This is a genomic window from Vibrio sp. 1249-1 (genome assembly GCF_033340495.1).
The window spans coordinates 57,672-173,014 of the sequence record NZ_JAWOWJ010000008.1 but is presented as its reverse complement, the minus strand read 5'-3'; the positions used below and the strand labels follow the sequence as shown (position 1 = coordinate 173,014).

Genomic DNA, 115,343 nt, shown 5'->3' with positions numbered 1-115,343 from the left:
TAGCAACATTTTTGGAAGAGTCGTTGAGATGCACTATTTGCTTTCAATACCGTAGCATGTAGAGTGACATCAGGATGAATTGCATCCACAATACTTAGAGCTTTAAACGCAATCCCTTTTCCATAGCTTTTAGGGTCAAGAAATATTGATACCAAATAATGTCCAGGTTCTGTTCTATCTAAGCGTACTGCTCCAACTTTATTGCCGTCATCCCTACTAACAATCATGTAAAAGTAGTCAGAGGCTGATTTCAGTTTTTTAAACATCCAAGCTTGGTGCTCAACCCATGTAGGGACCTCAGGAGTCAATGCGTACTTTCTCGTCTCTGGGTGACACTGCCATTCATAAATCAATGCGATATCTTCTTGCGAAGCAGGCTTGAGAGATAATCCATCAGTCGTCTCATCAAGTAACAACTCAACCTCATAAGAGACTCGTCGCGCCCCCCGCCCGTCGCAAAGGGAAAGATTAGCATCTTTGAATTGGGGCCACTGCTTCAGAACTGTCAAGAACTCACTTAGCAATCGACTAGGGATATCCTCGATATCAACTTTTAATGATGCTGAATGCTTTACTAACTGCTTACAGATTAGTTGCTGGTTCTCTGCTAAAGGAACGATTACGTTGGGTAGCCCAAGACAAGCTCTTTCCCAACTTGTGGTACCTGGAGCCCCTATAGCGATGTCATGCTCTAGCATTAAACTTGCCATATCAGAGACAAAGTCGAGATGCGAAACGTCAGCTCTAGATGCACACAACTCTTTAACTTGGTCAAAGTGAGGCGCTCTAGGCGACAACAATACAGTAAACTTGGCCTCTACTTTGCCACATAAAGATTCTAATACTTTGAAAGTTGCGTTAGGAGCATCAATCCCACCCATCGATACCAGCACTTTCAGAGGATTGTTAGAAATATCTCTAGAAAGCGCTGATTCTCGCTTGCTCGCGAAATCTGATCTCAATAAAGCAAACTCACTGCCCGCTAAGACCTTAGATTGGGATGCAGAGTAAGCAGCTTCATCACGCCCTAACGTTTGATCCAAGATCAAGTCAGCTTTATGGCATCGCCCGAGATCATCAATAGCAAGCATTCGACAATCTAATGAAGCGATAACTTGCTCTTGCCATTCAATCCCGATTGCATAGTGATCAGTGACAACAAGGTCTGCATAAGTGATTTCTGTTAGGAAATCTTGCACATCTTCAGATATGCTCTTTTGAAGCCAAGCTGCATAATCGGCATCGTGAAGCGGTTCTATAACTTCCCTTGGTTTGGCAAGAGTTGTCACCTGAAATCCACGTTCACGAATAAACGCACGCATGTCTCCTTCTAATGGAGAACAAGCAAATTCGACGTCATGTCCTTTGTGCGCAAACTCTTCAGCCAAGACGAGACAACGCATAACATGCCCACTACCAACCAACAAAGATGCATCGACTCGAAAAACAACCTTCATACTTCATCCTAAATGTTAATTGGTGAGCTTTAGCACAGAAAATAAAGATTCAGCAAGCTCCCAATCTTCGGGGGTATCAATATCTTGAACTCGATTACGAGGTAAAAGTACCGCTTTCGAATGAGGAGAAAAAATAGAGTACTTTTCTAAAAATGCTCTGGTTTTCCCCCAATAAAACTGTCCTGCATCGTGATAAGCCTCTTCGAGATCTTGAGACCTTACCTGTTCATTTTCAGGGGAAAACATCGAAACAGAGCCGTCTGAATCAAGTTTAATCGCGCGTTGAATTGGGAATGGAAATGAAGTAGCACTAAAAGCAAATTGCACACCTTCGCCTTGCAAAAGTGCATAGCCTTGTTGTAAATCCTTCGGCAATACAAATGGAGCCGTTGCATATAAACAACATACAGCGTCAATATCCCAACCTTCATCTTGACACCAATGGATAGCATGAGCCATGACATCCATTGTTGTAGCATAGTCATCGGAGATATCTGCTGGACGGAGAAATGGAACATGCGCACCATGAGCCTCGGCAACGGCTGCAATTTCTGTATCGTCGGTCGAAACGATCACTTTATCAAAGCAGCCAGAGGCAATGGCTGCTTCAATAGAGTAGGCAATCATAGGTTTACCATGAAATGCTTTGATATTTTTTCTTGGTATGCGCTTACTACCACCACGAGCTGGAATAATCGCGACTTTCATTAGCGCCCCTGCAATATTTCAGTGAGAACTTGAACGACAGTATCCTGCTGCTCTTCACTCATCGCGTGGAACATAGGAAGAGAAATAGCTTCACGGTAATAGCGTTCAGATTCTGGGAAATCACCTTCACTGAAGCCCATTTTTTCATAGTAAGGTTGAGTATGGACTGGAATGTAGTGCAGGTTGACTCCGATACCTTTGCCTCTCAGTGCGTCAAATACCTCTTTGTGTGTCAAAGAGATCTTGTCCAACCGCAAACGAATTACATAAAGGTGAAGGCCCGAGTAGGTATTCTCCAATTGATATGGCAATACCACTGGTAAAGACTTCAATAGCTGATTGTAACGATCTGCAAGGTGATGACGAGCGGTAATAAAAGCGTCTAAACGATGCATCTGAGATACACCCAGTGCCGCCTGAAGCTCGGTCATACGGTAGTTAAAACCTAAATCAACCTGTTGATAATACCAACCACCATGGCTTTCACCCTCCATTTGCTCAGGGTCACGAGTAATACCGTGACTTCGAAGCAAAGTCATCTTGTCAGACAAAGCCTTTTGGTTGGTCATTGCTGCGCCACCTTCAGCCGTCGTAACAATTTTAACGGGATGGAAGCTAAAGACAGTGATATCCGAGTATTCGCAATTCCCTATCGGCAAGCCTTGATATTTGCCGCCAATTGCATGTGAAGCATCTTCAATGACTTTGAAGTCGTACTCTTTCGCCAGTTTGGCGATCGCCACCATATCGCATGGTTGACCACATAAGTGCACCGGCACAACAACTTTCGGAAGCTGACCTTCTGCTTTCGCTTTGATTAACTTTTCCTCAAGGCGTTTTGGACACATATTGTAAGTATCAGGGTCAATATCTACGAAGTCGACTTGTGCACCACAGTATAAACCGCAGTTTGCTGACGCGACGAAGGTAATAGGCGACGTCCAAAGCCAATCCCCCTCACCTAATCCCAGCGCAAGACAAGCAATGTGTAATGCTGATGTAGCGCTATTTACAGCCAGGGCATAGCTTGCACCTGTATGATCGATAAGTGCTTGCTCAAATGCAGGAACTTGGGGGCCCTGCGTCAGAAAATCCGACTTCAAAACGTCAATAACACTGTCAATGTCTTGCTGGTTAATATCTTGCTTACCGTAAGGAATCACTACTATTCTCACACTGTAAAGTTTGGATCAACGTGCTCTTTGATTAGCTCACGTAGGCCTTCAATACTTTCCCACTCTGTATTCGTACCTGAATTGTATTTGAAACCAAACGGTACTTTTTTCGCTTTGTGGTGTTCGAGGTATTCTTGCTCTGTATAGGTGAACGAAACAGAAGGAAGAATTGCGTAGTATTTGCCAAGGTCGATCGTATTTAGCGAATCAGTATCGGTGATCATCTCTTCATGGAGCTTTTCACCTGGGCGAATACCTACAACTTTAGTTTCACACTCAGGAGCAATAGCTTCAGCGATATCTAAGATTTTGTAAGATGGGATTTTCGGTACAAAAATCTCACCACCTAAGTGATTTTCCAGAGCGTACATCACCATGTTCACACCATCTTGCAATGAGATATTGAAACGCGTCATATCTTCATGAGTGATTGGTAGAATACCTTCTTCGCGTTTGCTCAAAAAGAATGGGATCACTGAACCACGAGAGCCCATGACATTACCATAACGTACAACGCTGAAACGGATATCTTTAGAGCCTTTGATGTTATTGGCAGCAGTGAACAACTTATCAGACGCCAGTTTCGTTGCACCATAAAGGTTTATGGGAGCGCACGCTTTGTCTGTGGAAAGAGCTACAACATCTTTTACACCGCAATGTAACGCCGCATTAATAACGTTCTCTGCGCCCGTAATATTAGTTCGTATACACTCAGTTGGGTTATATTCTGCAGTATCAACTTGCTTTATCGCCGCGGCATGGATGATGACATCAACGCCTTCACAAGCTTGAATCATACGATTTTGGTCACGCACATCGCCAATAAAGAAGCGAAGTTGAGGAAAGTCTTTTGCAGGATACTTTTGTTTCAGCTCAAACTGTTTTAGTTCATCACGAGAAAAAATGATGATTTTTTTAACTTCTGGATAGCGTCCAAGAATGGTTTTAATGAACTGTTTACCGAACGAACCGGTGCCACCTGTAATTAAGACTGTTTTTGAATTCAACATAATATGCTCTTTCTTGTTCAGGTTCGAAACCTGTACCTCAAATAATTTAGAATGCTAATTGCGATATTTTAGCACTTAGACAAATGTGTTGCACTAGGTATAAACTCTTAGCAATGTCCTCACTTTACATATCCTAAAAATTCACAACGGCACTTACGAGTTCATCAAAGTCCGTTTTAGACCAAATAATATTCTTACTTTTTAATTCTTTCTCAAAAGAGCGCTTTAATCTATCTAAGTTTTGTTGCTTCCAGTCACCAGAAGTTTCAAAACGACACTTATCAAAATCGATAATCCATACCTTATCTTTGTCGTCGATCAAGATATTGTGGATATTCAAATCAGTATGGTTAACGCCAACCTGATGCATCTTGGCAATTTCTTGCCCTATTTTCTGATACATTTCTACCGATAAAGACTGTTCTTGCAAGATACTAACCAGATCTCTGGCGTTTGGGATTCGCTCACTTAATAAATCAGCTTGATAGAAGAGTCCTGACTTTAAGGCTCTTGCTGCAATAGGACGAGGAACGTGCACCCCAGCCTCAATTAGCGCCAACAAAAGCTGAAACTCTTGCGCACAACGGGTGTTATCCCAGCCAGAGAACCAATAATGATCGTTAACTAACTTCCCAAACAAACCGCCACGACGGTAATGACGTAGTGCCGCTTGCATGTTCTCTAGTTGGATAAACCATGTCGTGCCTCGCCCCGTCGCACTGCCAACCACCTTGTCGGAGGACTGCCAGTATTCCGCATCAAATATCGGTTGGCTAGGGTCTGTAATGTTCTCGTCATCAAACCAGATCACTTGGTTGTTGTTTTTATACTGTTGAATCATACGCTCACCCTCTAGCCTAAATACCGGCTGGCTAATATATACAACCAAGTAAATGCAGCAAACGCCAAAGCAACCATAACGGCAGCAGAGCCTATATCTTTAGCTCGACCACTGAGTTCATGCCGTTCAATACCGATACGATCAACCACTGCCTCAATCGCTGAGTTTACAAGCTCTACAATCAAGACTAATACCACGACCCCGATCATTAAGATACGCTCAACCATGCCGACATCCACTAGCCAAGACAAAATCACAGCAATACTCAACAGAGCCAACTCTTGTCGAATGGCGGCTTCATGCTTAAAAGCCGCTTTTAATCCTTGGATCGAATAACCCGTCGCTTTAACGATGCGCTGTAGCCCGGTATTACCCGGCTTGCCAGATTCTTGCGATTGATGCGGTGTTATCTTTGACATTGCAGAACACTTATCAGTACTTAGCTATATTCGAGCCGTGTATTTTACATTTATTGTGGATGTCTGCATAATTTACCTGCTTCTATTCATCGAATCAGACAATAATTATGTTCACTTCTGCCCCATCGTCACTATGCGTCTTGCGTTTGTCCGCTATCGGAGACGTTTGCAATACTATCGCCAGCATTCAAGCTATTCAGAAACACTGGCCTTCGACCCAGATTACTTGGATAACGGGTAAACTTGAAGCCCAGTTATTAGCCGCCATCGATGGTGTAGAAGTGATTGTTTTTGATAAAAAAGCGGGACTTGATGGCTACAAATCACTTTGGCGACAGCTGAAAGGCAGAGAGTTTGATGCGCTATTGCATATGCAGTACGCGATTAGAGCGAGTGTCGCAACGTTGGGCATTAAAGCAAAATACAAACTTGGTTTCTCTTCTGATAGAAGCCAGGACTTTCAAACACTATTTACCAATATCAAAGTGCCTTCCCCGCAATCTCTGCATGTCGCAGATGGCTTAATGGCCTTTGCCCATCAAATTGGGGTACCAAAGGCAGAACTAGACTGGGTACTTTCTTATTCAGACCACGACCAAGCTTGGGCAGAGTCTCATATTTCTCGTAGTAAACCTAACCTGCTGATTGTGCCTGGTGCGAGCAAAGCTTATAAAAACTGGAACGCGGAAAGTTATGTGGATGTGATTCATCACGCCAGAGCAAAAGGCTGGAACGTGATTCTGGCAGGTAGCCCAGCTCAAGTTGAACTGGATTTGGCTGAAGCCATTCAATCTCGCTTGGAAGAACCGTGTCTAAATTTAGTTGGACAAAGCTCAATTCTGCAAATGCTTGCGTTAATAGATAAGGTTGAAATGGTCATCGCCCCCGATACCGGACCAGCACACATGGCAAATGCCATGAAAACGCCAATCATCGGGCTCTATGCACACCATAATCCGCTTCGAGTGGGACCTTACCGCTACCTAAAATACGTTGTCTCTGTTTATGAAGAAACGATCTTTGCAGAAACAGGTAAAAACAGTCACGAGTTAAACTGGCGAACTCGCGCAAAAGATGAAACGGCAATGAACCGCATTACCAGCACTCAAGTAATGAGCATGTTCGATCAAGTCTTAGAAGATTTGTATCCTCAATACCAGTAAACTTACTGTCTTGATTTGTTAAGAAGGAAATGACCTTGTCCAAACCAACCTTAGCCGTTGCCTTAATTGTAAAAAATGAAGAGAAGCACTTACAAGCTTGTCTAGACACAGTAAAAGATTGGGTCGATGAGATTGTCCTTCTAGACTCGGGCAGCACCGATCGCACCGAAGAAATCGCCCGACAATACACGGATAAGTTTTACACCAACCTAGATTGGCCAGGTTTCGGTAAACAACGCCAACTTGCGCAGCAATACGTTACGGCAGACTACGTTTTGTGGCTTGATGCGGACGAACAAGTCACTCCAGAGCTAAAAGAAAGTATCTTACACGCGGTATCAGCCAATAAGCCGAACGTTTTATACAAACTTAATCGACTAAGCTCAGCGTTTGGTAAGTTCATCTACCATTCTGGTTGGTCTCCAGACTGGATTGTGCGCTTATATCGCACCGAATATACACAATATAATGATTCGCTCGTTCATGAAAAAGTTGATGAGAAAAACTATCAAACTGAAAAACTGGATGGTCGACTGCATCACTACACTTACGAGCACCTTCATCATTACATCAATAAAACCACTGGCTACCTCAAGGCTTGGACGGATGAACGTGAAGGTAAAAAGAAATCCGGCTTAACCACTGCAATTGTTCACGCTCTTGCTAGCTTTTTGAAGATGTATGTTCTCAAACGAGGCTTCCTTGATGGCAAACATGGTTTCATTCTAGCTTGGCTAAGCATGCACTCTACTTTTGTAAAATATATCGATCTCTACTTACGTGAACAGGCAAAAAAATCATGAAAACGACTTTAATTATCACCACTTACAACTGGAAAGAAGCATTAAAAGCGGTGTTAGAAAGCGTGAAACGTCAAACCGTTTTGCCTGATGAAGTCATAGTTGCAGATGACGGTTCTCGAGACGATACCAAAGCAATGATCGACCAACTTCGTGACGGCTTTCCCGTGCCACTTATCCATAGCTGGCACGAAGATAATGGCTTTCAACTTTCGATGAGCCGCAACCGTGCTATCGCAAAAGCATCAGGTGACTACCTCATCATGATTGATGGCGACATGGTATTGTCTCAAACGTTTATTGAATCACATAAGCAAGTCGCAAAGCCAAATTGGTTTGTGCAGGGTGGACGTGTATTAACGGATGAAAACTGCAGCAAGGCCATCATGGAAAACGGCTTAGTGCCTTCCATTTTCAGCAAAGGCATTCGCAATCGTAAAAACTGCATCACCAACGCCTTGCTATCGAAATGGTTCTCTTACGAGCGGAATAACGATAAAGCCACTCGCGGTTGCAACATGGCATTTTGGCGACAAGATGTCATCGAGGTGAATGGCTTCAACCAAGATTTTGTTGGATGGGGACGCGAAGACAGCGAGTTTGTTCATCGCATGTTGAATGCGGGTAAGTCACGTCTTTACCTAAAATTCGCAGGTGTAGGCTACCACTTGTACCACGTAGAAAACTCTCGTGCGTCACTCGGACAAAATGATGAGATTTTAGAGAACACCATTAAAAACAAGCTTAAACGCTGTGAGAATGGTGTTGATCAATTTCTAGAAGCTTAAGATTATAAAAAAGGGGCGTTTCGCCCCTTTTTTATTGTTGCTGAGATAAAGCGAAGTACTTATCGGCAACCATCAATGAGATCAAACGCTCTTTACGTTTATCTTTGAACTGCTCAACCCACTGGTGCGCATTTTCAATGATCGCTAATGCTTCTTGCTCATTCGCTAGGTAATAATCCATCTTTTCGGGTAAATCAGAATAGTCATCCTTCACTTCAACATAGTGGACGCCTGCCTCTAACTTACCTTCCATAAACCAAGTCTCATATTTTGGCTTTGACATAATAACCAAGGAGTTAGACGACATAGCCCACTTAAGGTTGGTGGCCACATCATTGCCTTCTATACAGAGCAAAAACTTATACTGCAGTTGCTCTTCAATACTCATAAAGCCCTTTTCCCATGGTTTCCCTTCTACCGGGCGGGTCTGGCCAATATTGCATTGCGGATGGTTGTAAAACGCATGAATCACCTTTTTACGATGCGGCTGAAAACCCACGCCGCGCCACGCTACCATGTCCTTTTTATCTTGATAGCGAACAGGATCATCAATAAATTTAAAATGACGAACTTGATTAAGTTTCAACACCACTGAATTTTGGTTGTTACCAAAGATAGGGCGGCTTTTTATAAAGCTCGGTACATTGGGGATGTGTGTAACATCGCCGTTGATGTAGTTAAACGCAAAACTGGAAGGGAAATAGCGTACAACTTGGCGAAGATCGAAAAAATACGTCCAGCCTTTCGTTTTTTTGAATGTATCGATGGTCGAGTAACTTTGTTCTCGGCTATCAACTGAAAACGGCGTTTCACACTTATTGTAATAGTTCACCCGCTCAAGACAGCGTTGCTGCTCTGCTTCGGTCAGATTCGAAAGTAAACGCTTGGCTTGTGCTCGATATACAAAGCGAGGGATAAGTATCGAGAGAGCGTTTGAGAAATAATAAGGGAACTTACTGTCTTTCATTCAGTTTTTCCCCAATCGCGATGGCTACTGGCTTGGGAACGAATTGTTCGATACTTCCGCCATGAATCGCTACTTCTCTCACGATAGTCGACGATAAAAACGCAAACTCTTCTTCAGGAGTTAAAAATACGCTCTCGATTCCTGGTAATAGCTTTCGGTACATGTTGGTCAGTCCAAACTCGTATTCAAAGTCTACCGTTGTTCGTAAACCACGAATAAGAACCTTAGCTTTCTCATTTCTCGCGAAATCCACTAATAACCCGGAGAACCCCTTTACCGTCACACCAGGTAAATGCGCTACAACGTCCTGCATCAGTGCAACGCGCTCTTCCAATGAAAACATAGTGTTCTTCGATGGGCTTGCGGCTACGCCAATCACAACCTCATCAAACATTTCGTGAGTACGTTCTATTAGATTGAGGTGACCATTAGTCACTGGATCAAAAGTGCCCGGATAAATGACTTTCATATAATTTACTAAGTTATTCGAAACTGATTGAATTATTGAGGCTCGAACGCAAGATTACAACAACTTAAGCTCAATAATAGCTCGACTTACTTCTGACACTCACTACAAAAGAAGGTATTACGTTGGCCAATCTTTAGCTCTTGAAGTCGTTCGCCGCACTCTGGGCATGGCTCTCCGGCTTTTCCGTAAACCAATAACTCTTGTGCAAAGTAACCCGGCTTTCCATCGGCTTGCGCAAAGTCTTTCAGCGTAGTCCCACCTTGCGTAATGGCAATCTCAAGTGTCATTTTGATATTTTCAACAAGTAACCCCCACTCTTGAGAAGTCAACTTACCTGCGGGCCTTGAAGGGTGAATTCGAGACTTAAACAACGACTCATTCGCGTAGATGTTCCCAACACCAACCACGACTTTGTTGTCCATGATGAACTGCTTGACGGCGACACGCTTATTTTTAGCTTTCTCCGCTACATATTCCGCATTGAACTCTTCAGTTAAAGGCTCAGGCCCCATGTTTGCTAGCACAGCATGTGACTCGCCAGGAGCACACCACAGCCATGCCCCAAAACGACGCGGATCGTTATAACGCAGTATTTTTCCACTGCTTAGTTTGAGATCCACATGATCGTGCTTTGCTGGCGGAAAGTCAGCATCTAGGACACGTAAAGACCCAGACATGCCCAAGTGAACAATGGCTGTACCTGTGTTTGTCTCGATCAGTAAGTATTTCGCACGACGGCTAATCGCACGGATCACCTGCCCTTCCAATTTTTTAAGCTCTGTAGGAATATCCCAGCGCAATTTAGGCGTTCGAAAAGTAAACGACTGGATCGTTTGTCCAACCATGTGGGGGCTAATCCCCATACGGCTGACTTCAACTTCTGGCAACTCAGGCATTAGATTCTCCAATTCACCGGCTAATAGTTCTCGCTGCTAGCATAATCGAAAAGAAAAACGATAAATAGGGAAGCTTATTAGGGGTATAGGCGAAAAAAGGCTCTACTCTGGCATAAGGTAGTTTTCATCGACGGAGATAGCGACCCATTTGTCTTGCCAGGTTTTAAATAGCCAAAAATCAGGTAAACGAAAGAAAGTCACCCGCTGCGGCTCTTCGAGATCCTGATACCAAACTTCTACCGTTTCAGGTACCGCCAGGTTAGGTTTTAAATGATCGTACTGTTCTGAGGTGAGCTCGGTCCCTTCCAATGATTGCCAGCGTGATACAAGTTCACTGATCGGTGCATCAACTTTGATGTTGGATTGCCACCGTCCATCATGCAGCTCGAACTCCCAGCCACTATAGTACAAAGACTCCACCGTATAGTCGGAGCGAAGTACATTTGGGTAAGGGTCTGCTTGATCTGTTAATAGGTAAGTTTTGATCCACATCGGCGCATTTAAGATCACTATAAATGCGATAATGCCCAGAATAAGAATATTGTTCCATCGGCGGCGACGAGCCGGACTCACACGCATAACCATCTCTACTCTCTTATCGTTATGAGTAAATTACCAAAGAGTATTGAGCTTGACTAGAACAACGGTGTGCAAGTGTGTAGGGAGTGGTGACTAAGCGGCAGAGGCGATCAATCAAAAATTCGAGTATAGAGTCGGACCAGTAGAATAACTTCAGCAGTGCCTTATAACCCGATGACGTACTGAACCTTTTCTTCAGCACTTTTATTCACGTAATAAAAAACCCAACTCGAAAGTTGGGTTTTTCAATTCCTCAAAGAGACTGAAACCAATTATTTGATTTTTGCTTCTTTGTACATAACGTGCTGGCGAACTACTGGATCAAACTTTTTGATCTCAAATTTGCCTGGCATGTTACGCTTGTTCTTATCAGTTGTGTAGAAGTGGCCTGTACCTGCAGAAGATACTAGACGGATTTTCTCACGAACGCCTTTCTTTGCCATTGCTTATTTCCTCTTAAACGTTTTCGCCACGTGCACGCATGTCTGCAAGAACAGTATCAATACCTTTCTTGTCGATGATGCGCATACCTTTAGCAGATAGACGTAGTTTAACAAAACGTTTTTCGCTCTCTACCCAGAAACGATGAGTTTGTAGGTTCGGCAGAAAACGACGCTTAGTAGCATTTCGTGCGTGTGAACGGTTGTTACCCGTTACTGGACGCTTACCAGTTACTTGGCATACTCGTGACATGAATGTCTTCTCCAAAATCGTTTCAGCTCGATATCAACCTTGGTGGCCGAACCTCTCTATCTCTCGAAAAGAAGTTAGAGGTTAAGAACCGCTATGGAAAATCCATACAAGGCTATCAAAGGTCGCGCATTATACTAACTTGATATGCATTGCTCAAGACCCGAACAGATCCTTTTTACAGGTTTTCGTGATCTTTTTTTAGACAGCAGATTTTTTTTAGCAGTCCAAGCTGAATTCAGTTAAAAATTTAGTGGCGTGGATGATAGCAGATTTTTAGCAACTAACAACCTAAAAAACGCACAGTTATATCCAGCCTCTTTCAGCAAAAGAGACACTTTCCCCATCTCCGATGACGAAATGGTCCAAAACACGAATATCCACCAATGCTAATGCGTCGGTGAGACGCCTTGTAATCCTTCTGTCAGCTTGGCTCGGCTCAGCAACGCCTGAAGGATGATTGTGCGCCAAAATCAAAGCCGCCGCGTTATGATGCAGAGCACGCTTAACAACTTCTCTCGGATACACCGACGCTGCATCCAACGTTCCTTCAAATAAAATTTCATCTTTTATCACTCGGTGCTGGTTATCGAGAAAAAGAATATAAAAAGCCTCTCTTTGCCGATCCCTTAAAATAGAAGACAGATATAACTTAGTTTGGTCGGGGCTGGTTAAGGCATCACCACGCTTTAGCGTCTCCGCCAAGTAACGTTGTGTCATTTCTAGTACCGCTTGCAACTGAACATACTTGGCTTGCCCCAATCCTTTGTGACGACAAAACTCTTCTTCTGATGCTGAAAATAGTTGTCTGAGCGAACCAAAGTCTTGAATAAGGAAGTCTGCAAGCTCAATCACGTTCATTCCGCGGGTGCCTGTGCGCAAGAAGATGGCCAGCAGTTCGGCATCGGTCAAAGCTTGCGGCCCTCGTTGCAGTAGCTTCTCTCTGGGCATGGACTCATTTGGCAAAGCTTTCAGTATCATCTGATGTCTCTTTATATGGAAAGTGTCCCTATTCCACAAAACAAAAAGCGAAAGTCGAGTATGACTTTCGCTTTCTTCGTACCATCAGTGCTTTCCATGCAACTTAACAGTTCATCAGAGTTTAAAGTTGCCAACCAAGCCGTGAATTTCTGTTCCAGACTGTGATAGCTGCGTGCTGATTGACTCGGCATGCTGCAACGTCTCATTAATGTTGTTCACGATCTGTTGAATAGCTACTAAGTTTTGGTTGATGTCTTCTGCAACCGCACTTTGCTCTTCGGCGGCAGACGCGGTTTGAATCCCCATATCTCGAATTGTTCCGATAGAATTATGAACACCAGAAAGAGATTGCTGAATGAGCGCCGATTCTTCCGCCGTTTTGACACCTCGTTTTTGGCTCACCGACATTGTACTGACCGCTCTTGATACACCATTTTGCAGCTGCTTAAGCATGTCACCAATTTCATGAGTACTATTTTGCGTACGACTGGCTAACGAGCGCACTTCATCCGCAACGACGGCAAACCCTCGACCTTGCTCACCGGCTCTAGCCGCTTCAATCGCCGCATTTAGGGCCAACAAATTCGTTTGCTCGGCTATCTCGCCAATCACATCCAGCACTTTGGTTATTTTTTCGGTCTGTAAACTCAACTCAGAAATTGCATCTGACGTGCTGTCTATCTCCGTCACGAGTTCGGTAATGCCTTCTATTGCTTGCTCGACCTCATGCTGAGCGGCGGTGACTTGACTGTTGGCATCGTCAATTGCCTGCGCGGTCGCATTAGTATTGCTGGCTACTTCTTTGGCAGTCATGCTCATTTGCGTCACTGCCGTCACGACTTTGTCCGTCTCTAAACAGTGATCCTGCATTTGACCGCTCGCTTGGCTGGTCTGAGTGTTCAGGCTTTGGGAAACGGTCTGTACTGTCGTCGCAGAGCGATGAATGTCCTGCATCAGTGGGTGCAGCTTATCCATAAACTCATTAAACGCGGCCGCCACTTCACCGACTTCATCCTGACTTTCGACTTTTAAACGAGCCGTTAAGTCACCGCCGCCTGCGGCAACATCTTTTAATGAAGCCGCGACATGTTGTAATGGCTGAATACCTTTAGACACCACGATACTGGTGAGAACACTGGTAATGATCAATCCAATAGCGGAAATCAACACGGCAGATAATGTATGCTCTTTTAGCTCTTGAGTCTTTAACTCTCTGTGCATCGCAACTTGCTGGTCGATGTCATCAATATAAACGCCAGTACCTAAAACCCAGTCCCATTTCGATAGATATTCTGCATAGCCCAACTTAGGCGCTTGTGCGTCAATGGTCGGTTTGTGCCACGAGAAATAGAGGAACCCATCCCCTTTTTGAGAAGCGTCAATCAAGCCCGCAATAACTGCGACCCCATTTTCATCTTTTAAGTCGTAAAGGTTTTTACCCTCTAATGCAGGTTTGATAGCGTGCAACGTATTCACACCTTGAGAGTCGTAGGCAAAAAAGTAACCATCGCTTTCAAAGCGCATGGCTTTCAGAATTTCTTTTGCTGCCTCTTTATTACTTCCATTTACATCCGTGTCGTATAACGGTTTTATCGCCGTCACGCCCATCATCATATAGGCTTGTAACTCTTTCTTTTTCGTTTCGATGAGCTCTTGCCTGTCTCTTGCCAGCTCCGCCTCCAAACTTTTACTGCTGTTGATGTAATACACCACTGAGATCAATGTAGTGATCAACAACAGCGGAATTAGGGTTATCAGCAGCAATTTGTTTCGACTTTTCAACACCATGGTTTCCACTACCTCTTTTTCTTTTCAGACTTGCAAACTCCGCGCAACTTGTCTGTGAGGTAGGCGAGAATTTTCCCTTCCTCGGTCAGATTAATACTCTGGAGTTTGGTGTGAATTATCTTCTCGTTATATATGCTCGGGCGGTCAGACTTTGAATTGTGTTAAAATCCGGTCATCAAATTGGAGATCTCACATGCAAACACTAGCAGGAAAGAAAATTCTACTCGGCATCAGTGGCGGTATTGCCGCGTATAAATGTGCGGAGCTAACCCGTCGCCTCATAGAGAGAGGAGCGCAAGTTCAAGTTGTAATGACGAAAGCCGCAAAAGAGTTCATTACCCCTTTAACCATGCAAGCCGTTTCGGGCCGTCCTGTCTCGGACAGTTTACTAGACCCAGCAGCGGAAGCCTCTATGGGCCATATTGAATTGGCCAAATGGGCAGATTTAGTGCTATTAGCGCCAGCGACCGCGGACTTAATCGCGCGCATGTCCGCAGGCATGGGGAACGATTTACTTACCACGCTCGTGCTCGCGACGGATTCCCCTGTTGCTGTTTCTCCTGCGATGAATCAACAGATGTATCGCAATATCGCAACCCAAGAGAACATCGCTACGTTAGCGCGTCGTGGTATGCACATCTGGGGCCCTGCGGCAGGAGAGCAAGCCTGTGGTGATGTAGGACCAGGTCGAATGCTGGAACCAATGCAGCTAGTACATCTATGTGAACAGTTCTTTCAACCAAAATTGCTAGAAGGTAAGTCGATACTCATTACCGCCGGACCAACTCGCGAAGCGATTGATCCAGTGCGTTACATTACTAACCATAGCTCCGGGAAAATGGGCTATGCATTGGCGAGCGCCGCAGCGCAGATGGGAGCAAAAGTCACCCTCGTGAGCGGTCCTGTCAGTTTAAATACGCCCGTAGGTGTTGAGCGCATTAATGTTTCCAGTGCACAAGAGATGCACGAAGCCGTTATGACACATGCAAACAGGCATGATGCGTTTATTAGCTGCGCTGCCGTTGCCGACTACCGCCCACAAACGATCGCGTCTCAAAAGTTGAAAAAGACAGAAGACAACGACGAAATGGTCATTAATATGGTTAAAAATCCTGATATTGTTGCATCTGTGGCAGCAATGACGGAGAAGCGTCCGTTTACCGTCGGTTTTGCGGCTGAAACCAATGATGTAGAGACCTATGCTCGAGGCAAGTTAACAAAGAAAAACCTCGATATGATCTGTGCAAACGACGTTTCGGTTGCAGGGCAAGGATTTAACAGCAACGACAACGCAATTACCCTTTTCTGGCCTGAAGGTGAACTTGCGCTCGCTTTAGAATCAAAAGAAGCATTGAGCTTTAAAATTCTCGAAAAAATGCATCAATTGATGTAACTAACGTTTGAAAACCCTGCCAATTTTTTACAAAAGCTGGCATAAATTTGGTACAAAAATGACAACTAAGGGTGTTAAATCTCCCATTCCACCCTTAGTGGTCTAGTTTGAGGCGAAATAGCGTCTTATAATCCCCTCCGCTCAACTTTGTATTTTGAAAGGAAGTAACTAATGGCCGGCAGTAAAAAATCCAACCGTCGTGAAGAGATCTTACAAGCATTGGCAGAAATGCTTGAATCAACAGATGGCGCTTCACGCATTACTACGGCAAAACTGGCCAAGCAAGTCGGCGTTTCAGAAGCCGCGCTGTATCGTCATTTCCCAAGTAAAGCGCGCATGTTCGAAGGGTTGATTGAGTTCATTGAAGAAGCCTTGATGACACGTATCAACCGTATTCTAGACGACGAAAAAGATACACTAGAGCGTATTCGTATGGTGATGCACCTTATTTTGGCGTTCTCTGAACGTAACCCAGGTCTGACACGCATTTTGTCGGGTCATGCTCTAATGTTTGAAAATGAACGTCTACGTGAACGCATCAATCAACTCTTTGAGCGTATAGAAACACAATTGCGCCAAATCCTGCGTGAACGTAAGATTCGTGAAGGGAAGTCCTTCCCTGTCGAAGAGCGCATCCTAGCCGCGCAAATTCTGGGACAAGTTGAGGGGAGCCTAAACCGCTTTGTGCGTAGCGACTTTAAATACCAGCCGACTGCAAACTTTGACGAGTACTGGGCGCTTTTGAGTGCACAAATAAAGTAAAAGACTATGAGTAAAGACAAATACACGCAGCCCGAGTTTTCTCTTTCACTTCTTCACCCTCGTAACTGGGGCGTATGGCTTGGTTTTGGTCTGTTGGCCATCCTCGTCAATATTCTTCCTTATCGGCTGCTGCTTTCATTAGGTCGTTCACTCGGTAAACTTGGCATGCGCTACGGTAAAAAGCGTGTCCACGTTGCTCAGCGTAACTTAGAATTGGCCTTTCCAGACAAAACACCTGAAGAGATTCAACATATTGTTGAAGAGAACTTCAAAAATACCGGTATGGCACTGATAGAAACCGGAATCACTTGGTTCTGGCCGACTTGGCGCTTTAAAAACCTGATCGTCGAGAAAGATCTCGGCGCACTGCGTGAAAAAGCCAAAGAAGGTAAAGGCGTCCTACTTTGTTGTGTCCACGCTCTTAATCTAGAGATCACTGCGCGTGCTTTCGCCGTGTTAGGCGTGGCCGGGTACGGCGCGTTTCGTCCGCATAATAATCCTGCTTATAACTTTATCCAGTATTGGGGACGGACACATAACGGCAATAAACTGATTGATCGTAAAGATGTAAAAAAGATGATTCGTGTATTACGCAGTGGTGAGCGTCTGTTCTATTTACCGGATCACGATTACGGTCGCAAAAAATCAGTATTTGTGCCCTTCTTTGCCGTAGACGATGCGTGTACAACAACAGGCACGAGCATTCTGGCGTATACCTCAAAATGTGCGATCATCCCAGGCTCAGGGTTTCGCAATGACGAAGGAAAATACGACATCATCGCCGATAAGTGCATTGAAGCCGACTATCCACAAAAAGACGAAGTCGCCGCTGCCGCTTATATGAACAAGTATGTGGAAGAAGTCATTCTACGCGCTCCAGAGCAATGGATGTGGCTCCATAAACGCTATAAAACCATGCAAGATGAGCATGTCGAGAAAGGCATTCGCTATAAGTAAGTGGTCAAGGCGATGAATCCAAAAACAAAAAAGGGCAGATGAATATCCATCTGCCCTTTTTACTTTTTCAGAAAAAGTAACCAATTAAATGCCGTATTCTGCGCGGTATGCTTTGACTGCTTCTAGATGCTCTTTGTCTGTGCCTTTCTCTTCAAGGAAAGTCACAAGGTCAGTCAAGCTAACGATCGAGATGATTGCACAACCAAAGTCACGCTCCACTTCTTGAATCGCAGACAACTCACCTTTGCCTTTTTCTTGGCGGTCAATCGCAACCAACACACCAGCAAGGTCTGCGCCATTTGCTTGAATGATTTCCATCGATTCACGAATCGCAGTACCTGCTGTGATTACGTCATCTACTAGCATGATACGACCTTCAAGCGCAGAGCCTACAAGGTTACCGCCTTCGCCGTGATCTTTCGCTTCTTTACGGTTGAAGCAGTAAGGCGTGTCGACGTCATGATGATCCGCCAGCGCGACTGCTGTTGTCGTCGCGATTGGGATACCTTTGTACGCCGGGCCAAACAGCACATCAAACTCAATGCCAGAATCAGCAAGCGCTGCTGCGTAAAAACGACCAAGACGCGCTAGGTCACGACCAGTATTGAAAAGACCAGCGTTAAAGAAGTACGGGCTTTTACGGCCAGATTTCAAAGTAAACTCACCAAACTTAAGAACTTCTTTCTCAAGTGCAAACTCAATAAATTCACGCTGGTATGCTTTCATTATTTTCTCTCTATGTCCTTGGTTTCTCGTGTCTCTTCTCGACAATCATTCATTTCTCTATTGTCGAGATAAAAAAATAGCCCCCATAATGGGAGCTATCTAAATCAATTGGCTAACGCCGCCTTCTGCGCTGCGACAATTTCTGTAATGCCGACTTTCGCCGACTCGAGCAATGCCATCAGCTGTTCGTGACTGAACGGTTCACCTTCTGCGGTGCCCTGAATTTCAATCATCTTGCCTTCTTCGGTCATTACCACGTTCATGTCTGTGTCTGCCGCTGAATCTTCAACGTATTCAAGATCACACAATACTTCGTCGCCTAGTAAGCCGACAGAAACTGCCGCTACGTGGCCTTTCATTGGATTCGCTTTTAGCTTGCCGCTATCCACTAGGTGTTGGAATGCATCGGCCATTGCAACACTTGCGCCGCTGATAGATGCAGTGCGAGTGCCGCCGTCTGCTTGGATAACGTCACAGTCAACGGTGATCATGAACTCACCCATGGCTTTTAGGTCGACAACAGCGCGTAGGCTTCGCGCGATAAGACGCTGAATTTCCATCGTACGGCCGCCTTGTTTGCCACTTGCCGCTTCACGACGAGTACGCGAATGTGTTGCTCGAGGTAGCATGCCGTATTCAGCTGTAACCCAGCCTTTACCTTGACCTTTTAGCCAACGTGGCACAGATTCTTCGACGGTCGCATTACACAACACTTTGGTGTTACCGAACTCAACTAGCACTGACCCTTCAGCGTAAGCTGTGTAGTTACGAGTAATTTTGATAGGGCGAACTTGATCCGCCTTGCGATCGTTTGGACGCATGGGCATCTACCTTAAATATGAGGAGAAGACGATTTGGTTGGGCGAAGATTATAACGGAATCGATTCCGGATTCATAGGTTACGCCGCTGGCACAACATAAACAATCCATACATCCCGCGCACCTATCGACGCAGCATGATACACTCTTGAAGTAATTTTCAAAAAATGAAGACAGGAAAATTCGATGATTTACAGTATGACAGCGTATGCACGCAAAGAAGTAAAAGGCGATTGGGGCTCTGCGGTATGGGAAATCCGCAGCGTGAACCAGCGTTATTTAGAAACATACTTCCGCATGCCAGAGCAATTTCGCGGGTTAGAGCCCGTTTTACGTGAGCGCTTTCGTAAGCGCTTAGCGCGAGGCAAAGTAGAATGTAATCTGCGTTTTGAAGCAAACCCTGCCGCAAAAGGTGAGCTTAGCATCAATGAAGCGCTTGCTAGCCAGGTAATTAAAGCCGCTGAACAAGTCATGCACATGACTGGTGAACTGAGCCGAATCAATCCATTTCAAGTCATGCAATGGCCGGGGGTAATGGAAACGCCAGAGCAAGACATGGATGCGGTAAATAAAGTGCTACTAGAAGCATTTGATGGCGCAATGGATGAATTTATTGAAGCGCGCGCTCGTGAAGGCGAGAACATGAAGGCGCTGATTGAGCAACGCCTAGAAGCGATCACATCAGAAGTTGTGAAGGTGCGCGCACGCATGCCAGAAATACTAGAGTGGCAACGTGAGCGTCTGTTCTCTAAATTTGAAGATGCGAAAGTAGAGCTAGACCCATCTCGCGTTGAGCAAGAGCTAATCCTTCTGGCACAGAAATCAGACGTAGCAGAAGAGCTAGACCGTCTTGATTCTCACGTAAAAGAAACCACAAACATTCTGAAAAAAGGTGGCGCAGTCGGTCGTCGTCTGGACTTCATGATGCAAGAGTTCAACCGTGAATCGAACACGCTAGCGTCGAAATCCATCAGCACCGACATCACCGCATCGGGCGTTGAACTGAAAGTTCTAATTGAACAGATGCGTGAGCAGATCCAAAACATTGAATGATCTAAAAGTCATCGAGTATTGAAACAAAAAAGCCCCGCTAATACGGGGCTTTCTTTTATTCGTCTTTTTCCAAGGTACTGTTATCAACGTAGGGCCAATAATGATGTCCAATTCTGATCAGCAAAGTAGCCGCAGCCAAAATAAACGCAGCCAGAGATAACCACACAACCAAAACTGCATCCAGCTCTTTCATTCCGAGAGTGATATAGCGGGCGATCGCCATCATCGCGATGTAGATAGGATAGCGTACCGGAATTTTACCGTTCATCACGAACTGCTGCACCATGGCGAGCACTTCCAGATAGATAAACATCAAAAGAATATCTGTGAGTAAGACACGCTTCTCTACAAATACGTGCACAAACTCTTGCATCATGGCGTACAACGTCGCCAAGGTAATAGAGACTAATAACACCGCCTCCAAAATATGGAAGATTTTCAGGAAAGGTCGACTAAAGGATTTCGGTAAATTCGACGGCATGGTCCATTATCCAAACAAAGAAAATAGGCCTTGAGTTTAGCATGCAACGATCTTCAATCAATCAGAATAAACATCAGTGCGAATCGACTCCAAGTCCTGGCATTTGCTTATAAAAACGCTCCGCTTATTTGGCGGAGCGCTTTTGTGTTATAGGACCTGTGGCATCACTTACGCCACTTGCTGCTTTTTTTCAGCTACGCGCTTTTTCTTCCGATATTTAGGGTGAGTGATCGGAATCGCAGATAGGAGTTTTTTGGTGTATTCGTTTTGCGGGTTTGCATAAATTTCTTTAGCACTGCCTGCTTCTACCACTTTACCAAAATACATCACGGCAACTTTGTCAGAGACATGTTTCACCACCGAGAGGTCGTGAGAGATAAATATGATCGCCAAATTCATTTCTTGTTGCAGTTGTAGCAATAGGTTCAAGATTTGCGCCTGTACCGACACATCTAACGCAGATACCGATTCATCACAAATCAGTAGTTTAGGCTTCAATGCAATCGCGCGAGCAATACCGATACGCTGCCGTTGTCCGCCTGAAAATTCATGTGGATAACGGTTTACTGCCGTTTCTGGTAATCCCACTTTGATTAAAAGCTCTTTTACCCATTGTTTACGCTCTGTTGGCGTGCCAATTTTATGAATAACAAACGGTTCTTCCAGAATCATACCGATGGTATGACGCTGATTGAGTGACTCCATTGGGTCTTGAAAGACGATTTGCATGTCTTTACGCAGCGAGCGCATCTCTTTAACAGACAGTTTAGTGATGTCTTTACCTTCAAAGAAAATCTTACCTTCTGTTGGCTCGTATAACTTTAAGATCGTGCGACCAAGGGTGCTTTTACCACAACCTGACTCACCAACTAGCCCCAGTGTTTCACCTTCAGAAACAGACAGTGAAACCCCGTCTACCGCTTTGATGGTGTAGCCTTTCTTGAACAGCCCTTTACCAGAAACAAAGTGCTGCTTAAGATTTTCAATTCTTAATACTTCTTTTGCCATAACATCCTCTTTTATGACTGGTTCACTTTGCCCAGTTAACTGGCAAACATACTGGCATCAATAGGCTTGATATCGATCATCTGCTTCGGCTCATTATCTAAGCTCGGCATCAATCCCATTAAACGCTCTGTGTATGGGTGCTGCGGGTTATCAAACAACTCAAAAATTTCTGCTTTTTCGACAATACGTCCGCCATACATCACGGCAACATCATCACACACTTCTGCCACAACCCCGAGATCGTGAGTGATGAAGATCATCGCCATGCCCGTTTCTTCCTGAAGCTCGTTCATCAGTTCAAGGATAGACGCCTGAACCGTAACATCCAACGCTGTAGTCGGTTCATCACAAATCAGAATATCCGGCTTACAGGCCAATGCCATCGCGATCATGACACGCTGGCGCATACCACCAGATAGGTTATGGGGATACTCATTCAATCGCTTCTCTGGCATTGGAATTTTTACTTTTGCCAGCATTTCAATCGAGTACGCCTCCCGCTCCTTTTTGTCGAGCTCAGGTCGATGGAGCTCAAGCACTTCACATATTTGACGACCAATGGTGTGCACTGGGTTGAGCGCCGTCATCGGGTCTTGGAAGATGATCGAAATGCGATCGCCACGCATGGCGTACATCTCTTCCGCAGGCAAATCAACTAGGTTGGTGCCGCGATAATTCACTTCACCTTTGATAATGTTGCCATATGGCTTAGGTAATAGCCCCATGATCGACATTGAGGTTACGCTCTTACCACTACCTGACTCTCCTACCAGACCGAGTGTACGTCCAGCTCTCACATCAAAGTTCACACCATGCAGAACCTTCACTGGCCCATCATCGGTGGTAAATTCAACTTCGAGATCTTTAACACTTAGGATTACATCGTTTTCCATAACCAATCCTTACAGCTTATAAGTGTCATCTACGACAACAACAGGTTCAAAAGCTTTGCCTGACTTCATCGCTTGTTTCGTTTCTTTTTTGATATCACTATCAATCCAGTAAGTGCCATCGCCTATGATTGCACCACTGAACAGCGCCTCTGTCATGCGATTCATTGGTTTATCTGGAAACTTTAACCAGCGCCAGTGACCATAGCGGACATAAGGAACCATGTAGCCTGGGACGATAACGTGAGCATCAATGATGTCACGCTGAATCTCATGACCTAGCTGGATCTTTTTATCCATATCCATGCCAAAACGATACTCGATGATCTTTTCATCCAGTTCAGGCGTGCTGTAGTTTGTGAAAGAGTTAGTTTGCGGCTTGTTCGCATTGACTGAATGGAAGTACTCCCAATACGTTGGGATCTCAGACGTACCCATATCTAAGAAAGCCAAATCGTGCTTTTTCTCACGTACGTATTTGAACATGGATGAGCCATCAACTAACTTGAGCTCAATATCCAGCCCTGCTAGCTTGGCTTGCTCACGCAAAAATGCAATACGAGGAGTATGAACAGGTGTTCCGTAGGTCAGCTCGAAGCTTAAGCGCTCACCTTTATCATTAACACGAATACCATCAGAACCAATTTTGTTAAAGCCTGCGGCTTCGAATGCCTCGGCCGCTTTTGCGGGATCAAACTTCGGTGCCTTAGCATCTGGTAGGGTGTATTTACCATGACCATAACCGGTCGGGTTCGGTTTACGGGAGTAGTCGCCACGCATGACATTCTCTATCATGCCATCAAAGTCAATCGCGTAAGTAATGCCCTTGCGAATGTTTAAATCATCCAGCAAAGGCATCGCGGTGTTCATCCATACACCACCAGCCCCAACTGGGAATTGGTTGTAACCCCAGAACTTTTGAATGTATCCCTTTTGGTAAGGTTCCGTATTCGATTTATCATGCCATAAGCTTGGTAAAACAAGACCAAATGCGTCCAGCTTCCCTTTCTCAAAGTGCTTCATCGCGATATCACTGTCGCGAATCACTGTGATGCGGATTTTGTCGACATTATAACGATGTTGATAATACTTATTGCTGTAACCCCACCAGTCTTCACCGACATGTTTGAAGGTAACACTTTTACCTTTTTTAATGTCATCTAGGTAGTATGCACTGGTCGTTGGTTCACTTTTAAAATTGTAGTAGCGGACAAAGTTGTCATGTATACCGTCACCATTTTCATCTTTTGAAGGGTTAGCATAAAAATGTGCGGGACGTGGGCGCAGAGCCCCCATTCGTAACAGCAATTCTTCCGGATTGAACTCTTTCGCCGCCTTAACAGCAAACGTGTGAGTGTCGTACTTGATAACATCCGCAATCGTTTTGTTGTAGTAATCGTTGTACCAAGGTTCCAAGATATCTTTGGAACGATAAAACTTCAGCATGAACACGAAATCGTCGGCAGTCACAGGTTTGCCGTCCGACCATTTGGCTTCAGGGTTGAGTTTGAAATAGACCGTTTTGTTGTCACCTGCTAACGCCCACTCGTTAGCAAGCTCAGGGATGAACTCTAAAGTATCTGGGTGGCGGACCACCAAGCCTGGTGTTTCATCTAAGATAAAAGAACGTAGCCCTGCATTAGCGTCTGGGCCAACACTACGTAACGTCTGCGGGAAACTTGACATAAAGGTGCGATAAGTCCCTCCACGTTTCGCTTCTGGCGAACCATATTGAGGCTCATCCCAGTTTGTTTGCCAGTTTAAGTCAGTCGGAAGCGTTGCTGACATTGCACCAAAACTCAGGGCGCTCAGCGTGGACGCTAAAAATAATTTCTTCATAAAACTTCCCTTTTTATGTTTTGCTCACAATGCTCGCTTAAACATAGCGTGTGAATTTTTTCGGGTCGAAAGCCGCTCGAATGGCTTCACCAATAAAGGTCACCATTACCAGAACCAGAACAATAGAAGTCACTACTGACGCAACAATCCATGGCGAATCTAAGTTTGACTTACCTTGTTGCAGTAGTTCACCCCAACTTGGCGTTGGTGGCATCAAGCCTAATCCTAGGTAATCGAGAGCAGTCAGTGCTGTGATGTTAGCTGCAATAGTGAAAGGCGCTAGGGTTACAATCATCACCATCGTATTTGGCAAGATGTGATTAAACAAGATACGTCCGGTCGATGCCCCTAAAGCACGAGCCGCCATTACATATTCTCGTGCCGCTTCTTTATAGGTCATGGTCCGCATGTACCATGTCATCCCCATCCAAGTGAAAAGCACGTTAATAGCGACAAAGAGAGCGAACGTCGGCTGAACGATTGAGACAAGAATCATAATGACGTACAAAAACGGGACCATTGACCAGATTTCGATAAGTCGCTGTACAAACAAGTCAAATTTACCGCCCCAAAAACCCATAGCACAACCGACTGCAGTACCGATCGCGTAGGAAATGGCCATCGTAAGCAACGCAAATCCCATCGCCGTTCTGAATCCGTAGACGAGTCGCGCCAAAATATCGCGACCTATCACATCTGTACCTAAATAATGCTTATTTTCGGCACTAGGCGCTGTTGGCGGGAAATCACCACTAAAATCTTGTTCGTATGGGTTCCACGGCACAAGCGGCAAAATAACAAAGTTGTCGCCCCCTTCAGCCTCAAACGCTTTTTGCAGTACACGATAATCGGCTTCACTGGATGACTCTTGGCCGAATTCGCTACCTAAACGTACGTCACTGACAACAGGAAAATAGTAGCTACCATCGTACTTGACGACTAGCGCTTTACTGTTGATCAAAAGTTCGGCGAATAGAGAAAGGATCAACATGATAGAAAGAGCAACAAACGACCAATAGCCTCGTTTGATCTCTTTAAAGTGACGAATTTTCTTTTGAGTTAATGGACTAACTTTAATCATGTTACGCTCCAAACTTCACACGTGGGTCGACTAAAGCAACACAAATATCTGAAATGATGTTACCAATGAGCAGTAACAACGCATTAATGGCGACAATACCCATAACAACAGGGTAATCACGCTCCATGATTGATTCGTAACCCAATAAGCCAATGCCATCAATATTGAAGATAACTTCAATCAGGAAGGCACCGGTCATGAAGAACAACAAAGAGTTACCAAAGTGACTCGCGATCGGAATTAAGCTGTTACGCAACGCGTGCTTACGAACTGCTTTTTTGAAAGGTAATCCTTTCGCAATTGCGGTGCGGATGTAATCTGAGGAAAGGTTTTCCATCAGGTTATTTTTCATTGTCATCGTCAGCGTGGCAAAATCACCAATGAGGTAACAGATCAAAGGCAACACCGCATGCCACATAATGTCTTTAGCGCGTTCAAAGAAGGTTTCGTAATCGTCGAAGTCATCGCCGACAAAGCCTCCCATCGGAAACCATTCCAAGTGATAACTAAATAACGTGATCAGCAATACACCCACCACATAACCTGGTAGCGCGTAGCCTACGAAAATGAGTACTGAAGAGGCGGAATCAAACACAGAACCGTGCTTGAGCGCCTTATAGTAACCAAGAGGAATCGAGATAAAATAACTAATAAAGAAGGTCATGCCGCCATAAAACAACGACACTGGCAAACGCTCTGCGATCATATCCGAGACAGGCTCGTAGTAACGCGTCGACTCGCCAAGATCTAGCATTACCAAACGACTTAACCACTCGACGTACGCTTCCGTTACAGGTTTATCCAGGCCATAAAACGCATTCAGCTCCGCGATTTGATCGTCAGAAAGGGCCGTATTACCACCCGCAGACGTCATTGATGCGGCGCCATCTCCCTGAGACTGCATTTGTGACAACATGCGTTCAACAGGTCCGCCAGGCACGAAACGAGTGATAGCAAAGATGAGAATAGTTATCCCGAGAAACGTTGGGATAACCAACGCCAAACGGCGTAAAAAGTACGACAGCATATACAACTTGCTCCTTGTCTACTGTCCAGTTCAAACGGAGTGAAAGAGGATATTTTCCGCCCAAAATGGTGCATATTTATCTCGTAGTAACTAAAACTGTTGAAGCACACTCCCTGCGCCTCAAGAGCTAGACTTTTCTACTACTGCAATAATTTCAGCGTCATATTTATCTTGAATCCACATCAGCTTCAAGTGTTTGAAACCAAAACATGACAAACTTCCTTCGATGTCGAAAAACAGAAATGTTTTTGTAAAAAATTATAAAAAACCACAAAAATAATTCATACAGAATATCAATCTAGGCTGTTTAGAGCCAAAACCCTACATAAAAATGCACCCTACACACATAAATAGACACATAATCCAAGGTTATATTTGACCTAAAAATACGAGTGAGCCCTTTAACCGCAATGGGTATCATATTTTGATACCACCTAATAAGTTCGAGCTAACAAAGTATGGATTCGATATAAAACTCATCTCAGAACAATTCACTGGAAAAATATCTTTTTCCAGATTCAATTACCCACTAAAAAACCATAGGCAAGATAAGTCATTAAAGTTTATAAGAAACACAAAATACGGTGTTTTATTGAAATTTAATCTCGATTCATAAACCTTATTCGGTTTTTTATTCCGCCTTTTAAATAAAGCCTGGTTATTTACATCTTTTTTACATTTAAGCATCCCCGTTTACCACTGGTTTGACTTCCTTTTTTCATCTCGGTTATACATTGGCCGAACGTTAACGAAATATTAACGTCACATTTGGCCGCTATGCGGCCAGACATAGGAAATAATAATAATCGGAGCAACAAGGATGTATAAAAACACAACCGCTTTATCTGTTGCGATAAGCCTTGCTTTGGGGACAGCAGCAGTTGCAGCCCCAGCAACAGCACTGGCAGAAGAGCAGCAAGTTGAAAAACTTCAAAAGATGAAAGTTACTGGTTCGCGTATCTCCACGACGGATATGGAAGGTCCTTCACCAGTTACTGTTATTAATAGTAAAGACATTGAGTCTAAAGGCTTTAACAGCGCGCAAGACGTATTGAACAGTTTGACCCAAAACACAGGTGGTGTAATGGCTCAAACAGACTCTTTCTCGTTTACACCAGCAGCGCAGTCAGTCAACTTACGTGGCCTTGGCGCGTCACGCACATTGATTCTTATTGATGGCCGTCGTCTTCCTCAATACCCGCTAGCACAAGATGGTACATCTAACTTTCAAGATATCGGCCAAATCCCTGTCGCCGCTATTGAGCGTGTTGAAGTAATGACCGACTCAGGTTCTGCTATCTACGGCTCCGACGCAATCGGTGGTGTCGTAAACTTCATTTTAAAGAAAGACTTTGATGGCGTTTCTGTAAAAGTACGCGCGGGTGACGCGACGGATGGTGGTTACCAAAATGGTCGTTTAGACGTTGTAGCTGGCAAAAACTTTGACGACAAACGTATTCTCTTCGTTGGCCAATTTGCGGGCAACGAAATGCTAAAGCAATCTGACCGAGATGATTGGGCTGGCGATGACGGTTCTAGCCGTTCTCAGCTAAGTGGCTACTCTAGCTACGGTGCAAACTTTGAAGGCGCAAACGGAACACTTCTAACACCAGCTGATGCTGGTTCTTCATGTAAAGAAGTCGTTGGTGATGCCGCGATTGAACGAGCGGATGGAAAGTGTGGTGTTAACCGCTCTGCATACCGAACATTAAAACCAGAAAACAAACAAGTAGACCTACTTTTACGTGGTGAAATGGACATTAACGACAATGTCACTGCCATGGCAGAAGCCCGTTTTGGCTACAAGTCTACAGAATCTGAATTCGAACCTAACCCTTACAGCGTTGAAGTTGATGCCACTCACTTCCGCGGCGAAGGCGAATACACTCGCCGTATGGTCGAATTTGGACCACGCGAAAGTAACACTGAAGCCGATTCTTTTGGCTTAACCTTAGGCTTGAACGGCCTGCTTGCTGATACGTATGATTGGGACCTATCCGCTGGTTACTCTGAGCAAAGCGTTGAAACAAGCAACCCAGCAATCTTCCTAACTCTCGACCAAGCTGTACAAAATGGTGATGTCGATCTTCTGGGGCCTATCTCTCAAGACGTTGTAGACAAATACAGCGGCACTTCAAGCAAAGAAGCTTACTCAAAGCTTTACTCTGTTAACGGCTCACTGGCTGGTGATTTGGTTGAACTTCCTGCAGGTATGTCTGGCTTTGCTGTTTATGGTGAATGGAACCGTACTGACTACAATGAGACGATTGATGCTACAACAGCAGCTGGTGGTTTCTCTGGCCTAGGTGGAACATCAGGCGGCGGTGACCGTGATCAGATTGGTCTTGGTGTTGAAGCTCTTATTCCTATCATTGAAGATTTAGAAATGACTGTCGCTGGTCGTTACGACCACTACTTCGACGACTCGGCAACTGGTGGCGCATTCACTCCTAAAGTAGCCCTAGCATACCGTCCTACTGACACCCTATTGCTACGTGGTAGCTACGGTCTAGGCTTCCGAGCTCCAGACTTGAAGCGACTATTTGGTGATCAAACTCGAGGCTTTGGTTCTGGCTTTGACCCAGAGCTTTGTGCCAACGCTGGTGGTAGCGGCCCACAAGATAAAGATAAGTACCCAGAGTGTGATACTCAGTACTTCGATACGCTTAATGGCCCTAACTCTGAGCTGAAAGAAGAAACAAGTACAAACATTAACTTGGGCCTAGCGTGGGAGCCTGTGGATGATCTTGGTGTAACTGTTGACTGGTACCACATCAAGATGGAAGACGTCGTAACTGCACCAACTTACCAAGATGTAATTAACGATCCAGGTAAATACCCAGGTACTGAAGTCGTTCGTAACCCAGATGGCACCATCAAGTCGGTATCCTATGGTCCAGTGAACCAGTCGTATGAAGAGCGTTCTGGTATTGACCTAGCGATCAAATACGCATACGACACTAATGAGTTCGGTTCATTTAACACGCGTGTTGCTGTAACGAAGATCTTGATTGCTGAATATCAAGAAAACGACAGCGAGCCTGTAACGGATGAAAGAGATTTCATGCCTGAATACACCGCAACGTTAAATCTTGGCTGGGCATATGAAGATGTCGCTATCAACCTATTTGGTAAATACCGCGACCGTATGTGTTCAAGCTACGCAAACCGTTACTACTTTGATGACTGTGATTCTGCTAAAAAAGCGGGTTACAAAGCAGAAATCGCTAGTATGACAACGTGGAACCTAACGGCTTCTTACCAATTCAACGAGAGTGGTCGTGTAACTCTTGGTGCTATCAACATGTTTGACAAAGTACCGCCTGCAGATCCTCTAAGCGATACCTCTCCATTCTATGCAACTGGGTATGACGATCCAATCGGACGTCAGCTATACGTCGAGGCATCATACGACTTCTAAAAAATATTTGGCGCGGGTTTTCCGCGCCCTTTTCGACTGACTAAAACACTGACAAGGATGCAACCATGAAATTCAAGGAATTTGGTCTCAGTGCCATAGCTGCAGCATTGCTTACTATCAGTAGTAGCTCTATAGCGGCCAACTCTGGTGCTGTCGTTTCCACACAAGCAAAAGCAAATCAATCTTCAGAAGCTTCACAACAAAAAATCGACAATTATGCCGAAAGTACTGAAGGCATGTTGGCAGAATACAAAGGCTTACTACGTCAAATCGACAGCATGAAAGTCTACAACGAGCAAATTAACCGTATGGTTCAATCACAGCAAGGTGAATTGGACTCATTAAATAACCAAATTGCTCAGATCGATCAAACGGCAACAGAAGTAGTGCCACTAACACTTAAAATGATCGATGCACTCGATGAGTTTGTGACTCTCGATCTGCCTTTCCAGAAAAAAGAACGTAATAAACGTGTCCAAGAACTGCGTCGTCTCATGGATCGCGCCGACGTAACGACTTCTGAGAAATTCCGTAAAGTGATGGAAGCCTACCAAATTGAAGAAGGCTTCTCTCGCTCAATTGAATCTTACAAAGCTAGCCTAGATAGAAATGGGGAAATCGTGACTTACGACTTCCTACGTATTGGTCGCACGGCGCTTTTATTCCAATCTCCAGACGGTGGTGAGACAGGTATGTGGAACCAACAAACACGTCAATGGGAAACATTACCGGAAAGCTACCGCATAGCGGTACAGCAAGGCCTTCGTATCGCGAAGAAGCAAGCGCCACCAGCGCTAATCAAATTGCCTGTATATGCTGGGGAGGAATAAGAGATGAAAGGATTCAAAACTCTAGCCGCTGGCCTACTAGCGAGCTTATTTATGGTTTCTGGCGTACAAGCAGAAGCGCCTAAAAACTTATCTGAACTACTTAAAAACGTAAAATCAGAAAGCATCGTTGAGTCGAAAGAGAACAAAGCCCGTGAAGCTGAGTTCAAGAACAATCGCGATAAGCAAGCGGCATTATTGCAACAAGCTCGCGAAGAGTTAGCTGCGCAGCAAGCACTGGGCGATCAACTTAAAGCAACATTTGATGAAAACGATAAGCAGCTAACTGAACTAACAGAAACCCTACGTGTTCGCTCTGGTACTTTGGGCGAAATGTTTGGTGTGGTCCGCCAGTATGCGGGAGAGTTTAAGGGCTTATTTGCAGCCTCTCAAAACGCTGTTCAGTTCCCAGAGCGTGACGCTCTACTAACGAAACTGGCTGAAAGCAAAGAACTGCCATCAACACAAGAGCTAGAAGCATTCTGGCATACCATTCTTCAACAAGTGGTTGCCTCAGGCGAGACAGCAACAACCCAAGCAACGGTTGTTTATGGCGAAGGTAAAGAAGCGGTTCGCGATGTTACTCTTGTCGGTGAATTTAACGCGATTGCCGATGGTAAGTACGTTACTTATGTACCTCAAACAGGTAAGTTCGAAGAACTCTCTCGACAACCTCGCACCAATATTACACGTCATGTTGCAGGCTTTGAGTCAGCGTCAAACAGCTATGAGCCACTGTTTATTGACCCATCCCGTGGTGTAATTCTGTCTCTACTTGTACAAAGCCCTACCGTTCAAGAACGTATTGATCAAGGTGGCATTGTAGGTTACGTCATCCTTGGTATGGGTGCAGTTGGCGCTATCATTGCTCTAGTTTGCTTCCTACGCCTTCAAGTGATTGGCGGTAAAATGCGTAAGCAAGCGAAATCAGAAACCGTGATTCCTGGTAACCCTCTGGGTGAAGTTATCCAAGCTTACCAAGAACACAAAGGTGACAACCTTGAAGATCTTGAAGCGAAACTGGACGAAATCATCCTACGTAACGCACCGAGCATTGAACGCTTTATCAGCTCAATCAAACTGTTCGCTTCTGTAGCACCACTTCTAGGTCTACTGGGTACGGTAATGGGTATGATCGGTACGTTCCAAGCAATCACACTATTTGGTACAGGTGATCCTAAGCTAATGGCTGGCGGTATCTCTGAAGCACTTGTTACTACGATGCTTGGTCTGGTTGTCGCAATTCCTCTACTGTTCCTGTACACCATCGTACACAGTAAAGGTCGTCGTTTGGTTCAAACTCTTGAAGAACAGAGTGCAGGCTTCATCGCTCGCTATCAGGAAAAACTACATAAAGCCGAAAGCTAAGGAGGCGTTATGTGGTGGTTAGTTGGAGAACTTGAATCAATTAGGCGCTTCTTGGGAATGGGTGGCGATGTACTCGTCGCCATCTTCATCCTCAGCTTTATGCTTTGGGCAGTATTGTTAGAACGTTGGTTCTATTTTGCTGCCGTCGCTCCAAAAGCCATGAAAAAAGCCGTTGGCTCATGGCAGGGGCGATCAGAGCACCAGAGCTGGAACGCTAAGATGATCCGACAAGAAATTGTTTCTCGTCAGGACATTGAGAATAAAAAGGGCCTGCCAATCGTGAAAGTGTTGATTGCGCTTTGTCCCTTACTGGGTTTGCTCGGCACCGTTGTTGGCATGATCCAAGTATTCGACATCTTAGCGGTAACAGGAACAGGAAGCCCTCGAGCAATGGCCTCGGGGATCTCAAAGGCAACAATCCCAACTTTAGCCGGGATGGTGGCTTCTCTATCAGGACTGTTCTTTAGTTCACGTCTTGATCATTTAGCCAAAGTCACAACGCAAAAGCTGGAAGATAAGCTAAAGCATATTGCCTGAGTAAATGGAATTAGAGGTATAGGTCATGAAAAGACGCTATAGCAGTGATAGCAGTGATGAAACCGCTATCGATATGACACCGATGCTCGACATCGTATTCATCATGTTGATCTTCTTTATCGTAACAACATCGTTCGTAAAAGAAGCTGGTCTAGAAGTAAACCGCCCGACAGCAAGCTCTGCGCAAACCGTGAAAAAAGGTAACATCATGGTCGCAGTTGGTGCGGCGGGTGATGTTTGGGTTGATAAACGCCGCATCGAAGTGGACGCGGTTCGCGCGAATATTGAACGTCTTCGTGCAGAAAGCCCTGATGGCGCAGTTGTTATCCAAGCCGACACTGAAGCAAATGCTGGCGTAGTCGTGAAGGTTATGGACCAGATCAAAATGGCAGGTGTAGAAAGCATCTCCATTGCCGCAACCAATAAGGATTAAGCTTATGCGGTATCTGGCCTCAATTGCACTGGCGCTCATTGTCTCCCTCGGGTTGTTCTGGGGGATGGACAAGCTAGTAAACAAAGAGCGCCACGAGTTAGTGTCGAATGATGACCTGCGTATGGTCGAGTTTATTCGCATTAAACCAGACGAAAAAATACAGGAGAAAAAACGCGAACTTCCAAAACCACCACCGCCTAAGCGTCCGCCGCCACCGCCAGAAATGAAAGTGACAGCGACAGTAAAACCGGTGATGGAGCAGACCCCAATGGATATGCCAAAGCTTGACCTACCCGTAAATGTTACAGGTGGTTCGGTGCTTGGACATTATAGCCAGGGTGGAGGTGCGCAACTCGCGGGTAGCGGAGGTCCAACACCTCTAGCGACATTCCAACCTCAAATGCCTAGGAAGGCTGCGAAAGCAGGAATAGAAAAAGGGGTCGTCTTATTAGAGTTTACTGTCAACGCACGTGGTGCCGTAGAGGACATCAAAGTTCTTAAAGAGCAACCACGACGCTTAGGCCTCGGTCGAGCGGCAAGAAAAACAGTCTCTAAATGGACATTTAAACCAAAATTGGTTGACGGGAAACCTGTTAGCTCGCGCCTATCGCAAGAAATAGAGTTCTCAACCAATTAAGGAGTCACGATGAAAAGTTTATGGAAAAGCAAAGTGGCTTCTTTAATTCTCTTCGCAGGAGTGGCAATGGCCGCTCCTACGATGGCAAAAGAAGCTCCTCAGTTATCAGATCGGACATTTCGAACCGTTAACAAAGTGCAAGAGTTGATCGCAACTGAAAAATATTCAGCAGCGAAAGAAAAACTAGCAAGCGCTTTAGAAAGCACAAGTTCGAAAAAATACGACCGAGCAGTTTTACTTCAGCAGACTGGCTTTTTGTATTCGCTACAAGACAATTATGTGCAAGCAGCAAAATACTTTGCCGAAGCATTACAGCTCGACGCACTTCCCGTTCCTGTTGCTCAACAAGTTCGCTACAGCTTGGCTCAGCTTTACCTAGCTGAAGAAAAGTATACGTTGTCTGTAAAAACGATGAAGGAATGGTTCAAGGTTGCAGAAACAACCAAAGAGAAGCCTCAAGCTCATGCTTATATCACGTTAGCGAGCGCTTATGTTCAGTTGGAAGATTACAAAAATGCAATCCCGCCAACCAAAAAAGCCATCGCGATGAGCAAGAGCCCAAGTGAGTCTTGGTACTTAATTCTCGTTGCATCTCACTACGAGTTAGGCCAGCTGAAAAGCGTTGCCAGTGTACTCAAAACTCTGACTTCAAAGTACCCTCAGAAAAAGCGTTACTGGATGCAACTTTCTGGTGTCTACATGGAGCTAGGTCAAGAGCGCAACTCTCTAGCCACCCTAGAAATGGTTTACAAAATGGGGAAACTAGAAGGAGAGAAGGAATATTTACGCTTTGTAAACTTCTTGGCTTACCAAGGTATTCCATATAAAGCAGCCAAAACTCTTGAAAAGGAAATGGCAGCTGGAAACATTGAAAAGACGAAGGAAAACTATGACCGCCTAGCCAGTTTCTGGCAGCAAGCTAAAGAGCTAGATAAATCAATTCTCGCTTATAAAAAGTCATATAACCTCGCTCCTTCTGCTAAAACGCAAATTCAGATTGCTCGCTTAATGATACAAGACAAGCAATATTCTGAAGCAACTCGTTTTGTAGAAAGCGCGGCATCCAGTGCCTCTAAAGAGCAAAAGGCAGAACTTGAATACATTCGCGGGATGGCCTATTTCGAGCTTAAGCAGCCACAAAAGGCCTTGCAGGCGATGAAAGGCGCTGCTCAATCGCCAAAATTCAGGTCAACCGTTAGCCCTTGGATAAATTTCCTAGAGTCTCAAGGATAATTCGAAGATTAAGTGTGAGTCAGTCGCACGCCTGGGGAAGTGAAAGCTTCCCCTTTTTTCCGTCTTATCATTATTAACCCCTATTTTTAACCAGAGTCACTCACGCAAGCCAAATCGGGACTCTAAACCTAAAATCAGCACACTAAACGGTTGTAGAAATGGTTTTAATAACAGAGTGCGCGGATGGTAAGTCCTGTATCACGCTCCTTCTTCGCTGTTTAGGAACACTCTGGCGTAAGTAACTATTTCATCAAAGACGATCACAGACAGAAAGATCAACTGGTAACAAAATAGAGATCATGATACTCTTCGCCTCCATTTTTCTGGCGGGATTATCACCAATATCCACCCCTTTGGTGGTTGATTTCTCAATGCCAGTGCTATCGTTATAAGAATGTCGAACTTTCCTTCGGCACTCAATCAATCCAATCAAAAGTGGAACAGTACAATGGGCAAAGGTACTCTCTATATCGTATCTGCACCTAGCGGCGCAGGTAAATCTAGCTTGATCTCAGCGATGTTGGAACGCAACCCAACCTACGCAATGAAAGTGTCTGTGTCTCACACCACGCGCAACATGCGACCTGGTGAAGAAAATGGTGTCCACTACCATTTTGTAGCGAAAGATGAGTTTGAAGCCCTGATCGCTAAAGGTGACTTCCTAGAATACGCAGAAGTGTTTGGTAATTATTACGGCACATCTCGTGTATGGATTGAAGAAACACTAAATAAAGGTATCGACGTTTTTCTAGATATCGACTGGCAAGGCGCACGCCAAATCCGTGAACAAATGCCAGAAGCCAAAAGCATCTTCATCCTGCCACCATCAAACGGTGAGTTAGAGCGCCGCTTGAACACTCGTGGTCAAGATAGCGATGAAGTGATCGCAAAGCGTATGGCTGAAGCCAAGTCGGAAATCTCTCATTACAACGAGTACGACTACGTGATCGTAAACGACGATTTTGATACCGCTTTGATGGATTTTAAAGCTATCTTGCGTGCTGAAAGATTGAAGGAAGAAAAGCAAGCTGCTAAATATAAAGGTATGCTTGACGCGTTGTTAGCAGAGTAACTTCAAAAAAGTCACGCTGTAAAACATAAAAGAATTTCCCGTTTTTTGCCCAGTGCGAAAAACACAATAAACTACCTGAGAAAGTCCACAAACGGTGGCTTGTCTAATTGCTAGTAAATAAAGTAGTTAGGTTGTATACTTTCTCGTCATTCTAAAATTTTAGTTAACTATTTGGAGTCCTCATGGCACGCGTAACTGTTCAAGACGCTGTTGAAAAAGTTGGCAACCGTTTCGACCTAGTACTGATTGCGGCTCGCCGCGCTCGTCAAATGCAAACTGGCGGTAAAGATGCACTAGTGCCAGAAGAGAACGATAAGCCAACGGTTATCGCTCTACGCGAAATCGAAGAAGGTTTAATTACTAAAGAAGTTCTAGACGCTCGTGAACGTCAAGAACAGCAAGAGCAAGAAGCGGCAGAGCTAGCGGCAGTAAGCAGCATCGCTCACAACCGTTAATTCTGACTTTAGAATTCAACAACCTCCCGGGCCTATAATTTGTATCTATTCGATAGCCTCAAAGACGTTGCCCAAGAATACCTAACAGAGCCTCAGATTGAGGCTCTGCGTCAATCTTATGTGGTAGCGAGAGATGCCCATGAAGGGCAAACCCGCTCTAGCGGTGAACCATACATCATCCACCCTGTCGCAGTGGCTCGTATCTTGGCCGAAATGCGCCTTGATATCGAAACCCTCCAAGCTGCTTTGCTGCATGACGTCATTGAAGACTGTGATGTAACTAAAGAAGATCTCGAAGAGAAATTCGGCAACACTGTCGCAGAATTGGTTGATGGTGTATCTAAACTGGACAAACTCAAATTCCGCGATAGGAAAGAGGCTCAGGCTGAGAACTTTCGTAAGATGGTTCTGGCCATGGTGCAAGATATCCGCGTCATTCTGATCAAACTTGCTGACCGCACGCACAACATGCGTACGCTTGGCGCGCTTCGACCAGATAAAAAGCGTCGTATTGCTCGTGAAACATTAGAAATTTACGCGCCCCTCGCTCATCGTCTTGGTATTCACAATATCAAAACCGAACTCGAAGAGTTGGGCTTTGAGGCGCTATATCCCAACCGCTACCGCGTACTGAAAGAAGTGGTTAAAGCCGCACGTGGTAATCGTAAAGAGATGATCCAACGCATTCACAGCGAAATAGAAGGCCGTCTGCAAGATTTCGGCTTGAATGCTCGCGTCGTTGGTCGTGAGAAAAACCTGTTCTCTATCTATAACAAGATGAAAACCAAAGAACAGCGCTTTCACACCATCATGGATATCTATGCGTTCCGAGTCGTTGTTGATACCGCTGATACTTGTTATCGCGTTTTAGGCCAAGTACACAGCTTGTATAAGCCACGTCCTGGTCGCATGAAAGATTACATCGCGGTACCAAAGGCGAACGGCTACCAATCGCTACACACTTCCATGGTTGGTCCACACGGCGTACCTGTTGAAGTTCAGATCCGTACTGAAGATATGGATCAAATGGCGGACAAAGGTGTCGCGGCACACTGGTCTTACAAAGACAAAGGCGACAAGTCTGGCACCACTGCGCAAGTAAAAGCTCAGCGTTGGATGCAAAGCCTGTTAGAGCTACAACAAAGCGCGGGTAACTCATTCGAATTCATTGAAAACGTAAAATCCGATCTTTTCCCAGATGAGATTTACGTCTTCACACCAAAAGGTCGTATCGTTGAATTACCTTTAGGCGCAACGGCTGTCGACTTTGCCTATGCCGTACATACCGATGTAGGCAACTCTTGTGTTGGTGCTCGTGTTGATCGTAACCCTTACCCATTGAGTAAGGCATTGAAAAACGGTCAGACGGTGGAAATTATCAGTGCCCCTGGTGCGCGTCCGAATGCGGCATGGCTAAACTATGTCGTGACTTCTCGTGCCCGCACTAAGATTCGACAAGTACTGAAAACGATGCGTCGTGAAGAGTCGATTACTTTAGGTCGTCGCCTACTTAATCACGCACTTGGCCGTCACTCGATTGATTCAATTTATCCAGAAAATATCCAAGAAGTCTTGAATGATCTTCGCCTAGAAAGCATCGATGATTTATTGGCTGCTATTGGATTGGGTGAGTTGATGAGCATTGTGATCGCACGTCGTCTCCTTGGTGACACCGAAGAGCTCACAACAACAAGTTCAATCCCAACGGACTCGAAGAAGAAGCTTCCGATTCGTGGCGCAGAAGGCTTATTGCTGACGTTTGCAAATTGTTGTCATCCTATCCCAGATGATCACATCATTGCTCACGTATCGCCTGGTCGTGGTTTGGTTGTTCACCGAGAAACATGTCCGAACGTTCGTGGTTATCAGAAAGAGCCAGACCGTTATATGGCTGTCGCTTGGTCTGAAGACTACGATAAAGAGTTCATTGCTGAACTTAAAGTCGACATGCTTAACAACCAAGGTGCTCTTGCAGAACTGACCAACGTGATCTCGAAAACAGGGTCAAACATTCATGGTCTTTCAACGGAAGAACGTGATGGTCGTTTATACACTGTGACAGTGCTGTTGACGACGAAAGATCGTGTCCACCTTGCTGGTATCATGCGTAAGATTAAGGCAATGCCTCAAGCAACCCGAGTCAGACGCAGAAAGAACTAACCTCTATCGCCACCTACTCTGTTAGGTGGCGATTTTTTATACCTCAATAAATATGAACCTAGAACGTTACAACCGTATTCACCAAGTCCTAAAAACTCGCCAAACTGATCTGACACTTTGTCTCGAAGAAGTACATAAGCCAAACAACGTCTCTGCTGTGATCCGCACCGCTGACGCGACAGGCTTACACAAAGTTCACGCAATTTGGCCAGACAAAATGCGTACGCTGAGCCATACCTCAGCTGGCGCGCGTAACTGGGTTGAAGTGGATACTCACGATTCGATTGAAACTGCGATTACCGAACTCAAAGCGCAAGGTATGCAGGTTTTGGTGACCAATCTTTCGGACACCGCCGTCGATTTTCGCGAGATCGACTACACCAGACCAACGGCAATCATTTTAGGCAGTGAAAAAGTTGGCGCTTCGGAGCAAGCCAAACAGCTTGCCGATCAAGACATTATTATCCCGATGGTGGGCATGGTGCAGTCACTAAACGTATCGGTTGCCAGTGCCGTAATTTTGTATGAAGCGCAACGTCAACGTGAAGCCGCAGGTATGTACGACCGAGAAGAAAGCGCTCTGCCTAAAGAGACAATCAACCGTATTCTCTTTGAACGTGGTCACCCTGTTCTGGCAAAAGTCGCGAAACGAAAAGGGCTCGTTTACCCACCACTCGATGAAGAAGGTCAAATCATCGCCGATGACGCGTGGTGGCAAGAGATGCAAAGCAAGTAACAGACTTTCGTCATCCTGAACGGTGGCGAAGGAGCGTGGTTCAGGATCTAATTCTCAAATATACAGATGCTGATAGTGTTAACTTCAGCGACATACTTGTTGGAAATAGGCTCCTGATGTCGCTAAAGTTCCTCGGAACTATAGTTTATCAGTCAAATCATGACACTAACTAAAGCATGACTATTTTTTCCTGTACAAAAACACAGCTCCATGGTTAACATACTGCAATGTTAACCATTTTCTTGAGCCCTCTATGTCCGCCCAAATGTTATCTGCCGTCCCATTAACCTCCCTTTCTGGAGTTGGCGCGAAAGTCGCAGAAAAACTCGCCAAAGTTGGCTTACATAGCGTTCAAGATTTGCTGTTTCACCTTCCGTTACGCTACGAAGATCGTACTCGTATTTACCCTATTGCCAAACTGCATGCTGGCCTTTGGGCGGCCGTGCAAGGTAAGGTCATGACAGTCGACACTATCTTCGGTAAGCGCAAAATGCTAACGGTAAAAATCAGCGACGGTAATGGCACTATCACGCTGCGCTTTTTCAACTTTACCGCAGCCATGAAGAACAATTTCACGCAAGGTAAGTTAGTGCATGCTTACGGTGAAATTAAGCGCGGTGGCATGGGTTTGGAAATTGTTCATCCTGACTACAAGTTTTACGTCAGCGAGCAAAAGCCCGATGTAGAACAGAGCTTAACCCCTGTTTATCCCACCACCGATGGATTGCGTCAAATCACATTACGCAACCTTACCGAACAAGCTTTAGCCCTGCTTGATAAAACCGCAGTGCAGGAATTACTTCCAGCGGGGTTGTATGACCATCAAATCACGATGTCGCAAGCGCTGCACACCATTCATCGCCCACCACCAACCATTAATTTAGATGAGTTTGACGAAGGCAAACATCCTGCCCAAATCCGCTTGATCATGGAAGAATTGCTCGCACAAAACTTATCGATGCTGGCGGTGCGTAGCAAAGGTCAGAAGGATTCAGCGCTACCTCTCGGTCCTTGTAATAAACTAAAAACGCAGCTTTTAGCCCAACTGCCTTTCTCTCCTACAAACGCTCAAACCCGAGTCGCACAAGAGATTGAAGCCGATCTAGAAAAACCGCACCCAATGATGCGATTAGTGCAAGGCGATGTTGGTTCAGGGAAAACGTTGGTTGCCGCTTTGGCCGCAGTTAGAGCCATTGAGCATGGCCATCAGGTGGCACTCATGGCGCCAACCGAACTATTGGCCGAGCAACACGCTATCAACTTCGCAAACTGGTTTGAGAGAATGGGCATTCAAGTCGGTTGGTTAGCGGGCAAACTCAAAGGTAAGGCAAAGGAAGCCGAGCTGGCTCGTATTGCCAGTGGTGAAGCGCAAATGGTAGTGGGTACTCACGCGCTATTCCAAGAGCACGTTGAATTTCATCACCTTGCTTTGGTCATCATTGATGAACAACACCGCTTCGGTGTCCATCAGCGATTAGAATTGCGTGAAAAAGGCGCAAAACAAGGCGCTTATCCTCATCAGTTGATCATGACGGCGACGCCTATTCCTCGAACCTTAGCGATGACCGCTTACGCCGATCTGGAAACTTCCGTGATTGACGAGCTACCACCGGGTCGAACGCCGATTCAAACCGTTGCCATTCCTGATACAAAACGTGACGACATCGTCGAGCGTGTCCGAAATGCCTGCTTAAACGAAGGCAAGCAGGCATATTGGGTGTGTACCCTGATTGATGAATCGGAAGTACTAGAAGCGCAAGCCGCGGCAGATACCGCAGAAGAGCTTCAACGTAAACTGCCGGACGTAAAAATTGGTCTAGTACACGGACGAATGAAGCCGGCAGAGAAACAAGCGGTGATGCAAGATTTCAAAGACAATAAACTGCATTTGCTGGTCGCAACGACAGTAATTGAAGTTGGTGTGGATGTGCCAAACTCTAGCTTGATGATCATAGAAAACCCTGAACGTCTTGGTTTGGCACAATTACACCAGTTAAGAGGTCGCGTGGGCCGAGGTTCCGTTGCTAGCCATTGTGTGCTGCTGTACCACTCTCCGCTGTCAAAAACCGCGCAAAAACGCCTCGGAGTACTACGTGAAAGTAACGATGGCTTCGTCATTGCGCAGAAAGACCTAGAAATTCGTGGCCCTGGAGAACTATTGGGTACAAAGCAGACAGGTCTTGCTGATTTCAAAATCGCAGACCTAGTTCGAGATCAACGTCTGATTCCCGAAGTTCAGCGCATTGCGCGTCATATTCATGACAATTACCCGTCTAACGCAACAGCGATTATCGATCGCTGGTTGGGTGAGCGGGATATTTACTCCAAAGCGTAATGATTGAAAGCGAGCCAAATGGCTCGTTTTTTAATGCGTCAAAAACAAAGCAAACGTTTGCTTTTTGAGTAAATCTCTCTATAATCGCGCACAAATTTTTAAGTGTGTTAGATCACACTCCACCAACCTGAGTTGACTCTGATTAACAGCAATCACAGGTAACGACGTCAACTCCACCCTGCTCTCCCATTCAGCGAGAACTAGGGACATATTGCGACTAGCGAGACAAACAATGACAACTTCAAACCGATCTTCGGAACTGGTCTATCAACTCAACGATCGACCACCTTTGCCTCAAACCATTTTTGCCGCACTTCAGCACTTATTGGCGATGTTCGTCGCGGTTATCACTCCTTCACTGATCATCTGTCAGTCTTTGGGTGTACCAGCAGACCAAACGAACACCATCATCAGCATGTCTTTGTTTGCGTCAGGCGTGTCTTCGTTTATTCAAATTCGCACCATTGGCCCAATTGGCTCTGGTTTACTCTCTGTTCAAGGTACCAGCTTTAACTTTTTAGGTCCTATTATTGGTGCAGGCCTATCGCTGAAAGCCGGTGGAGCAGACATCAGCACCATGATGGCTGCCATTTTTGGTACGATTTTAGTCGCATCATTTGCAGAAATTTTCCTATCTCGCGTATTGGAGCATGCCCGCCGAATCATCACTCCGCTCGTTTCAGGCATCGTCGTCACTCTTATCGGTCTCACACTGATTCAAGTCGGCTTAGTATCAATGGGCGGTGGCTACGCAGCATTAAATGAAGGAACCTTCGGCAGCTTAGACAAACTTGCTCTGGCTGGGACGGTACTTGGATTAATTGTGATTTTAAACCGCTCGAAAAATCCATACATCCGTGTGGCTTCAATCGTGATTGCGATGCTAGTGGGTTACATCATGGCGTATTTTATGGGGATGGTAGATACTTCTCAGCTAGGCGCAACCGAGATCGTAGCACTGCCCGTACCAATGCAATATGGCTTATCGTTTGACTGGTCTCTGTTCATTCCGCTGGTACTGATTTTCTTTATTACCGCACTAGAAGCCATCGGTGATATTACCGCAACATCTGAAGTGTCTGGTGAGCCAGTAAAAGGCCCAGTGTACATGAAACGCATTAAGGGCGGTGTGTTAGCAGACGGCTTAAACTCTGCAATCGCAGCCGTTTTCAACAGCTTCCCGAACTCAACGTTTAGCCAGAATAACGGCATCATCATGCTAACAGGAGTCGCGAGCCGCTACGTGGGTTACTTTATTTCTGGCATGTTAGTGATTCTTGGCTTGTTTCCTGGCGTCGCTAGCTTTGTTCAGCTGATTCCTGAGCCAGTACTTGGCGGCGCAACGATTGTCATGTTTGGTACGATTGCTGCCGCTGGTGTGCGTATTATCTCTCGTGTTGAGCTCGATCGCCGCGCAATTCTGATCATGGCCTTATCCTTCTCAATGGGACTTGGTATCGCACAAAAACCAGAGATCCTGCAATTTATGCCAGAATTTATTAAGAGTATTTTCTCAACTGGTGTTGCAGCAGGTGGCATCACAGCGATCATTTTAAATCTACTTCTGCCAGAGAAACTGGAAGACGAAGATGAACTTCCTCAGGAAGTGAAAGAGTCTTAAGATTATTGAGAATAAGAAAAGCCCAACCTATTTAGGTTGGGCTTTTTGTTTTAAAGGGTGCGGGCCATCGACTTACTTGGTAGGAAAGCTGATTTGAGCGATTAAACCGCCTTCACTGCGATTACGCATCACCACAGAACCTGAATGCTGGCTGATTATACGCTTCACAATCGCCAACCCGAGCCCAGTGCCTTCACTACCGCGAGCGGTGTCACCACGCGTAAAGGGTTCAAATAACCTCGCGATTTGGGAATGCTCGATACCCGGTCCGTTGTCCTCTACTGAAATCCACACTAGCTGCTTATCTGCTGTCACACCAGTGCTGATTTTGACCCAGCCATTGCCATAGCGTAGCGCATTCACAACTAAGTTACTGATCGCCCGCTTAATCGCAATCGCGCTTCCTTTGGCTGGCGGCAAGTTAAGATTAAGATCTGTTTCAATTTCAACCTCATAACCACCTTCAGAACTGGCGACGTCACTGGCAATCGTACTGATATCAACCGCTTCAAACGATTCTTGGTTCACCGGTTTGAGGTAATCCATAAACTGACTGATGATCTCATTACATTCTTCCGTATCGCTAATGATCCCCTCCGCAAGATAGCTGTCCTCAGGAGACATCATTTCTGTCGCTAGGCGAATACGCGTCAGAGGTGTTCGTAAGTCATGGCTAATCCCTGCCATTAATAAGGCTCGGTCTTCTTCTAGCTCTTGAATACCTTTCGACATTTGATTAAAGGCTCGAGTTACAGAGCGAATCTCCGATGCGCCTTTCTCTGCTAAGGGGGGCGGGATCTCACCTCGACCGACGTCTTTCGCGGCTCTCTCTAAAGCCAAAAGTGGACGGTTTTGCAAACGAATAAACAACCAACCACCTGCAATGATCAGCAGCGCCATAATCAAGCTGTTACGAAACAGCGGGGCAAAATCTTCTTCTTGCAGCTCAGATAACGGAATACGAATGATGGAGTTCGGCAACTTTTCGATGTGCATCCACAAAATGTAACTTTCATCGCCAAGCAATAAGCGCACTTCTGTGGGCGAACCCAGCTCTTGGCTCATTTCTTCAGACATCAAATCAATCGACATTGCGTGATGAAATTCAATCGCCTTATCGCTATCGAGACTATGAACCGTCACCCCTAATCTTTCTAACAATTGACGCCTTAACGGTGCATCAGACTTTAAAGGTCCTTCATCATCAAGCACCAAATTGAGCTCATGGGCGAGAATTTTATTGAACTGCTGCAAACTCGGCATCAACGCGTAGTTAAAAACGGCGTAGTAAGAGAAAACTTGGCTCGCGAGAAGCAAAGAGATGAACAGCAGAATAGATTGTGTCAGTGAACTTCGGATGCGCATGGAACGTTCCTAGTGGTCCTAATCGCGAAATTTCAGCCTTCAAAGGGAAGGTAATGAAGGCTGAAGTTGCTATAGCCAAGTGCTGGCTATGGAGTGAAGAGGTTACACCTCTTTGCCGTCTGGGACGAAAACATAACCTAGGCCCCATACGGTTTGAATGTAGCGCGGCTTGCTCGGATCGTCTTCTAACATGCGACGTAAACGTGAGATTTGTACGTCAATAGAACGTTCCATTGCAGAATATTCACGGCCACGCGCCATGTTCATCAATTTGTCTCGTGACATTGGCTCACGTGCATTCATCACGAGCGCCTTTAGAACAGCAAACTCTCCAGAGGTGAGTGGCATTGCCTCATCACCGCGGAACATCTCGCGAGTGCCTAGATTGAGTCGGAATTCCCCGAACTCCACCACTTTTTCTTCCGTGCTTGGTGCACCCGGCAACTCTACGGTTTGGCGTCGTAATACGGCCTTGATGCGAGCCAATAATTCGCGTGGGTTAAACGGTTTTGGCAAATAATCATCCGCCCCTACCTCAAGACCTACGATGCGGTCCACTTCATCACCTTTCGCGGTGAGCATTAAGATTGGCAACATATTGTTCGCGTGGCGTAGACGACGACAAATTGACAAACCGTCTTCACCTGGCAACATTAGGTCCAGCACCATTAAGTGAAAGTTTTCGCGCGTTAGTAGGCGATCCATCTGTTCGCCATTGGCGACACTTCGTACCTGAAAACCTTGCTCAGAAAGGTAACGCTCCAATAGAGCACGTAAACGAGCATCGTCATCAACCACTAAAATTTTATGATTTTCTTGCATTGAAACATCCTTTCAGAAGCGTCTATTGTCGAAAATGTATCACTGTTTTTCCTAACGTGCTCAAGCAAATTGTTACTCTTTTTATCTTAAGCGCTTTATTCTCTCTCTAGCAGGTATTTTCAGCACCTACTATTGACCATAATTCCATTCCAGTTCACGTTTGGCCTCAAGCAGCTCTTGCTGTGCCTCAGCCAGCTTGTGACGTTTTTTCTCAATTTTGTCTGCTTTCCCTGAATGCTGAGCTTCGACTAATTCTTCCTCTCGCTCCTCAACTTCTTTAGTCTTTTCTTCCACTTCTGCTTGCAGCTCTTGGCGCAGCTCACCTTCCGAGCATTCATTCTGGATAGCGGAAAGTGCTTGCTCCAAGCCTTTAATGCGATGCTCATTACCTTGCGCTTTTGCATACTCAAGCTGCTGCTCTACCGCTAACTCTTTAGCGTCACAGCCTTTCACTTCATCTTGAGCAAAAACTGAAAGTGAGAAACCTATTGTTAGTGCAGCACTACACATGACTGCTTTGTTCATTTTACTTCTCCGAGAAAGGCACCATGCCTTTATACCAAATATTCTGACGTTGAGACCCAAGTCACTTCTAGTGAACTTCATGAGACTTGAATCGGTGATAAAGCCTCAGTCTTCTGAGGCCGGTTGAGTGTATTCAATTGAGTTGATGAACCACTCTTTTTCACCTTCTGGGGTGCGTACCGTGAACTCTTCATCCACTTGTTTTTTCAACATCGCTCGCGCCATAGGTGAATCGATAGAGATGTAGTCTTTCGCATCGCCATAAATCTCTTCAGGCCCGACAATACGAAACTTTTTCACTTCTCCTGCCTCATTTTCTATTTCCACCCATGCACCAAAAAAGACTTTGCCTTCTTGTTGCGGAGAATAGTCAACGATCGTGACTTCTGGCAGGAATTTACGAAGGAAGCGGACACGACGGTCGATCTGACGGAGTAAACGTTTATTGAAGGTGTAATCCGCATTTTCTGAGCGATCGCCCAGGCTCGCAGCCCAAGTGACGATCTTGGTGATTTCCGGGCGCTTTTCATTCCAAAGGTAATCATGCTCTTGTTTGAGTTTGTTGTAACCTTCTCGTGTAATCAGCTTAGTTTTCAAATTAACTCCTATCTCAACTAAAAAATGCTGCTCTTTGGCAGCATTAAGGAGATGATATACCCAAAGATCCAATGTTGTTCAGGCTTTGGGTATCAAGGTGATAAGGCGGCCAGAGTGTTACTTTTCGTAATCCGGTTTTTGCGTCACGATGTAATTCGTATCACTCGAAACAACCGCGCCATGTTTTAGGAAGTTTTTACCTAAAATCATGCTGTAATGGAAGCGACCTCGGTCCTGTAAGTTGACTCGGATCTTCTTCTCTAATTCGCCAAGCTTAACATGCATTTCAACCACAGGGCGTACGTTCGCTTTCTCGCCTTTCTTAGCTTTAATACGCATGACATCAACAACAGGCTTGGTAAACGCCTGTTTCATGCCAAGATCGTTCTCATAGGTAAAGCTCACCATGTCTTTGCCGTCTTTCTTAAACTGCTTGATGTTCTTAGCATTGATTGAGCTTACATCTGCACCCGTGTCTAACTTCACAGGGAAAGACATCCCCTCAACTTCAGCTACTTCGATATGGCCAGCTTTGAAAAGTGGCCTTGCATCTAGTAGATGGTCTACGCGAGTGTTCAGCAACACACCACCCTTGGCTATGTCATGACCAAAGACGAAAAAGGGTTGAGTGTCACCCTCATCAAGCACATCGAGCGCAAACTTCATTGATGTGTCTTTTCTACCGAGAAGAAAGTCTCCTTCGACAACAGGGCGAACCGCGCTGCCAACCTTGAGCTTTTTCAACACTGGTTTGGTGATTTTTTCTTCTTTCCCCTCATCGTTCATTAAATAAAACGTGACGGATTCATCCTTACCTTTTTCTGTTACTTCAAACCCATTTACACGCAGTAATGGCGTTTTCACAGTAAAAGTGGGGTAAGCAGGGACGGTATAACCATCAATGGTGACCTGTTCTTCTGGTGAAACGACAAGAGGTTTTGATTTGAGTGCGCTTTTGAACGTTTTTTCTACGCCACCCAGTAGATTTTCTCTGTCCGTATCAATAACAAAGTGCTGACTCGCGACGTCCCGACCTAAGCGAATTTGCGAACTGAACTTACTGCGATCACGCAGATACACCAACCAACGTTGAGTTTCATTTTCGCCGACTTTGACGGGTAAATAGACTAAAGGGCGATCGCTTTTGGTCGTTTTCAGCATTCGTACCAAGGGTAATGTCATTGGATGACGCTTGCCATTCTCGCCCTCTAACATAAAAGAGACTTCGTTATGCTTTTTGTCTACCTTGATGTCCAGTGCATGGACGTTGGTATAACGGCTAGAAGTTGAGATGCTGATCTTATATGGCACACCTTCGACTTCAACCGTCTCTTTTTTGCCAATCATTTTTGCGCTTGGCTGTTCTTGAAGATAATCGTAACCAGCGAAGACCCATGCGTTATCATCGAGATAAGTTTTACCAATCAAGATAGGAGAAGAGAATTGCGTACGCTTGGTCAGGTTCACTTCCGTATCAACGGTGTGACCAGCGATTGTCATCGGCATTTTTATTGTCGGGCGTAGGATGGGCTTTTTGCTTGTTCGACTGCGAATCGCGCTCACTCTTTCCAGATCATCGGTAATCTGTATTTCCTTCCCTGTATAAGGGTGAGGAACCGTAAAGCTAACCTTTACTTGATATGGCTTAAAGCTGTCGGCGTCCCACTTTGCCTTCGTACCACCTAAGTCATCGACAATCGCCCAAAGTAACTCGTTATCTTTCAAATCTTGGTAATCTGGGTGTGAGCTACTGACATGGATATTCTCCGCATGCATCGATGTCGTATCTGCACCAGTATCAATCTTGCCAATAAATGGCACTGCTTTTAGTTCCGGAATGTCACTGTAGTAGACGCTCTCCACACGCCCTAGTACCAATTTGTTATCGAGCTGATAAACGGGAGCTTGTGTGGTTCCTGAGATAGACTGCGCCCAACTAAGCGGGGCGGCAAGTAAGGCACTCGTAAGCGCTAACGCCAAAGACATTTTTTTCATCATGATTATCCGTATAAGCCGAGGTACATTTAGTGATATCAACAACCGTGGAATTAGGTTAGTCGATAACTGCGGATATAAGTTCTCAATTTAATTACAGTTTTGACATAAATATGACTGATGTCCACCAGCGCCCGGTAAATTTTTGCCTCGTTAATTTAAAACATTGCAAATTCTTCGAACGACCCCAATGTTCTATACAACCAAAACTGAATTAAAAGAGAAAACACGGATGAGCCAAGCTATCTGTCGCATGATTGCTCAAGAACTGAATGTTCGCCCAGAGCAAGTCAACGCCGCTGTCACCCTAATTGATGATGGCAACACTGTCCCTTTTATTGCACGTTACCGCAAAGAGGTGACGGGGGGCCTTGATGATACCCAGCTTCGTACTTTGGACAGCCGTCTGTCTTACCTTCGTGAAATGGATGATCGCCGTCAAACCATCCTCAAATCAATCCAAGAGCAAGGCAAACTGACGCCAGAGCTAGAACAAGAGATCGCGCAGGCAGACAGCAAAACTCGTCTTGAAGACTTATACCTACCTTACAAACCCAAGCGTCGTACGAAAGGTCAGATCGCGATTGAAGCTGGTCTTGAACCACTCGCAGATCAGCTTTGGAATCATCCACAAACCGAGCCAGAAAGCGAAGCAAGCAAATACCTTGATGCAGACAAAGGCATCGCAGACACCAAAGCTGCATTGGATGGCGCTCGCGCGATCATCATGGAGCGCATCGCAGAAGACGCAAACTTACTGGAAAAAATTCGCAACCACTTAAATCGCAATGCGGAACTGGTTTCACGAGTCGTTGAAGGCAAAGAGCAAGAAGGCGAGAAGTTTAAAGATTACTTCAACCACAACGAGCCCCTAAGCAAAGTGCCATCGCACCGCGCACTGGCGATGCTACGCGGCCGTAACGAAGGCTTCCTGACATTGGCAATGAATGCTGATCCAGAACAGGAAGAAGGCGCTCGTCAGTCTTACTGCGAAACGATTATCGCCGACCATTATGGCGTGACGCTAAGCAGCGCACCGGCGGATACCTGGCGTAAGCAAGTGATCAGCTGGGCATGGCGCATCAAAGTATCGATGCACATGGAAACCGAGCTAATGGGCGCAATGAAAGAGCGCGCTGAAATCGAAGCGATTGAAGTATTCGCCACTAACCTAAAAGACTTGTTGATGGCAGCACCTGCTGGCCCTCGTGCAACACTTGGTCTCGATCCGGGTCTGCGTACAGGTTCAAAAATCGCGGTTGTCGACTCAACAGGTAAAGTGCTTGCAACCGAAACCATCTACCCTCACCCACCACAAAAACAATACGACAAGTCAGCACAAATCGTTGAGCAGTTGGTGCGTAAGTACAACGTGGATTTGATTGCGATTGGTAACGGTACGGCTTCACGTGAAACCGACAGCTTTGTCGCAGACGTCATCAAACGTGGCAACCTGAAAGTTCAGAAGATCATCGTAAGTGAAGCGGGTGCATCGGTTTACTCAGCGTCTGAGCTTGCAGCAAAAGAGTTCCCGAATATGGACGTATCACTGCGTGGTGCAGTGTCGATTGCACGTCGTTTGCAAGATCCATTGGCTGAACTCGTGAAAATTGATCCTAAATCTATTGGTGTGGGTCAATACCAGCACGATGTAAGCCAATCTATGTTGGCAAAACGCCTAGATGCGATTGTGGAAGACTGTGTAAACGCGGTTGGTGTTGATGTGAACACTGCTTCTGCGGCGCTACTGACGCGCGTAGCAGGCTTATCAAGCACCATCGCGCAGAACATTGTCGACTTCCGCGATGAGAACGGCCGCTTCGAAGCACGTACAACCTTGAAGAAAGTACCTCGTTTAGGTCCTAAGGCGTTCGAGCAGTGTGCGGGCTTCCTGCGTATTATGGATGGTAAGAACCCACTTGATGCGTCTGCGGTTCACCCAGAAGCGTACCCAGTGGTCAAAGCGATTTCTGAGAAGAACAACAAAGATATCAAAGCACTGATTGGTGATTCAAGCTTCCTTAAAGGTCTGCATGCGGTCGATTACACCGACGATAACTTCGGCGTTCCAACCATTACAGACATCATCAAAGAGCTGGATAAGCCGGGTCGTGACCCACGTCCAGAATTCAAAACGGCGACCTTTGCAGAAGGTGTAAACTCGGTATCTGACTTGGAACCGGGCATGATTCTAGAAGGCGTGGTGTCTAACGTAGCCAACTTCGGTGCCTTCGTTGATATCGGCGTTCACCAAGATGGTCTTGTGCATATTTCTGCACTGACAGATCGTTATGTGTCTGACCCACGTGAAGTGGTGAAAGCAGGCGACATCGTCAAAGTGAAAGTGATGGAAGTGGACGTGCAGCGTAAGCGCATTGGTCTATCGATGCGTATGAACGACGAACCGGGTCAAGACAACCGCAGCCAACGCTCATCAGCAGCGCCACGTCGTAATGACCAACCGCAGCGTCGTCAGCCTCGCCGTGATGCTTCGTCATCGAACAGCGCGATGGGCGGTGCGTTTGCTGCAGCGTTTGCTAAAGCGAAAAAGTAACCTTACCTAGGCTTCACCGCTAACGAGCTTTCATAACTAAAAAGAAAACGCTCCAATCAGTCAACCTGCTTGGAGCGTTTTTGTTTGAGTAGGATATTGAGTCGTCATAATACTGCTATCACTTCTGACGGGGTATGGGGAGCGACTGCATGACCATAATGAAACTTGATCACCTTCCTGCGCTTTTCCATTAATCCTTCATTGATCGCAGCATCCAAAATGCGCTTTGGTAAGCGAAAGCGGATCGCGTAGCCTTTCCCCTGGTCTTCACTATACGATTTGAGCGCAAGCAAACTAAAAAGCCGTTCTAGTGTATCTTCCGGCTCTTCTTGATAACGCGTGTCGACTTCCGTTTCCATATCATAATCAGGATGCTCTGAAGGATCCCAAGAAGACTGACGTCGGCGCTTGTCGTCACCTTTTACTTTTCGCTCTGCATTGGTTTTGGCCAATGCGACCGTTGGCGTTACAGGCTCTCGGACTTTATTGTCGCGAGCTGCTTGTTCCGTCTGCACATTCACGGATGGGGCGATCAGTGGCACACTTACGTTGGTCGGTGACACAATCATTGCGAACCCTCCTCAGAGTCGCCCAACTCGTCAATATGGCTTAGCTTTATTGGCTAATAAAACCTCACCAGCCTTTATATCGACCACTTTTTAAACAACTTGAGGTATTTCCGCTCGTACCTGCTCAATCGTGAGCAAACTCTCGGATTTGAACACAAAATTCGTCATGTTCGGTGATAAAAGGCGCATGAGAGGACTGATTAAAAACAAACTGCTGGGTATGAGGCAACTGTTCACTTAAATCGTTAGCTACTTTAATTGGCACCAACCCATCTAAACGGCCATAAAGACGCAACATTGGAACAGAAAGAGACGTCAACGCATCGCGCAGATCCACATCAGCAAGGATGTTTAGCCCAACCAACAGCGATTCAGGGTTTGGCTGAGGGCGCGATAGTACCGCTTGCTTGAGCTGTTTAACGTCTTTACGCGCTGATGGGCTGCCCATCGCTTGCAACGCCATAAAGCGCTCAATGGTCAGTGAGAAATCTTCTAGCAACTGAGAGGTGAACGCACTCAGTACATTCGGTTGAATGCCACGCCAAGGTTTTTCTGCGGCAAATTTAGGTGAGCTGGCAACCGTAATCAACTTAGCCACGCGCTCGGGCATATTTAATGCCACATGCGTCGCCACTAAACCTCCGAGGGACCAACCAAGCCAAATCGCTTTCTCTGGCGCACCTTGCACCACCAAGTTAGCAATATGGTCTAAATCTTCAGCATGAGATTCGGCGCTATGTCCGTACCCCGGAAGGTCAACCACATGAACTCGGAAATAAGGTTGAAGAGACTCGACTGTCTGCTGCCATACCGCACCATTCATGCCCCACCCATGAAGTAACACCAAATCTGGTCCCTGACCAAATGACTGCCAGTGTAATTTCGTGCTCATGCTCTCAATCTCTCCCACTTATTTTATTCCCTACGGCTTCAGCCAAGCGTTAGGCTGAGTAAAATATCACCATGAATAAACGCTATGTTATCTCATCACTGGCAAAACATCATGCATCGTGTATTGAGCAGTCAATGCGGCCTGTGTCGGTTCCCTATTCAAACACCAAGCCACACAAATACTCTGCGCTGGTGCGAGCACTGTTTAAAATACCTAACTCCAGTAAAACGATGTCAACGCTGCGGTTTATCATTACAGAAAGAAGAAATGAGTACGGATAGTATTTGTGGTGAATGTCTTTCAGAGCCACCGCCATGGCAAAGGCTATACACGTTAGGCGATTACGACTTTCCCCTTTCACGGGAAGTACAACGCTTTAAAGATCACGGAGAGTCTTGGCATGTAAAAGCATTAACCGAGCAACTGGCACTGCGCATCACCACGCCAGCTCCAATCATTACCAGTGTGCCATTGCACTGGCAGCGTTACCTGCGCCGGGGTTTTAATCAAAGTGATGTTTTAGCCCGACACCTCGCCAAGCAATTGCAGACTAATTTTGATGCGAAGGTCTTTCGTCGAGTAAAGCTCGCCCAATCACAGCGTGGTAATACCAAAACAAGCCGTGAACAAAACTTAAAAGGCGCGTTTATTCTCAATAAGCAACCTCACTATTCCCATGTTGCCATCGTCGATGATGTAGTCACCACAGGCAGTACCGTCCGACAATTATGTCATTTACTACTTGAAGTTGGCGTAGAAAGCATCGATATTTACTGCATCTGCAGAACACCTGCTCCTCGTTCTCTCTAGATCGCTTCGCCATGCCTTAGCATCAAAAAGACTAGACCCATACGTCAACAAGAGTAGAATAGCAGCAGTAACCTACAAATTTACTCGGGTATTCGTCGTGTCAAATATTACTATTACAGAAACTGCGCAAACGCATTTCGCTAACCTTTTAGGTCAACAACCTGAAGGCACTAACATTCGTATTTTCGTTGTGAACCCAGGTACACAAAACGCTGAGTGTGGCGTGTCTTACTGCCCACCAGAAGCAGTAGAATCGACCGACACTGAACTCTCTTACAGCGGTTTTTCAGCTTACGTGGATGAGCTAAGCCTGCCATTCCTTGAAGACGCTGAAATCGATTTTGTTACCGATAAAATGGGCTCTCAGCTAACGCTAAAAGCACCTAACGCTAAAATGCGTAAAGTTGCGGACGACGCACCACTGGTTGAGCGCGTTGAGTACGTTATCCAAACTCAAGTGAACCCACAACTTGCTGGCCACGGTGGTCACGTAAACTTGGTTGAGATCACTGAAGACGGTGTTGCGATTGTTGCATTTGGTGGCGGTTGTAATGGCTGTTCTATGGTTGACGTAACACTAAAAGAAGGCATCGAGAAAGAGCTGCTAAACCAGTTCATTGGTGAACTAACCGCAGTTCGTGATGCTACAGAACATGACCGTGGTGATCACTCTTACTACTAAGAGTAAACACTGTCAGAAAATGGGAGGCTTCGGTCTCCCATTTTTGTATCGATACTGAGGTGATGCTGAGATGCTTAGCTCGACTCGTAAAATCCGCTAGAAACTCAGGCGGAGTTCTCATATATTAAGAATCTTACGCATCTCGTAAACGCCAACGACACCAAGGAGCCAGCGTCATGCCGAAACGAACCCCACCAGAGATACTCTCATGCCAGACGGTTGCAAAATCCAAACTGTTTGCTGTGGAAGCGCTCGACCTTCGTTTTTCCAATGGTGAGCACCGTACTTATGAGCGTATGAAGCCAAGTGGACGAGATGCTGTAATGGTAGTCCCTGTAACAGAACAAGGCGATTTATTACTGGTGCGTGAATACGCCGCTGGAACTGAACGTTACGAGCTAGGTTTCCCAAAAGGGCTGATTGACCCAGGAGAAACACCACACCAAGCTGCGGATCGTGAGTTAAAAGAAGAAATCGGCTTTGGCTGCAATCAGTTAACCCCGTTGAAACAAGTTATCCTCGCGCCATCTTACTTTTCGAGCAAAATGACTCTATTTTTAGGACAGGCGCTTTATCCAGAGAAGCAAGAAGGCGATGAGCCTGAACCACTGGAAATTGTGCGTTGGCCACTTGCGCAAGCCGAAGAGTTATTAACTCACATGGATTTCTGTGAAGCACGAAGCATCACAGCGCTAATGTTGGCACTGAAACACTTACCAAACACCACTCACAATCATAACCAATAACGGTCATTAGAACCGAATAACACTGTGAGTAAGGACTATCACTTATGCCAATGACAAAAGATCTATCTCACCTACTTCCTCAAGTCATCGAGATTGCCCGCAGTGCTGGGCAAATGATCCTCGAAATATATGAAAAGAAGCAATACGAGGCCTACACCAAAAGTGACGAAACTCCCGTAACAAGTGCAGATATTGCAGCTCACAAGTTCATCACTGAACGCTTGAGTGATCTGACGCCTGACATTCCCGTGTTGTCAGAAGAAGACGCAGACATAAGCTTAGAGCAACGCGCTCAGTGGGAACGTTATTGGTTAGTCGACCCTCTTGATGGTACTCAAGAATTCATCGCTCGCAGTGGTGACTTTGCCACTATTATCGCGTTGGTCGACAACAATCGACCAACCATGGGCGTCGTTTACGGTCCTGTATCTGGCGTGACTTACTACGCTTATAATGGCAAAGGCGCCTGGAAAATTCCCGACATGTCGGACAGCGTCAAAATCCATACACACAAACACGAACAGCCAGAGCAAAGCATCGCAATTGCTATTAGTCGTCGCCAAGACATCAATCGTATTACTAACCGTATGAGCAGCGCCTGGAATTACGACTTAATACCGCTCGGTTCTGCGGCATTGAAAGCATGCCTCGTCGCGGAAGGGGCGGTAGATTGCTATCTCCGACTAGGTCCAACAGGTGAGTGGGACACCGCTGCGACACAATGCATTGTTGAAGAAGCTGGCGGACGTATTCTCAGCACGCAATTAGAACCGCTGTCATATAACGAGCGGGAAACACTAGAAAACCCGAATTTTATTGTTCTTGGTGATGCGGATTTACCTTGGAATGAGATTTTACAACGCAAAGATTAAGCGCCCTATCGGTAAAATTTAGAGCACAAAATTCTAGCAATAGAAAGGCCACGAATATCTTCGTGGCCTTTTCTTTTTGACCTTCTGTACAGCACTTGGAGTATTTGGCCTACCATGTTCCAGTTACTTGCAAAGCTGAACAAAAGAAACAAATCGCTTAAAAAATCATGACTTTAAACTTTCATTCACTCCCAATCAAGATCGAATGTACAGCGAATAGAGGTTTTAGCTTACGATGATCCAAAAGCAAAAAGAGCTGCACAATAGCAGCTCTTTTAAGATATTGGATTTTGTCACGATAGGTTAGAAGCGCCCTTGGTAGTTAAACTCATATTGACCTTGAGCATTCGGCTTACCCAACCATTTCAGTTGCTCCCCCATGCTGGATGGGAACTCTGCACCAGGTTTGAACCACGCTTTGGTTGAGTACCGTTGATTAGGCATCAGTTCAGCGGAAAACGCCGCAGAGACTTGTTTGCTGCTCTGCTCACCAGTTGCCGTCAATACACTATCCTGACAGTTTATATCGGCAATCACAGGACCGAGATCTAAGCTGCCAACGGGGCTTTGAATACCACTGGCATTCCATACTAAAGTGCCTTCACCGTTCTTACACCAAGGCGCAGCATAAGTCGCATGACGAATATTCAGCTCAAGCTGCCCATCAACACCAACAGGCACAGGGAGGCGCGCTTGCTCAACAACTTTTACCGCCGGAATCGAGGCAACTAAGTTTTTGGCATAAGGGCCATCACTTAAGCTATAGCCGACAAAACCGCGCCCACGAACGTCCATTTCACTACCACGACCAAAGCGCACAGCAAACTCAGCTTTACCTGTCAGTAGACTCGACCATTGGAAATCCCAATTAACTTCTCCAAGGTTCTGGCGCTGCCAACGAATACTAGCAGCTTGACCTTGCCATACCGAACCGTTGGCTCCTTGAATGTCCAGGCCTCTCACTGTTGGTGCTTGTTGTAACACCCAAGAGACTGGTAATCCCATTAAAAGACTGACTGAAAAAAAGACGATAAAGATAACAACGTAAAGTACTGCTCGCTTCACCTTAACCTCGCTTAAACTGAAGGCGGTTTACATCGATCATGCCCGCTTGCTCTGTTCGGTCGATATCTAAAAATTCGACTTCAATACCCTGTTGCTCTTTCAAGTAACGTAACCAATCCACTAGTTGATTAAACGCGAGTGGTTTGATCCACACTTGAACGCTCTCATTACGAGGTTGTACTCGAATCAACTCAACTTTATAACGACGAGCTGAAGAAGAAACTAACTGATTCAACGGTTGACTAGAGTAGCTCACACCGCTGCTTTTTCGCAGTGCAGTGATGCCATCCGCTTTATCTTGTACCCAAGCTAGCAACTGCTTTTCACTTTGAATACGTGACTGAGCTAGCTCCGCACGTTGACTCATTGGTTGTAATAAACCCCAATAAATAATACCGATAACGGCAATAGCGCCACATCCCATGACCAAACGCTGCTCACGCTGCGAGATGCTGCTCCACCAAACCTGAGCTTGAGAAATTAAATTTTTCATCATCACCTCACAAACGCTTCAAAACAAAGCTGCCAACCACAACGTTATCGCTACGGTTCAACTGACCTTGCTCAACATTAAACTTCTCTGCCAATTTCACACGAGCCTGCTCAAAAGGTTGGAAGTCTGAACTACGAGCCTGAATACGTACTTCGCCACGTTGTCCGTCGTATTTAAAGCTAGTGATCTCCAAGTCGCTGACCTGACCAAGCGTCGCGGGTAATGCCGCCAACCATGACAACATTGCCTGCTGACCACCTCCACCAGATAAGCGGCGCTCTTCATCATCCATTTGTCGTTTGAGGTAACTAACGGTAGGAATGCGTCTTTTATTTGGGAACACTTGGCGGAAAATACGCTCACTCTCCTCACGATACGCTTGAGCTTGTGCTTCGTACTTGTGGACCACGAGCAACTGCTGCGCAACCATGACAACGATAAGCACCCCCGCAGCAATGGTGGCTTTTTGCCAGAGCTTCCAGTATTTACCCCAAGAAGATTTCGGCTTGAAGATCCCAGTCAGCAAATTGACTTTGCTTTCTGTCACCCCCTTCGCCAGTAAAGCCATCGTCATTTCTTCTGGTTGCGGCTCCCATATTTCAGGTAACGCAGATTCCGGGACCGAGCTATAGCAATCGAGCTTCCAACCTTCATGATTTTGTAGATAAGAAGAGAGGTAAAGGTCTAACCAAGAAGCGTCGACAACCGCGCCCTCTGTCACAGAGTGACGAATTAGCCATTGCTCGCCAATCATTGCAGCACTGCTGTGATCTCCACGAACCGGTAACGCAAGCACATCGGGTAAAATGCGTTTAATGGCGATACCTTGGCTTGAGAAACGTTGCAGTACAGTCTGAATCCAAGCACGTTCAACTGCGCAAATCTGCGCTTTATCCGCTTGTTTACCCAACACGCTAAAGTGCAGGCCATCAACGTCCTGAGCAACTTCGTCTTCCACTAAGTACGGTAACATCGCCTCGAATTGGCGTGTTGCACCAGGCGGTATATCCACTTGCGTCAGGACCACATCATTACTCGCCAACAGCGCCACAACTTGGCGCTGACCAGCATATGAGACCAATTCATCTAAGTGTTCCCACCCGGCGATTTCACCGCTAGCAATCACTTCCTGTTGATCTGTCGACCACACCACCCAAGGAATGGTACTTTGTTGTTCGCTACTCAGCCGAACGGTCAGAAACTCGCTCACTGATCCCTCCAAAACGACGGCGAACTACGGTCACCGTTTCTCTATTTGTACTTTGCAAAAGGCTTCGGATACGTACACGTGATTCATCCACCAACACTTGTGCATCCAATTCAAAAAAGGCGCTATCCACACCCAAATAGCCTTTGGCGTTTTTCTTTACATCTTCACTTAAGCCAGCCATTTCTGACTCTGCTAAAAATTCATCAATGCTATCCCACCCATCAAATGGGCGTTTTTCAATTAGCTGAATCGCATCACTACTGCTTAAGTTTGGTGAGAACATTGCCACCAAAATCGGAGTTTGCTCAACATCAATCGTATTCACGTTTAAACGCCAGTCATCACTTGGCAATGCACAGACCAACGGCTCCAATTTTTGGAAAATTTCACCACTCACCTGATAGACAGCCCGTAACTCGGAAGCATCTGCCATCCAACCATTTGATGCCAAATAGGAAGGTTTCATCGCTTCATATGTGCTGTCTTCAACCCCAGTAGTCGAACGGACAGAGTCATCAGCATCAATGTATTCCCAAGTAGAGTCTGCAATGATTTCTGCTTGATATGGCTCGACATCCAACTCTTCTAATAGGCGCTGCAATACATTCACTAAATATGGTCTTGTAATTTGCTGACCCGTTGGTTGCACACGACTCAATACATTTAGATTAAAGCACGCTTGCTTGTCTCTAATTCGTCCCGCCGCTTGACCATAATCTAACGGATAGACTTGCTCTTTTATCGCCCACGGTTGACTCATATTAATCGTGTCGGTGTCTTTATAACTTTGTTCGATACCCACTTTTGCTAGCGCCTCGACGCCAAGGCTGTACCAGTACGCTTGCTGGTAATTGATTTGATTAGCGCCTCGCTGAAACTGTAAGAACAAACGTTCCGACATGCTGGCGGCAACCGTCGCCATAATCGCCAGCAACATCAACACTATAATCAAAGCAACACCGCGCTGACGGTTAACCATTATTGCTGTCTCCTGAACTTTCCTCTTTCTGACTCAATGTGCCATCAGGAGTGAGATAAGTGCGGGCAATTTCTCCATAGTCTTTGAGAGTGAGAACAACAGAAACCGCTTTCGGCAGCGCTTTTTCTTCAGCCCACTCTTTTTTCCATTGCTTACCATCATAGAAACGCATATCAAATGACTCGACCTGCGTTAGCAATGGAGTAACAGTACCTTGTTGCCCAACCGGCGTATCAGGATAGCGCCACCATACTCGCTGCAGTGTTTCTTCTTTTAAGCGATAGCCAACCTTGGTTACTTCTCCACGAGGGAACTGCTGCTGAGGATTGTGCCAACCTAAACGGGCAAACATCAGCCCTTTAGTATCGGAGTCCAACAGGTAATCGGACCAAAAAATTAGCCGGCTAGCAGGCTCTTCACCATTAGTACGTGTTTGACGCATCGCCATTTGACGAAAATCGTTATCCATCATAACCATGGCACGCTGAATTTCGTTTAAGCGTTGGGTTCGTTCTTGTGATAGCGCATTGCTACGCTGTACTTGCGATACCACTTGGTACGCTGCGACACTTAAACTGGCAAAGATGGCAATCGATACCAACACTTCAATAAGTGTAAAACCTTTTACCCTTTGGCGCGTGTTTGCGCGGAGATGATTATTGCGCCACATAGCTTCGTACCGTTACTACAGGGCTCGCGCTTTTCTCTACCGAGACGCTCACATCAAATGCTTTCAGCAATGGCTGCGTCGTGGCGACTGGCGTGACTTTCCAGAACCAAGTGCGTCCTGCCAGCTCTTCTGTGCCGTTTTTCGCTTTGAGTTCTCCGGTATTCAACATCACATTTGCCATCTGATTATCCACAACCATGGCTGCAAACATTTTTTCTTCTAGATAACTGATTGTATTAATATGCTGGCTCACAGAGCGAATGACACTGATGGCAGCGGTAGCGAAAATTGCCAGTGCGACCAATACTTCCAGTAAGGTCATGCCTCTCGTCCGGCGATGACTCAAATTTGGGCGAGCTTGCTTAAAATTGCGCATTCTCATCCTCTTTCACTTCTTCGCCCGGAGCTAATAACAAAATTTGTCCACTTTCTTTGCCAATGACTCGCCAACCGTCATTAAAGGCATCACCATTTTGCGGAAAAAAAAACAGGGTAAATGGCGTGACTTCGGCGCTGGAAAAGATAAACACTTGCGGTGGCTGAATTTTCTTTTCGTCCTCTTCTTCTGCGAACATGTCTTCATCAAAAAGAGAACCTGGTTTGAATAAGCGCTCATCATTATCCCAAGCACCACCTCCGAGCTCGAGTTGTAGCGTAATATCTTCTTCTAGCTTGGTTTTGCTCGGAATCTGCTTTAATTTCAGAGGCTGCCAACCTTCTGAGGTTAAACTCAGTAGAGCGTAGGTCGATTTGGTATCATCCACTCGAACGCCAAAATCTTTACCGCTCAGCACCGCTTCTTCATTGAGCAGCTGTAAACGCTGAAAAAAGCTTTGAGCATACTGTTTGGAAAGATCTTTTTGGCTAGTCGGTAACGTCGAGATCACGGCCACAGCCGTAAGAGATAGCAAAACCAGCACCAATAGAATTTCTATCAATGTAAAACCGTTATGTTTTCGCATTTGTTTCATTAGTGCTGGCTTAGGCTCAATTATTGGAAGTCTTGCATGTTCCAGTTGCCAATATCTGCAGCTGGACCTTCTCCACCCTCTTGGCCATCTGCGCCTAGAGTGAAGATATCGATTGTACCGTTATCACCTGGGCTTAAGTATTGGTACTGGTTGCCCCAAGGGTCATTAGGAAGACGTTTGATGTAACCACCATCACGGTAGTTGCGTGGCTCTGGGTTAGATGGCTTACTAACCAATGCTTCTAGACCTTGGTCCGTTGTTGGGTAAACGCTGTTATCCAACTTGTACATATCTAAGGCATTTTCCAACGCGACAATGTCCGTAATCGCTTTTTGTTGGTCAGCCTTCTCTTTGTTACCCAATAGGTTTGGAACAACAAAACTTGCCAAAATACCTAGGATAACCACAACAACCATCACTTCTAAAAGTGTAAAACCCTGTTGTTTACTACGCTTAAACTTCATTTTTTTCTCCGAAAGTTAGATTAAAGCCATGCCGTTAGTAGACACGTCTTAATTCGAAATTATCCACTCATCAAGTTATTCATTTCTAGCATTGGCATCAAGGTCGCCATCACAATGAACAACACTAATCCAGCCATTAATGCAATCAGCGCAGGAGTAAACACACCCAGAGCAATATTGACTGTTGATTCAAAGTTTTGATCTTGGTTATCGGCAGCCCGCGTCAACATGCTCTCTAATTCACCACTTTGCTCACCACTGGCGATCATGTGTAGCATCATTGGTGGAAACAAGCGAGTTTGATCCAACGCCTTACGCAGACTAGCCCCCTCTCGAACGTTATCCGCTGCAAGCAAGACTTGCTGCTTCACATAACGGTTAGACATAACATCTACCGCAACGCGCATACCCTCTAGAATTGGAATCGCACTGGAAGTACAGATCGAAAGCGTTCGTGCGAATCGTGCGGTATTCAAACCTCGAGAGATCTTACCTATTAGCGGTAAGCTCAAGATTTTTCTGTCCCAAGCTAAGCGAAAGTCTGGCTTTTGCAACGCCAGTTTGAGGCCATAGAAAAGCGCCACCAGCACAACGAAAATAATCAGCCCCCAATCTTGCACAAACTCACTGGCTGCCAGTAAAAATTGCGTCGATTGAGGTAACTCTTGGCCCATCTGAATGATGGGTTCAATGATTTTAGGAACAACTGTCGCCAATAAGAACGAAACGATGACAACCGCGAATACCACCAAAACTACAGGATAAATCATGGCTTGAAGCAATTTAGATCGCATCTTTTGGCGGTTTTCGACGTAGTCTGCCAAACGCTCTAATACGGTATCGAGGTGACCTGATTTTTCGCCCGCCGCAACCATGGAGCGGTACAGTTCATCAAACACATGTGGGTAATCGGCAAAACTGTCGGCAAGCGGATAACCCTCTGTTACTTTCGAGCGAACCGCAGCCAACATAGAACGAATCCTCGGCTTTTCAGCCTGCTCAGAGACCGCACGCAAACACTCTTCCAAAGGCATACCTGATTGGACTAGCGTAGACAATTGCCGTGTGATGAGTGCCAGCTCAGATGTTGAGACGCCGCGCTTAAAGCTGACTGAACCTGAAGACTTAGCCGATTTAGCTTTCGTCTCAACCACTTCAATCGGGATCATCCCTTGCTCTTTGAGTCGCTGGCGCACTTGTCGGGCGTTGTCCCCTTCTATCGTGCCTTTTTTATGCTTGCCTTTTGCATCTAGCGCTTTGTACTCAAATGCCGCCATTAGGTTTCCTTCGTCACTCGCATCACTTCTTCAAGTGACGTAATGCCACGACGCACTTTGCTTAAACCATCACTGCGAATACTTGGCGTATGGGCGCGAACGGCTCTCTCAATTTCTTGTTCACCAGACTCTCGATGAATCAACTCTTGCACTTGCTCATCAACCATAATGAGCTCGTGGATACCTGTTCGACCTCGGTAGCCTTTTTGGTTACACGCTTCACAGCCTTTTGCTCGGTGCAGTTCTAACGGTTCATGCGCTTCCATACCAAACAGTTTTTTCTGTTCCGCATCGGCTTCATACGGCTCTTTACAGCTTGGACAAAGCGTTCGAACTAAGCGCTGCGCTAGCACCCCTAATAACGAAGAAGAAATAAGGAATGGCTCAATACCCATATCACGTAGACGCGTAATCGCACCCACTGCGGTGTTGGTGTGGAGAGTAGACATTACCAAGTGACCCGTTAAGGACGCTTGCACTGCAATTTGTGCGGTTTCTAAGTCACGGATCTCACCGACCATCACCACATCCGGGTCCTGACGCAGAATGGCACGCAAGCCACGCGCAAAAGTCATGTCGACCTTTGGGTTCACCTGAGTTTGACCGATGCCATCAATATCAAATTCGATCGGGTCTTCAACCGTTAAAATGTTGCGTTCGTTGCTATTGATCTCTTGCAAGCCAGCGTACAAGGTGGTTGATTTACCAGAACCTGTCGGGCCCGTCACCAAGATGATACCGTGAGGGCGGCCAATCAAGTGACGGAAGTTGTCATGCACTGAAGGTGTCATGCCCAAACTATGTAAATCAAGACGAGTCGCGTTTTTATCCAACAAACGCATTACCACGCGCTCACCATGTGAGGACGGCATCGTAGATACACGCACGTCCACCGCACGACCACCGATACGCAACGAAATACGGCCATCCTGAGGCACACGCTTTTCTGCGATATCTAGTTTAGCCATAACCTTCACACGAGAAACTAGCAAAGGCGCTAGCTTACGACTTGGGGTCAGAACTTCACGCAATACGCCATCGACACGGAAACGAATCGAAAGGGTTTTCTCGAACGTCTCAATATGAATATCCGACGCACCTTCTTTGATCGCTTCGCCCAACATGGCGTTGATCAATTTGATGATTGGCGCATCGTCTTCCGATTCTAATAAGTCTTCATCGTGCGGCAGTTCTTCAGCCAAAGAGAAGAAATCATCGCTATCAGCACCAATATCTTCCATCAACTGACGCGCTTCAGACGAGTCGCGTTGATATGCTTCGGTCAGCTTTTTATCAAAGGCTTCTTTATCGATAGGTTGTGGTACGAAGCTTTTCTTTAATACACGACGGACTTCAACCAGAGCCGCAGGGTTAAGCGGCTCGACATAGTAAAGAATAGGTGGACGCTCAGGATGCTCTGTCTCCAGCACCAGTTTAAAGCGATTGGCAAAACTGAATGGCAGACGACGCATACTTGGCGCTGTGTCTAACATATCAACCATTAGTTGTTTTCCATTTGATCAATAAACGCTTGGATCTCTGTTGGGTGCTGACGCTCCTGGCCAAAGGCTGGCATAACCGGGATCTTCTCGTCAGCCATCAACTTCAAACCTTGATCCGCTTTGTAAAGCTGTTCTGCGCGAATAAAGTTGTATTTACGCTGCGTAATACCGTCGGCCGTCACACCATCGCGAATAATCGTCGGCTTGATGAACACCATCAAGTTACGTTTTTCTGTTTGCGTGCTAGTTGACTTGAACAGATGGCCAAGTACCGGAATGTCACCCAATAGCGGCACTTTAGACTCACTTTCAAGTGCGCGTTCATCGACCAAACCACCAAGAACCAACATCTGACCATCTTGGATCATGACAGAGGTGTTTAACTGTCGTTTAGCAAAGCGAACGTCAACCGCACCGTTTGCGCCTAATACGTTGGAAACTTCTTGTTCAATGTTTAACTGTACAGAGTCACCTTCGTTAATTTGTGGCACTACTTTGAGTTTGATACCGACTTCTTTACGGTCAACCGTTTGGAATGGGTTGTCGTTGTTTGAGCCAGCCGTAGAGCCCGTAATAACCGGAACCTCTTCACCCACAATAAATGATGCTTCGCCATTATCCATTACGGTAATACTCGGAGAAGATAGAATGTTTGAGTTGGAGTCAGAAGCAACAGCACTAATTAGCGCTGTCCAGTCACCCATGACAATACTCATTGCCGCACCATTTACTCCGCTAAGCGCTGACGCTAGCGTAGAGTAGTCACCTGATTCAGTAACATCATATGGCGTTCGTTCGCCATTAGAGTTGGTATAGTATTCAGTGCGGGTTTGATCTTTTGCTTCTTCTAGACCAACCATCACCTGACCAATCGGGGCTCCTGAGTTACCGTACTGAATTACAGCACCCGTTTCTAATGAACCCCACTGAACACCTAGGTTAATACCATCACCTTCAGACATTTCGACAATTAACGCTTCAATAAGAACCTGAGCACGACGAATATCGAGTTGAGAAATGACGTCTTGTAATGCCATCATAATATCTGGTGGCGCTGTTAAAACTAACGAGTTAGTTGCAGCGTGAGCAGCAATGACGACCTCACCACGCGATGCACCTGATGTTTTCTGACCGGCTTGCTTTTCAGCTTGCAGGTTATCGGAAACACCTTTCAATACATCCACCAAGTCTTCAGCTTTCGCATTTTTCAGGTACACAACTCGGTTGTTACCTTTTGTCGCCATTTCAACATCAAGTTGACGAATCAAACGTTTCAAGCGGGCTCTTACTTTTGGATCACCAGAAATTAAAATCGCGTTAGTACGTTCATCGGCCACAATTTTAGGTTCAAGGAACTCTGGCGTGCTTTTCTGATTCGCACTTTTATTCAGTGCTTCGACAATGCGTACCATTTCAGCAGCAGATGCATTACGCAGCTCCACCAATTCAATTTCTTTATCGCCGGCTTGGTCAACACGCTTGATGATCTCTGCTAAGCGATTCACTACTGCCGCACGACCAGTAATCAAGATAATATTCGCTGGATCATAATGAACCACGTTACCGGCACCGGCGTTATCAATCAGCTGACGAAGTAGAGGAGACAACTCACGGACCGACACATTACGCACCGCGACAACTCGAGTGATAACACTATCGCCTTGCGCGCTACCATCACCTAACACAGGGATTGCTGAGGTTTTTGAGTCTTTTGCTTTGATAACCTTAAGTACCCCATTGTCCATCTCTACGACTGCGTAACCGTATACTTCAAGGACATTAAGGAAAAAGCTGTAATATTGCTCTTCGTTAAGTACGTCATAGCTGCGGACATCGATCTTACCGCGTACTGAAGGATCAACAATGATGGTCTTTTCGAGGTTACGACCCACTATGTTGATGAATTCTTGAATATCAGTGCCTTTAAAGCTCGCACTAAATTCGTTTGCCATTGCACCTGGTACGCAGAGTAAACTTCCTGCTAGTAGCCAAGCACTTTTGCTGAACCAATGTTTCACGTATGTCTCCCTGAACTTACGCCGGTTGCCTAAGTCTTACAATTGGATATAGATATCGTACTGTTGGCCGTCTCGCTCAACAGTTAAATTTAATTCTTGCGGATCGCTCATCACTTGCATCAGTTGTACTGAAGAAGACGGATCACTTAAATCGATCCCGTTCAGTTGAACCGCAATATCACCAGGTTGTAGCCCTACATCATTAAATAATGCGGCATCACGACCAGGTGATACTCGATAACCAACAATGTCTCCGTCTTTTTTGACGGGTGAAATGGTGATGTATTTAAAAACGCTTTGTGGATCTTTCGCAATTTCTTCGCGGATTTGCTCTAATTTCTCTCCAACGTCAGACGTCGCTGCTTCTGCTCGCTGAGCTTGCGCCCTAGCTACCTGCGGCGATTCAGATAGCTTCTTATATTCTATACCTTCCATCATTAAGGTCTCGTCTCGACCTTGGTTATCAATGATGACGCGATCCACCAATACCGCTTTTAGCGTCGCACGTGTCCCTTCGATTTCTTCACCCAAACCGTACGTAGCTTGCTTACCTCGGTTAGCAATAACAGCAAGGCTGGTATTGGCATCACTGCTGGCAACCGCACCGACTAGGGTGAGGTTAAGGCGCGTCTTAGGGGCGTCTTTAACAATAGGCTGTTCTACAACTGCCGCTTTTTGCTCAGTGAATTTACCGAATAGGTTGGCATTCTGAAGGGCATTAAAATCTATCGCGTCGCCTTTATTGCTCGCAGTAACGCTACTCGCCGATGGACGCCATTGCGGCACTTCCGACGATTGAGGTATGGCTAACCACACAATTTTGCCAAGTATCCATCCGGTTATCGCAATAAACAGACAGGTAAGCAACAAGCTAAGTTTGGCTTGAATGGTATAATGATTGGACTTGATCTGAGCCAGTAGCGGTCTGCTTGATAATCCTGCACTTAGCTCTAAACGTTTCACTGAATGGATTCCTTTATTCTAACGTCCGTCATTTAAGCTATAACGATAGCTATCGACTTTAAATTGCTAAATTTGCAATAAAATTATTACTCAACAAAGAGCAGTGAACTATATCACAAGTTGTCTTTCATACCTTTTTCTTATGCAGTTTTTGCCAACTCCCTTGAAAAAAATACGCCTTGACTCCATCTGTAGGTGAATAATCCATCACTCATTGCCGTATTCGGGCAGTGATTAGATAGCGTAGTGTTCTATGAGTTCCCTAAATGAAGCCGTTAGGCTAGATAAATGGCTATGGGCCGCAAGATTTTACAAAACCCGCTCCATCGCGCGTAACATGGTCGATGGCGGTAAAGTCCACTATAATGGCCAACGAAGCAAGCCGAGTAAAATCGTTGAAGTGGGCGCTGAAGTCAGACTTCGTCAAGGCAACGAAGAAAAAATCGTGATAATCGAACAAATCTCAGATCAACGCCGAGGCGCTCCCATCGCACAAACCTTATATCGCGAAACCAATGAGAGTATCGCGAAACGTGAGGAACACGCGACTCAACGTAAGCTTAATGCCCACAACCCAAGTCCGGAACGCCGCCCAGATAAAAAGCAGCGCCGAGACATCATTAAGTTCAAACACCAATAAAAGCCGGAATTACCAACGAGGAAAGCACTCCATGGCAAATAATGTTTTAAACCGCTACCTATTCGAAGATCTTTCAGTACGTGGCGAGTTGGTACAATTGGATGAAGCGTACCAACGTGTTATCTCCAGCAAGGAATATCCGGCAGCAATAGAGAAACTGCTGGGTGAGCTACTCGTTTCAACTACTCTTTTAACTGCCACTCTTAAGTTCGAAGGTTCGATCACCATCCAGCTACAAGGCGACGGTCCTGTGTCTCTTGCCGTTATCAACGGTGACCATAACCAACGTGTTCGTGGCGTAGCTCGCTGGGAAGGCGATGTTGCCGATGACGCAAATATTCACGATCTAATGGGTAAGGGCTACCTTGTGATCACCATCGAACCGAAAAACGGCGAGCGTTACCAAGGCGTCGTTGGACTAGAAGGTGACACTTTAGCAGAAGTGCTAGAAGGCTACTTTGCAAACTCAGAGCAGTTAAAAACGCGCCTATGGATCCGCACTGGTGAGCATGAGGGCAAAGCACACGCAGCAGGTATGTTGATTCAAGTGATCCCTGACGGCACTGGCTCTCCAGATGATTTCGAACATCTAGAGCAGCTCACTGATACAGTAAAAGATGAAGAATTGTTTGGTTTAGAAGCGAACGAGTTATTGTATCGACTATATAACCAAGACAAAGTACGTCTGTACGAGCCGCAACCTGTCGAGTTCCATTGTGGCTGTTCTCGTGAGCGTAGCGGTGCAGCAATCATCACCGTTGAGAAAGCTGAAATTTATGACATTTTGGCAGAAGTTGGATCAGTTTCTTTACATTGTGATTACTGTGGCACAACTTATACGTTCGACGAATCTGAAGTCACTGAACTGTATGCACAAGCTTCTACGGACAAGAAAACCCTGCATTAATTTACATAGCTTATCAAGCACGTAATTTACCCTACAAAAGGCCAGCTTAATGCTGGCCTTTTTGTGATCAACCCCTCGTAATAACTAGCCTCAAGCGTAATAAAACAACTGCTTAATTTTAAACAATTAATAATGATTTTGCCCTAGCGCAAAGGATTGCGTGCACGATAGACTATTCCCACCAATATGTGACGGGTTACCTAAAACCTTATTGAAATCATGGGCAAATTTTGAGCTATCTCCCTGTTTTCTCCCCGCCCCGTTGCTAGCATGGTGAGCAGATTAAAATTAAAACATTCTTACAAAATCCCTACAAAATCCTTATAAGGAGCACCTATGACCGTTATGGAACATACTAAGGCTGCAACACTTGATCTAACCAAGCACGGACTGCATAACGTAAAAGAGGTTATTCGCAACCCAAGCTACGAAATATTGTTTGAGGAAGAAACGCGTGAAGACCTAACCGGTTATGAGCGCGGCGTGGTTACTGAACTAGGTGCGGTTGCCGTTGACACTGGCATCTTTACTGGTCGCTCACCAAAAGATAAATACATCGTCAAAGACGCTACGACAGAAGAACATATGTGGTGGACGTCTGATCAAGTGAAAAATGATAACAAGCCAATCACTCCTGAAGTGTGGGACGAGCTAAAAGAACTGGTCACAAACCAGCTTTCTAACAAACGCTTGTTTGTTGTTGACGGTTACTGTGGTGCAAACCCAGATACACGTTTGAGCATTCGTGTTATCACAGAAGTCGCATGGCAAGCGCACTTCGTTAAAAACATGTTTATTCGCCCGACAGAAGAAGAGTTAGCGACATTTGAACCAGACTTCGTAGTAATGAATGGCGCAAAATGCACTAATCCAAAATGGGAAGAGCAAGGCCTGAACTCAGAAAACTTCACCGTATTTAACCTAACTGAGCGCATGCAACTTATCGGTGGTACTTGGTACGGCGGTGAAATGAAGAAAGGTATGTTCGCCATGATGAACTACTTCCTTCCACTAAAAGACATCGCATCAATGCACTGTAGCGCTAACATGGGCAAAGATGGCGATGTAGCGGTATTCTTCGGTCTATCTGGTACGGGTAAAACGACCCTGTCGACTGATCCTAAACGTGCGCTAATTGGTGATGATGAGCACGGCTGGGATGATGACGGTGTCTTCAACTTCGAAGGTGGTTGTTACGCAAAAACCATCAAACTTTCGAAAGAAGCGGAGCCGGACATCTACAACGCAATTCGTCGTGATGCACTGCTAGAAAACGTAACAGTACGTGGCGATGGCTCTATCGACTTTGATGATGGTTCGAAAACAGAAAACACACGTGTTTCTTACCCTATCTACCATATCGATAATATCGTTAAGCCAGTATCAAAAGGCGGTCACGCGAATAAAGTGATCTTCCTATCAGCCGATGCATTTGGCGTACTGCCTCCAGTATCTAAATTGACACCCGAGCAAACTAAGTACCACTTCCTATCAGGCTTTACCGCCAAACTAGCGGGAACAGAGCGCGGTATTACTGAGCCAACACCAACTTTCTCTGCTTGTTTCGGCGCGGCGTTCCTAACGCTTCACCCAACTAAATACGCAGAAGTACTGGTTAAACGCATGGAAGCAGCGGGCGCTGAGGCTTACCTAGTGAATACTGGTTGGAACGGCACTGGCAAACGTATCTCTATTCAAGATACACGCGGAATTATTGATGCAATTCTTGATGGTTCGATTGAAGATGCACCAACTAAGCACATTCCTATCTTCAATCTTGAAGTACCAACGTCACTACCAGGTGTGGATCCAAGCATTCTAGACCCTCGCGACACGTACGTTGACCCACTTCAGTGGGAAAGCAAAGCGAAAGATTTAGCAGCGCGCTTTATCAATAACTTTGATAAGTACACAGACAACGCTGAAGGTAAATCTCTGGTTGCGGCTGGTCCTCAGATTGATTAAATCGAGTAACAGCGACGTCGCGTAAACTCAGTGAAAAGTTGGCATTAACTTATCACCTTTACGTAGGCCAAGTTACAAAAATTGCTTCAAGCCCCTCTTTTGAGGGGCTTTTTATTGAATACCACAGAATATTGATACAAGCTAAAGCCTATCTAGTTTTATTTAATAACACACGTAGGTTCTAGCAAAGATGAAAACAGCGCGTCGAGTTCTACTTCTGTTACTGGTTATCTTAGTTACCATTCCGGCCGCTACGATTGCGCTGCTAACAACATCTTACGCGGACGCAACCTGGCGCTTGCTGTCAAACACCTTTTCTCTTCCCTTCCGGGCCGAAAGCGTGCGTTATGGCTTTCCCTATCACCTAACTTTACAACGCGTGAACACCAGCGGAGACGATGCGTCTTACATCGAGCAAGTCGATTTATGGATGAATCCCGATGTTTATCGCGATGGTAAATGGATCGTTGATAGTTTATTGATTGATGGTATGAGCTTGCAGTATGGCGCACCAAAGCTCCCACCTTTAGACAACGTTTTATTCCATCAAATCGCGCTCAAAAATATTGATTACGCCGACGAGCAGTACTCTGCCAATGGCATTGACCTTCAAATTCAATCACCACAATGGAATGGTCAATTAATACCATATGGCGAAGTTCAACTTGCGGCCGACCAACTCTATTGGAATGGCGAAGCCTTTAATCAAGTCTTAGTCGATATAGACTACAAACCGCAAGACAGTACGCTTTATGGCACCTCTTTTAACTGGCGTAACAGTCAAATATCTGGGCAAGGGGAGCAGTATCCTCAAGGCTGGTCTTTAGTAAATGTGACCATCAACAAGCTGAAACTGAGTAATACGCAGCGCCAATCACTGCTTGCAAAACCTTGGCACGATCTACCATTTAGCATTAATCATATTAATAGCTTAGATTTGCTTAACGCCGATATTGAATGGGGCGACTGGCACTGGCAGAACTTGGATCTTTCTGTGGAAAACGCCACACTGCCACTGTCTCTCTGGAAGACAAAAGCTCAAGTGTCATTGCAGGCGGATAGCGTTCGATTCCAGCAGCAAACCGCAATAGAGCCACGTTTGAGTGCCGCTATCGAGCCAGGAGTAATCCAGCTCAACGAGCTCAGCTTAGATTGGCAGCAAGGTCGAGTGCAAGTTTCTGGATTGTTCACGCCAACACAATGGAAGCTCAAAGAAGCCTCTATTCAAGGCCTCAAGTGGGCAACACAGCCAGAAGACAACCTAAATTGGTGGCACGCCGCCACCAGCGAGTTAGAGCATGTTGCAATCGAACGACTCGACATTGAGCGCAGCCAAATTATCCAGCTATCTCACGAACCTTATTGGCAACTTTCCGGTTTAAATATCGAAGGGCAACAGCTTGATATTAAACAGTCGGCTCAACGTTGGGGCCTTTGGCAAGGCGAATTGGAAGTCAGCGTTGTCAACGCCAGCTATGACCAAATACTCACGTCTCACGCAGCACTTGCCATGCAAAGCAAAGATGGCTTTTGGCAATTGACTCGCCTTTTTGCGCCACTCGAGCAAGGCTACGTAGAAGGCATCGGACAAATAGATTTGAGTACCCCGAGCCAACCTTGGGCGCTCAACGTCAATGCTGATGGTATTCCCTTATCGCTCTTCCACGATTATTTTTTACCCGACACACTGGCTATTGATGGTTTTTCCGATCTCAGCCTCGATCTACAAGGGTTATCAGGTGATCGCAACATGCTGGCCTACAGCTTATCGGGTGAAGTGGAAGCCAATCTCCGAGATACCCGCTTGAAGTCCCAAGCGGATCATTCGCTCAAAGCCATTACCTTAAGTCCACTGCGTTTAAGCGCGCAACGAGGGGAAGTTGCCATAAAGCCGGTCACCATCTCAGGAAAAGCCATAAGTGGTAAGGTTTGGGGAACATTTGATATGGCCAACAACCCGCTAAGTGGCATTACTTATCAATTGGAAGAGTCGTGCGGAAACATTGAAGGCGATCTACTAAGTGGCGAAACCCACCGTAATGAGTGCGTGAACGCATCAAAACTGGCCGAGCCTACTGATATTGAGACTCCACAGAAAAATGAACCTTCCATCGAGCAGCCAATCGTAATTGATAACATCAATTTGGAGACTCAAGAGGAAGAGCTTTACGAAGAAGTTATCGAAGAAGATGAAGTACCCGACACGAATTCCGCAGCAGAACAAACCCTCTCACCGACAGAGCAAGAAGGTGAAACAGATAAGCGCCCAGCAGATCAGTCGGCGCTTACCCCATCAGCAACTGAGTAACTGCGAGTAGTTCGGTATCAGCATATAGGTACCGACAAAATCAACAGCTGGCGTGTCACCACTATAAATCACTACGTGAATAACGATGCGTGCTTTGCGTCCCGACTCCAATCGGTCTAGGTCACCACTGATCCCATCCAACGAAGTACTCGCCACGGGGTTTTGTTCGACTGGTTGACGATAGCGAATCGAGCTGTCGGCCAACACAATATCACCGTGCAGCCCACGCTCTTTAAGCAGCAGCCACGTCATCCCCCACCCTGTCAGGGTTGCTAAGGTAAAAGCTGACCCAGCGAACATGGTGTTATGCGGATTAAGGTTAGGATTAAGCTGCGCACAGCATTCAAACTGGTAACCCGTGTACTGGTTAATCTTGATCCCCATTTTGTCGCTAATTGGGATTTGTTGCTCCCAGCGCTGTTGAAGCTCAGTACACCATTCAGGGCGACGTAACACATTGGCCATCGGATCCAGTTGCTTCACCATTTGCTGATGGCGCACAGGGCCACGCTCATCGGTCAGCTCACCTCGACGCTCAAAGCCATTTTTTTCATAAAAGGCGATGGCATCTTCACGGGCATTACACACCAAGCGTTTCGCTCCTTCCTGGCGTGCTAACGACTCTAGTGCAACCAAAACCAGCGAACCCATCCCTTTGCTACGGCGATTATTTTTAACCGCCATATAGCGGATCTGGCCATCATTGTCCGGCGTAATGTATAAACGGCCAATCGCCATAGGACGACCTCGACCATCAACAATCATGCGGTGATGACTCATTTCGTCGTATTCATCGCGCTCTGAGCCGATCGGCATACGCCATGGCTCACGAAGCAGTTGCCAGCGAAACTGATAATACTTGTTTATCTGATTATCGGTTTTGGGAGTAATGAGTTTGAACATATCAATCCTTTGAAAGCACAACACTAATCAGTGTCGGAAAAATTACTCCAAGCCAATTCCATGAGCTTGGAGTTAAAGCTTAGACTATGGCGCCTGTGTTACCAGATTAGACCTGCAACCAAAACGTCACAGGACCGTCATTCACCAAGGACACTTTCATATCGGCAGCGAAGCGGCCACGCTGTGTGGGTAAGACTTCTTCACACAAGTCAGAAAAGTAATCATACAAGCGCTCTGCATCAACAGGATGCGCACCGCGAGAAAAGCCAGCTCGCGTGCCTTTTTTTGTATCCGCAGGCAGCGTAAATTGAGAAACCACCAGCACTTTACCTTCCACCTGTTTAACGTTCAGGTTCATCTTGCCTTCGTCATCTTCGAACACACGGTAGGTTGTAACACGCTCCATTAAACGCTTTGCTTTAGCTTCATCGTCGTCCTTCTCTACGCCCAATAAGACCAGCAGACCACGATCAATTTCTCCTACGACTTCACCATCCACGCGGACGGCTGCTTCACTGACTCGTTGAATTAGCGCTATCACTACTCTCGCTTCCTTCATCTGTTAACTGAGATTCAGCGGTCGAGTGTATCATGTCTAAATCTTCACTCCAGTGCTCTCGCTCACCAAGCGCAGCCGTAACTTCCGCCCCCAATAACACGATCATCCAGCATAAATACACCCAAACAAATAAGATAGGAATCGCCGCTAACGCGCCGTAGATGAGCTGATAAGACGGAAACTGAGTGATGTAAAGCGCAAAGCCTTTTTTACTCAACTCGAACAGTATCGCGGCGACTGCTGCCCCCATGGCACCATGAGCGAGGTGTACTTTTTTATTCGGCACTAGAATATACAAGCCAAGAAAAGCAAAAAAGGACAGCAACAACGGTAGCCAACGCAGAAATAAATTAAACGCACCAGATAATGTCTCGTTCTCTAAAATTTGCAGCGAAGTCACGTACGACGTCGCCGCAATACTCGCACCGACCATGATCGGCCCTAACGTGAGTACCATCCAATACATAGAGAATGAAAAGACTAAACGGCGCTTGTCTTTAACTCGCCAAATGTAGTTTAAGTTCTTATCAATGTTGGAAATCAGCATGACCGCTGCGATGAATAAAAACCCACCGCCAACCGCGCTCATTTTGCCCGTATTCGCCACAAATTCCTGTAATGCCGTATGTACAGCTTCTCCAGAAGCTGGCACAAAATTCTCAATAATGTAGCCTTGCAGCACCTCACCAACGTTCGCAAAAACGGGAAATTTCGACAATATTGATAACAATACCGTCAGCATTGGCACGATGGATAACAAGGTAATGTAGGCAAGATAGCCCGCGTTCACATTCACACGGTCATGCGTTAATCGCTTAAGAAGATACTTAAAAAACGCGACGCAACTTGGCAGTAGATTGATTAATCTCGCCTTGTAACTCTCTGATAACTGGTTCATAGTTCATCCCATAATTAGCGCCGAGGACATAAGAATGCCTTATTTATTAGCAATTGTACTATCAATTTTCACTTTAACAGGGTGTCAATCTGCTTATTACTCAGCAATGGAGCAGGTTGGGTATCATAAACGAGATATTATGGTCGACCGCGTCGAAGATGCCAAAGAATCTCAACAAGATGCACAAGAAGAATTCACCAGTGCACTTGAAGCCTTGTCTGCGATCACCAACTTTGATGGTGGTGAGCTAGAAAATGTCTACAACAACATCAATGACAAATACGAAGATAGCGAAAAAGCGGCTCAAGACGTACGTGACCGTATTGCTGCGATTGAAGACGTATCCGGCGCACTGTTTGATGAGTGGCAAGATGAGCTAGAGCTGTACTCGAGTGCGAAACTGCGTCGTTCAAGCGAGCAAAAACTACGTGAAACCAAAGCCTCGTACAAAACCATGCTTAGCGCTATGAAGCGTGCAGAGAAAAAGATGACACCGGTACTGGACACGCTGCGTGACAACACGTTGTACTTAAAACACAACCTTAACGCCAGTGCGATTGGTTCTTTGCAAGGTGAGTTCTCTAGCTTAGAGAAGGACATTCAGTTTGCGATCAAACAAATGAACGAAGCGATTGCAGAGTCCGATAAATTCCTACAAAAGCTCAATCAAAAGTAAATGATTCAGACCTCCTCCTAGCGAGGAGGTTTTAGTCGGCGACCTTACCGAGTAAACCGATGACTCTTCGAACAAAGCCTACCCTCTCTGGCACAGTTCCCCATGGCACTTCTACCACTTCATAACCCAACTCAGTATAGACACTCACTAACGACTGATGAATCTCCAATGCTTCTTCAAAGCTGTGCGGACGCACTTCATCTTGTACGTAAATGGATGCTTCAGGTCGACAAGTAAACACCTGACTATGGTACCCAGCGCTTTCGGTTAAGAAAGCTTGGTCAACCTTACAGCCGCCCACTTGTAGGTATGCAATGATGTCGGGGATGGCGCGATCAACAAACGCAACATCATGACAACGCGCATCACTCTTTTGTTTGTCCATCAACCCAAGGCATAACTTGGCAAACTCAGGTAAATTCGTCCACGGCAAAATACCATTTTCTAACTGGCTTTGCTGCTCAATCAAGTCGCGAGACCCTTCAGGAAACGTGGCGTAACCACACGCGTCTAGCGCATTCAGCAGTGTTGTTTTTCCCGCACCAGGCCCACCGGTGATAATAATCGGGTTCATATTCAACTCCAGAAAACAAAAAGCCCCGAGCATAACTCGAGGCTTCTTCTTAATTGAATCGCTTAACGAAAATTATTTCGCGCCACGAGAAGCACGCTTACGGTCGCTTTCCGTTAGGAACTTCTTACGGATACGGATGCTTTCAGGCGTTACTTCTACTAGCTCGTCGTCATCGATGAATTCTAGTGCTTGCTCAAGAGTCATCTTGATTGGCGGAGTAAGAACCTGTGCGTCATCTGTACCTGATGCACGAACGTTGGTTAGCTGCTTACCTTTCAGTGCGTTTACCGTTAGGTCGTTGTCACGGCTGTGAATACCGATAACCATACCTTCGTAAACTTCAACACCGTGACCGATAAATAGACGACCACGCTCTTGAAGGTTGAACAGTGCGTTAGTTAGCGCTTTACCCATCGCGTTCGCGATTAGTACACCGTTTACACGTTGACCGATGTTACCGCCTTTGTGAGGGCCGTAGTGATCAAACGTATGGTAAAGAAGACCTGAACCTGAAGTCAGTGTCATGAATTCCGTTTGGAAACCGATCAGACCACGTGATGGCATAACGAAGTCCATACGCACACGACCTTTACCGTCTGGAGACATGTCTTTCAGCTCACCTTTACGTAGGCCAATGTTCTCCATGATGCCGCCTTGGTGCTCTTCCATTACGTCGATAGTTACCGTTTCGAACGGTTCCATCAACTGACCATCTTCTTCTTTGATGATTACTTCTGGACGAGATACCGCAAGCTCGAAGCCTTCACGACGCATGTTTTCGATCAGGATAGAAAGGTGAAGTTCACCACGACCTGATACGCGGAATTTATCTGGATCGTCTGTTTGCTCAACGCGTAGTGCAACGTTGTGTACCAGTTCCTTCTCAAGACGCTCAAGGATGTTACGTGACGTTACGAACTTACCTTCTTTACCCGCGAATGGAGACGTGTTTACTTGGAACGTCATTGTTACTGTTGGTTCATCAACAGACAATGGTGGTAATGCTTCTACTGCGTTTTGTGCACAGATAGTGTCAGAAATTTTCAGCTCGCCAAGACCAGTGATTGCGATGATATCACCCGCGTTAGCTTGTTCAACTTCGTGACGCTCTAGGCCAAGGTAGCCCATTACTGTACCCACTTTACCGTTGCGAGTTTTACCATCAGCACCAATAATGGTTACCTGCTGGTTTGGTTTAACGCTACCACGAGTTACGCGAGCCACGCCGATAACACCAACGTAAGAGCTGTAGTCTAGCTGAGAAACTTGCATCTGTAGTGGACCATCAAGGTCAACATTTGGCGCGTCAACAACATCAACGATAGTTTGGAATAGTGGTTCCATGTTCTCGCCAGTTTCGCCTTCTTCTAGAGAAGCCCAACCGTTAAGTGCTGATGCGTAAACTACTTTAAAGTCTAGCTGGTCATCAGTTGCACCTAGGTTGTCGAACAGGTCGAACACTTGGTCCATAACCCAATCAGGACGTGCGCCAGGGCGGTCAATCTTGTTGATTACAACGATTGGTTTTAGACCGTGAGCAAACGCTTTTTGTGTTACGAAACGCGTTTGAGGCATTGGACCATCAACTGCGTCAACGATAAGTAGTACAGAGTCTACCATCGACATGATACGCTCAACTTCACCACCGAAGTCCGCGTGTCCCGGAGTATCTACGATGTTGATACGGTAATCGTTCCAGTCGATTGCTGTGTTTTTAGCAAGAATGGTAATACCGCGCTCTTTCTCGATGTCGTTCGAGTCCATGACTCGCTCTTCAGCTTCACCGCGAGACTCAAGCGTGCCTGATTGTTGTAGCAGCTTGTCAACCAACGTGGTTTTACCGTGGTCAACGTGCGCGATGATCGCGATATTTCTTAATTTATCAATCTGTGGAGTAGCCATGGATATTGATTCACTTAGATAGATGAAATGCCCCCACGCTGAGAACGGGTGCTCTCTGGCGACATTTGCTGATTAAAAAAACGGCCATAATGTACCAGATTTTAGCAAAAAGCCTAGAAATATGTGATCTACTCCCGAGCATTTCTGCGATTTTTACGCTTAATGCCCATTTTCTTCCTCAGAACGAATTGATTAAACGCAACTTTATTCTAATCGATGCATAATTCAAATTGACTCTTGCTCAAAAACTGGGCTGAATACGCAATGTACCTGTCACATTATGGTGCAACAATGATTTTTAGCACCATAATAGTGCAATCAAAGATCATTTTGGTGCAAGCAACTGCACCAAACTAGCATTCAAAAACACAATTGCTTGAAATTAATGGAATATTTTTTTTGGCACGGTTTTGGCTTTAGTTAAAACAGCATCGATTAATGAAAAGTCAAATTGATTAATCAATGCCAGGTTTCATGAATAATTCATAAATCGAGCTTTTACCGCTTATTAACACTGGAGGTTATCCAAGATGTCAGTAGAAAACGTTCTATCGCTGATCCAAGAAAACGAAGTTAAGTTTGTTGACCTACGCTTCACTGATACAAAAGGTAAAGAGCAGCACATTTCGATCCCTGCTCACCAAATCGACGCAGACTTCTTCGAAGAAGGTAAAATGTTCGATGGTTCATCAGTTGCTGGCTGGAAAGGTATCAACGAATCAGACATGGTAATGATGCCTGACGCATCTTCTGCTGTGCTTGACCCATTCACGGAAGACGCAACACTAAATATCCGTTGTGACATCTTAGAGCCTGCAACAATGCAAGGCTACGACCGTGACCCACGCTCTATCGCAAAACGCGCTGAAGACTTCATGCGTTCTACTGGTGTTGCAGATACTGTACTTATCGGTCCTGAGCCAGAATTCTTCCTATTTGATGACGTGAAGTTCTCGACAGACATGTCAGGCTCTTTCTTCAAAATCGACGACGTAGAAGCGGCATGGAACACAGGTTCTGACTACGAAGAAGGTAACAAAGGTCACCGTCCAGGCGTTAAAGGTGGTTACTTCCCAGTAGCTCCAGTAGATTCATCTCAAGACATCCGTTCTGCTATGTGTCTAGTAATGGAAGAAATGGGTCTTGTTGTTGAAGCGCACCACCACGAAGTGGCAACGGCGGGTCAAAACGAAATCGCAACTCGTTTCAACACGCTAACAACCAAAGCTGACGAAATCCAAATCTACAAGTACGTTGTACACAACGTTGCTCACGCGTTTGGTAAAACAGCGACGTTTATGCCTAAACCACTTGTTGGCGACAACGGCAGCGGTATGCACGTTCACCAGTCTCTAGCAAAAGATGGCGTAAACCTATTTGCTGGTGACAAGTACGGCGGTCTATCTGAAATGGCGCTTTACTACATCGGTGGTATCATCAAACACGCTCGTGCAATCAACGCATTCGCTAACCCATCAACCAACTCGTACAAACGTCTTGTACCAGGCTTCGAAGCACCAGTAATGCTAGCTTACTCAGCGCGTAACCGCTCTGCTTCAATCCGTATCCCAGTGGTACCAAGCCCGAAAGCACGTCGTATCGAAGTTCGTTTCGGTGACCCAGCGGCGAACCCATACCTATGTTTCGCAGCAATGCTTATGGCTGGTCTTGACGGTATCAAGAATAAGATCCACCCAGGCGAAGCGATGGATAAAGACCTTTACGATCTTCCAGCTGAAGAAGCAGCAGAAATCCCAACTGTTGCATACTCACTAAAAGACGCGCTAGCAGAGCTAGATGCTGATCGTGAGTTCTTAACAGCGGGCGGCGTATTCTCTGACGACTTCATCGATTCATACATCGACCTTAAGTCTCAGGACGTAGAGCGTGTGAACATGACAACTCACCCTGTTGAGTTCGAACTTTACTACTCTGTGTAAGGTCGACACTGTGTAAAATGTAAACACAGCAATAAAATATTAGGCTCGCCTCGCAGGCGGGCCTTTTTTGTATTCGCCAGTCAAGCTTCGACGTTTAACATGAGAGGATAATAAAAATACACTTAGAATTTTTCCTTACAGGTCAAAGAGCTAAGCCATTGAAACGTGAAATCATCGAACAAGAGAAGGTGAGCAATGAAAGTTCAGCTTATTCCATCACTGTGTGCACTCAGCGGATTGTTAATCGCCTCTATCGCCTTCGCGCAGGTCGCGTATACGTGGGTAGATGAAAATGGCGTGGTTCACTTTAGTGATACGCCAAACAAAGGAGCAAAAGCGATCGCACTGCCAAACCTTGAAGCCAGCGCACCAGCTCCTGAGGTAGAAAGTACTGAATCGCTCGCACCTCAGACTACGCCATCTACTGCATCACAAAACAAGCCAGAGAAAACAACCGATCAGCCTCTCCCATTACAACTCTCGATGCTGACTCCCAAGCACAACGAGACCATCCGCAGCAATCGAGGCATCATCAATATTCAATTAGAAACCAATCGCAAGCTTGGTATCGGTGAGCAATTGCAATTGTTACTCGATGGAAAACCTTATGGTGCACCACAAAACCATATAGTGTGGCAGTTAAACAATATTGACCGAGGCACTCACACACTTGCTGTGCACGCGAAAAGAAGCGGCAAGCTTATTGCATCTACTAGCCCTATAACGGTGCATTTACATAGAGCAAGTGTTAAGCCGACCGTAAAAGGGGCAAAATAGAATATCTGGTGAAAAAAATCACATCACAGCGATGCTTTTCACTTTTTCTTCTAAGATTTATTCGCCATACTTAACGTTCAATTGCACCATTATTGTGCATCGCACAATCTTAAAGCAAAACAAGGACGTAATGTGGATACCAGTCTTCCTAGTGCCATTCTCAACAATATGGTGACAGCAACGCTGATTCTTGATGATGGATTGGCCATCCGTTATGCCAATCCGGCTGCCGAATTGCTGTTTTCTCAAAGCGCCAAACGAATTATTGAACAATCACTTTCTCAATTGATTCAGCATGCGTCGCTGGATCTCGCGCTGCTCACTCAACCGTTGCAAAGTGGCCAAAGCATCACCGACAGTGACGTCACTTTCGTTGTTGATGGCCGCCCTTTAATGCTAGAGGTGACGGTTAGCCCTATCACTTGGCAAAAGCAGTTAATGCTTCTGGTCGAGATGCGCAAAATTGATCAGCAGCGCCGACTCTCTCAAGAACTGAACCAACACGCCCAACAACAAGCAGCGAAGCTGTTAGTCCGAGGGCTTGCACATGAGATTAAAAATCCGCTTGGCGGCTTACGCGGTGCGGCGCAATTGCTAGAAAAAATGCTGCCAGAGCCCTCTCTCACCGAATATACACACATCATCATTGAGCAAGCAGACCGTTTAAGGGCGCTCGTGGATCGATTACTAGGACCGCAAAAGCCAGGTAAGAAGACACAAGAGAATCTGCACCAAATTCTTGAAAAGGTTCGCCAACTGGTTGAATTAGAGTCACAACGCTCAATCATCATTGAACGAGATTATGACCCAAGCTTGCCAGAGATTTTGATGGATACAGACCAAATCGAACAGGCAATGCTTAATATCGTCAGCAACGCCGCACAAATTCTTAGCCATCAAAAACACGGGAAAATAACCATTCGCACCAGAACGGTGCACCAAGCCAATATTCACGGCAAACGCTGTAAACTCGCTGCTCGTGTCGAAATCACAGACAACGGCCCAGGTATTCCACCGGAACTACAAGACACGCTGTTCTATCCCATGGTCAGTGGCCGCGAGGGAGGAACTGGATTAGGGCTATCTATTTCGCAAAATTTGATCGACCAGCACAATGGAAAAATAGACGTAGAAAGCTGGCCTGGTCACACAACATTTACTATTTATCTGCCGATCTGATTGCGCTAATGGACTTCAAGTCGCGTCAGTTTTTCGGTTTGCTGCAAGGATTACTACATGAGTAAAGGATATGTTTGGGTCGTTGATGACGACAGTTCAATTCGCTGGGTAATGGAGAAAACGCTCTCCTCTGCCAACATCAAATGTGAAACCTATGCCGATGGAGAAAGCGTGTTAATGGCGCTCGAACGCGAAGTGCCGGATGTTCTAGTATCAGACATTCGCATGCCAGGTATTGATGGGTTGGAGCTACTAAAACAAGTACAGCGCGATTACCCAGACCTTCCCGTGATTATCATGACCGCGCATTCAGATTTAGATGCGGCAGTGAATGCGTACCAAAAAGGTGCTTTTGAATATTTACCAAAACCTTTTGATATTGATGAAACTTTAACTCTGGTTGAACGAGCCATTGCACACAGCCACGAAAACAAACGCGAGCAGCTCTCTCCAGAAGACATTCCAGCAGAAACGCCTGAAATTATCGGTGAAGCACCAGCGATGCAAGAGGTGTTTCGCGCCATTGGTCGTCTTTCTCGCTCCTCTATTTCAGTCTTGATTAACGGTGAATCGGGCACGGGTAAAGAACTCGTTGCTCATGCACTGCACCGTCACAGTCCACGTGCTAACAAACCTTTCATTGCGCTCAATATGGCGGCGATTCCCAAAGACTTGATTGAATCAGAACTGTTTGGCCACGAAAAAGGCGCATTTACGGGAGCAAACAATGTTCGTCAAGGACGATTCGAACAAGCCAATGGCGGCACTCTATTTTTAGACGAAATCGGCGACATGCCATTAGACATTCAAACTCGTTTACTACGCGTTCTAGCTGACGGGCAGTTTTATCGAGTGGGCGGTCACTCTCCGATCAGTGTCGATGTACGAATTGTTGCGGCAACACACCAGAACTTAGAAAAGCTGGTGCACGAAGGTGACTTCCGTGAGGACCTATTTCATCGCTTAAACGTGATTCGCGTTCAGATCCCGGCACTGCGTGAGCGTAAGCAAGACATTGAAAAGCTTACACAGCATTTTCTTATCCGTGCGGCTGATGAGCTTGGTGTGGAAACAAAAACTCTCCACCCGTCGACCGTGGAGATTCTTAACCGCCTTGATTGGCCTGGCAACGTTCGTCAATTAGAGAATATTTGCCGTTGGTTAACCGTTATGGCCAGTGGTAGCGAAGTGTTACCAAATGACTTGCCAAGCGAACTACTCGAAGAGAAAAAATCCATTTCAGACTCTGCACATGGTAGTTGGCAAGAACAATTGGCGGATTGGGCACGGCATTCACTCGCAGCAGGAGATAAAGAACTACTTTCTTACGCTTTACCAGAATTTGAACGCATTTTATTAGAAGCAGCCTTAGAGCACACTAAAGGTCATAAGCAAGATGCCGCTAAAGTATTAGGCTGGGGGCGAAATACACTCACCAGAAAATTAAAAGAATTGTACTGACAATCACTTACGTGGTGCGTTAACAACGAGCGTCGTTTGTCACTCGATATTAATAAAAACATCAGTACAATTGTGGCGCACCACCATCTATGTGATTAGGCGATGTCTACTGCTACGACTCAAATTACACTGCGTACTGCTGTTCTGATTCCATTTGTCATGATCTTCTTACTGGCGATCGGTGTCATTGTCTACGTCCAAAAACAAAGTTACGAAGAAGTGGTCACGGATATCAGTGACAAGCAACTTTCCGTGTTAACCGAAAGTGTCCACGACCACCTCAATAGCTATCTACGTAAGCCTTTTACTGCGGTTATGGCTCTCGCGCACAACGTCAGCTATCACAACCTTTATCGCCCTCACGATACCTCAGACATTCAAAACTACCTGCTGAGTGCATTCAAAAATCTTTACCAATCGATACCGCAGTTGGATGTAATCGCATTTGGTTCAGAAAACGGCGACTTTGCAGGCTTTCGCCGCGAGCTTTCCGACGATTACACCTTAATGGTGCAAGATCGCTACACCGATGGTGATCTGGTTATTTATGGAACCAACCATGTGAGTAACAACATTCGAACGGTTATCTCCCAATACGATCCTCGCACTCGCCCATGGTATAAGCCCGTTGCAGAGAGCCAAAACGCCACTTGGTCTGAAATTTATACCAACGCTGATGAACGCCAGGATATTACGCTATCAGCCATGACGCCGGTGTACAAACACGACCAATTTGCTGGTGTTTTGGTGACAGACATTCGTATCAATACATTCAACGAGTTCCTGCGCGAGTTAAAATACAACACTAAAGCGTCGGTCTACATCATGGACCCAGATCATCGTTTAATCGCTCACTCAGGCCCGGGAAGCGTCATCTCATGGGGCACAAAATTTTCGGATAAAGGGCAGCGTTTGCTTGCCGCTGAAAACGCAGACCCGATCATCAAAATCAGTGCGAGCCGCGTCCGGTCTTTCGATCTCAACAACACCAAGCAACCTTATACTTTTTCATTTGAACATGATGGCCAACGTATTTTCAGTCGGCTAACCCCGTATCGAGACCAAGACGGCTTAACATGGTTTATCGGCACCTCCATTTCGGAGTCTGAGCTTCTCGGCCTGTTACCAAAAAGCCAGCAAGAGAGTTGGCTCGTTGGCATTATTGTAAGCCTATTTGGGATCGCCATCAGTTGGATCATTTTCAACCGAGTTACCAGACCAATTAACGCGACGGCCGCCGCCGCTCAGCACCTGGCAAATGGGGATTGGGATAGCGGCATGCCAAAGCCTGGTTATGTGTATGAGACAACCGTACTGGTTCATGCTTTTAATGAAATGGCGAACAATCTAAGAGCTTCATTCAAAGCATTGCGTGAACAGTTAGTTTATGACTCTCTAACACGCTTATATAGCCGTCAGGGTTTGGTCGAAATCTGTGAAAATCAGTCTCATCTTTGTCACGGCAGTTTATTTTTACTTGGCATCAACAAATTTAGAGATATCAACGACAGTGTGGGTCATCACAACGGCGACCAGTTGTTGGTCAGCATCGCTGAAAGGCTAAAACAGCAGTTTCGTGACAACGCATTATTGGCTCGGATTGGTGGTGATGAGTTCGCGGTGTTTCTCTCAAATGTCGACACTGAAACCAAAATTAAACAAACCGAGCGTCGATTACAGCATCTCTTTTCCACCCCATTTATGGTGGAAGGCGAGAATGTAGTGATGAAGATTTCACTTGGTATTGTACAAACCCAGCCAAACGAAACCATGCCTTTATGGTTACGCAACGCCAGCATCGCATTAAGTTACGCTAAACAAGACTCACTGACTGGTGTATGTCACTACAGCCCAGAACTAGCGAGCGCTTCAAAGTTTCGTACGCAAATGCTGACCAAGATCCAAACTGGCATTGAAAACCGAGAGTTTATTCCTCATTACCAACCGATTGTGGATCTCGTCAGTGGCACAGTGTGTGGCGCCGAAGCACTTGCGCGCTGGCATAGCGACTCAGGTATGGTGTCACCATTAGATTTTATCCCAATCGCGGAAGAAAGCGGCATGATCAAAGCCATCGGCCAACAGATTCTGTTACAAGCTTGTCGCGACACTTACCAAGCGATCGAAAGCAAACAGTGGCCGTCGGACTTCCAACTGCATGTGAATATCTCTGTTAATCAACTATCCTGCCCAAGTTTTGTTGATACGGTGACAAGTGTATTGGATATCACGAAATTACCAGCAAGTAACCTCACACTAGAGATCACAGAATCACGTATCATTGATAGCGCACCGACCACACTAGAAAATATGACTAAACTGCGTGAAATGGGTATTGGTATCGCGATAGATGACTTTGGCACCGGCTACTCATCACTGGGTTACCTCCACTCTCTGCCGTTTACCTGCTTGAAGATTGATCGCACCTTCATCAATCAACTCACACAAGAAAACTTAAACAGTTCAGTCGTCGCTGCCGTCATCAATATCACAGCAGGTCTCAAAACTAATGTCGTCGCGGAAGGTGTCGAGGATAGCAATCAAGCACAATTACTGCGCTCTTTAGGCTGTAATCAGGTGCAAGGCTTCTACTACAGCCGCCCTATGCCACTAGAAGAATGGCCAACACATTTGGTGAACATGAAGTAGAAAAGAGCGAGAATCGTTGATTTCCTAGTCATCCTCTACTGACAATCTACCCAACTGTTATTTATACTTAACTGCAAATCTTACCCATGTATTGTCACAGATGATGTTTGGGCCCTGTTCCAGTTCATAACTATCCGGATCGACAAAATGATAACGAAGAACCTTCCTCTTACTGATTTGCACCGTCACCTCGACGGTAACATTCGTACTAAAACGATTCTTGAGCTAGGCCAAAAGTTTGGCATTGCCCTACCAGCGTACGATATTGAGTCTCTCACTCCTCACGTTCAAATTGTCGAAGCGGAACCCTCTCTTGTTGCTTTCCTTTCTAAGCTCGACTGGGGTGTTGCTGTACTGGGCGATCTAGATGCGTGTCGTCGTGTCGCGTACGAAAACGTAGAAGACGCGCTAAACGCACAAATCGATTACGCAGAGCTGCGTTTCTCTCCTTACTACATGGCGATGAAACACAAACTACCAGTAACGGGGGTTGTTGAAGCCGTCGTGGACGGTGTGCAAGCGGGTATGCGCGATTTTGGCGTGAAAGCCAACCTGATCGGTATCATGAGTCGCACATTTGGCACTGACGCATGTCAACAAGAACTGGACGGCATTCTGAGCCAGAAAGATCACATCGTTGCCGTCGACCTTGCGGGTGACGAGCTAGGCCAACCGGGTGATCGCTTTGTGTCTCACTTCAAGCAAGTACGCGATGCTGGCCTTGGGGTAACGGTCCATGCTGGTGAAGCAGCAGGTGCAGAGAGCATGTGGCAAGCAATCAATGAGCTGGGCGCAACTCGTATCGGTCACGGCGTAAAAGCGATTCACGATCCAAAACTGATGGATTACCTAGCAGAAAACCGCATTGGTATTGAATCTTGCCTGACGTCAAACTACCAAACAAGTACGGTAGAAACGCTAGAAAACCACCCTCTCAAGCAGTTCCTAGAGCATGGCGTTCTTGCGTGTCTGAACACTGACGATCCAGCGGTTGAAGGTATCGAACTGCCATACGAATACGAAGTAGCGGCACCAGCCGCTGGCCTGAGCCAAGACCAGATTCGCCAAGCGCAAATCAATGGCCTTGAGATTGCGTTCCTTTCAGAAGCAGAAAAATCGGAACTGAGAGAAAAAGTAAAAGATCGCGCTTAAATCCAGCGAAAACATAAAAAAATGCCAGCATCTGCTGGCATTTTTTATATCTTGAATCTGTATCTCTGATTAAATAACACGAGAGAACTGTTGCTGACGTGCCTTTGCTCGTAGGTATTTATCAAAGCTCATACAAATATTACGGATCAACAAACGACCTCGCAGCGTCACACGAATTTCATTGTCATCCACTTCCACCAGCTCATCGTTAATAAAGGTCTGAAGTAGCTGCAAATCTTCTTTAAAGTACTGTTCAAACCTCACTTTAAACTCAGACTCAATGGCTTTCTTGTCTAACTTGAAGTTACAAATCAGCTGCTTAATCACTTCGCGACGGAGCAAATCATCGGAGTCCAGAGAGACCCCTTTCCATAGAGCGTGACGAAGTTCGTTGACTTGAGCGTAGTATTTCTTCAGCTCTTTCTGGTTTTGCGCGTACGCATCGCCGATCATCGAGATTGCAGAAACACCAAAGCCAACCAAGTCACATTCACCTTGTGTGGTGTAGCCTTGGAAATTGCGATGCAAAATACCTTCGCGCTGGGCAGCAGCAAGTTCATCGTCCGGCAAAGCAAAGTGGTCCATACCGATAAATTGGTAGCCAGCATCAGTCAGTGTCGCGATGGTATCTTGCAGAATCGCCATCTTCTCTTCTGCCTTTGGCAGGTCTTCGTCTTTAATCTTACGCTGCGCTGCAAATAGCTGTGGCATGTGCGCGTAGTTAAACACGGATAGACGGCCCGGCTGCATCTCTAGCACTTGTTCTAGAGTCTTGGCAAAAGATTCTTTGGTCTGCTTCGGTAAACCGTAAATTAAATCTAGGTTCGTCGAACGAAAGCCTAACTCTTTTGCGCGCGCAACCATCGCAACGATGAACTCTTCATCTTGCTCACGATTCACCAGCTTTTGCACTTCTTTGTTGAAGTCCTGAACACCGATGCTCAAGCGATTGAAGCCTTCACTACGCAGATGATCCAGCATGGTCAGCTCGATTTCACGCGGGTCAACCTCGATACTGATTTCAGCATCGCTACTAAAAGTAAACTCTTGGCGTAGCAGGCTCATCACACGCGTGATTTGCTTTTCAGAGAGAAACGTCGGTGTACCACCACCAAAATGCAATTGCGTCACGGTGCGACCAACAAGTAATGCAGCACGTTGACGAATTTCGTGTTCAAGCACGTCGAGGTATTCATCCGCTTTGTGCGAGTGGCGTGTAATGACTTTATTACATCCACAGTAGTAACAAAGCTTGTGACAGAACGGAATGTGTACGTACAGCGATAATGGGCGTTCTGGGTATTGAGTGCATGCCATATCATAATCAGAAATGGTGAACGCTTCATGAAACTCCAGCGCCGTTGGGTACGACGTATAACGAGGCCCGGAATAGTTGTACTTATCCAATACCGCTTGATCCCAGACGATTTGCTGTTTCGATTCAGTGTGTTGATTCGACATGGTGGTACTTTCCGTTAAATGCTAGGGCAACGAAAGCCGTCACCCGATATTCAGAGCCGCTATTTTGCCATACGACGATGACAAGCGTGGCAACGCCGACTGGCTTTTTAAGTATAAAACTAAAGAAGTGCTAGCGTGATCACGATACCCCCATTAGTCATAAGGAGACTATTGGGGGTCGCGCTTAAATCATCTGAATATTGATTTGATTATTCAGTGGCTGGACGTTTTTCTGCAACACTTTGAGCTCCTCAATAATCGCATCAGTGAGGCGGCTTTCCGCTTTATGACGCGTCAAGTTCTGTTGCATACGCTCTTTCTTGGCAAGTTGTTGGCGTTCTTCGCCACGCGCCATATCTTTCACGATGTGGTAAAGCTCAGAAATCGCAGGGTACGTTTTATCGAAATCAACGCGGTCTTCACCTTGTACATAATCCATGATGTTATACACACGGATACTGATTTCAGATAAATCGCACTGGCCTTGAATGCCCGCCTGACACAAGGTATGCACATTCTCAAAAATGTTGGCGTTACGTTTGTCTATCGCCAATTTTTGATGCTTCAGCTGCAATTCCTTTTGCTTTTTCAATTGAAGCAGAAGGTAACCTGCATAAGAAGCGAGTGCGATGATAATCACAACACCAGCAATAGCTAATAAGGTTACATTCATAGCTTAATTATCCTTTATAGTCGTCGAAATTAATGTCGTCGAAATCTGCCAGCAAGTCATCATCGTTGCGCGTGCTTTTCTCAGCAGGTGCAGTGAAGTCTTCCTCTTCTTCAGGTTCCAACAAACCTAGTTGGTCCATTAGCTTCTCAATGCGATCGAGTTTCTCATCGACGAATTTCTGTAGACCTGTGCCCAGGTTTTCACCCGCTTCAATACGGTCTAGCAACACGTTCAATTGCGCGTCATTTTCTAGCATCTCTAGTTCTTGCTCTGCCGACAAACGACGCTCTTGCTTCGTCATTTTCTTCGCAGGTTCAACAATCAGAGGTATTTTCTTTTTGCTGCCTAAGCGCGGGTCGCGATTTTGTGCAGCAGCTTGCTTTTTCTGCTCGTTAACTTCTGAGTTACGGTTACCCGTTTTCAGACCTTTACGCTTTTTAGCACGCTTGCGTAAGCGGCCTTCCACATCAGATTCTGTACGGTTACGAGTTACAACAAACTCAGGTGCACCAGCGGCACCTGGTTTTCTAGATTTTTTACTACGGCTCATTACTGGGGTTTCCTCAGTAAAATTACATCATTACCAATAAATTCGAGTTCGAGCTTATCCCGCTCTGCTAGGAACTGGAACGTGTCACGACTAAAGAACACTACGTGAGTGAGATCGTTCTTATAATGCCATGATTTGAAAGCCTCCACGTCGATGACCATTTTCGTCATCAGGCCTATCCAGCCCCCTGGCTTAACTAAATTCAACCATTGCTTCCACACCAAATCTGGGTGGTAGAGGTGCTCTATCACCTCTGTTGCTGTCATGAAGTCGTACGTTTTTTCTAAAACCGACGTATCAGGGTGGTAGTAGAGATCGTACAACGCCATGTTGTGCCCCGCCTCTTCCAGCATCAAGGAGAGCGTTGGGCCAGGACCACAACCAAAGTCGATACCATTTGATTGTGGAGAAATTCGCTCTGTGATCGGGTCAGCAATACGCGACAAAAAGCGTCGGTAACCCAAATCATCGGGGTTGTTCTCATGCAAATCATAGTGAGCTTTTTCGCTTTCCGCATCCAAACGTTGGTCTGGATTTACGAATACCAAGCTGCACTGCTCACATTGAAGATATTCACGACGCTTATCTTCAAAATAATGGTGAGTGCGCTGATTTTGGCATAAAGGACAGGTATGCATGCTGACTTCCTCAAACAGGGATGCGAAACATACCAGAAAGTGAACTCGGATTGGAGTGTTGTTGAGTATTTTTTCAGCAATTTTTATTAAAAAACTTTGTTTACAACCTATAAAGCTAAATAAGTGCAGTAATCTCAATTCAAGTTACGACTGAGCAAGTCAACGGATATAAAAAAAGCGACAGTCAGACTGTCGCTTTCTAAGTGCCATCAATTGGCGAAACTGTGTTGCACACATTTGGTGCACCAATGATCCCTTTGTTTTTAGAGCTTTCCCTGCCAAAAAGAGTTGTTTTTCATCTTCCTGATGAGTTTTGGCTATCCGTTTACTTCCTGTCTACTGAGCAACTTCCTGTGCCTGATCCGTTTCACTGTCTTAACCGTCAGACGAGATGACCATCCTTATCTGATAGGCTCCCTACCTATCTAAATCCCTTTCTAAATCACCAAGCATCCGAGCTACATCCTTGGAGACCTAAACCGTGGTCTTAAATCCTTACATTCACTCCCTGTGAACGACTTCTACTTTACGCCATCCCGTTATGCTCACAAGTAATGGGTTGAAAAAATAATCCGCCTATTTTTCTAAAAAATCAAAATTATCATTTAATCAAAAGCTTAAAAACACTAACAAGAAAAAGCCAACATCAAGTATGGCAAATGTCTCACAAACTGCCGAGCCAACTATCGCTTTCGCATCCAAACTCGACTGTGATATCTGTCACGAACAAAAATGCCCTAGTGGATTCACTAGGGCATTTTTGTACAAGTTGCTCGAACGATGTAGGGACATCTACCCAACCAGCTCAAGATGCAGGATCTTGAGCGATTTAGGTATATTAGTGCAGACCGCCAACGTATTTAGACAGCACTTCGATATCTTCGTCTGTCATTTTCTTCGCGATGTCGCGCATCATGGCATTCATATCATTGCCACGGTCGCCATCACGGAATTTTTCTAGCTGAGCTTTGATGTAGTCAGCATGCTGACCAGAAATTTTCGGGAAACCTGAAAGCTCAGTACCATTGCCACGAGGACCATGACATGCAATACATGCGGTTAGGCCACGCTCGGCATCACCAGCGGTATAAAGCGTTTTGCCTTTTGCTACTACATCTTCAGGTGTTGAGTTTTCTGAAACTGGTAGCGAAGCGTAGTAAGCAGATAGGTCTGCGATATCTTCATCGCTCAGTGGCATTGCCATACCACTCATTACAGGATCGTAACGACCTTGTTTACCACCACTTGTCATGCCTAGCTTAAGTTCTTTTAACTGCTTCTCAAGATACTTAGCGTGTTGGCCTGCGAGTTTCGGGTACGTTGTTATTGCACTGTTGCCATCTGCTCCGTGACAGGCGACACAGGTTTGTGATTTTGCTTTACCAGCCTCAATATTACCTTGGGCCCATACTGAGCAACTGGCTAAAAGACTCAAAATTAGCGCTAATTTCTTCATGACATTCCATTATAATTATCAAGCTTCCAGTACCACGGAATGTGAACATACCGCGTACACTCATGGTACAATAGGCGACCTTATGCCGAGCACGGTTATTTTACACATTTTCACAAAAAAGTAATCAATCGACTACACAAAGTCGAGATGGAGTTAACAGTGAGCGTAAAAATTCATTACCAAAATACGCATTTCATCACCAGCGCACCCGATATTCGTCACCTGCCGGAAGACGAAGGTGTCGAAATTGCGTTTGCAGGACGCTCAAACGCTGGTAAATCGAGTGCACTTAACCGTCTAACTAATCAAAAAAGCTTAGCCAAGACATCAAAGACACCTGGTCGTACGCAATTAATCAACCTTTTCAAAGTAGAAGAAGGTTGTCACATTGTCGATCTACCTGGATACGGTTTTGCTCAAGTACCGGTAGAGATGAAAAACAAATGGCAGAAATCTTTGGGTGAATACCTACAGAAACGCGAGTGCCTAAAAGGCTTAGTGGTTCTAATGGACATTCGTCATCCAATGAAAGATCTCGACCAACAAATGATTTTCTGGGCCATCGATAGCCACATTCCTGTGCAAGTTTTGCTAACCAAAGCAGATAAACTAAAAAGTGGTGCACGCAAACAAACTCTACTGAAAGTTCGTAAGCAAGTAGAAACTTTCGGTGGTGACGTTTCTGTTGATGTGTTCTCTTCACTGAAAGGATTAGGTGTCGATCAGCTACGTGCAAAACTGGATACCTGGTTTGCACCAGCACTAGCACACCTGATAGAAGAAGACGAACAAGAGATACCAGCGAGCGATGAAGAATAATTAACAATATTTGTTAAATTTCTTCGACACGGCCCTGCCATTTGGTGGGGCTTTTGTTTATCTGAACTAAATAACAGGCAATAAAAATCCCCGCCTTCCTGGCAGGGATAACGGGAGAGAAAAATTGGTAATTATTGTTATGTGACGAAGCATTGCTGAACTGAGATTCGATTTCAATAGGTTAAAAAGCGCTCTTGTTTCCTGTGTATCACCAAACATTCACTCCAAAAACACCCAATAGCGTTACAATTCAGACAGTTAAGCCAAGCAAATCTTCAAAAAGATGTAACTTAGTTTCTTTCAAGAAAAAATAATAGTGTGACTGGCGTAAATTTACAGGATGAATAACGCAATAAATTTGAAGGAAAAATCGAGATTTTGCAGTGACTTAGAAAGGTCAAAAAAGAAGGTTTTTGAAGGCTAACTTTAAGCTGCTGATCCAAAAGAATAATTTTCTTTCGCCCAATAAAAAACGCCCCAGTCAAAAACTGACTGGGGCGGCTGAATCAGCCTAATCCAATAACGTGAAACAAAAGGTCTGAAAGATAGAACATCTTACCTCTGTACCCTACGAGTATTAATGTACAACAATTGGTCAGAATTGCAAAGAATTTTTGTAGTTTTTTTTCATGAAATTTTTATTAAGCAACATCAAAGTTAACTTTGCGCTAGCTTTTTTAATCTCAAAAAAAAGCCAGCGTTTGTGCGCTGGCTCATAATTAATTGGTTATTTTGGTCTAAAAGTGACTAATGAGCTTGATCCCAGTTATCACCGTGACCTGCTTCTGCAACCAACGGTACTTTTAGCTCTGCTGCAGATTCCATCAATTTCTGTACTTTACTTTCAATTTCGGACAATGATGACTCTTCAACTTCAAAGACCAATTCATCGTGTACTTGCATTAATAACTTCACACGACCATTGCCTTCTTCCTGAATCCACTGTTCAACCAACAGCATCGCTTTCTTAATGATGTCCGCAGCCGTACCTTGCATTGGTGCGTTGATTGCCGCACGTTCAGCAGCTTTACGACGCATCCCGTTGCGTGATTTGATTTCTGGTAAATGCAAACGTCGACCAAAAATCGTTTCAACATACCCTTTATCTGCTGCCGTGCTGCGTGTGTCTTCCATGTACTGCATCACGCCTGGGTAACGTTCAAAGTATGTATCCATGTACGCTTGAGCCTCACCACGAGGAATGCCTAATTGCTTCGCCAAACCAAACGCACTCATGCCGTAAATAAGACCGAAATTAACCGCTTTCGCACGACGACGTTGCTCACTTGAAACGTCTTCAATAGAAACACCCATGATTTCTGCTGCGGTTGCCGCGTGGATATCTTTGCCATCACGGAATGCATCCAATAACGCTTGGTCACCAGAAAGGTGCGCCATGATGCGAAGTTCGATTTGCGAGTAGTCGACCGCTAAGATTTTATGCCCTGATGGCGCGACAAACGCTTGACGAATACGACGGCCAGCTTCGTTACGAATTGGAATGTTCTGTAAGTTCGGATCAGTAGAAGATAGACGACCCGTTGCAGTCACTGCTTGGTGGTAAGAAGTATGCACGCGCCCCGTTGATGGGTTGATCATCTTCGGCAGTTTGTCGGTGTAAGTTGATTTTAGCTTCGCCAAACCACGGTATTCCAAAATCAGTTTTGGTAGTGGGTAGTCTAGCGCGAGTTCTTGCAGAACTTCTTCATTCGTCGATGGTGTGCCTGATGGCGTTTTCTTCACAACCGGTAAACCCATTTTTTCAAATAGGATGGCTTGTAATTGCTTTGGCGAGTTCATGTTAAACTCTTGCTCTGCAATTTCGTACGCTTTCTTTTCAAGCTCATCAAGGCGAGCGGTAATCTCGACCGACTGCGCACTCAGCTTCATTTCATCGATAAAGACCCCAGTGCGTTCAATGCGCGAAAGAACTGGCACCAACGGCATTTCAATCTCTTCGTAAACTGTCTTCAGGCTTTCATCCTGCTCGATATTAGCAAACAAGCGATTGTGCAGACGAAGGGTCACATCCGCATCTTCTGCCGCGTATGGCGATGCTTGTTCCAGTTTGATTTGGTTAAACGTAAGCTGATTTTTGCCTTTACCTGCAATTTGCTCAAAAGAAATGCAGCTGTGCTGTAGGAAGCGAAGCGCCAAGCTGTCCATATCGTGTTTACCGCCGACACTGTTGTAGATATACGATTCCAACATCGTGTCGTGCTTAATACCTTTTAGCTCAATGTCGTAACGAGCGAGTACAGACGCATCATACTTTAAGTTTTGACCGACTTTTGCTTTCGCTGCATCTTCAAGAATTGGCTTCAGCTGTTCTAGTACCCAATCACGATCAAGCTGTTCAGGCGCATCTAAATAGTCATGTGCAACTGGCACATAAGCCGCAATACCTTCATCGACAGCGAATGACAAACCAACTAGATTCGCTAGCATGTAATCTAGGTTATCGGTCTCCGTATCAAATGCAAACAGCTCAGCCGTTTGAAGTTTATCTAGCCAAGCATTGAAGGTTTCTTTATCCAGAATTGTTTCATATTGGCTGCGATCGATTGTTACCGCAGAAGTTTCCATCTCGGCTTGAGAAGAAGAAGCTTGTGAAGATCCTGCAAGCTCTACGGCCTCCACAGATCCAGAACCGCCTTCAAGTAGTTCATTCAACCAAGATTTAAACGTCAGTTGGCCATACAGCTTCACTAATTCGTCTTTATTTGGTTCCGCTTTCAGCAATGATTCTGGCGTTTCCTCAAGCTCAACATCCAATTTGATGGTCGCGAGCTCATACGAAAGCATGGCATTTTCTTTGTTGTCGATGAGCTTTTTCGCCATGGTTTTAGAACCACGGAAACCAAGCCCTGCAATATCATCGAGGTTTTCATACAACTTCGTCAGACCACCAATACCTTGCAGTAGTGCGGTCGCTGTTTTATCACCGACACCCGGTACACCAGGAATGTTATCTACTTTATCGCCCATCAGTGCTAAGTAGTCGATGATCAACTCAGGTGGAATGCCAAACTTTTCAACCACACCTTCACGATCCATTACGACGTTCGTCATGGTGTTGATCAAGGTAATGTTATCATCCACTAGCTGCGCCATGTCTTTATCACCAGTACTGATCAATACAGGCATGCCCTTTTGTGATGCTTGGTATGCTAACGTACCGATGACGTCATCCGCCTCGACGCCAGGAACACAGATCAGCGGCAAACCCATTGCACGAATAACATTGTGTAATGGTTCAATTTGACAACGCAGGTCATCCGGCATTGGCGGACGATTCGCTTTGTATTCTGCATACATATCATCACGAAAGGTTTTTCCCTTTGCATCGAAAACCACCGCGATGCGCTCAGACGCAAACTGACGCATCATGCTGCGTAACATGTTCACGACGCCGTAAACGGCATTAGTTGGAATTTCACCATTGCTCATGGTGCCCGGGTAGGCGTGAAAAGCGCGATATAGGTAAGAAGAGCCGTCGATAAGGATCAACGGATTTTCAGGAATACTTGCCATAATTGTCTGTATCCAATTCAGTACTTGAGAGATCTGCCTAGGATGCCATGACTGCTGATCTGAATCTATCTTGTTCGCTCGATCTAGGTCGCGTAAATTTTTCCGACTTTATTCACGAAAACACCACCTCCTGTGGATAACTCTGTTTATAGAAATTATCCACTGGTTATCCAATAACAAAAAACACAAGAAAACACCAATCCAAACCATTGATTAATAACAACAAATTCGCATAACGGCGAGAAGATCAACGATCCTAAAATGATCATCGCATGTGGAAAAGATATTAATAGTGACGTCAAATAGAAATCGTAGAAAAGAAAAAAGCGACCCGAATGGGGTCGCCTAGCAGAAGTGGTAAAGCAAATTCTGTAAATAGAGCAGCTTAACCAAGAAGCTATAAATTACACTGGAAGCAATGTGAGCAATGTCGTGTCAAAAAGAATTCGTGCAAGTTCTCGGAAAAATGTTTCATCACTTCTCAACTTTCAGTTAATTAACTTCTGTTAATAAGTCACTCAACGTCCTTGTGAACTTTCCTCATTCCCTAAGACAGGTTTAATAATAATGATTCTCATTTCGTAGTCAACAGTTAAATGAGAAAAAATCTCATTTATTTTCACATTGCTTTAATGAAATGCACTCTAGATTCTCGAAGATTTACTTTTTCTTCAAACTTTTCAATGATATAGCCATTTCTCAATAACAAGCGAAGCATAGCCGGAAACTGGTTTCGAGATTTCACTTTTAATGTGTTGTAGCCTTGTTCTGCCACCCAATCCTCTTGAGCTTCCAAAAGCAGTTGTGCCACGCCTTCATTTCGAGCTTCAGGGACAACACCACCTAACCAGCTATAGAAAACACCATCCTCTAATTCGTAACCTATTTTGAAGCCGACAATCGTGCCATTTTTTTCTGCAACGAGGATTAAACTGTTTTTCTCTTCTAAACGTTGAGTCATGGAGTCTACCGTTTCTCCTTTCGAAAACTCGGTAACACGCGCCACAACTTGAAGTGCTTCTTCCAATGTGCCTTCACGAATCAGCATTGTCATTGTTCTCTTCTCCAAAATAAAAATACCCAAGCACCTTGGATTGTTACTGTTGTAATCCGCCTGAGGTTACTTGGGTATATACAGACGAACAACTCTTGTTGGTCTGGTATTTCTCACTGAGCGATAATTACTCTTCTGTCGCTTCCGGAGTACGATTTAGGTGTTGAGCAGTTTGTGCATTCTCTTCTGCCAACCACTCAGCAACGTCTTTCGCAAAGTACGTTAAGATGCCATCTGCACCTGCACGTTTGAAGCACAATAGTGATTCCATCACAATTTCACGCTCTTTGAGCCAGCCATTCATGATCGCCGCTTTATGCATCGCGTACTCGCCAGAGACTTGATAAGCAAATGTCGGTACTTGAAGTTCAGTTTTTACTCGGCGAACTACATCTAAGTATGGCATACCAGGTTTAACCATCACCATGTCCGCACCTTCATTGATGTCTAGCGCCACTTCGTGAATCGCTTCATCAATGTTTGCTGGGTCCATTTGGTAGTTTTTCTTGTTGCCGCCTTTTAGATTTGAAGAAGAGCCAACCGCATCACGGAATGGTCCGTAGTAGTTCGATGCGTACTTAGCCGAGTAAGCCATGATTTGAGTATGAATGTAGCCCGCGTTTTCTAATGCTTCGCGGATCTTACCAATTCGGCCATCCATCATGTCTGAAGGCGCGACTACGTCAGCACCCGCTTCTGCATGAGACAAAGCCTGCTTAACCAATACTTCTGTGGTTTCATCATTCATTACGTAGCCATCTTCATCGATGATGCCGTCTTGGCCATGTGTCGTGAATGGGTCGAGTGCCACGTCTGTGATTACACCAATTTGAGGAATGTGTTCTTTAAGCGCTCGTACTGCTCGCTGAACCAAACCTTCTGGGTTGTAGGCTTCAGTAGCACATAAGCTTTTAGCGTCTTGGTTTACGACAGGAAAAAGCGCGATTGCTGGAACGCCTAGATTTGCAAGGTATTGTGCTTCTTCTAGCATTAAATCAATCGACAAACGCTCTACACCCGGCATGGACTCCACGCTCTCACGACGATCTTTACCCATAAGAATGAACATTGGGTAAATCAGATCATTAACAGAAAGTTGGTTCTCAGCCATCAAACGACGACTAAAATCGTGCTTACGTAAACGACGCATACGGCGTGCAGGGAATGGACCTTGAATTGATACAGACACCATTTTCTCCTTGTCTGGACGGTTATGATGATCAAATCATCTGGTGAACAAAATCATATCACTCTTGATGCATGTTGCGAGTGACAATCTGGAAAAAGGTAATGAAAAAAACTGAAAATGACCCAGCACTCACACTCAAGTATACTTCGAATACGAAACCAACCATGAAGCACAGAGAGTAACGATGATCGATACCCACGCGCACATCTATGCTAGCGAATTTGATAACGACCGCGATGAAGTAGTACAACGCGCCTTAACGCAAGGCATTAATAAAATCCTGTTGCCAAACATCGATCTGGACTCAATTGAGCCCATGCTAAAAACCGAAGCGGCATATCCTGACGTATGCCACTCAATGATGGGGCTGCACCCTTGCTATGTGGATAACAACGTTGAGCAAACGTTGGAGATCATCCGCGGCTGGTTTGAGAAACACAAGTTTATTGCGGTGGGCGAAATCGGTATCGACCTATATTGGGATAAAACCTATCGTGCTGAGCAAGAAATAACGTTCGTAGCTCAACTTAACTGGGCAAAAGAGATGGATTTACCGGTCGTTATCCACACTCGTGATTCGATTGAAGAAACACTCACTTTGCTACGACAAGAGCAAGATGGTCGTCTGCGTGGTGTATTCCACTGTTTTGGAGGCAGCTTAGAAGAAGCACAAGCAATCAATGAGCTAGGCTTCCACTTAGGCTTAGGTGGCGTATCAACCTTTAAGAATGGCGGAATGGATAAAGTCATTCCACATTTGGATATGCAGTGGGTCATTTTAGAAACCGACTGTCCATATTTAGCGCCTGTGCCACACCGTGGTAAACGTAATGAACCAGCCTACACTTCTCTCGTTGCACAACGTGTTGCCGACTTGCGTGATGTCGACATCGCAACCATCGATGCCATAACGACTGAGAATGCCAAAAAGCTGTTTAATATTTAATTCACGAGAATTGAAAAAAGCGACGAAATCAACGTCGCTTTTTTATCACCTAAACTATTGAATGAACGATTCAACCTGTTGAAATAGTAGAACAATCCATACAAAATTATTGATAAACATAATAATTAACTAGCAACTCTACTTACTTCTCATATCGTCACTTTACTTCGTCCGCTTTGCAAAACTGTCGACAACTCGACACATTATTTTTCTATACTGATTTACGCCCATTAATTAGCACAAATGTAAAACAGCATGAATATGGAAGTTGAAGTGTGTACACATGGTGCTTACTTACAACGCGTACCGCGCAGTTTTTTTCAAAAGCTGCTGGGCATCAAGGAAGTATACGTATGCACAAAATGTGGTTACGTCATGAAAGTTAAGTAATTAGCCCAAGAAAAAACCAACCGCAAAAAAAGCGGCTCAATTGAGCCGCTTTTCACATCTAGATTAGCCTTATTCTTCGGTTTCCGCTTCTACTTCTTCGCTTCGACGAGTATAAAAACGCGCGAAGAACAAACCGACTTCAAACAGTAAACACATCGGAATAGCGAGTAAGGTTTGCGAGATCATGTCTGGTGGCGTTAACACCATACCTACGACAAACGCAGCCACTATAATATAAGGACGTTTCTGTCTTAAATCTTCTGGTGTAGTGGCCCCAGTCCAACACAACAAAATAATCGCAACAGGCACCTCGAATGCGATACCAAACGCCATAAATAGCGCCAGCACAAAGTCGAGATAACTCGAGATATCAGTTGCAAACTCTACTCCACCAAGAGAGATGGCGGTAAAGAAGCCAAACACCAATGGAAATACCACGAAGTAGGCAAATGCCACTCCACAGTAGAACAATAGCGAACTAGAGAACAGCAGTGGCATGATCAATCGACGTTCATGCTTGTACAAACCTGGCGCTACAAATGCCCACACTTGATACAAGATAAACGGCACCGCAATAAATACCGAAGCAATTAACGTCAGCTTAAGTGGCGTAAAAAAAGGTGACGCTACATCCGTAGCAATCATGGTCGCGCCTTCAGGTAGACGTTCTACTAAAGGTGCGGAAACAAACTCGTAAATGTGGTTAGAGAAATAAATTAGTCCGACAAACACGACCAACACTGCGAGGATTGAGCGCAGTAGTCGGTTGCGAAGCTCCAACAAATGACTAATTAAAGGTTGTGTCTGCTCGACGGTAGACATGGCAAACCTCTTATTAAAAACCAGATCAAAAAGGAGCTACCAATCACTAGTAGCTCCTCCTAATGAGACTATTCGGCTTTCTTATCTGCCGCTGTAACCTTGCTCTCTTGCGCTTTCTCTACCTTTTCTGCTGCTGGCTCTGTTTTTACAGGCTCAGCCTCTGAATCGGTGTTCTTTGCGTAAGGACGATTTACAGATTGCGCTGCCTTCTTCAACTCTTCAACTGAAGATTTCAACTCAGGGGACAAATCATCCATCCCCATTTGTTCTGCTTTGCGCAAGTTTTCTTGCAGCTCTTGGACTTTCAGCTCGTGTGACAATTCGTCTTTGACGCTATTTGCCATACTCTTAGCGGCACCGATAAAGCGAGACACGCTGCGAATAGCATGAGGCAAACGCTCCGGCCCAAGAACGACCAGACCAACAACAGATATTAATACCAGTTCCCAAAAACCGATATCAAACACGTTTTACGCCTGCTCTTTGTCTTTTTTCGTTTCAGGAGCAGCTTCTTTTTTCTGCTGCTCTTCTAGACTTTTTGGTTCGAAGTCTGCGTCTTTGTCATTTTTCGCAGGTTCATCTTCGCTCATCGCTTTTTTGAAGCCCTTAACGGCACCACCCAGATCGCCACCGATACCGCGTAGTTTCTTTGTTCCGAATAGCAATACAACAATTACAGCAATGATTAGAAGTTGCCAAACACTGATACCACCCATTCTCTTTACCTCGGGTCTTTAAACAAACAAAAATATTTCAAGAGTTTAACGTCTATTGACGATAAGCTCGCCAACTAAGCAGCCAAAATGTGACACCTGCGATACCGCAGGCCAACGAAAGCTGCTCAAAAGCATCGTTCACCAATATTGCCGAGCATACGACTAAAGTCGCGCCAACGCCAAACAAAAACTTTCCTGTCGCCTGCTGGCGCTTGCTCTGGCGATACCCTTGATAAAGCTGATCCATACGTTGATTCATCGCTTTACCTTGTTTCAGGCTATCGTAAAGTAGCTCTGGCAGTTCAGGTAATTTCTCTGCCCAAAATGGTGCGCGGTCTTTAATCGCATTCACTAGAGCTTGCGGCCCAACTTGATTCATCATCCATTCCTCCAGGAATGGTTTTGCGGTCTCCCACAAATCGAGTTGAGGATATAGCTGCCTACCAAGCCCTTCCACGTACAATAGCGTTTTTTGCAACAGTACAAGCTGTGGCTGAACCTCCATATTGAATCGACGTGCCGTGTTGAACAAATTCAACAACACATGACCAAAGGAGATTTCGCACAATGGCTTAGCAAAAATAGGCTCACACACAATGCGAATCGCGAACTCAAACTCATCGACATTGGTATCCGCAGGCACCCACCCTGAATCCACATGTAACTCCGCCACTCGGCGGTAGTCACGATTGAAAAACGCCAGGAAGTTTTCCGCCAGATAACGCTTGTCTTCGCTATTAAGTGTACCAACGATTCCGCAATCTAGCCCTATCCACATTGGGTTCTCTGGATGTTCGGGTTTGACGAACACATTACCCGGATGCATATCGGCATGGAAAAAGCTGTCTCGGAACACCTGAGTGAAGAACACACTCACACCGCGTTCCGCGAGCAATTTCATATTGGTGCCATTTGCTTTCAAGCCTTCAATATCAGAGACTTGAATGCCATATATTCGCTCAGAAACCATGACAGTTTCATTACTGAAGTCGGGAAAAACTTCAGGAACATACAATTCTTCGCTGCCCTCAAAGTTGCGGCGCAACTGAATGGCATTCGCCGCCTCACGTCGCAAGTCGAGTTCATCAAGCAGGGTTTTCTCGTACTCACGCACGACTTCAACTGGTTTTAAACGACGTGCTTCAGGCATCGCTCCGGCGACTATACGCGCCATTCGGTGCATCAGTTTTAGATCTGAATCAATGACTGGGCGAATATCTGGGCGGATAACCTTTAATACCACTTCTTGGTTAGTGTCTTTTATGCGCGCAGTATGTACCTGAGCAATCGACGCAGACGCCAGTGGTTTGATATCAAACTCGGTAAACCATTTTTCTAACGGACCACCTAATGCTTGCTCCATCTGCTTTTTTGCCAACTCGCCATCAAAAGGAGCGACTTGGTCTTGAAGTAAAGCTAGGGGATCAGCGATATGCGGAGGAAATAAGTCACGGCGCGTCGACATCATCTGACCGAACTTAATCCAAACCGGCCCCAGCTCTTGCAGTGCTAAACGCAGACGTTCACCGAGTGGTTTTTCTGGGTGCTTGTTCTTAATCCAAAACAAGCTTTTGCGCAGTAAAAGCGGAGCTTTGGTCAGTTGGTGATCGGGAAGCAGCTCATCTAAGCCGTATTCCAGTTGTACTTTGGCGATGTGGTATAAGCGCTTTAGTTCTGCTGGCGTCATGGTTTCTCCAATGCAGGCTTATCTGCATCCAGCTTATTCAGCAAAGCCGTTAAACGAGCTTCAATGCGAGAAGCCTGGCTGCGAACCTCATCAACTTGGTCGCAGAAATAGGCCACTTCTAACGGAGCGGGAGCCAGTTTCCATTCTTCAGTCACTACTTGCGCAAGATGACGCTGGTGTTTTTCTGCTTGAGACGCAAGAAAGTTGCCGATGTTTTTTGAACCTTGCACAAAGGTATGTGCGGCGACATCGCCAGTCACGCGAGACAACCACTCTTCAACATCTGGTTTGCAATCCACCATCAACTGAGAGAATTTCTGCGCCAATTGAATATCGCCTTCGAGTTCAAGTTTATCTTGTTTAATAAGACGAGTGATGTTGGCCTGATCGCGCAGCTCTGGTAACACACTCAAGTTGAGCGATAGATAGCAGTTAGGCTGCCCTTCGTAATGACCAAGCACATCAATTTGCTGACTAAAAACGAATGTCAGTGTTTTATTGATCTCTTTCAGGTGAACTTGAATAACTTGACCTTTTAGACGCGCTAAACGACGGCCCAATGCTGGGTCGTCTTTGATCAGTGTATTCAGTGACGTTTCAATCACAGCGGTGATAAGTGGTTCAAATGGCATGCCGTTAACCCTTAGAATTTATAACCGCGATGCAAAGCCACAATACCACCAGTTAAGTTGTAGTATTTGGTGTTTTCAAAACCTGCGTCTTGCATCATGCCTTCGAGCGTTTCTTGGTCTGGATGCATACGGATTGACTCCGCTAGGTAGCGGTAACTCTCTGAGTCATTCGCAACTAGCTCACCAATTCTCGGCAACAAGTGGAATGAATATGCGTCGTATACTTTCGATAACGGCTCTAGCACCGGTTTTGAAAATTCCAACACCAATAGACGGCCGCCTGGCTTCAGTACGCGGAACATTGAACGAAGCGCTTTGTCTTTGTCAGTCACATTACGCAAACAAAAACTGATGGTGATAACATCAAAATAATCATCAGGGAACGGCAGTTCTTCTGCGTTGGCTTGAACGTAATGCACGTTACCCACAATACCGTTGTCACGCAGTTTATCTCGACCAACGTTAAGCATTGAGTTATTGATATCGGCAAGGATGACATGGCCTTCATCGCCAACAATGCGCGAGAATTTCGCCGTCAAATCACCCGTACCACCACCTAGGTCAAGAATACGTTGGCCAGGGCGAGCGCCACTACAATCGATAGTGAAGCGCTTCCAAAGGCGGTGAATACCACCAGACATCAGGTCATTCATGATGTCGTATTTTGTTGCCACGGAGTGGAATACTTCGGCAACCTTAGTCACTTTTTCGTCTTTTGCCACTGTAGAGAAACCAAAGTGAGTGGTTTCATTCTCTAACGCTGTATTGGATTGCAAACTTGTGTCCGTCATTCTAATTCCTCTTAGGCAGCGCTTTCCTCTACGGGGCGTTTGTTGACAAATAAAATCGCCCACTGCACTGCGGGCGATTAGTTTACTTTATCCTCAGCCGGATGTCTTTCTACTAACGGGTCATTTTCTGAAAATGCATCACTCTGCGCTAACTGCGCGAGGTCGGAAGAAATCGGTCGTTTAATTTCAACTCCCAAGTGTTTAAAGCTTTCGGCTTGGCGAATCACATTTCCGCGCCCTGTGGCAAGCTTGTTCATCGCACCTTGATAGCTTTGATTCGCCTTATCCAGCGCACCGCCGAGCCCCTCCATGTCGTCTACAAACAATCGTAATTTGTCGTAGAGTTTTGTCGCACGCTGCGCAATCATTTTGGCGTTTTCATTTTGGCGTTCATTGCGCCATAGATTATCAATGGTGCGCAATGCCACCAGCAACGTTGTTGGGCTCACCAAAATGATGTTTTGCTCCATCGCGTCTTTAATCAAGCTCGGATCGGCTTGAATCGCGACTTGGAACGCCGGCTCAACCGGGATAAACATCAGAACATAGTCCAAACTCTGAATATCTTTGAGTTTGTGGTAGTCCTTCATGCTTAACCCTTTGATATGTGCACGTAGAGCAGCTAAGTGCGCATTCAAAGCCTGATCGCGCTCAGCATCAGTTTCGGCGTTGAAGTAGCGCTCATAGGCAACCAGCGCCATTTTAGAATCCACAACCACTTGTTTGTTTTGTGGGAGATGCACAATGACATCAGGTTGGTAACGCTTGCCTGCTTCATTTTGTAAGTTCACCTGAGTCTGATATTCGTGCCCTTCACGCAAGCCAGATTCGGCAAGTACCCTAGCGAGCACCACTTCGCCCCAGTTACCTTGCTGTTTGTTGTCCCCTTTCAACGCTTGGGTCAAATTAACCGCTTCGCGCGTCATTTGCTCGTTCAAACGTTGCAGGTTTTTCAGCTCATGCACTAAGGTATGGCGCTCTTTAGCTTCTTGGCTAAAGCTGTCATTAACGTGCTTTTTGAACCCTTCTAACTGTTCTCTAAGCGGTGACAACAAGCCTTCTAAACTCTGACGGTTTTGCAAATCGACCTTCGCGGTTTTTTCTTCAAACAGTTGATTTGCCAAGTGCTCAAATTGTTGTTTCAAGCGTGCTTCCGCTTGTTCTAAAATTTGCAGTTTTTCGGCATTAGCTTGGTTTATTTGCTCATGGCGAGCTTGCTGTTCACGCAGCTGCGTTTCTAGACGTGATTTGTGTTCACGCATTTGACCAAGCTCATCAAAGTATTGCTGGCGCTCTTGCTTTACAGCCTCGAAGTAACGCAGTTTTTCCATTGCTGCCATCAGCTTTCCATGTGTTTGGCGTACTTCAAACGCGGCTTTATCGCGCTCATCATCTAATTCATCCAACTCTTGCTGGGCATCGGCAAGGCTTTGCTTGACCTGTTCAAGTTGCTGTTGATGAAGCTGTTTTTCTGAAACAAGTTGTTGCTCGAGAAGCTGAGTTTGGGTGATAAAACGCTGTTTCACCCACCAACCGGCAGCGACACCACTAAGCGTGGCAGCACAAAGAGAAGAGAGAATGAGAGATTGGTACTCAAGAATCCATTGCATAATAGCGAGTTAGCCTGTGTTTTGTATCTATAACAATGGTATTTAGACACTGGATAAATGTCCAGTTTGTTGGATGAAAAATCCTCGCATACACTAGGCCTTCCTATAATATTCTTTCTTCCGCTCAAATTATCCAAATCGAGCGGCACATCATCACGCAGAGGCATCATGAACGAGCGTCGCGCCCTAGGATTTGGGCTCTCAGCAGTATTACTTTGGTCTACCGTTGCAACCGCATTTAAACTCACGTTAGCAGAATTTACGCCGATTCAAATGCTATGCATTGCCAGTATCGTCTCTGCGATTGCGCTAACAGTAATCTGTGGTGTGCAAGGTAAATTGGGCCAGTTAAGCGCTACATTTTTCTCAAACCCTTGGTATTACCTACTGCTTGGGTTGATTAACCCTTTGGCGTATTACGTTATTCTGTTCAAAGCATATGACTTGCTGCCCGCATCTCAGGCTCAAGCGATCAACTACAGCTGGGCCATCACCTTAACGTTAATGGCCGCTGTTTTCTTAGGACAAAAGATCCGTGGTAAGGACTGGCTGGCTTGCGGTTTTAGTTATGTCGGTGTGATAGTGATTGCCACACAAGGCAATCTTTTAGGCATGGAATTTGAGAGCCCGTTGGGTGTTGGTCTTGCGCTGCTATCAACGCTGCTGTGGGCCGGTTACTGGATTTTAAATACCAAAAATAAGGCCGACCCTGTGGTTGGCGTTCTGCTCGGCTTTTTGGTCGCTATTCCATTCGCCATTGGTTTAAGTCTTTATGAAGGTGCTGACTGGCAGATGATCTCAGCTAAAGGCTGGGCAGCGGTGACGTATGTCGGACTGTTTGAAATGGGGATCACTTTCGTTTTGTGGCTGAGCGCACTCAAATCAACGCAAAACACCGCGCGTATCAGTAATCTGATCTTTGCTTCTCCATTTATCTCACTCATGTTGTTAGCTACCATCATCGGCGAAGAAATTCATCCTTCAACCTTGATTGGCCTGGTATTGATCATCAGTGGCTTAGTCATTCAGCAAGTCTCATGGGGCAAGAAAACCAAAGCGGTAAACGCTTCTTAATCACCTATCAAAAGCCCTAAAAAACGATGCAATAAGTTGGATAAAAAAGAGATATAGATAACATTTTAATGATAGAAAGCACTTTACGCTGCTAGGATTTAGCTACGCGTTGGATACGATACTCACAAAGCCCAATAGCTTACGCTAGATTCTAATATAATTACCTTTGGGCGATTTAGGACTCGTTATTAATTATGTTTCGCTTCGCTATTCCTTCGCCTTTGATGGCAGACTGGCAACACGTTCTGCGACAATGCTGTGATTTAACTCAAGCTCAGGGACAGCTTTATACTCTGAGCGATACTCAGCAGTGGCTATCGACTGAGGTGTCCACCTCAACCCAAAATCATCGTGCTATCATCGATGTGATAACGCAAGTTGTCGATCACTTTACGCCGACAGATTTTACAGTTAGCCATACCCCCTTTGAAGAGCAAACCTTGAGCATTGGACCAGTTTGGCTACCTAATGGCGAATTGCTTGCCGTACTGACACTGACTCACCCTAATGATCAATCAACGGTTGTTTCGGCATGGCTAAGCGCAATGGCGGGGCGGATCAGCTTTGATATCAACTTGCACTGTCAGCAAGAACAAACGCGACATCAAAGCGCGGAAATAAAGCCAACACCAACACTACAAGAGTTTATCGACTGCCTTGAAGACCACGTATGGATAAAAGGCATGGATGGCCTTTATTCGATGACCAACCGAAGCGTAGAAAACGCGTGGCAAAAAACCAACAGTGAAATCATTGGAAAAGACGATTTTGCCCTGTTTAGCCATGAACGTGCGGAAAAATTCATTGATGCCGATAAATTGGTGGTAGCCACTGGCACGCAAAATATTGTTGAAGAATGCCGTCAAATTGATGAAAACAATAACCCCACTTGGCTAGAAACCATTAAGTCTCCTGTCCGTGATCATGCGGGAAACTTAATCGGCATTCTGGGGATGACACGTAACATCACCCGCCGAAAAATGGTAGAAACGCAGCTCTCCTTAGCGTCCCAAATTTTCAACAATTCGCAAGAAGGCATGGTCATTACAGACCGCAATGCCAACATCATTGATGTAAACACGGCTTTTACCCAAATTACAGGTTACCGCTCTGAAGAGGTGATAGGAAAAAACCCACGAATTCTGCGCTCAGGTCATCATGATCAAGGTTTCTATCAACAGTTGTGGCATCAACTCGAAAACAAAGGCCAATGGAAAGGCGAATTCATCAACAGAAAGAAAGATGGCAGCATTTATCCGCAATTAGCGACCATTAGCGCCGTAATGGACGATAAAAACCACCTTATTAACTACATTTGTGTGTTTGAAGATATCTCTGTGCGTAAGGCACACGAAGAAAAGCTGCAGCGCATGGCTTTTTACGATCCATTAACCAATCTACCTAATCGCACCCATTTACTCAGCTTACTCGAGCAACACATCGAAACCGGACACAAAAACCAGCAGACGTTTGCCACCCTATTCTTAGATATCGACCATTTCAAACACATCAACGATAGTATGGGCCACTTCTGTGGTGACCAACTGCTGTCTAAGTTAGCGATTCGTCTGCAAGATGTGCTTCACCTCAATGCGCATGTGGCTCGCATTGGCGGCGATGAATTTGTGATTATTTTGCCAGACATCCATAGTGATGTTGCCTTACTGGAAACCGTCGGCGATATTCTAAGCGTATTCCAGCAACCATTCGACTTGGCAAACCACGACTCACTTCGTGTCTCGACAAGTATTGGTATTGCCTTGTACCCAAGAGACGGTCAAGACAGTGAAACCTTACTGAAAAACGCAGACACCGCGATGTACTTAGCAAAGAAAAATGGACGCAACGGCTACGCGTTTTACTCACCGGATTTGACCGATAAATCCGTATCCCATGTACGCATTCAATCCGCTTTGCATCAAGCAATAGAAAAACAACAACTCCGGTTAGAATTCCAACCGCAATACAATTTGGAACAAAATACGATTGTCGGCGTGGAAGCTTTATTACGCTGGCAGCATCCAGAGTTTGGCCTTGTACCACCAGCAGACTTTATTCCAATTGCAGAAAAAACAGGGCTGATTCAAAGCATTGGTGAGTGGGTGTTACAACAAGCCTGTTTGCAAGGTAATGCTTGGCTGGACCAAGGCATCGAGTTTGGCAAAATCGCCGTCAATGTTTCTGCGTTGCAGCTTCAGCAGTCAAATTTCATTCAGCGATTAAGTACTATCCTCGATAACACCGGATACCCTGCCCAACGGTTAGATTTGGAGATCACAGAGAGCTTTTTACTAATCGACCCTCAACAAGCCATTGCATCGTTAAATCAATTACGAGAACTGGGTATTGAGATTTCTCTGGATGACTTTGGAACTGGCTATTCGTCTTTGTCTTACTTGAAAGGTTTGCCAATCAACAAACTGAAAATTGACCGCTCATTTGTCAGTGATGTCCCAAGTAATAGCGACAGCAACGCGATTGTGAATGCCATTATTGCCATGGGAAAAACGCTGTCGTTGAAAGTCGTCGCGGAAGGGATAGAAACTCGGGAACAAGCCGATTATTTATTCGAAAAAGGCTGTATTTATGGTCAGGGATATTTATTTAGTCAGCCAGTGAGCGCTGAAAAACTGTTTCGTTGAACCAGCTTGCTCCTCAAGTCACTCTCGCGGTGCCACGTCCGCGGAGGTGATTTGTTTTGCTTGATTTTGGGTTGATTGGCATAGCTCTAGACGATCAACCAAAATATTGATACAAACCAGCAACGGCACACCGATCAATAGTCCCATTCCGCCCCAAAGCCAGCCCCAAAAAACAAGCCAAACAAAAATCACTAACGGGTTTAAGTTAAACCTTTTCCCCAATAGTGTTGGTGTAACAAACTGACTTTCAATCAAATTGAGCAGTAAATAGATAGACACCACCGTCAGCATAAAACTGACCGACTCCAACTGAAGATAAGCAACAAAGCCAAAGCTCACCATGGATATGACAGGGCCGAGGTACGGCGCAAAATTCATCACGCCTGCAAATGCGCCCCATAGAAATGGATCTTCAAGGCCTAGAACAAAAAACACGGCCCCAACACTCAACCCCAGCCCCGCATTCACTAAAGTGATGGTGCCAATGTATCGAGATAGGTCTTTCTGTAGCGCTTTGACCAATTCAATCGCTTGGCGCTGTTTGGCGAACCCATGTAAGTAAGACACTGACTTTCGAAATAAGCTTCGTCCATGATTGAGCATAAAGTAAACCATAAACAGCACGATCATCGCTTGTGTCAAAATCGTCGGCGTAGTGGTCGCGAGCGTTTTTACCAAAGAAAATACGGTGTTGTTCCCGACCTCATCCATACTCATATCGTTGGCGATATTCAATGGAGTATTAAGGTGATCAGCCGAAGCTTTAGTAACTTCGCTTACTTCTTGCGACACATTTTTCACGATACTGGGCAGCTCAGACCACCATTGCTTGGCGGGCTCCGACATGGCGGCAAGACCAATAATTGAGGCGCCAACTAGAAATGACAGCGTCAACACGACGGTAATAGCACGTGGTAAGCCTTTGTCTTCAAGATAATTAATGAAAGGGCTGCACAGCAGAGAAATAAAGGTGCTAAGCACAATAGGTAACAATATTGGCTTGGCAAAATACAGCCCTGGGACGAGTAACAGGACGAGAAGCGTTGCACCAATCGCAGTGTTGGCAGGAATGTTCAATTTCGCTGTCATAATAAGCTCAGAATCGGTAAGAAAACTTTGCGGTGAAATCCGCTATTAGAGTGGTTCGCCCTCTGTCGTCGCAGCGTTGCTTACTTGTGTTGCTGCATTTCCATTTTGCTCCGCACCTGACTCATCCAGAGAAGCTGCCGCGACCGGCTTTGTGAGCGAATCGGTAATATCAGACACGCTGCTAACCAATAGCCCCATCGACGAAATAGAAGAAGTCAGTCGAGACAATCGACCTGCTTTTGCTGCGGTAACGGCAACGACAGCACTAATGCCTAATGTCGTCCAAGGGTTTTCTCTCACAAACTTCTTGGTGGTAAACGTGAACATTTCCATCGACAAACAGCATTGCTCTAGAGACGCTTTACCTTCCATCCGCTTGATCCGCATGGCTCGATTGAGCTTTTGTAGCGAGCGCATCCCACCCCTCCTGTAATTGTTCTGTCGTATTTTTGAATCCAAGAAATCCAACTAAACGCTTCTGCCACCAGGCTAAAGCAAATAATGCCAAGCCTAATGATGTGATAAATACACCCACGGCAACATATATGTTGGCAGTTAACTGATAAGCCACCACCCCAGAGGCAAGGCACAAACTGAATACGAACAATACCGACAATAGGGTAAAAACAACGGTACACAGCAAAATCTGACGCACTGCGGACACGTTAACTTTCATCTCCAAGAGGAACAAATCCAACGTTGAACCTGACCATGCTTTTAGCGATTTCGTCAGTTGGTCCAATTGCGCAAGAATGCTGCTCAAACCATTAATGGTTTGTTGGATATCCTGTTCTTCTGCCCCATCAGGGGCTCGGCCGCTGTCTGAAGCCGCCGAGCCTGATTGCTGATTGGTAACTTGCCCTGAGTTATTCATGTGAAGCCTCGCCTTTCTGTTGTGTGGCTTAATCCTTGGTGACCACTATTATTTGATCAGCTTCGAAACCGCCCAACCAGCAAGGAAGGCACAGCCTATGCTCAGCAATGGGCGCTCCTTGATTACATTTTCTGCCGACTTAGTCGCCTGCTGAACTTGCTGTGCACCGACATCCAGCTTCTCTTTGGCTTGGTCTTTCATCGCGCCAACGGCTTCCGTCGTGGCTTGTTCCGCTAAGTGATATGCTTCTTCTAACTGCTCTTGAGGTTTTACTGTGCTTTCTTTTGTAGTAGCCATAACTAGCCTCCATTAATGAGTTGAATAGTGAATCAAGTGAAACAATGTTTGACCTCACTTACTCCCTACAAAGCCATATCCATGCCAGAATTTTAAGTTATTGTTTTTTATTAATTTTATTTTCATTTCGATAAAAAGCCGTATCTGTACGTGTAATTCTTTCCAAGCTTTCCCCGCCATTCTTGTAATTTTTTCTTAGCGCCTTACCGACTGTTAGCAAGTTATTGCAAAAAAAGACATTAAGTCACTGATTAATAAGACTTAAAATTCATTGGCATACAACCTGCAATTAAGGATGAAACATCGTGTTTGTATTCCATACGCTCAAACACCCCTATCACCAGTAAATAAGGAGTGGCATATGAAAAATGAAAACATCGCCTCAATCATTGAGCTTATCGAAAGCGGAAATGAAATTTACAACAAGGCCATCGAGAACATTGACAACACTTCTTTGAATAATGTGTTGGTAGAACTGCTCAGAGTACGTGAGCGTGCAGTCATTGAGCTCACTCCCTACTCTCTAGCAAGTAACAATGAAGAATCTGCCGACGACACTCCGGTTTCCTACACCATCAAGGCGCGTGAGGTCTACAGCGACGTGATGAAGGAAGTGTCCTCTGACAAAGAGTCTATGTATTTAGAACAGCTTGAAGGTGTCGAAAGCAAGGTACTCAAAGAGATTGAGAATTTGATTACTTCCCACCCAGAGCAGGCGGATAACTCGGTTCTGCTGAAAGTTCGTAGCGATATAAAAAGCTGCAAAGAAAAACTCAGCAGCATCAGCCTTATTAGCTAAAACTTGGTGGTCGCCTTTGCAATAAAGCTCGGTATTGATCAAAGAAATGGCCAACTTGCTTTGGCCATTTCTGACAAGCCCACAGGCGCATTAACATAACCATCACGAGAAATGTCCCACGACAATAGTCATAAATAAAGAGGTCACTATGACATTGGATAACAATCGAGTAAGGGAGCTACTCGTAAAAATGACACACCATCGCCAAACGTGTTTGCCTCTCGTTAACCCGCAATCACATATGACACTCGCAAGAGCGGCATATCGATTCGTGAAAATAGAAAAAGTGATGATCAAAAAGATGGCGAAGCTGTTTTTCGACCAAGATGGTGAACAATTCATTGCAGAAAATGCCACCGAATACGGCGTTGCCGAGCTAGGTAATTACAAAGAAATGCATTTTATGAATAAATTACTGTTAGATGATTTAAAAGCCCTGCTTAGAGCCATTGACGACACCAACTTAACCGCACTTGTTTCTTATTGGTTAGCTGCTTTACAAGTTGAAAACGATGAAATTGAAAAGCACTTACCTCAGGGTGAGTAATTATACTCGCCCTTCTTTCTTCACTTTGTTTAACCCTCATCCCCAATCAACCTAATAAAAAGGTGCAGATAGACAAAAGCCGCTGCATCTACGCAGCGACCTTAATAGCCTTTTTACGACGCACACCAAATCATCAAACAACACAGAAAAAGCGCCATGTAGAATACGAAGCAAATGGCGCGTTATCCGCGGATTACAGTGTTAAAGCGAAGCTGATTTACGTCTCTGGCTTGGAACAAATACGTTCAATGACTTTGGACGCAGCTTGATTGCTAGTTGCTCATCAGAATACAGTTCACCATCAATCACATACTCAATCGGTTTATTCGCAGAAATAGTGACGCTCTGAGCCGTCGCGTATTGAAAATGTGTCGATTCTTCCTGTGCACCTACGCTCGTTAATGTCAGATCCGACAAGGCGATAAGACGTCCGCCTAAAGACTCGGTGTTATCTAAATATGTGATATGCAGCTTGCCATCATCAGGCTGCGGCGCATCACCACCTTGGGCAAGCAACGTACTAAATGGAGCGATATTCGCAACGACAAAACTATGGACTTCAAGCGTTTGTGTATTATTGTCGTGGTTTCCATCTTCAGTTGGAGCGTCTAACGAAACGGTTAAAGCTTGCGTTTCTTCCGCCACTACAGCATTAAAAAAGCCAGTGAGGTAAGCGAGTTGTCCAAAAACATTTTTCTCTTCTCGCTGAGCGTGCTCGATCATCTTCTGTTCTAGCCCAATACCTAAGACCAATAAAATAAGCCGCTGATTGCAGTCCGCAGTATCAATACGTTGGCAGTGTCCGCCAAGCAACGCTTCACACGCTTTTTCGACCGGTGAGAATTTGGCGCCAACGCCATAGAGCACATGACATAACGCATTGGCAGTTCCGAGCGGAACAATACCGAGTTTTAGGTCGG

108 protein-coding genes (2 of these 108 cut by a window edge) are annotated in these 115,343 nt (G+C 45.6%); 42 read left to right on the top strand and 66 right to left on the bottom strand.

Annotated elements, in window-relative coordinates; all coding sequences use genetic code 11:
* From pseG to R7Z50_RS16100, 6 genes are all read right to left on the bottom strand, one after another.
* A protein-coding gene (gene pseG, locus R7Z50_RS16125; protein ID WP_065275030.1) for a UDP-2,4-diacetamido-2,4,6-trideoxy-beta-L-altropyranose hydrolase crosses the window boundary here: on the bottom strand, positions 1-1,457 show its 5' portion. 46 nt of this gene lie to the left of the window's left edge; 1,457 of the gene's 1,503 nt are visible here — the first part of the coding sequence; the start codon lies at positions 1,455-1,457; the stop codon falls past the left edge of the window.
* Between the two features lie 15 nt (positions 1,458-1,472).
* Complete coding sequence (gene pseF, locus R7Z50_RS16120; RefSeq protein ID WP_065275029.1) at positions 1,473-2,165, bottom strand: pseudaminic acid cytidylyltransferase; 693 nt, start codon at positions 2,163-2,165, stop codon at positions 1,473-1,475.
* Complete coding sequence (gene pseC / locus R7Z50_RS16115; RefSeq protein ID WP_186584530.1) at positions 2,165-3,340, bottom strand: UDP-4-amino-4,6-dideoxy-N-acetyl-beta-L-altrosamine transaminase; 1,176 nt, start codon at positions 3,338-3,340, stop codon at positions 2,165-2,167. Before pseC ends, pseF begins: the two co-directional genes overlap by 1 nt.
* Complete coding sequence (pseB, locus tag R7Z50_RS16110) at positions 3,337-4,350, bottom strand: UDP-N-acetylglucosamine 4,6-dehydratase (inverting) (RefSeq protein ID WP_065275027.1); 1,014 nt, start codon at positions 4,348-4,350, stop codon at positions 3,337-3,339. Before pseB ends, pseC begins: the two co-directional genes overlap by 4 nt.
* A 133-nt stretch (positions 4,351-4,483) precedes the next feature.
* Positions 4,484-5,191, bottom strand: coding sequence for a 3-deoxy-D-manno-octulosonic acid kinase (locus R7Z50_RS16105; protein WP_065275026.1), 708 nt, complete (start codon positions 5,189-5,191; stop codon positions 4,484-4,486).
* Positions 5,192-5,202: 11 nt separating this feature from the next.
* Positions 5,203-5,610 carry a diacylglycerol kinase gene (locus tag R7Z50_RS16100; RefSeq protein ID WP_065275025.1) on the bottom strand — a complete coding sequence of 136 codons (408 nt, stop codon included), beginning with the start codon at positions 5,608-5,610 and terminating at the stop codon, positions 5,203-5,205.
* A gap of 107 nt (positions 5,611-5,717) precedes the next feature.
* Here R7Z50_RS16100 and R7Z50_RS16095 point away from each other — a divergent pair, with 107 nt between their 5' ends.
* From R7Z50_RS16095 to R7Z50_RS16085, 3 genes are read left to right on the top strand one after another with little or no spacing between them, the layout of a single operon-like run.
* Entirely contained in the window at positions 5,718-6,773 is a 1,056-nt protein-coding gene (locus R7Z50_RS16095; RefSeq protein ID WP_065275024.1) for a glycosyltransferase family 9 protein, read from the top strand.
* Between the two features lie 35 nt (positions 6,774-6,808).
* Positions 6,809-7,576, top strand: a complete 768-nt coding sequence (locus R7Z50_RS16090; RefSeq protein ID WP_054867810.1) for a glycosyltransferase family 2 protein — start codon at positions 6,809-6,811, stop codon at positions 7,574-7,576.
* Positions 7,573-8,361, top strand: coding sequence for a glycosyltransferase family 2 protein (locus R7Z50_RS16085; RefSeq protein WP_053808663.1), 789 nt, complete (start codon positions 7,573-7,575; stop codon positions 8,359-8,361). The genes R7Z50_RS16090 and R7Z50_RS16085 overlap by 4 nt, the downstream gene beginning before the upstream one ends.
* Positions 8,362-8,392: 31 nt before the next feature.
* Here the strand turns inward: R7Z50_RS16085 and R7Z50_RS16080 are convergent, their stop codons facing one another.
* The 8 genes from R7Z50_RS16080 to R7Z50_RS16045 all read right to left on the bottom strand — a co-directional run bounded on the left by R7Z50_RS16080 (position 8,393) and on the right by R7Z50_RS16045 (position 14,731).
* Positions 8,393-9,328: a glycosyl transferase family 90 gene (locus R7Z50_RS16080; protein WP_065275023.1), complete on the bottom strand. Its 936-nt coding sequence runs from the start codon at positions 9,326-9,328 to the stop codon at positions 8,393-8,395.
* On the bottom strand, positions 9,315-9,797 hold the full coding sequence (coaD, locus tag R7Z50_RS16075) for a pantetheine-phosphate adenylyltransferase (RefSeq protein ID WP_017820709.1): 483 nt from the start codon (positions 9,795-9,797) through the stop codon (positions 9,315-9,317). Before coaD ends, R7Z50_RS16080 begins: the two co-directional genes overlap by 14 nt.
* Before the next feature lie 86 nt (positions 9,798-9,883).
* Positions 9,884-10,693: a bifunctional DNA-formamidopyrimidine glycosylase/DNA-(apurinic or apyrimidinic site) lyase gene (mutM, locus tag R7Z50_RS16070; RefSeq protein ID WP_053349744.1), complete on the bottom strand. Its 810-nt coding sequence runs from the start codon at positions 10,691-10,693 to the stop codon at positions 9,884-9,886.
* A gap of 102 nt (positions 10,694-10,795) precedes the next feature.
* Positions 10,796-11,272 (bottom strand): hypothetical protein, encoded by a 477-nt coding sequence (locus tag R7Z50_RS16065; RefSeq protein WP_025998646.1) that lies wholly within the window; start codon positions 11,270-11,272, stop codon positions 10,796-10,798.
* A 272-nt stretch (positions 11,273-11,544) separates the two neighbouring features.
* On the bottom strand, positions 11,545-11,715 hold the full coding sequence (gene rpmG, locus R7Z50_RS16060) for a 50S ribosomal protein L33 (RefSeq protein ID WP_004410866.1): 171 nt from the start codon (positions 11,713-11,715) through the stop codon (positions 11,545-11,547).
* A 13-nt stretch (positions 11,716-11,728) separates the two neighbouring features.
* The gene (gene rpmB, locus R7Z50_RS16055) at positions 11,729-11,965 is read right to left on the bottom strand and encodes a 50S ribosomal protein L28 (RefSeq protein ID WP_005384783.1); all 237 of its coding nucleotides are present in this window, start codon (positions 11,963-11,965) and stop codon (positions 11,729-11,731) included.
* A 303-nt stretch (positions 11,966-12,268) separates the two neighbouring features.
* Positions 12,269-12,943 (bottom strand): RadC family protein, encoded by a 675-nt coding sequence (gene radC / locus R7Z50_RS16050; RefSeq protein WP_065275022.1) that lies wholly within the window; start codon positions 12,941-12,943, stop codon positions 12,269-12,271.
* 114 nt (positions 12,944-13,057) lie between these two features.
* The gene (locus R7Z50_RS16045; RefSeq protein ID WP_104979946.1) at positions 13,058-14,731 is read right to left on the bottom strand and encodes a methyl-accepting chemotaxis protein; all 1,674 of its coding nucleotides are present in this window, start codon (positions 14,729-14,731) and stop codon (positions 13,058-13,060) included.
* 193 nt (positions 14,732-14,924) lie between these two features.
* Between R7Z50_RS16045 and coaBC the strand changes: the two genes are divergently transcribed.
* From coaBC to R7Z50_RS16030, 3 genes are all read left to right on the top strand, one after another.
* A complete protein-coding gene (gene coaBC / locus R7Z50_RS16040; RefSeq protein WP_065275020.1) occupies positions 14,925-16,124 on the top strand; it encodes a bifunctional phosphopantothenoylcysteine decarboxylase/phosphopantothenate--cysteine ligase CoaBC in 1,200 nt (399 codons plus the stop codon).
* A gap of 171 nt (positions 16,125-16,295) precedes the next feature.
* Positions 16,296-16,886, top strand: coding sequence for a nucleoid occlusion factor SlmA (slmA, locus tag R7Z50_RS16035; RefSeq protein WP_005379386.1), 591 nt, complete (start codon positions 16,296-16,298; stop codon positions 16,884-16,886).
* A 6-nt stretch (positions 16,887-16,892) separates the two neighbouring features.
* Positions 16,893-17,843 (top strand): Kdo(2)-lipid IV(A) acyltransferase, encoded by a 951-nt coding sequence (locus R7Z50_RS16030; protein WP_033905948.1) that lies wholly within the window; start codon positions 16,893-16,895, stop codon positions 17,841-17,843.
* An 84-nt stretch (positions 17,844-17,927) separates the two neighbouring features.
* On the opposite strand, the gene pyrE is transcribed toward R7Z50_RS16030, so the two are convergent.
* Together pyrE and rph are read right to left on the bottom strand one after the other, a co-directional pair.
* Entirely contained in the window at positions 17,928-18,569 is a 642-nt protein-coding gene (pyrE, locus tag R7Z50_RS16025) for an orotate phosphoribosyltransferase (protein ID WP_026000307.1), read from the bottom strand.
* A 104-nt stretch (positions 18,570-18,673) separates the two neighbouring features.
* Positions 18,674-19,390: a ribonuclease PH gene (gene rph, locus R7Z50_RS16020; RefSeq protein WP_031780917.1), complete on the bottom strand. Its 717-nt coding sequence runs from the start codon at positions 19,388-19,390 to the stop codon at positions 18,674-18,676.
* A 184-nt stretch (positions 19,391-19,574) separates the two neighbouring features.
* On the opposite strand from rph, the gene R7Z50_RS16015 reads away from it, so the two are divergent.
* The gene (locus tag R7Z50_RS16015; RefSeq protein ID WP_005384776.1) at positions 19,575-20,441 is read left to right on the top strand and encodes a YicC/YloC family endoribonuclease; all 867 of its coding nucleotides are present in this window, start codon (positions 19,575-19,577) and stop codon (positions 20,439-20,441) included.
* A 55-nt stretch (positions 20,442-20,496) separates the two neighbouring features.
* Here R7Z50_RS16015 and R7Z50_RS16010 read toward each other — a convergent pair whose 3' ends face one another.
* From R7Z50_RS16010 to R7Z50_RS15985, 6 genes are all read right to left on the bottom strand, one after another.
* Positions 20,497-20,922 carry a phosphate-starvation-inducible protein PsiE gene (locus R7Z50_RS16010; protein ID WP_025768316.1) on the bottom strand — a complete coding sequence of 142 codons (426 nt, stop codon included), beginning with the start codon at positions 20,920-20,922 and terminating at the stop codon, positions 20,497-20,499.
* Positions 20,923-21,090: 168 nt separating this feature from the next.
* Entirely contained in the window at positions 21,091-21,930 is an 840-nt protein-coding gene (locus tag R7Z50_RS16005; protein WP_005379372.1) for an ABC transporter ATP-binding protein, read from the bottom strand.
* A gap of 35 nt (positions 21,931-21,965) precedes the next feature.
* Entirely contained in the window at positions 21,966-22,823 is an 858-nt protein-coding gene (locus R7Z50_RS16000) for an ABC transporter ATP-binding protein (RefSeq protein ID WP_005379371.1), read from the bottom strand.
* 9 nt (positions 22,824-22,832) lie between these two features.
* The gene (locus tag R7Z50_RS15995) at positions 22,833-24,659 is read right to left on the bottom strand and encodes an extracellular solute-binding protein (RefSeq protein WP_017634997.1); all 1,827 of its coding nucleotides are present in this window, start codon (positions 24,657-24,659) and stop codon (positions 22,833-22,835) included.
* Positions 24,660-24,696: 37 nt separating this feature from the next.
* A complete protein-coding gene (locus R7Z50_RS15990) occupies positions 24,697-25,740 on the bottom strand; it encodes an ABC transporter permease (protein WP_005379369.1) in 1,044 nt (347 codons plus the stop codon).
* 1 nt (position 25,741) lies between these two features.
* Positions 25,742-26,767, bottom strand: a complete 1,026-nt coding sequence (locus R7Z50_RS15985) for an ABC transporter permease subunit (protein ID WP_005384771.1) — start codon at positions 26,765-26,767, stop codon at positions 25,742-25,744.
* Between the two features lie 820 nt (positions 26,768-27,587).
* On the opposite strand from R7Z50_RS15985, the gene R7Z50_RS15980 reads away from it, so the two are divergent.
* The 13 genes from R7Z50_RS15980 to R7Z50_RS15920 all read left to right on the top strand — a co-directional run bounded on the left by R7Z50_RS15980 (position 27,588) and on the right by R7Z50_RS15920 (position 43,602).
* The gene (locus R7Z50_RS15980) at positions 27,588-30,188 is read left to right on the top strand and encodes a TonB-dependent receptor plug domain-containing protein (protein ID WP_033905922.1); all 2,601 of its coding nucleotides are present in this window, start codon (positions 27,588-27,590) and stop codon (positions 30,186-30,188) included.
* Positions 30,189-30,253: 65 nt separating this feature from the next.
* Positions 30,254-31,018, top strand: a complete 765-nt coding sequence (locus tag R7Z50_RS15975; RefSeq protein WP_065275019.1) for a DUF3450 domain-containing protein — start codon at positions 30,254-30,256, stop codon at positions 31,016-31,018.
* 3 nt (positions 31,019-31,021) lie between these two features.
* Positions 31,022-32,383 carry a MotA/TolQ/ExbB proton channel family protein gene (locus R7Z50_RS15970; protein ID WP_065275018.1) on the top strand — a complete coding sequence of 454 codons (1,362 nt, stop codon included), beginning with the start codon at positions 31,022-31,024 and terminating at the stop codon, positions 32,381-32,383.
* A 9-nt stretch (positions 32,384-32,392) separates the two neighbouring features.
* The gene (locus R7Z50_RS15965) at positions 32,393-32,920 is read left to right on the top strand and encodes a MotA/TolQ/ExbB proton channel family protein (RefSeq protein WP_005379363.1); all 528 of its coding nucleotides are present in this window, start codon (positions 32,393-32,395) and stop codon (positions 32,918-32,920) included.
* Positions 32,921-32,945: 25 nt separating this feature from the next.
* Positions 32,946-33,353, top strand: a complete 408-nt coding sequence (locus R7Z50_RS15960) for an ExbD/TolR family protein (protein WP_005379359.1) — start codon at positions 32,946-32,948, stop codon at positions 33,351-33,353.
* A gap of 4 nt (positions 33,354-33,357) precedes the next feature.
* Positions 33,358-33,990 carry an energy transducer TonB gene (locus R7Z50_RS15955; protein WP_005379353.1) on the top strand — a complete coding sequence of 211 codons (633 nt, stop codon included), beginning with the start codon at positions 33,358-33,360 and terminating at the stop codon, positions 33,988-33,990.
* Between the two features lie 9 nt (positions 33,991-33,999).
* Complete coding sequence (locus tag R7Z50_RS15950; RefSeq protein ID WP_005379348.1) at positions 34,000-35,223, top strand: tetratricopeptide repeat protein; 1,224 nt, start codon at positions 34,000-34,002, stop codon at positions 35,221-35,223.
* Between the two features lie 448 nt (positions 35,224-35,671).
* Positions 35,672-36,295, top strand: a complete 624-nt coding sequence (gmk, locus tag R7Z50_RS15945; protein ID WP_005379347.1) for a guanylate kinase — start codon at positions 35,672-35,674, stop codon at positions 36,293-36,295.
* Positions 36,296-36,477: 182 nt separating this feature from the next.
* Positions 36,478-36,750, top strand: a complete 273-nt coding sequence (rpoZ, locus tag R7Z50_RS15940) for a DNA-directed RNA polymerase subunit omega (protein ID WP_005379346.1) — start codon at positions 36,478-36,480, stop codon at positions 36,748-36,750.
* A 39-nt stretch (positions 36,751-36,789) separates the two neighbouring features.
* A complete protein-coding gene (spoT, locus tag R7Z50_RS15935) occupies positions 36,790-38,910 on the top strand; it encodes a bifunctional GTP diphosphokinase/guanosine-3',5'-bis pyrophosphate 3'-pyrophosphohydrolase (protein WP_005379340.1) in 2,121 nt (706 codons plus the stop codon).
* Between the two features lie 52 nt (positions 38,911-38,962).
* Positions 38,963-39,646 (top strand): tRNA (guanosine(18)-2'-O)-methyltransferase TrmH, encoded by a 684-nt coding sequence (gene trmH / locus R7Z50_RS15930; RefSeq protein WP_017635001.1) that lies wholly within the window; start codon positions 38,963-38,965, stop codon positions 39,644-39,646.
* A 253-nt stretch (positions 39,647-39,899) separates the two neighbouring features.
* Entirely contained in the window at positions 39,900-41,981 is a 2,082-nt protein-coding gene (gene recG / locus R7Z50_RS15925) for an ATP-dependent DNA helicase RecG (RefSeq protein WP_065275016.1), read from the top strand.
* A 232-nt stretch (positions 41,982-42,213) separates the two neighbouring features.
* Positions 42,214-43,602, top strand: coding sequence for a uracil-xanthine permease family protein (locus R7Z50_RS15920; protein WP_047103752.1), 1,389 nt, complete (start codon positions 42,214-42,216; stop codon positions 43,600-43,602).
* A gap of 72 nt (positions 43,603-43,674) precedes the next feature.
* Here R7Z50_RS15920 and envZ read toward each other — a convergent pair whose 3' ends face one another.
* The 5 genes from envZ to R7Z50_RS15895 all read right to left on the bottom strand — a co-directional run bounded on the left by envZ (position 43,675) and on the right by R7Z50_RS15895 (position 48,909).
* On the bottom strand, positions 43,675-44,967 hold the full coding sequence (envZ, locus tag R7Z50_RS15915) for a two-component system sensor histidine kinase EnvZ (RefSeq protein ID WP_017820700.1): 1,293 nt from the start codon (positions 44,965-44,967) through the stop codon (positions 43,675-43,677).
* Positions 44,968-45,069: 102 nt separating this feature from the next.
* Positions 45,070-45,789 (bottom strand): two-component system response regulator OmpR, encoded by a 720-nt coding sequence (ompR, locus tag R7Z50_RS15910; protein ID WP_005379333.1) that lies wholly within the window; start codon positions 45,787-45,789, stop codon positions 45,070-45,072.
* Between the two features lie 129 nt (positions 45,790-45,918).
* Positions 45,919-46,314 (bottom strand): DUF1090 domain-containing protein, encoded by a 396-nt coding sequence (locus tag R7Z50_RS15905; RefSeq protein ID WP_017635004.1) that lies wholly within the window; start codon positions 46,312-46,314, stop codon positions 45,919-45,921.
* Between the two features lie 105 nt (positions 46,315-46,419).
* A complete protein-coding gene (gene greB, locus R7Z50_RS15900; protein ID WP_005379321.1) occupies positions 46,420-46,911 on the bottom strand; it encodes a transcription elongation factor GreB in 492 nt (163 codons plus the stop codon).
* A 117-nt stretch (positions 46,912-47,028) separates the two neighbouring features.
* On the bottom strand, positions 47,029-48,909 hold the full coding sequence (locus R7Z50_RS15895; RefSeq protein WP_114139494.1) for an ATP-dependent zinc protease: 1,881 nt from the start codon (positions 48,907-48,909) through the stop codon (positions 47,029-47,031).
* Between the two features lie 229 nt (positions 48,910-49,138).
* On the opposite strand from R7Z50_RS15895, the gene R7Z50_RS15890 reads away from it, so the two are divergent.
* The gene (locus tag R7Z50_RS15890; protein WP_318149149.1) at positions 49,139-51,460 is read left to right on the top strand and encodes a Tex family protein; all 2,322 of its coding nucleotides are present in this window, start codon (positions 49,139-49,141) and stop codon (positions 51,458-51,460) included.
* 104 nt (positions 51,461-51,564) lie between these two features.
* On the opposite strand, the gene R7Z50_RS15885 is transcribed toward R7Z50_RS15890, so the two are convergent.
* Together R7Z50_RS15885 and bioH are read right to left on the bottom strand one after the other, a co-directional pair.
* Entirely contained in the window at positions 51,565-52,029 is a 465-nt protein-coding gene (locus R7Z50_RS15885) for a hypothetical protein (protein ID WP_005379316.1), read from the bottom strand.
* 124 nt (positions 52,030-52,153) lie between these two features.
* Entirely contained in the window at positions 52,154-52,921 is a 768-nt protein-coding gene (bioH, locus tag R7Z50_RS15880) for a pimeloyl-ACP methyl ester esterase BioH (protein ID WP_005384724.1), read from the bottom strand.
* Between the two features lie 84 nt (positions 52,922-53,005).
* Between bioH and R7Z50_RS15875 the strand changes: the two genes are divergently transcribed.
* The 4 genes from R7Z50_RS15875 to cysQ all read left to right on the top strand — a co-directional run bounded on the left by R7Z50_RS15875 (position 53,006) and on the right by cysQ (position 56,031).
* Positions 53,006-53,731, top strand: a complete 726-nt coding sequence (locus R7Z50_RS15875; RefSeq protein WP_215810582.1) for a ComF family protein — start codon at positions 53,006-53,008, stop codon at positions 53,729-53,731.
* 97 nt (positions 53,732-53,828) lie between these two features.
* Positions 53,829-54,413: a Fe-S biogenesis protein NfuA gene (nfuA, locus tag R7Z50_RS15870; protein WP_005379313.1), complete on the top strand. Its 585-nt coding sequence runs from the start codon at positions 53,829-53,831 to the stop codon at positions 54,411-54,413.
* A 176-nt stretch (positions 54,414-54,589) separates the two neighbouring features.
* The gene (nudE, locus tag R7Z50_RS15865) at positions 54,590-55,159 is read left to right on the top strand and encodes an ADP compounds hydrolase NudE (protein WP_065275013.1); all 570 of its coding nucleotides are present in this window, start codon (positions 54,590-54,592) and stop codon (positions 55,157-55,159) included.
* A gap of 44 nt (positions 55,160-55,203) precedes the next feature.
* Entirely contained in the window at positions 55,204-56,031 is an 828-nt protein-coding gene (gene cysQ / locus R7Z50_RS15860) for a 3'(2'),5'-bisphosphate nucleotidase CysQ (RefSeq protein WP_005379308.1), read from the top strand.
* Between the two features lie 303 nt (positions 56,032-56,334).
* Here the strand turns inward: cysQ and R7Z50_RS15855 are convergent, their stop codons facing one another.
* Genes R7Z50_RS15855 through gspC form a run of 12 tightly spaced genes read right to left on the bottom strand, consistent with a single transcriptional unit; the run spans position 56,335 to position 67,643 of the window.
* Positions 56,335-57,096, bottom strand: coding sequence for a type II secretion system protein N (locus R7Z50_RS15855; RefSeq protein WP_017635007.1), 762 nt, complete (start codon positions 57,094-57,096; stop codon positions 56,335-56,337).
* A gap of 1 nt (position 57,097) precedes the next feature.
* Positions 57,098-57,589 (bottom strand): type II secretion system protein M, encoded by a 492-nt coding sequence (locus tag R7Z50_RS15850; RefSeq protein WP_005383002.1) that lies wholly within the window; start codon positions 57,587-57,589, stop codon positions 57,098-57,100.
* 7 nt (positions 57,590-57,596) lie between these two features.
* Positions 57,597-58,799 carry a type II secretion system protein GspL gene (gene gspL / locus R7Z50_RS15845; RefSeq protein WP_053303405.1) on the bottom strand — a complete coding sequence of 401 codons (1,203 nt, stop codon included), beginning with the start codon at positions 58,797-58,799 and terminating at the stop codon, positions 57,597-57,599.
* Complete coding sequence (gspK, locus tag R7Z50_RS15840) at positions 58,768-59,778, bottom strand: type II secretion system minor pseudopilin GspK (RefSeq protein ID WP_005382999.1); 1,011 nt, start codon at positions 59,776-59,778, stop codon at positions 58,768-58,770. Before gspK ends, gspL begins: the two co-directional genes overlap by 32 nt.
* The gene (gene gspJ / locus R7Z50_RS15835) at positions 59,771-60,448 is read right to left on the bottom strand and encodes a type II secretion system minor pseudopilin GspJ (RefSeq protein WP_132936677.1); all 678 of its coding nucleotides are present in this window, start codon (positions 60,446-60,448) and stop codon (positions 59,771-59,773) included. The genes gspK and gspJ overlap by 8 nt, the downstream gene beginning before the upstream one ends.
* Positions 60,435-60,824: a type II secretion system minor pseudopilin GspI gene (gspI, locus tag R7Z50_RS15830; RefSeq protein ID WP_017635009.1), complete on the bottom strand. Its 390-nt coding sequence runs from the start codon at positions 60,822-60,824 to the stop codon at positions 60,435-60,437. Before gspI ends, gspJ begins: the two co-directional genes overlap by 14 nt.
* Complete coding sequence (locus R7Z50_RS15825; RefSeq protein ID WP_318149148.1) at positions 60,811-61,410, bottom strand: prepilin-type N-terminal cleavage/methylation domain-containing protein; 600 nt, start codon at positions 61,408-61,410, stop codon at positions 60,811-60,813. Before R7Z50_RS15825 ends, gspI begins: the two co-directional genes overlap by 14 nt.
* Positions 61,411-61,439: 29 nt before the next feature.
* Positions 61,440-61,883, bottom strand: a complete 444-nt coding sequence (gene gspG / locus R7Z50_RS15820) for a type II secretion system major pseudopilin GspG (RefSeq protein ID WP_005379298.1) — start codon at positions 61,881-61,883, stop codon at positions 61,440-61,442.
* A 59-nt stretch (positions 61,884-61,942) separates the two neighbouring features.
* Positions 61,943-63,160 (bottom strand): type II secretion system inner membrane protein GspF, encoded by a 1,218-nt coding sequence (gspF, locus tag R7Z50_RS15815; RefSeq protein ID WP_005379297.1) that lies wholly within the window; start codon positions 63,158-63,160, stop codon positions 61,943-61,945.
* A complete protein-coding gene (gspE, locus tag R7Z50_RS15810; RefSeq protein ID WP_005379296.1) occupies positions 63,160-64,662 on the bottom strand; it encodes a type II secretion system ATPase GspE in 1,503 nt (500 codons plus the stop codon). Before gspE ends, gspF begins: the two co-directional genes overlap by 1 nt.
* Positions 64,662-66,680 carry a type II secretion system secretin GspD gene (gspD, locus tag R7Z50_RS15805; protein ID WP_005379295.1) on the bottom strand — a complete coding sequence of 673 codons (2,019 nt, stop codon included), beginning with the start codon at positions 66,678-66,680 and terminating at the stop codon, positions 64,662-64,664. The genes gspE and gspD overlap by 1 nt, the downstream gene beginning before the upstream one ends.
* A 36-nt stretch (positions 66,681-66,716) precedes the next feature.
* Positions 66,717-67,643, bottom strand: coding sequence for a type II secretion system protein GspC (gene gspC / locus R7Z50_RS15800; protein ID WP_203346744.1), 927 nt, complete (start codon positions 67,641-67,643; stop codon positions 66,717-66,719).
* Between the two features lie 253 nt (positions 67,644-67,896).
* Here gspC and hslR point away from each other — a divergent pair, with 253 nt between their 5' ends.
* The 4 genes from hslR (at position 67,897) to R7Z50_RS15780 (ending at position 73,463) form a co-directional block, all read left to right on the top strand.
* Positions 67,897-68,283: a ribosome-associated heat shock protein Hsp15 gene (gene hslR, locus R7Z50_RS15795; protein WP_005379292.1), complete on the top strand. Its 387-nt coding sequence runs from the start codon at positions 67,897-67,899 to the stop codon at positions 68,281-68,283.
* 31 nt (positions 68,284-68,314) lie between these two features.
* Positions 68,315-69,190, top strand: coding sequence for an Hsp33 family molecular chaperone HslO (gene hslO / locus R7Z50_RS15790; RefSeq protein WP_005379290.1), 876 nt, complete (start codon positions 68,315-68,317; stop codon positions 69,188-69,190).
* Positions 69,191-69,526: 336 nt separating this feature from the next.
* Positions 69,527-71,155 carry a phosphoenolpyruvate carboxykinase (ATP) gene (gene pckA / locus R7Z50_RS15785; RefSeq protein WP_318149147.1) on the top strand — a complete coding sequence of 543 codons (1,629 nt, stop codon included), beginning with the start codon at positions 69,527-69,529 and terminating at the stop codon, positions 71,153-71,155.
* 190 nt (positions 71,156-71,345) lie between these two features.
* Positions 71,346-73,463, top strand: coding sequence for an AsmA family protein (locus tag R7Z50_RS15780; RefSeq protein WP_132936675.1), 2,118 nt, complete (start codon positions 71,346-71,348; stop codon positions 73,461-73,463).
* Here R7Z50_RS15780 and R7Z50_RS15775 read toward each other — a convergent pair.
* The 3 genes from R7Z50_RS15775 to R7Z50_RS15765 form a co-directional block, all read right to left on the bottom strand.
* Positions 73,449-74,366: a bifunctional GNAT family N-acetyltransferase/hotdog fold thioesterase gene (locus R7Z50_RS15775; protein ID WP_005379283.1), complete on the bottom strand. Its 918-nt coding sequence runs from the start codon at positions 74,364-74,366 to the stop codon at positions 73,449-73,451. The genes R7Z50_RS15780 and R7Z50_RS15775 overlap by 15 nt on opposite strands.
* A 106-nt stretch (positions 74,367-74,472) precedes the next feature.
* Positions 74,473-74,907 carry a D-aminoacyl-tRNA deacylase gene (gene dtd, locus R7Z50_RS15770; protein WP_005379282.1) on the bottom strand — a complete coding sequence of 145 codons (435 nt, stop codon included), beginning with the start codon at positions 74,905-74,907 and terminating at the stop codon, positions 74,473-74,475.
* Positions 74,879-75,823 carry a virulence factor BrkB family protein gene (locus R7Z50_RS15765; RefSeq protein ID WP_005379281.1) on the bottom strand — a complete coding sequence of 315 codons (945 nt, stop codon included), beginning with the start codon at positions 75,821-75,823 and terminating at the stop codon, positions 74,879-74,881. The genes dtd and R7Z50_RS15765 overlap by 29 nt, the downstream gene beginning before the upstream one ends.
* 34 nt (positions 75,824-75,857) lie before the next feature.
* Here R7Z50_RS15765 and R7Z50_RS15760 point away from each other — a divergent pair, with 34 nt between their 5' ends.
* The gene (locus tag R7Z50_RS15760) at positions 75,858-76,499 is read left to right on the top strand and encodes a DUF2959 domain-containing protein (protein ID WP_005382972.1); all 642 of its coding nucleotides are present in this window, start codon (positions 75,858-75,860) and stop codon (positions 76,497-76,499) included.
* A 31-nt stretch (positions 76,500-76,530) separates the two neighbouring features.
* On the opposite strand, the gene R7Z50_RS15755 is transcribed toward R7Z50_RS15760, so the two are convergent.
* Both R7Z50_RS15755 and typA read right to left on the bottom strand, forming a co-directional pair.
* A complete protein-coding gene (locus tag R7Z50_RS15755) occupies positions 76,531-77,073 on the bottom strand; it encodes an AAA family ATPase (protein ID WP_065275007.1) in 543 nt (180 codons plus the stop codon).
* A gap of 72 nt (positions 77,074-77,145) precedes the next feature.
* Positions 77,146-78,975, bottom strand: coding sequence for a translational GTPase TypA (typA, locus tag R7Z50_RS15750; protein ID WP_005379276.1), 1,830 nt, complete (start codon positions 78,973-78,975; stop codon positions 77,146-77,148).
* A gap of 530 nt (positions 78,976-79,505) precedes the next feature.
* Between typA and glnA the strand changes: the two genes are divergently transcribed.
* The 6 genes from glnA to add all read left to right on the top strand — a co-directional run bounded on the left by glnA (position 79,506) and on the right by add (position 88,133).
* Complete coding sequence (gene glnA / locus R7Z50_RS15745) at positions 79,506-80,915, top strand: glutamate--ammonia ligase (protein WP_005379275.1); 1,410 nt, start codon at positions 79,506-79,508, stop codon at positions 80,913-80,915.
* Between the two features lie 195 nt (positions 80,916-81,110).
* Positions 81,111-81,692, top strand: coding sequence for a DUF4124 domain-containing protein (locus R7Z50_RS15740; RefSeq protein WP_042522597.1), 582 nt, complete (start codon positions 81,111-81,113; stop codon positions 81,690-81,692).
* 132 nt (positions 81,693-81,824) lie between these two features.
* Complete coding sequence (gene glnL, locus R7Z50_RS15735) at positions 81,825-82,871, top strand: nitrogen regulation protein NR(II) (RefSeq protein WP_065275006.1); 1,047 nt, start codon at positions 81,825-81,827, stop codon at positions 82,869-82,871.
* Positions 82,872-82,928: 57 nt separating this feature from the next.
* A complete protein-coding gene (gene glnG / locus R7Z50_RS15730) occupies positions 82,929-84,332 on the top strand; it encodes a nitrogen regulation protein NR(I) (protein WP_005379267.1) in 1,404 nt (467 codons plus the stop codon).
* 102 nt (positions 84,333-84,434) lie between these two features.
* Entirely contained in the window at positions 84,435-86,981 is a 2,547-nt protein-coding gene (locus R7Z50_RS15725; protein ID WP_065275005.1) for an EAL domain-containing protein, read from the top strand.
* A 147-nt stretch (positions 86,982-87,128) separates the two neighbouring features.
* On the top strand, positions 87,129-88,133 hold the full coding sequence (gene add, locus R7Z50_RS15720; RefSeq protein ID WP_017821942.1) for an adenosine deaminase: 1,005 nt from the start codon (positions 87,129-87,131) through the stop codon (positions 88,131-88,133).
* A 69-nt stretch (positions 88,134-88,202) separates the two neighbouring features.
* Here add and hemN read toward each other — a convergent pair whose 3' ends face one another.
* The 5 genes from hemN to R7Z50_RS15695 form a co-directional block, all read right to left on the bottom strand.
* Entirely contained in the window at positions 88,203-89,594 is a 1,392-nt protein-coding gene (gene hemN / locus R7Z50_RS15715) for an oxygen-independent coproporphyrinogen III oxidase (protein WP_065275004.1), read from the bottom strand.
* A gap of 184 nt (positions 89,595-89,778) precedes the next feature.
* Positions 89,779-90,267, bottom strand: a complete 489-nt coding sequence (locus R7Z50_RS15710) for a DUF2489 domain-containing protein (RefSeq protein WP_005379254.1) — start codon at positions 90,265-90,267, stop codon at positions 89,779-89,781.
* A 7-nt stretch (positions 90,268-90,274) separates the two neighbouring features.
* Positions 90,275-90,817, bottom strand: coding sequence for a Der GTPase-activating protein YihI (gene yihI / locus R7Z50_RS15705; protein WP_005379252.1), 543 nt, complete (start codon positions 90,815-90,817; stop codon positions 90,275-90,277).
* Positions 90,817-91,455 carry a class I SAM-dependent methyltransferase gene (locus tag R7Z50_RS15700; RefSeq protein WP_005379250.1) on the bottom strand — a complete coding sequence of 213 codons (639 nt, stop codon included), beginning with the start codon at positions 91,453-91,455 and terminating at the stop codon, positions 90,817-90,819. The genes yihI and R7Z50_RS15700 overlap by 1 nt, the downstream gene beginning before the upstream one ends.
* A gap of 838 nt (positions 91,456-92,293) precedes the next feature.
* Positions 92,294-92,911, bottom strand: coding sequence for a c-type cytochrome (locus R7Z50_RS15695; RefSeq protein WP_005379248.1), 618 nt, complete (start codon positions 92,909-92,911; stop codon positions 92,294-92,296).
* Between the two features lie 159 nt (positions 92,912-93,070).
* On the opposite strand from R7Z50_RS15695, the gene yihA reads away from it, so the two are divergent.
* Positions 93,071-93,730 (top strand): ribosome biogenesis GTP-binding protein YihA/YsxC, encoded by a 660-nt coding sequence (gene yihA, locus R7Z50_RS15690; RefSeq protein WP_017635019.1) that lies wholly within the window; start codon positions 93,071-93,073, stop codon positions 93,728-93,730.
* Between the two features lie 747 nt (positions 93,731-94,477).
* On the opposite strand, the gene polA is transcribed toward yihA, so the two are convergent.
* From polA to hemB, 3 genes are all read right to left on the bottom strand, one after another.
* A complete protein-coding gene (gene polA, locus R7Z50_RS15685; protein ID WP_318149146.1) occupies positions 94,478-97,264 on the bottom strand; it encodes a DNA polymerase I in 2,787 nt (928 codons plus the stop codon).
* A gap of 619 nt (positions 97,265-97,883) precedes the next feature.
* A complete protein-coding gene (locus R7Z50_RS15680) occupies positions 97,884-98,318 on the bottom strand; it encodes a GNAT family N-acetyltransferase (RefSeq protein ID WP_005379245.1) in 435 nt (144 codons plus the stop codon).
* Between the two features lie 127 nt (positions 98,319-98,445).
* Positions 98,446-99,507 (bottom strand): porphobilinogen synthase, encoded by a 1,062-nt coding sequence (hemB, locus tag R7Z50_RS15675; protein WP_031777176.1) that lies wholly within the window; start codon positions 99,505-99,507, stop codon positions 98,446-98,448.
* A 184-nt stretch (positions 99,508-99,691) separates the two neighbouring features.
* Between hemB and R7Z50_RS15670 the strand changes: the two genes are divergently transcribed.
* A complete protein-coding gene (locus R7Z50_RS15670; protein WP_065275002.1) occupies positions 99,692-100,453 on the top strand; it encodes a TatD family hydrolase in 762 nt (253 codons plus the stop codon).
* A gap of 459 nt (positions 100,454-100,912) precedes the next feature.
* Here the strand turns inward: R7Z50_RS15670 and tatC are convergent, their stop codons facing one another.
* The 7 genes from tatC to rmuC all read right to left on the bottom strand — a co-directional run bounded on the left by tatC (position 100,913) and on the right by rmuC (position 107,101).
* On the bottom strand, positions 100,913-101,665 hold the full coding sequence (gene tatC / locus R7Z50_RS15665) for a twin-arginine translocase subunit TatC (RefSeq protein WP_005379234.1): 753 nt from the start codon (positions 101,663-101,665) through the stop codon (positions 100,913-100,915).
* A 68-nt stretch (positions 101,666-101,733) separates the two neighbouring features.
* Positions 101,734-102,132, bottom strand: a complete 399-nt coding sequence (tatB, locus tag R7Z50_RS15660) for a Sec-independent protein translocase protein TatB (protein WP_033905892.1) — start codon at positions 102,130-102,132, stop codon at positions 101,734-101,736.
* Positions 102,133-102,135: 3 nt separating this feature from the next.
* Positions 102,136-102,381 (bottom strand): Sec-independent protein translocase subunit TatA, encoded by a 246-nt coding sequence (gene tatA, locus R7Z50_RS15655; protein ID WP_005382958.1) that lies wholly within the window; start codon positions 102,379-102,381, stop codon positions 102,136-102,138.
* A 52-nt stretch (positions 102,382-102,433) separates the two neighbouring features.
* A complete protein-coding gene (ubiB, locus tag R7Z50_RS15650) occupies positions 102,434-104,068 on the bottom strand; it encodes a ubiquinone biosynthesis regulatory protein kinase UbiB (protein WP_005379226.1) in 1,635 nt (544 codons plus the stop codon).
* On the bottom strand, positions 104,065-104,700 hold the full coding sequence (locus R7Z50_RS15645; protein WP_005379213.1) for an SCP2 domain-containing protein: 636 nt from the start codon (positions 104,698-104,700) through the stop codon (positions 104,065-104,067). Before R7Z50_RS15645 ends, ubiB begins: the two co-directional genes overlap by 4 nt.
* An 11-nt stretch (positions 104,701-104,711) precedes the next feature.
* Complete coding sequence (ubiE, locus tag R7Z50_RS15640) at positions 104,712-105,491, bottom strand: bifunctional demethylmenaquinone methyltransferase/2-methoxy-6-polyprenyl-1,4-benzoquinol methylase UbiE (RefSeq protein WP_005379210.1); 780 nt, start codon at positions 105,489-105,491, stop codon at positions 104,712-104,714.
* A 77-nt stretch (positions 105,492-105,568) separates the two neighbouring features.
* Positions 105,569-107,101 (bottom strand): DNA recombination protein RmuC, encoded by a 1,533-nt coding sequence (gene rmuC, locus R7Z50_RS15635; protein ID WP_318149145.1) that lies wholly within the window; start codon positions 107,099-107,101, stop codon positions 105,569-105,571.
* Positions 107,102-107,269: 168 nt separating this feature from the next.
* Between rmuC and R7Z50_RS15630 the strand changes: the two genes are divergently transcribed.
* Positions 107,270-108,175 carry a DMT family transporter gene (locus tag R7Z50_RS15630; RefSeq protein ID WP_005379208.1) on the top strand — a complete coding sequence of 302 codons (906 nt, stop codon included), beginning with the start codon at positions 107,270-107,272 and terminating at the stop codon, positions 108,173-108,175.
* A 194-nt stretch (positions 108,176-108,369) separates the two neighbouring features.
* Positions 108,370-110,817: an EAL domain-containing protein gene (locus tag R7Z50_RS15625; protein WP_318149144.1), complete on the top strand. Its 2,448-nt coding sequence runs from the start codon at positions 108,370-108,372 to the stop codon at positions 110,815-110,817.
* A gap of 18 nt (positions 110,818-110,835) precedes the next feature.
* Here the strand turns inward: R7Z50_RS15625 and R7Z50_RS15620 are convergent, their stop codons facing one another.
* Genes R7Z50_RS15620 through R7Z50_RS15605 form a run of 4 tightly spaced genes read right to left on the bottom strand, consistent with a single transcriptional unit; the run spans position 110,836 to position 113,077 of the window.
* Positions 110,836-111,906: an AI-2E family transporter gene (locus R7Z50_RS15620; RefSeq protein ID WP_005379202.1), complete on the bottom strand. Its 1,071-nt coding sequence runs from the start codon at positions 111,904-111,906 to the stop codon at positions 110,836-110,838.
* Between the two features lie 45 nt (positions 111,907-111,951).
* On the bottom strand, positions 111,952-112,278 hold the full coding sequence (locus R7Z50_RS15615) for a hypothetical protein (RefSeq protein WP_086046426.1): 327 nt from the start codon (positions 112,276-112,278) through the stop codon (positions 111,952-111,954).
* Positions 112,268-112,780: a phage holin family protein gene (locus R7Z50_RS15610; protein ID WP_318149143.1), complete on the bottom strand. Its 513-nt coding sequence runs from the start codon at positions 112,778-112,780 to the stop codon at positions 112,268-112,270. The genes R7Z50_RS15615 and R7Z50_RS15610 overlap by 11 nt, the downstream gene beginning before the upstream one ends.
* A gap of 48 nt (positions 112,781-112,828) precedes the next feature.
* The gene (locus R7Z50_RS15605; protein ID WP_005379196.1) at positions 112,829-113,077 is read right to left on the bottom strand and encodes a hypothetical protein; all 249 of its coding nucleotides are present in this window, start codon (positions 113,075-113,077) and stop codon (positions 112,829-112,831) included.
* Between the two features lie 361 nt (positions 113,078-113,438).
* On the opposite strand from R7Z50_RS15605, the gene R7Z50_RS15600 reads away from it, so the two are divergent.
* Both R7Z50_RS15600 and R7Z50_RS15595 read left to right on the top strand, forming a co-directional pair.
* Positions 113,439-113,876 (top strand): DUF2383 domain-containing protein, encoded by a 438-nt coding sequence (locus tag R7Z50_RS15600; RefSeq protein ID WP_005379194.1) that lies wholly within the window; start codon positions 113,439-113,441, stop codon positions 113,874-113,876.
* A gap of 148 nt (positions 113,877-114,024) precedes the next feature.
* Entirely contained in the window at positions 114,025-114,423 is a 399-nt protein-coding gene (locus R7Z50_RS15595; protein ID WP_005379193.1) for a hypothetical protein, read from the top strand.
* Between the two features lie 201 nt (positions 114,424-114,624).
* Here R7Z50_RS15595 and R7Z50_RS15590 read toward each other — a convergent pair whose 3' ends face one another.
* On the bottom strand, positions 114,625-115,343 hold the final stretch of the coding sequence (locus R7Z50_RS15590) for a diacylglycerol kinase family protein (RefSeq protein WP_053303419.1). Its footprint extends 946 nt past the window's final position; the window shows 719 of its 1,665 coding nt (coding positions 947-1,665); its start codon lies beyond the right edge, outside the window; its stop codon occupies positions 114,625-114,627.

What these genes read in the sequence shown, in the direction of transcription:
- pseF (WP_065275029.1), bottom strand. Translation starts at nt 2,165, where the DNA reads ATGAAAGTCGCGATTATTCCAGCTCGTGGTGGTAGTAAGCGCATACCA.
- pseB (WP_065275027.1), bottom strand. Translation starts at nt 4,350, where the DNA reads ATGTTGAATTCAAAAACAGTCTTAATTACAGGTGGCACCGGTTCGTTC.
- R7Z50_RS16105 (WP_065275026.1), bottom strand. Translation starts at nt 5,191, where the DNA reads ATGATTCAACAGTATAAAAACAACAACCAAGTGATCTGGTTTGATGAC.
- R7Z50_RS16100 (WP_065275025.1), bottom strand. Translation starts at nt 5,610, where the DNA reads ATGTCAAAGATAACACCGCATCAATCGCAAGAATCTGGCAAGCCGGGT.
- R7Z50_RS16095 (WP_065275024.1), top strand. Translation starts at nt 5,718, where the DNA reads ATGTTCACTTCTGCCCCATCGTCACTATGCGTCTTGCGTTTGTCCGCT.
- R7Z50_RS16085 (WP_053808663.1), top strand. Translation starts at nt 7,573, where the DNA reads ATGAAAACGACTTTAATTATCACCACTTACAACTGGAAAGAAGCATTA.
- R7Z50_RS16080 (WP_065275023.1), bottom strand. Translation starts at nt 9,328, where the DNA reads ATGAAAGACAGTAAGTTCCCTTATTATTTCTCAAACGCTCTCTCGATA.
- coaD (WP_017820709.1), bottom strand. Translation starts at nt 9,797, where the DNA reads ATGAAAGTCATTTATCCGGGCACTTTTGATCCAGTGACTAATGGTCAC.
- mutM (WP_053349744.1), bottom strand. Translation starts at nt 10,693, where the DNA reads ATGCCTGAGTTGCCAGAAGTTGAAGTCAGCCGTATGGGGATTAGCCCC.
- R7Z50_RS16065 (WP_025998646.1), bottom strand. Translation starts at nt 11,272, where the DNA reads ATGCGTGTGAGTCCGGCTCGTCGCCGCCGATGGAACAATATTCTTATT.
- rpmG (WP_004410866.1), bottom strand. Translation starts at nt 11,715, where the DNA reads ATGGCAAAGAAAGGCGTTCGTGAGAAAATCCGTCTAGTATCTTCTGCA.
- rpmB (WP_005384783.1), bottom strand. Translation starts at nt 11,965, where the DNA reads ATGTCACGAGTATGCCAAGTAACTGGTAAGCGTCCAGTAACGGGTAAC.
- radC (WP_065275022.1), bottom strand. Translation starts at nt 12,943, where the DNA reads ATGATACTGAAAGCTTTGCCAAATGAGTCCATGCCCAGAGAGAAGCTA.
- R7Z50_RS16045 (WP_104979946.1), bottom strand. Translation starts at nt 14,731, where the DNA reads ATGGTGTTGAAAAGTCGAAACAAATTGCTGCTGATAACCCTAATTCCG.
- coaBC (WP_065275020.1), top strand. Translation starts at nt 14,925, where the DNA reads ATGCAAACACTAGCAGGAAAGAAAATTCTACTCGGCATCAGTGGCGGT.
- slmA (WP_005379386.1), top strand. Translation starts at nt 16,296, where the DNA reads ATGGCCGGCAGTAAAAAATCCAACCGTCGTGAAGAGATCTTACAAGCA.
- R7Z50_RS16030 (WP_033905948.1), top strand. Translation starts at nt 16,893, where the DNA reads ATGAGTAAAGACAAATACACGCAGCCCGAGTTTTCTCTTTCACTTCTT.
- pyrE (WP_026000307.1), bottom strand. Translation starts at nt 18,569, where the DNA reads ATGAAAGCATACCAGCGTGAATTTATTGAGTTTGCACTTGAGAAAGAA.
- rph (WP_031780917.1), bottom strand. Translation starts at nt 19,390, where the DNA reads ATGCGTCCAAACGATCGCAAGGCGGATCAAGTTCGCCCTATCAAAATT.
- R7Z50_RS16015 (WP_005384776.1), top strand. Translation starts at nt 19,575, where the DNA reads ATGATTTACAGTATGACAGCGTATGCACGCAAAGAAGTAAAAGGCGAT.
- R7Z50_RS16010 (WP_025768316.1), bottom strand. Translation starts at nt 20,922, where the DNA reads ATGCCGTCGAATTTACCGAAATCCTTTAGTCGACCTTTCCTGAAAATC.
- R7Z50_RS16005 (WP_005379372.1), bottom strand. Translation starts at nt 21,930, where the DNA reads ATGGCAAAAGAAGTATTAAGAATTGAAAATCTTAAGCAGCACTTTGTT.
- R7Z50_RS16000 (WP_005379371.1), bottom strand. Translation starts at nt 22,823, where the DNA reads ATGGAAAACGATGTAATCCTAAGTGTTAAAGATCTCGAAGTTGAATTT.
- R7Z50_RS15995 (WP_017634997.1), bottom strand. Translation starts at nt 24,659, where the DNA reads ATGAAGAAATTATTTTTAGCGTCCACGCTGAGCGCCCTGAGTTTTGGT.
- R7Z50_RS15990 (WP_005379369.1), bottom strand. Translation starts at nt 25,740, where the DNA reads ATGATTAAAGTTAGTCCATTAACTCAAAAGAAAATTCGTCACTTTAAA.
- R7Z50_RS15985 (WP_005384771.1), bottom strand. Translation starts at nt 26,767, where the DNA reads ATGCTGTCGTACTTTTTACGCCGTTTGGCGTTGGTTATCCCAACGTTT.
- R7Z50_RS15980 (WP_033905922.1), top strand. Translation starts at nt 27,588, where the DNA reads ATGTATAAAAACACAACCGCTTTATCTGTTGCGATAAGCCTTGCTTTG.
- R7Z50_RS15975 (WP_065275019.1), top strand. Translation starts at nt 30,254, where the DNA reads ATGAAATTCAAGGAATTTGGTCTCAGTGCCATAGCTGCAGCATTGCTT.
- R7Z50_RS15970 (WP_065275018.1), top strand. Translation starts at nt 31,022, where the DNA reads ATGAAAGGATTCAAAACTCTAGCCGCTGGCCTACTAGCGAGCTTATTT.
- R7Z50_RS15965 (WP_005379363.1), top strand. Translation starts at nt 32,393, where the DNA reads ATGTGGTGGTTAGTTGGAGAACTTGAATCAATTAGGCGCTTCTTGGGA.
- R7Z50_RS15960 (WP_005379359.1), top strand. Translation starts at nt 32,946, where the DNA reads ATGAAAAGACGCTATAGCAGTGATAGCAGTGATGAAACCGCTATCGAT.
- R7Z50_RS15955 (WP_005379353.1), top strand. Translation starts at nt 33,358, where the DNA reads ATGCGGTATCTGGCCTCAATTGCACTGGCGCTCATTGTCTCCCTCGGG.
- R7Z50_RS15950 (WP_005379348.1), top strand. Translation starts at nt 34,000, where the DNA reads ATGAAAAGTTTATGGAAAAGCAAAGTGGCTTCTTTAATTCTCTTCGCA.
- gmk (WP_005379347.1), top strand. Translation starts at nt 35,672, where the DNA reads ATGGGCAAAGGTACTCTCTATATCGTATCTGCACCTAGCGGCGCAGGT.
- rpoZ (WP_005379346.1), top strand. Translation starts at nt 36,478, where the DNA reads ATGGCACGCGTAACTGTTCAAGACGCTGTTGAAAAAGTTGGCAACCGT.
- trmH (WP_017635001.1), top strand. Translation starts at nt 38,963, where the DNA reads ATGAACCTAGAACGTTACAACCGTATTCACCAAGTCCTAAAAACTCGC.
- recG (WP_065275016.1), top strand. Translation starts at nt 39,900, where the DNA reads ATGTCCGCCCAAATGTTATCTGCCGTCCCATTAACCTCCCTTTCTGGA.
- R7Z50_RS15920 (WP_047103752.1), top strand. Translation starts at nt 42,214, where the DNA reads ATGACAACTTCAAACCGATCTTCGGAACTGGTCTATCAACTCAACGAT.
- envZ (WP_017820700.1), bottom strand. Translation starts at nt 44,967, where the DNA reads ATGCGCATCCGAAGTTCACTGACACAATCTATTCTGCTGTTCATCTCT.
- ompR (WP_005379333.1), bottom strand. Translation starts at nt 45,789, where the DNA reads ATGCAAGAAAATCATAAAATTTTAGTGGTTGATGACGATGCTCGTTTA.
- R7Z50_RS15905 (WP_017635004.1), bottom strand. Translation starts at nt 46,314, where the DNA reads ATGAACAAAGCAGTCATGTGTAGTGCTGCACTAACAATAGGTTTCTCA.
- R7Z50_RS15895 (WP_114139494.1), bottom strand. Translation starts at nt 48,909, where the DNA reads ATGATGAAAAAAATGTCTTTGGCGTTAGCGCTTACGAGTGCCTTACTT.
- R7Z50_RS15890 (WP_318149149.1), top strand. Translation starts at nt 49,139, where the DNA reads ATGAGCCAAGCTATCTGTCGCATGATTGCTCAAGAACTGAATGTTCGC.
- R7Z50_RS15885 (WP_005379316.1), bottom strand. Translation starts at nt 52,029, where the DNA reads ATGATTGTGTCACCGACCAACGTAAGTGTGCCACTGATCGCCCCATCC.
- bioH (WP_005384724.1), bottom strand. Translation starts at nt 52,921, where the DNA reads ATGAGCACGAAATTACACTGGCAGTCATTTGGTCAGGGACCAGATTTG.
- R7Z50_RS15875 (WP_215810582.1), top strand. Translation starts at nt 53,006, where the DNA reads ATGTTATCTCATCACTGGCAAAACATCATGCATCGTGTATTGAGCAGT.
- nudE (WP_065275013.1), top strand. Translation starts at nt 54,590, where the DNA reads ATGCCGAAACGAACCCCACCAGAGATACTCTCATGCCAGACGGTTGCA.
- cysQ (WP_005379308.1), top strand. Translation starts at nt 55,204, where the DNA reads ATGCCAATGACAAAAGATCTATCTCACCTACTTCCTCAAGTCATCGAG.
- R7Z50_RS15850 (WP_005383002.1), bottom strand. Translation starts at nt 57,589, where the DNA reads ATGAAAAATTTAATTTCTCAAGCTCAGGTTTGGTGGAGCAGCATCTCG.
- gspK (WP_005382999.1), bottom strand. Translation starts at nt 59,778, where the DNA reads ATGGTTAACCGTCAGCGCGGTGTTGCTTTGATTATAGTGTTGATGTTG.
- gspJ (WP_132936677.1), bottom strand. Translation starts at nt 60,448, where the DNA reads ATGTGGCGCAATAATCATCTCCGCGCAAACACGCGCCAAAGGGTAAAA.
- gspI (WP_017635009.1), bottom strand. Translation starts at nt 60,824, where the DNA reads ATGCGCAATTTTAAGCAAGCTCGCCCAAATTTGAGTCATCGCCGGACG.
- R7Z50_RS15825 (WP_318149148.1), bottom strand. Translation starts at nt 61,410, where the DNA reads ATGCGAAAACATAACGGTTTTACATTGATAGAAATTCTATTGGTGCTG.
- gspG (WP_005379298.1), bottom strand. Translation starts at nt 61,883, where the DNA reads ATGAAGTTTAAGCGTAGTAAACAACAGGGTTTTACACTTTTAGAAGTG.
- gspF (WP_005379297.1), bottom strand. Translation starts at nt 63,160, where the DNA reads ATGGCGGCATTTGAGTACAAAGCGCTAGATGCAAAAGGCAAGCATAAA.
- gspE (WP_005379296.1), bottom strand. Translation starts at nt 64,662, where the DNA reads ATGGTTGATATGTTAGACACAGCGCCAAGTATGCGTCGTCTGCCATTC.
- hslR (WP_005379292.1), top strand. Translation starts at nt 67,897, where the DNA reads ATGAGTTCCCTAAATGAAGCCGTTAGGCTAGATAAATGGCTATGGGCC.
- hslO (WP_005379290.1), top strand. Translation starts at nt 68,315, where the DNA reads ATGGCAAATAATGTTTTAAACCGCTACCTATTCGAAGATCTTTCAGTA.
- pckA (WP_318149147.1), top strand. Translation starts at nt 69,527, where the DNA reads ATGACCGTTATGGAACATACTAAGGCTGCAACACTTGATCTAACCAAG.
- R7Z50_RS15780 (WP_132936675.1), top strand. Translation starts at nt 71,346, where the DNA reads ATGAAAACAGCGCGTCGAGTTCTACTTCTGTTACTGGTTATCTTAGTT.
- R7Z50_RS15775 (WP_005379283.1), bottom strand. Translation starts at nt 74,366, where the DNA reads ATGTTCAAACTCATTACTCCCAAAACCGATAATCAGATAAACAAGTAT.
- R7Z50_RS15765 (WP_005379281.1), bottom strand. Translation starts at nt 75,823, where the DNA reads ATGAACCAGTTATCAGAGAGTTACAAGGCGAGATTAATCAATCTACTG.
- R7Z50_RS15760 (WP_005382972.1), top strand. Translation starts at nt 75,858, where the DNA reads ATGCCTTATTTATTAGCAATTGTACTATCAATTTTCACTTTAACAGGG.
- R7Z50_RS15755 (WP_065275007.1), bottom strand. Translation starts at nt 77,073, where the DNA reads ATGAACCCGATTATTATCACCGGTGGGCCTGGTGCGGGAAAAACAACA.
- typA (WP_005379276.1), bottom strand. Translation starts at nt 78,975, where the DNA reads ATGGCTACTCCACAGATTGATAAATTAAGAAATATCGCGATCATCGCG.
- glnA (WP_005379275.1), top strand. Translation starts at nt 79,506, where the DNA reads ATGTCAGTAGAAAACGTTCTATCGCTGATCCAAGAAAACGAAGTTAAG.
- R7Z50_RS15740 (WP_042522597.1), top strand. Translation starts at nt 81,111, where the DNA reads ATGAAAGTTCAGCTTATTCCATCACTGTGTGCACTCAGCGGATTGTTA.
- glnG (WP_005379267.1), top strand. Translation starts at nt 82,929, where the DNA reads ATGAGTAAAGGATATGTTTGGGTCGTTGATGACGACAGTTCAATTCGC.
- R7Z50_RS15725 (WP_065275005.1), top strand. Translation starts at nt 84,435, where the DNA reads ATGTCTACTGCTACGACTCAAATTACACTGCGTACTGCTGTTCTGATT.
- add (WP_017821942.1), top strand. Translation starts at nt 87,129, where the DNA reads ATGATAACGAAGAACCTTCCTCTTACTGATTTGCACCGTCACCTCGAC.
- hemN (WP_065275004.1), bottom strand. Translation starts at nt 89,594, where the DNA reads ATGTCGAATCAACACACTGAATCGAAACAGCAAATCGTCTGGGATCAA.
- R7Z50_RS15710 (WP_005379254.1), bottom strand. Translation starts at nt 90,267, where the DNA reads ATGAATGTAACCTTATTAGCTATTGCTGGTGTTGTGATTATCATCGCA.
- yihI (WP_005379252.1), bottom strand. Translation starts at nt 90,817, where the DNA reads ATGAGCCGTAGTAAAAAATCTAGAAAACCAGGTGCCGCTGGTGCACCT.
- R7Z50_RS15700 (WP_005379250.1), bottom strand. Translation starts at nt 91,455, where the DNA reads ATGCATACCTGTCCTTTATGCCAAAATCAGCGCACTCACCATTATTTT.
- R7Z50_RS15695 (WP_005379248.1), bottom strand. Translation starts at nt 92,911, where the DNA reads ATGAAGAAATTAGCGCTAATTTTGAGTCTTTTAGCCAGTTGCTCAGTA.
- polA (WP_318149146.1), bottom strand. Translation starts at nt 97,264, where the DNA reads ATGGCAAGTATTCCTGAAAATCCGTTGATCCTTATCGACGGCTCTTCT.
- R7Z50_RS15680 (WP_005379245.1), bottom strand. Translation starts at nt 98,318, where the DNA reads ATGACAATGCTGATTCGTGAAGGCACATTGGAAGAAGCACTTCAAGTT.
- R7Z50_RS15670 (WP_065275002.1), top strand. Translation starts at nt 99,692, where the DNA reads ATGATCGATACCCACGCGCACATCTATGCTAGCGAATTTGATAACGAC.
- tatC (WP_005379234.1), bottom strand. Translation starts at nt 101,665, where the DNA reads ATGTCTACCGTCGAGCAGACACAACCTTTAATTAGTCATTTGTTGGAG.
- tatA (WP_005382958.1), bottom strand. Translation starts at nt 102,381, where the DNA reads ATGGGTGGTATCAGTGTTTGGCAACTTCTAATCATTGCTGTAATTGTT.
- ubiB (WP_005379226.1), bottom strand. Translation starts at nt 104,068, where the DNA reads ATGACGCCAGCAGAACTAAAGCGCTTATACCACATCGCCAAAGTACAA.
- R7Z50_RS15645 (WP_005379213.1), bottom strand. Translation starts at nt 104,700, where the DNA reads ATGCCATTTGAACCACTTATCACCGCTGTGATTGAAACGTCACTGAAT.
- ubiE (WP_005379210.1), bottom strand. Translation starts at nt 105,491, where the DNA reads ATGACGGACACAAGTTTGCAATCCAATACAGCGTTAGAGAATGAAACC.
- rmuC (WP_318149145.1), bottom strand. Translation starts at nt 107,101, where the DNA reads ATGCAATGGATTCTTGAGTACCAATCTCTCATTCTCTCTTCTCTTTGT.
- R7Z50_RS15630 (WP_005379208.1), top strand. Translation starts at nt 107,270, where the DNA reads ATGAACGAGCGTCGCGCCCTAGGATTTGGGCTCTCAGCAGTATTACTT.
- R7Z50_RS15625 (WP_318149144.1), top strand. Translation starts at nt 108,370, where the DNA reads ATGTTTCGCTTCGCTATTCCTTCGCCTTTGATGGCAGACTGGCAACAC.
- R7Z50_RS15620 (WP_005379202.1), bottom strand. Translation starts at nt 111,906, where the DNA reads ATGACAGCGAAATTGAACATTCCTGCCAACACTGCGATTGGTGCAACG.
- R7Z50_RS15615 (WP_086046426.1), bottom strand. Translation starts at nt 112,278, where the DNA reads ATGGAAGGTAAAGCGTCTCTAGAGCAATGCTGTTTGTCGATGGAAATG.
- R7Z50_RS15610 (WP_318149143.1), bottom strand. Translation starts at nt 112,780, where the DNA reads ATGAATAACTCAGGGCAAGTTACCAATCAGCAATCAGGCTCGGCGGCT.
- R7Z50_RS15605 (WP_005379196.1), bottom strand. Translation starts at nt 113,077, where the DNA reads ATGGCTACTACAAAAGAAAGCACAGTAAAACCTCAAGAGCAGTTAGAA.
- R7Z50_RS15600 (WP_005379194.1), top strand. Translation starts at nt 113,439, where the DNA reads ATGAAAAATGAAAACATCGCCTCAATCATTGAGCTTATCGAAAGCGGA.
- R7Z50_RS15595 (WP_005379193.1), top strand. Translation starts at nt 114,025, where the DNA reads ATGACATTGGATAACAATCGAGTAAGGGAGCTACTCGTAAAAATGACA.